Origin of the sequence: Exiguobacterium sp. RIT594, from assembly GCF_003339585.1 — a bacterium.
In the GTDB taxonomy this organism is placed as follows: domain Bacteria; phylum Bacillota; class Bacilli; order Exiguobacteriales; family Exiguobacteriaceae; genus Exiguobacterium_A.
In genome coordinates, this window is record NZ_QPKF01000005.1 from 1 (window position 1) to 115,343 (window position 115,343).

The 115,343-nt window shown below is 48.5% G+C and carries 113 protein-coding genes and 2 riboswitches (1 of these 115 running past the window's edge); of the genes, 49 read left to right on the forward strand and 64 right to left on the reverse strand.

Features of this window, described 5'->3' with window-relative positions; all coding sequences use genetic code 11:
* Positions 1–128: 128 nt before the first annotated feature.
* Complete coding sequence (locus DVG79_RS13045) at positions 129–719, reverse strand: DedA family protein (protein ID WP_114597115.1); 591 nt, start codon at positions 717–719, stop codon at positions 129–131.
* 191 nt (positions 720–910) lie between these two features.
* Between DVG79_RS13045 and DVG79_RS16330 the strand changes: the two genes are divergently transcribed.
* Positions 911–1,705, forward strand: coding sequence for an NUDIX domain-containing protein (locus DVG79_RS16330; RefSeq protein ID WP_114597116.1), 795 nt, complete (start codon positions 911–913; stop codon positions 1,703–1,705).
* Between the two features lie 266 nt (positions 1,706–1,971).
* On the opposite strand, the gene DVG79_RS13055 is transcribed toward DVG79_RS16330, so the two are convergent.
* On the reverse strand, positions 1,972–2,826 hold the full coding sequence (locus DVG79_RS13055; protein ID WP_114597117.1) for a VOC family protein: 855 nt from the start codon (positions 2,824–2,826) through the stop codon (positions 1,972–1,974).
* 120 nt (positions 2,827–2,946) lie between these two features.
* On the opposite strand from DVG79_RS13055, the gene DVG79_RS13060 reads away from it, so the two are divergent.
* A complete protein-coding gene (locus tag DVG79_RS13060) occupies positions 2,947–3,318 on the forward strand; it encodes a winged helix-turn-helix transcriptional regulator (RefSeq protein ID WP_114597118.1) in 372 nt (123 codons plus the stop codon).
* An 81-nt stretch (positions 3,319–3,399) separates the two neighbouring features.
* Complete coding sequence (locus DVG79_RS13065; RefSeq protein WP_114597119.1) at positions 3,400–4,170, forward strand: nucleotidyltransferase domain-containing protein; 771 nt, start codon at positions 3,400–3,402, stop codon at positions 4,168–4,170.
* A gap of 53 nt (positions 4,171–4,223) precedes the next feature.
* On the opposite strand, the gene DVG79_RS13070 is transcribed toward DVG79_RS13065, so the two are convergent.
* Entirely contained in the window at positions 4,224–5,153 is a 930-nt protein-coding gene (locus DVG79_RS13070; RefSeq protein WP_114597120.1) for an NADP-dependent oxidoreductase, read from the reverse strand.
* Between the two features lie 101 nt (positions 5,154–5,254).
* The gene (locus DVG79_RS13075; protein ID WP_233494605.1) at positions 5,255–6,613 is read right to left on the reverse strand and encodes a methyl-accepting chemotaxis protein; all 1,359 of its coding nucleotides are present in this window, start codon (positions 6,611–6,613) and stop codon (positions 5,255–5,257) included.
* Between the two features lie 262 nt (positions 6,614–6,875).
* Between DVG79_RS13075 and crcB (DVG79_RS13080) the strand changes: the two genes are divergently transcribed.
* Together crcB (DVG79_RS13080) and crcB (DVG79_RS13085) are read left to right on the forward strand one after the other, a co-directional pair.
* A complete protein-coding gene (gene crcB / locus DVG79_RS13080; protein WP_114597122.1) occupies positions 6,876–7,277 on the forward strand; it encodes a fluoride efflux transporter CrcB in 402 nt (133 codons plus the stop codon).
* Positions 7,274–7,630, forward strand: coding sequence for a fluoride efflux transporter CrcB (gene crcB / locus DVG79_RS13085; protein WP_114597123.1), 357 nt, complete (start codon positions 7,274–7,276; stop codon positions 7,628–7,630). Before crcB (DVG79_RS13080) ends, crcB (DVG79_RS13085) begins: the two co-directional genes overlap by 4 nt.
* 62 nt (positions 7,631–7,692) lie before the next feature.
* Here the strand turns inward: crcB (DVG79_RS13085) and DVG79_RS13090 are convergent, their stop codons facing one another.
* From DVG79_RS13090 to DVG79_RS13140, 11 genes are all read right to left on the reverse strand, one after another.
* Positions 7,693–8,547 carry a DegV family protein gene (locus DVG79_RS13090; protein WP_114597124.1) on the reverse strand — a complete coding sequence of 285 codons (855 nt, stop codon included), beginning with the start codon at positions 8,545–8,547 and terminating at the stop codon, positions 7,693–7,695.
* 71 nt (positions 8,548–8,618) lie between these two features.
* The gene (locus tag DVG79_RS13095) at positions 8,619–9,647 is read right to left on the reverse strand and encodes an aldose epimerase family protein (RefSeq protein ID WP_114597125.1); all 1,029 of its coding nucleotides are present in this window, start codon (positions 9,645–9,647) and stop codon (positions 8,619–8,621) included.
* A 102-nt stretch (positions 9,648–9,749) separates the two neighbouring features.
* Entirely contained in the window at positions 9,750–11,432 is a 1,683-nt protein-coding gene (locus DVG79_RS13100; protein WP_114597126.1) for a LytS/YhcK type 5TM receptor domain-containing protein, read from the reverse strand.
* Between the two features lie 176 nt (positions 11,433–11,608).
* Positions 11,609–12,922, reverse strand: coding sequence for a hemolysin family protein (locus DVG79_RS13105; RefSeq protein WP_114597127.1), 1,314 nt, complete (start codon positions 12,920–12,922; stop codon positions 11,609–11,611).
* 34 nt (positions 12,923–12,956) lie between these two features.
* Positions 12,957–13,334 (reverse strand): MerR family transcriptional regulator, encoded by a 378-nt coding sequence (locus tag DVG79_RS13110; protein WP_233494606.1) that lies wholly within the window; start codon positions 13,332–13,334, stop codon positions 12,957–12,959.
* Between the two features lie 171 nt (positions 13,335–13,505).
* Positions 13,506–15,638, reverse strand: coding sequence for a (Fe-S)-binding protein (locus tag DVG79_RS13115; protein WP_114597129.1), 2,133 nt, complete (start codon positions 15,636–15,638; stop codon positions 13,506–13,508).
* Between the two features lie 187 nt (positions 15,639–15,825).
* Positions 15,826–16,869, reverse strand: coding sequence for a zinc-binding dehydrogenase (locus DVG79_RS13120; RefSeq protein ID WP_114597130.1), 1,044 nt, complete (start codon positions 16,867–16,869; stop codon positions 15,826–15,828).
* A 79-nt stretch (positions 16,870–16,948) separates the two neighbouring features.
* Positions 16,949–17,389 carry an NUDIX hydrolase gene (locus DVG79_RS13125; protein ID WP_158537540.1) on the reverse strand — a complete coding sequence of 147 codons (441 nt, stop codon included), beginning with the start codon at positions 17,387–17,389 and terminating at the stop codon, positions 16,949–16,951.
* A 73-nt stretch (positions 17,390–17,462) separates the two neighbouring features.
* On the reverse strand, positions 17,463–17,882 hold the full coding sequence (locus DVG79_RS13130; RefSeq protein ID WP_012369178.1) for a hypothetical protein: 420 nt from the start codon (positions 17,880–17,882) through the stop codon (positions 17,463–17,465).
* Positions 17,872–18,381, reverse strand: coding sequence for a YwiB family protein (locus DVG79_RS13135; RefSeq protein ID WP_233494607.1), 510 nt, complete (start codon positions 18,379–18,381; stop codon positions 17,872–17,874). Before DVG79_RS13135 ends, DVG79_RS13130 begins: the two co-directional genes overlap by 11 nt.
* 70 nt (positions 18,382–18,451) lie before the next feature.
* Entirely contained in the window at positions 18,452–20,152 is a 1,701-nt protein-coding gene (locus tag DVG79_RS13140; RefSeq protein ID WP_114597133.1) for a glycoside hydrolase family 13 protein, read from the reverse strand.
* 370 nt (positions 20,153–20,522) lie between these two features.
* Between DVG79_RS13140 and DVG79_RS13145 the strand changes: the two genes are divergently transcribed.
* From DVG79_RS13145 to DVG79_RS13185, 9 genes are all read left to right on the forward strand, one after another.
* On the forward strand, positions 20,523–21,962 hold the full coding sequence (locus DVG79_RS13145) for an NAD-dependent succinate-semialdehyde dehydrogenase (RefSeq protein WP_114597134.1): 1,440 nt from the start codon (positions 20,523–20,525) through the stop codon (positions 21,960–21,962).
* The gene (locus DVG79_RS13150; RefSeq protein ID WP_114597135.1) at positions 21,959–23,584 is read left to right on the forward strand and encodes an acetolactate synthase large subunit; all 1,626 of its coding nucleotides are present in this window, start codon (positions 21,959–21,961) and stop codon (positions 23,582–23,584) included. The genes DVG79_RS13145 and DVG79_RS13150 overlap by 4 nt, the downstream gene beginning before the upstream one ends.
* A 5-nt stretch (positions 23,585–23,589) precedes the next feature.
* Positions 23,590–23,916 (forward strand): bacillithiol system redox-active protein YtxJ, encoded by a 327-nt coding sequence (gene ytxJ, locus DVG79_RS13155; protein WP_114597136.1) that lies wholly within the window; start codon positions 23,590–23,592, stop codon positions 23,914–23,916.
* 230 nt (positions 23,917–24,146) lie between these two features.
* On the forward strand, positions 24,147–25,679 hold the full coding sequence (locus DVG79_RS13160) for a DHA2 family efflux MFS transporter permease subunit (protein ID WP_114597137.1): 1,533 nt from the start codon (positions 24,147–24,149) through the stop codon (positions 25,677–25,679).
* A gap of 163 nt (positions 25,680–25,842) precedes the next feature.
* Entirely contained in the window at positions 25,843–26,139 is a 297-nt protein-coding gene (locus DVG79_RS13165) for a metal-sensitive transcriptional regulator (RefSeq protein ID WP_012369170.1), read from the forward strand.
* A gap of 12 nt (positions 26,140–26,151) precedes the next feature.
* Positions 26,152–28,284, forward strand: a complete 2,133-nt coding sequence (locus DVG79_RS13170; RefSeq protein WP_114597138.1) for a heavy metal translocating P-type ATPase — start codon at positions 26,152–26,154, stop codon at positions 28,282–28,284.
* Positions 28,281–28,487: a cation transporter gene (locus tag DVG79_RS13175; protein ID WP_114597139.1), complete on the forward strand. Its 207-nt coding sequence runs from the start codon at positions 28,281–28,283 to the stop codon at positions 28,485–28,487. Before DVG79_RS13170 ends, DVG79_RS13175 begins: the two co-directional genes overlap by 4 nt.
* 85 nt (positions 28,488–28,572) lie before the next feature.
* Complete coding sequence (locus tag DVG79_RS13180; RefSeq protein ID WP_026829487.1) at positions 28,573–28,797, forward strand: hypothetical protein; 225 nt, start codon at positions 28,573–28,575, stop codon at positions 28,795–28,797.
* Positions 28,798–29,004: 207 nt separating this feature from the next.
* Positions 29,005–30,312 (forward strand): globin-coupled sensor protein, encoded by a 1,308-nt coding sequence (locus DVG79_RS13185; protein ID WP_114597140.1) that lies wholly within the window; start codon positions 29,005–29,007, stop codon positions 30,310–30,312.
* 51 nt (positions 30,313–30,363) lie between these two features.
* Here the strand turns inward: DVG79_RS13185 and DVG79_RS13190 are convergent, their stop codons facing one another.
* The 5 genes from DVG79_RS13190 to DVG79_RS13210 form a co-directional block, all read right to left on the reverse strand.
* Positions 30,364–30,984, reverse strand: coding sequence for a class F sortase (locus DVG79_RS13190; RefSeq protein WP_233494608.1), 621 nt, complete (start codon positions 30,982–30,984; stop codon positions 30,364–30,366).
* A complete protein-coding gene (locus DVG79_RS13195) occupies positions 30,944–31,738 on the reverse strand; it encodes a DUF4397 domain-containing protein (protein ID WP_114597141.1) in 795 nt (264 codons plus the stop codon). The genes DVG79_RS13190 and DVG79_RS13195 overlap by 41 nt, the downstream gene beginning before the upstream one ends.
* Before the next feature lie 319 nt (positions 31,739–32,057).
* Positions 32,058–32,930, reverse strand: a complete 873-nt coding sequence (gene speB, locus DVG79_RS13200; protein ID WP_012369162.1) for an agmatinase — start codon at positions 32,928–32,930, stop codon at positions 32,058–32,060.
* A 60-nt stretch (positions 32,931–32,990) separates the two neighbouring features.
* Positions 32,991–33,830, reverse strand: coding sequence for a polyamine aminopropyltransferase (gene speE, locus DVG79_RS13205; protein ID WP_114597142.1), 840 nt, complete (start codon positions 33,828–33,830; stop codon positions 32,991–32,993).
* 143 nt (positions 33,831–33,973) lie between these two features.
* Complete coding sequence (locus DVG79_RS13210) at positions 33,974–34,648, reverse strand: NAD(P)H-dependent oxidoreductase (RefSeq protein ID WP_114597143.1); 675 nt, start codon at positions 34,646–34,648, stop codon at positions 33,974–33,976.
* Positions 34,649–35,036: 388 nt separating this feature from the next.
* Between DVG79_RS13210 and DVG79_RS13215 the strand changes: the two genes are divergently transcribed.
* Both DVG79_RS13215 and DVG79_RS13220 read left to right on the forward strand, forming a co-directional pair.
* Positions 35,037–36,593, forward strand: a complete 1,557-nt coding sequence (locus DVG79_RS13215; RefSeq protein WP_114597144.1) for a BCCT family transporter — start codon at positions 35,037–35,039, stop codon at positions 36,591–36,593.
* A 79-nt stretch (positions 36,594–36,672) separates the two neighbouring features.
* On the forward strand, positions 36,673–37,515 hold the full coding sequence (locus tag DVG79_RS13220) for a metallophosphoesterase (protein WP_114597145.1): 843 nt from the start codon (positions 36,673–36,675) through the stop codon (positions 37,513–37,515).
* A 44-nt stretch (positions 37,516–37,559) separates the two neighbouring features.
* On the opposite strand, the gene DVG79_RS13225 is transcribed toward DVG79_RS13220, so the two are convergent.
* Both DVG79_RS13225 and DVG79_RS13230 read right to left on the reverse strand, forming a co-directional pair.
* Positions 37,560–38,054 carry a YwhD family protein gene (locus tag DVG79_RS13225; RefSeq protein ID WP_012369156.1) on the reverse strand — a complete coding sequence of 165 codons (495 nt, stop codon included), beginning with the start codon at positions 38,052–38,054 and terminating at the stop codon, positions 37,560–37,562.
* 70 nt (positions 38,055–38,124) lie between these two features.
* Complete coding sequence (locus tag DVG79_RS13230; protein WP_114597146.1) at positions 38,125–38,652, reverse strand: hypothetical protein; 528 nt, start codon at positions 38,650–38,652, stop codon at positions 38,125–38,127.
* Positions 38,653–38,819: 167 nt separating this feature from the next.
* On the opposite strand from DVG79_RS13230, the gene DVG79_RS13235 reads away from it, so the two are divergent.
* Positions 38,820–39,005, forward strand: coding sequence for a 2-hydroxymuconate tautomerase (locus DVG79_RS13235; protein WP_114597147.1), 186 nt, complete (start codon positions 38,820–38,822; stop codon positions 39,003–39,005).
* Between the two features lie 75 nt (positions 39,006–39,080).
* Positions 39,081–39,710, forward strand: a complete 630-nt coding sequence (locus DVG79_RS13240) for an NAD(P)-dependent oxidoreductase (RefSeq protein WP_114597148.1) — start codon at positions 39,081–39,083, stop codon at positions 39,708–39,710.
* 86 nt (positions 39,711–39,796) lie between these two features.
* Here DVG79_RS13240 and DVG79_RS13245 read toward each other — a convergent pair whose 3' ends face one another.
* The 3 genes from DVG79_RS13245 to DVG79_RS13255 form a co-directional block, all read right to left on the reverse strand.
* Positions 39,797–40,975: a NupC/NupG family nucleoside CNT transporter gene (locus DVG79_RS13245; RefSeq protein WP_114597149.1), complete on the reverse strand. Its 1,179-nt coding sequence runs from the start codon at positions 40,973–40,975 to the stop codon at positions 39,797–39,799.
* A gap of 124 nt (positions 40,976–41,099) precedes the next feature.
* Positions 41,100–41,951, reverse strand: coding sequence for an aminoglycoside phosphotransferase family protein (locus DVG79_RS13250; RefSeq protein WP_114597150.1), 852 nt, complete (start codon positions 41,949–41,951; stop codon positions 41,100–41,102).
* On the reverse strand, positions 41,948–43,252 hold the full coding sequence (locus tag DVG79_RS13255) for an HD domain-containing protein (RefSeq protein WP_114597151.1): 1,305 nt from the start codon (positions 43,250–43,252) through the stop codon (positions 41,948–41,950). The genes DVG79_RS13250 and DVG79_RS13255 overlap by 4 nt, the downstream gene beginning before the upstream one ends.
* A 155-nt stretch (positions 43,253–43,407) precedes the next feature.
* On the opposite strand from DVG79_RS13255, the gene lipL reads away from it, so the two are divergent.
* Both lipL and DVG79_RS13265 read left to right on the forward strand, forming a co-directional pair.
* Positions 43,408–44,229, forward strand: coding sequence for an octanoyl-[GcvH]:protein N-octanoyltransferase (gene lipL, locus DVG79_RS13260; protein ID WP_114597152.1), 822 nt, complete (start codon positions 43,408–43,410; stop codon positions 44,227–44,229).
* Positions 44,230–44,246: 17 nt separating this feature from the next.
* Entirely contained in the window at positions 44,247–45,095 is an 849-nt protein-coding gene (locus DVG79_RS13265) for a DegV family protein (protein WP_114597153.1), read from the forward strand.
* Between the two features lie 125 nt (positions 45,096–45,220).
* Here DVG79_RS13265 and DVG79_RS13270 read toward each other — a convergent pair whose 3' ends face one another.
* The 7 genes from DVG79_RS13270 to DVG79_RS13300 form a co-directional block, all read right to left on the reverse strand.
* Positions 45,221–46,741, reverse strand: a complete 1,521-nt coding sequence (locus DVG79_RS13270; protein ID WP_012369147.1) for a flotillin lipid rafts scaffold protein FloT — start codon at positions 46,739–46,741, stop codon at positions 45,221–45,223.
* On the reverse strand, positions 46,738–47,259 hold the full coding sequence (locus tag DVG79_RS13275) for an NfeD family protein (RefSeq protein WP_114597154.1): 522 nt from the start codon (positions 47,257–47,259) through the stop codon (positions 46,738–46,740). The genes DVG79_RS13270 and DVG79_RS13275 overlap by 4 nt, the downstream gene beginning before the upstream one ends.
* Positions 47,249–47,500, reverse strand: coding sequence for a hypothetical protein (locus DVG79_RS13280; protein ID WP_114597155.1), 252 nt, complete (start codon positions 47,498–47,500; stop codon positions 47,249–47,251). Before DVG79_RS13280 ends, DVG79_RS13275 begins: the two co-directional genes overlap by 11 nt.
* 165 nt (positions 47,501–47,665) lie before the next feature.
* Positions 47,666–48,868 carry a Bcr/CflA family multidrug efflux MFS transporter gene (locus tag DVG79_RS13285; RefSeq protein ID WP_114597156.1) on the reverse strand — a complete coding sequence of 401 codons (1,203 nt, stop codon included), beginning with the start codon at positions 48,866–48,868 and terminating at the stop codon, positions 47,666–47,668.
* A gap of 17 nt (positions 48,869–48,885) precedes the next feature.
* Positions 48,886–50,019, reverse strand: a complete 1,134-nt coding sequence (locus tag DVG79_RS13290; RefSeq protein WP_114597157.1) for a YfbR-like 5'-deoxynucleotidase — start codon at positions 50,017–50,019, stop codon at positions 48,886–48,888.
* Between the two features lie 59 nt (positions 50,020–50,078).
* Complete coding sequence (locus tag DVG79_RS13295) at positions 50,079–50,834, reverse strand: TerC family protein (RefSeq protein WP_114597158.1); 756 nt, start codon at positions 50,832–50,834, stop codon at positions 50,079–50,081.
* Between the two features lie 153 nt (positions 50,835–50,987).
* Positions 50,988–51,845 (reverse strand): TerC family protein, encoded by an 858-nt coding sequence (locus DVG79_RS13300; RefSeq protein WP_114597159.1) that lies wholly within the window; start codon positions 51,843–51,845, stop codon positions 50,988–50,990.
* A gap of 312 nt (positions 51,846–52,157) precedes the next feature.
* Here DVG79_RS13300 and folE2 point away from each other — a divergent pair, with 312 nt between their 5' ends.
* The 4 genes from folE2 (at position 52,158) to DVG79_RS13320 (ending at position 57,535) form a co-directional block, all read left to right on the forward strand.
* Positions 52,158–53,063, forward strand: a complete 906-nt coding sequence (gene folE2, locus DVG79_RS13305) for a GTP cyclohydrolase FolE2 (RefSeq protein WP_114597160.1) — start codon at positions 52,158–52,160, stop codon at positions 53,061–53,063.
* 100 nt (positions 53,064–53,163) lie between these two features.
* Positions 53,164–54,930: a LytS/YhcK type 5TM receptor domain-containing protein gene (locus tag DVG79_RS13310; RefSeq protein WP_114597161.1), complete on the forward strand. Its 1,767-nt coding sequence runs from the start codon at positions 53,164–53,166 to the stop codon at positions 54,928–54,930.
* Entirely contained in the window at positions 54,911–55,606 is a 696-nt protein-coding gene (locus DVG79_RS13315) for a LytR/AlgR family response regulator transcription factor (RefSeq protein ID WP_114597162.1), read from the forward strand. The genes DVG79_RS13310 and DVG79_RS13315 overlap by 20 nt, the downstream gene beginning before the upstream one ends.
* A 135-nt stretch (positions 55,607–55,741) precedes the next feature.
* Positions 55,742–57,535 carry a carbon starvation CstA family protein gene (locus DVG79_RS13320; RefSeq protein ID WP_114597163.1) on the forward strand — a complete coding sequence of 598 codons (1,794 nt, stop codon included), beginning with the start codon at positions 55,742–55,744 and terminating at the stop codon, positions 57,533–57,535.
* 462 nt (positions 57,536–57,997) lie between these two features.
* Here DVG79_RS13320 and DVG79_RS13330 read toward each other — a convergent pair whose 3' ends face one another.
* The 8 genes from DVG79_RS13330 to pta form a co-directional block, all read right to left on the reverse strand.
* Entirely contained in the window at positions 57,998–58,441 is a 444-nt protein-coding gene (locus DVG79_RS13330) for a GDYXXLXY domain-containing protein (RefSeq protein ID WP_012369136.1), read from the reverse strand.
* Positions 58,438–59,631, reverse strand: coding sequence for a DUF2157 domain-containing protein (locus DVG79_RS13335; protein ID WP_114597165.1), 1,194 nt, complete (start codon positions 59,629–59,631; stop codon positions 58,438–58,440). Before DVG79_RS13335 ends, DVG79_RS13330 begins: the two co-directional genes overlap by 4 nt.
* 152 nt (positions 59,632–59,783) lie before the next feature.
* Positions 59,784–61,763, reverse strand: coding sequence for a methyl-accepting chemotaxis protein (locus DVG79_RS13340; protein ID WP_114597166.1), 1,980 nt, complete (start codon positions 61,761–61,763; stop codon positions 59,784–59,786).
* Positions 61,764–61,893: 130 nt separating this feature from the next.
* The gene (locus tag DVG79_RS13345) at positions 61,894–62,193 is read right to left on the reverse strand and encodes a rhodanese-like domain-containing protein (protein ID WP_114597167.1); all 300 of its coding nucleotides are present in this window, start codon (positions 62,191–62,193) and stop codon (positions 61,894–61,896) included.
* A gap of 92 nt (positions 62,194–62,285) precedes the next feature.
* The gene (locus DVG79_RS13350) at positions 62,286–63,662 is read right to left on the reverse strand and encodes an amino acid permease (RefSeq protein ID WP_114597168.1); all 1,377 of its coding nucleotides are present in this window, start codon (positions 63,660–63,662) and stop codon (positions 62,286–62,288) included.
* 223 nt (positions 63,663–63,885) lie between these two features.
* A complete protein-coding gene (locus tag DVG79_RS13355; protein WP_114597169.1) occupies positions 63,886–65,193 on the reverse strand; it encodes a nucleobase:cation symporter-2 family protein in 1,308 nt (435 codons plus the stop codon).
* On the reverse strand, positions 65,190–65,774 hold the full coding sequence (locus tag DVG79_RS13360; RefSeq protein ID WP_114597170.1) for a xanthine phosphoribosyltransferase: 585 nt from the start codon (positions 65,772–65,774) through the stop codon (positions 65,190–65,192). The genes DVG79_RS13355 and DVG79_RS13360 overlap by 4 nt, the downstream gene beginning before the upstream one ends.
* Positions 65,775–65,847: 73 nt before the next feature.
* Positions 65,848–65,947, reverse strand: a riboswitch (purine riboswitch).
* Positions 65,948–66,013: 66 nt separating this feature from the next.
* Positions 66,014–67,000 (reverse strand): phosphate acetyltransferase, encoded by a 987-nt coding sequence (pta, locus tag DVG79_RS13365; protein WP_114597171.1) that lies wholly within the window; start codon positions 66,998–67,000, stop codon positions 66,014–66,016.
* Between the two features lie 345 nt (positions 67,001–67,345).
* Between pta and hemQ the strand changes: the two genes are divergently transcribed.
* The gene (gene hemQ / locus DVG79_RS13370; RefSeq protein ID WP_114597172.1) at positions 67,346–68,122 is read left to right on the forward strand and encodes a hydrogen peroxide-dependent heme synthase; all 777 of its coding nucleotides are present in this window, start codon (positions 67,346–67,348) and stop codon (positions 68,120–68,122) included.
* 93 nt (positions 68,123–68,215) lie between these two features.
* On the forward strand, positions 68,216–68,365 hold the full coding sequence (locus DVG79_RS16205) for a hypothetical protein (RefSeq protein WP_012369127.1): 150 nt from the start codon (positions 68,216–68,218) through the stop codon (positions 68,363–68,365).
* A 145-nt stretch (positions 68,366–68,510) separates the two neighbouring features.
* Here DVG79_RS16205 and DVG79_RS13375 read toward each other — a convergent pair whose 3' ends face one another.
* Both DVG79_RS13375 and DVG79_RS13380 read right to left on the reverse strand, forming a co-directional pair.
* Positions 68,511–68,879 (reverse strand): DUF423 domain-containing protein, encoded by a 369-nt coding sequence (locus tag DVG79_RS13375; RefSeq protein WP_012369126.1) that lies wholly within the window; start codon positions 68,877–68,879, stop codon positions 68,511–68,513.
* Complete coding sequence (locus DVG79_RS13380) at positions 68,876–69,487, reverse strand: trimeric intracellular cation channel family protein (protein WP_114597173.1); 612 nt, start codon at positions 69,485–69,487, stop codon at positions 68,876–68,878. The genes DVG79_RS13375 and DVG79_RS13380 overlap by 4 nt, the downstream gene beginning before the upstream one ends.
* Before the next feature lie 165 nt (positions 69,488–69,652).
* Between DVG79_RS13380 and DVG79_RS13385 the strand changes: the two genes are divergently transcribed.
* The 4 genes from DVG79_RS13385 to DVG79_RS13400 all read left to right on the forward strand — a co-directional run bounded on the left by DVG79_RS13385 (position 69,653) and on the right by DVG79_RS13400 (position 74,081).
* On the forward strand, positions 69,653–71,281 hold the full coding sequence (locus DVG79_RS13385; protein ID WP_114597174.1) for an ABC1 kinase family protein: 1,629 nt from the start codon (positions 69,653–69,655) through the stop codon (positions 71,279–71,281).
* A gap of 136 nt (positions 71,282–71,417) precedes the next feature.
* The gene (locus DVG79_RS13390) at positions 71,418–72,269 is read left to right on the forward strand and encodes a GRP family sugar transporter (protein WP_199505869.1); all 852 of its coding nucleotides are present in this window, start codon (positions 71,418–71,420) and stop codon (positions 72,267–72,269) included.
* Between the two features lie 18 nt (positions 72,270–72,287).
* On the forward strand, positions 72,288–73,073 hold the full coding sequence (locus DVG79_RS13395) for a glucose 1-dehydrogenase (protein ID WP_114597176.1): 786 nt from the start codon (positions 72,288–72,290) through the stop codon (positions 73,071–73,073).
* Between the two features lie 36 nt (positions 73,074–73,109).
* Positions 73,110–74,081, forward strand: coding sequence for a cation diffusion facilitator family transporter (locus DVG79_RS13400; protein WP_114597177.1), 972 nt, complete (start codon positions 73,110–73,112; stop codon positions 74,079–74,081).
* A gap of 70 nt (positions 74,082–74,151) precedes the next feature.
* On the opposite strand, the gene DVG79_RS13405 is transcribed toward DVG79_RS13400, so the two are convergent.
* The 3 genes from DVG79_RS13405 to DVG79_RS13415 form a co-directional block, all read right to left on the reverse strand.
* Positions 74,152–74,889, reverse strand: coding sequence for a thermonuclease family protein (locus tag DVG79_RS13405; protein ID WP_114597178.1), 738 nt, complete (start codon positions 74,887–74,889; stop codon positions 74,152–74,154).
* Positions 74,890–75,011: 122 nt separating this feature from the next.
* A complete protein-coding gene (locus tag DVG79_RS13410) occupies positions 75,012–75,662 on the reverse strand; it encodes an SDR family NAD(P)-dependent oxidoreductase (protein ID WP_114597179.1) in 651 nt (216 codons plus the stop codon).
* Between the two features lie 57 nt (positions 75,663–75,719).
* Positions 75,720–75,989: a DUF5327 family protein gene (locus DVG79_RS13415; protein ID WP_114597180.1), complete on the reverse strand. Its 270-nt coding sequence runs from the start codon at positions 75,987–75,989 to the stop codon at positions 75,720–75,722.
* 55 nt (positions 75,990–76,044) lie between these two features.
* Between DVG79_RS13415 and DVG79_RS13420 the strand changes: the two genes are divergently transcribed.
* A complete protein-coding gene (locus DVG79_RS13420) occupies positions 76,045–77,013 on the forward strand; it encodes a Gfo/Idh/MocA family oxidoreductase (RefSeq protein ID WP_114597181.1) in 969 nt (322 codons plus the stop codon).
* 34 nt (positions 77,014–77,047) lie between these two features.
* Entirely contained in the window at positions 77,048–78,706 is a 1,659-nt protein-coding gene (locus DVG79_RS13425; RefSeq protein ID WP_114597182.1) for a glycerol-3-phosphate dehydrogenase/oxidase, read from the forward strand.
* A gap of 60 nt (positions 78,707–78,766) precedes the next feature.
* Here DVG79_RS13425 and bcaP read toward each other — a convergent pair whose 3' ends face one another.
* The 5 genes from bcaP to DVG79_RS13450 all read right to left on the reverse strand — a co-directional run bounded on the left by bcaP (position 78,767) and on the right by DVG79_RS13450 (position 84,595).
* A complete protein-coding gene (gene bcaP, locus DVG79_RS13430; RefSeq protein WP_114597183.1) occupies positions 78,767–80,200 on the reverse strand; it encodes a branched-chain amino acid transporter BcaP in 1,434 nt (477 codons plus the stop codon).
* Positions 80,201–80,431: 231 nt separating this feature from the next.
* On the reverse strand, positions 80,432–81,721 hold the full coding sequence (locus tag DVG79_RS13435) for a DUF2252 domain-containing protein (protein ID WP_114597184.1): 1,290 nt from the start codon (positions 81,719–81,721) through the stop codon (positions 80,432–80,434).
* A gap of 67 nt (positions 81,722–81,788) precedes the next feature.
* A complete protein-coding gene (gene msrA, locus DVG79_RS13440; protein WP_114597185.1) occupies positions 81,789–82,736 on the reverse strand; it encodes a peptide-methionine (S)-S-oxide reductase MsrA in 948 nt (315 codons plus the stop codon).
* A 69-nt stretch (positions 82,737–82,805) separates the two neighbouring features.
* Positions 82,806–82,988, reverse strand: coding sequence for a hypothetical protein (locus DVG79_RS13445; RefSeq protein ID WP_014969226.1), 183 nt, complete (start codon positions 82,986–82,988; stop codon positions 82,806–82,808).
* Between the two features lie 128 nt (positions 82,989–83,116).
* Positions 83,117–84,595, reverse strand: a complete 1,479-nt coding sequence (locus tag DVG79_RS13450; protein ID WP_114597186.1) for an amino acid permease — start codon at positions 84,593–84,595, stop codon at positions 83,117–83,119.
* A gap of 134 nt (positions 84,596–84,729) precedes the next feature.
* Positions 84,730–84,914, reverse strand: a riboswitch (Lysine riboswitch).
* Between the two features lie 174 nt (positions 84,915–85,088).
* Between DVG79_RS13450 and DVG79_RS13455 the strand changes: the two genes are divergently transcribed.
* Both DVG79_RS13455 and DVG79_RS13460 read left to right on the forward strand, forming a co-directional pair.
* Positions 85,089–85,538, forward strand: coding sequence for a MarR family winged helix-turn-helix transcriptional regulator (locus DVG79_RS13455; RefSeq protein ID WP_114597187.1), 450 nt, complete (start codon positions 85,089–85,091; stop codon positions 85,536–85,538).
* A 190-nt stretch (positions 85,539–85,728) separates the two neighbouring features.
* Entirely contained in the window at positions 85,729–86,820 is a 1,092-nt protein-coding gene (locus DVG79_RS13460; protein ID WP_233494609.1) for a GGDEF domain-containing protein, read from the forward strand.
* A gap of 43 nt (positions 86,821–86,863) precedes the next feature.
* On the opposite strand, the gene DVG79_RS13465 is transcribed toward DVG79_RS13460, so the two are convergent.
* Positions 86,864–87,493: a TetR/AcrR family transcriptional regulator gene (locus tag DVG79_RS13465; RefSeq protein WP_114597188.1), complete on the reverse strand. Its 630-nt coding sequence runs from the start codon at positions 87,491–87,493 to the stop codon at positions 86,864–86,866.
* Between the two features lie 195 nt (positions 87,494–87,688).
* Between DVG79_RS13465 and DVG79_RS13470 the strand changes: the two genes are divergently transcribed.
* The 4 genes from DVG79_RS13470 to DVG79_RS13485 all read left to right on the forward strand — a co-directional run bounded on the left by DVG79_RS13470 (position 87,689) and on the right by DVG79_RS13485 (position 91,346).
* Complete coding sequence (locus tag DVG79_RS13470) at positions 87,689–88,345, forward strand: HlyD family secretion protein (RefSeq protein WP_114597189.1); 657 nt, start codon at positions 87,689–87,691, stop codon at positions 88,343–88,345.
* A 12-nt stretch (positions 88,346–88,357) separates the two neighbouring features.
* On the forward strand, positions 88,358–90,040 hold the full coding sequence (locus DVG79_RS13475; RefSeq protein WP_114597190.1) for a DHA2 family efflux MFS transporter permease subunit: 1,683 nt from the start codon (positions 88,358–88,360) through the stop codon (positions 90,038–90,040).
* Positions 90,041–90,162: 122 nt separating this feature from the next.
* Entirely contained in the window at positions 90,163–90,699 is a 537-nt protein-coding gene (locus DVG79_RS13480) for a hypothetical protein (RefSeq protein WP_114597191.1), read from the forward strand.
* Positions 90,700–90,788: 89 nt separating this feature from the next.
* Positions 90,789–91,346 carry a nitroreductase family protein gene (locus tag DVG79_RS13485; RefSeq protein ID WP_114597192.1) on the forward strand — a complete coding sequence of 186 codons (558 nt, stop codon included), beginning with the start codon at positions 90,789–90,791 and terminating at the stop codon, positions 91,344–91,346.
* Positions 91,347–91,547: 201 nt separating this feature from the next.
* Here the strand turns inward: DVG79_RS13485 and DVG79_RS13490 are convergent, their stop codons facing one another.
* From DVG79_RS13490 to DVG79_RS13500, 3 genes are read right to left on the reverse strand one after another with little or no spacing between them, the layout of a single operon-like run.
* Complete coding sequence (locus tag DVG79_RS13490; RefSeq protein ID WP_114597193.1) at positions 91,548–92,756, reverse strand: CDP-glycerol glycerophosphotransferase family protein; 1,209 nt, start codon at positions 92,754–92,756, stop codon at positions 91,548–91,550.
* A gap of 31 nt (positions 92,757–92,787) precedes the next feature.
* Positions 92,788–93,813 carry a ribitol-5-phosphate dehydrogenase gene (locus tag DVG79_RS13495; protein WP_114597194.1) on the reverse strand — a complete coding sequence of 342 codons (1,026 nt, stop codon included), beginning with the start codon at positions 93,811–93,813 and terminating at the stop codon, positions 92,788–92,790.
* Complete coding sequence (locus tag DVG79_RS13500) at positions 93,810–94,523, reverse strand: IspD/TarI family cytidylyltransferase (RefSeq protein ID WP_114597238.1); 714 nt, start codon at positions 94,521–94,523, stop codon at positions 93,810–93,812. The genes DVG79_RS13495 and DVG79_RS13500 overlap by 4 nt, the downstream gene beginning before the upstream one ends.
* A 307-nt stretch (positions 94,524–94,830) precedes the next feature.
* On the opposite strand from DVG79_RS13500, the gene DVG79_RS13505 reads away from it, so the two are divergent.
* The 3 genes from DVG79_RS13505 (at position 94,831) to DVG79_RS13515 (ending at position 99,017) form a co-directional block, all read left to right on the forward strand.
* Entirely contained in the window at positions 94,831–96,597 is a 1,767-nt protein-coding gene (locus DVG79_RS13505) for a CDP-glycerol glycerophosphotransferase family protein (protein ID WP_233494610.1), read from the forward strand.
* Entirely contained in the window at positions 96,594–97,652 is a 1,059-nt protein-coding gene (locus tag DVG79_RS13510) for an acyltransferase family protein (RefSeq protein WP_114597195.1), read from the forward strand. The genes DVG79_RS13505 and DVG79_RS13510 overlap by 4 nt, the downstream gene beginning before the upstream one ends.
* A 168-nt stretch (positions 97,653–97,820) precedes the next feature.
* On the forward strand, positions 97,821–99,017 hold the full coding sequence (locus DVG79_RS13515) for an MFS transporter (protein WP_114597196.1): 1,197 nt from the start codon (positions 97,821–97,823) through the stop codon (positions 99,015–99,017).
* A gap of 56 nt (positions 99,018–99,073) precedes the next feature.
* On the opposite strand, the gene DVG79_RS13520 is transcribed toward DVG79_RS13515, so the two are convergent.
* From DVG79_RS13520 to DVG79_RS13530, 3 genes are read right to left on the reverse strand one after another with little or no spacing between them, the layout of a single operon-like run.
* Positions 99,074–99,607 carry a DM13 domain-containing protein gene (locus tag DVG79_RS13520; RefSeq protein ID WP_233494611.1) on the reverse strand — a complete coding sequence of 178 codons (534 nt, stop codon included), beginning with the start codon at positions 99,605–99,607 and terminating at the stop codon, positions 99,074–99,076.
* Positions 99,608–99,647: 40 nt separating this feature from the next.
* A complete protein-coding gene (locus DVG79_RS13525; RefSeq protein ID WP_114597198.1) occupies positions 99,648–100,100 on the reverse strand; it encodes a DUF4385 domain-containing protein in 453 nt (150 codons plus the stop codon).
* A 45-nt stretch (positions 100,101–100,145) separates the two neighbouring features.
* Positions 100,146–100,769, reverse strand: a complete 624-nt coding sequence (locus DVG79_RS13530; RefSeq protein WP_114597240.1) for a TetR/AcrR family transcriptional regulator — start codon at positions 100,767–100,769, stop codon at positions 100,146–100,148.
* 111 nt (positions 100,770–100,880) lie between these two features.
* Between DVG79_RS13530 and kynU the strand changes: the two genes are divergently transcribed.
* The 4 genes from kynU to kynB are packed head-to-tail and all read left to right on the forward strand — an operon-like array spanning position 100,881 to position 105,047.
* The gene (gene kynU / locus DVG79_RS13535; protein ID WP_114597199.1) at positions 100,881–102,158 is read left to right on the forward strand and encodes a kynureninase; all 1,278 of its coding nucleotides are present in this window, start codon (positions 100,881–100,883) and stop codon (positions 102,156–102,158) included.
* A gap of 9 nt (positions 102,159–102,167) precedes the next feature.
* Positions 102,168–103,550, forward strand: a complete 1,383-nt coding sequence (locus DVG79_RS13540; protein WP_114597200.1) for an amino acid permease — start codon at positions 102,168–102,170, stop codon at positions 103,548–103,550.
* A gap of 20 nt (positions 103,551–103,570) precedes the next feature.
* A complete protein-coding gene (gene kynA, locus DVG79_RS13545) occupies positions 103,571–104,410 on the forward strand; it encodes a tryptophan 2,3-dioxygenase (protein WP_114597201.1) in 840 nt (279 codons plus the stop codon).
* A 13-nt stretch (positions 104,411–104,423) separates the two neighbouring features.
* Positions 104,424–105,047, forward strand: coding sequence for an arylformamidase (kynB, locus tag DVG79_RS13550; protein WP_114597202.1), 624 nt, complete (start codon positions 104,424–104,426; stop codon positions 105,045–105,047).
* A 44-nt stretch (positions 105,048–105,091) separates the two neighbouring features.
* Here kynB and DVG79_RS16270 read toward each other — a convergent pair whose 3' ends face one another.
* From DVG79_RS16270 to cydD, 4 genes are all read right to left on the reverse strand, one after another.
* Positions 105,092–105,247: a hypothetical protein gene (locus DVG79_RS16270; protein WP_233494612.1), complete on the reverse strand. Its 156-nt coding sequence runs from the start codon at positions 105,245–105,247 to the stop codon at positions 105,092–105,094.
* Positions 105,211–105,744: a cyclase gene (locus tag DVG79_RS13555; protein WP_233494613.1), complete on the reverse strand. Its 534-nt coding sequence runs from the start codon at positions 105,742–105,744 to the stop codon at positions 105,211–105,213. Before DVG79_RS13555 ends, DVG79_RS16270 begins: the two co-directional genes overlap by 37 nt.
* Before the next feature lie 168 nt (positions 105,745–105,912).
* Positions 105,913–107,631, reverse strand: coding sequence for a thiol reductant ABC exporter subunit CydC (cydC, locus tag DVG79_RS13560; protein ID WP_114597203.1), 1,719 nt, complete (start codon positions 107,629–107,631; stop codon positions 105,913–105,915).
* Positions 107,628–109,358, reverse strand: a complete 1,731-nt coding sequence (gene cydD / locus DVG79_RS13565; protein ID WP_114597204.1) for a thiol reductant ABC exporter subunit CydD — start codon at positions 109,356–109,358, stop codon at positions 107,628–107,630. Before cydD ends, cydC begins: the two co-directional genes overlap by 4 nt.
* 211 nt (positions 109,359–109,569) lie before the next feature.
* Here cydD and DVG79_RS13570 point away from each other — a divergent pair, with 211 nt between their 5' ends.
* Positions 109,570–110,052: an RrF2 family transcriptional regulator gene (locus DVG79_RS13570; RefSeq protein WP_114597205.1), complete on the forward strand. Its 483-nt coding sequence runs from the start codon at positions 109,570–109,572 to the stop codon at positions 110,050–110,052.
* A 14-nt stretch (positions 110,053–110,066) separates the two neighbouring features.
* Positions 110,067–110,456: a nuclear transport factor 2 family protein gene (locus DVG79_RS13575; protein ID WP_114597206.1), complete on the forward strand. Its 390-nt coding sequence runs from the start codon at positions 110,067–110,069 to the stop codon at positions 110,454–110,456.
* 48 nt (positions 110,457–110,504) lie between these two features.
* Here DVG79_RS13575 and ypfJ read toward each other — a convergent pair whose 3' ends face one another.
* Positions 110,505–111,350, reverse strand: coding sequence for a KPN_02809 family neutral zinc metallopeptidase (ypfJ, locus tag DVG79_RS13580; RefSeq protein ID WP_114597207.1), 846 nt, complete (start codon positions 111,348–111,350; stop codon positions 110,505–110,507).
* 206 nt (positions 111,351–111,556) lie between these two features.
* Between ypfJ and DVG79_RS13585 the strand changes: the two genes are divergently transcribed.
* Positions 111,557–113,083 (forward strand): methyl-accepting chemotaxis protein, encoded by a 1,527-nt coding sequence (locus tag DVG79_RS13585; protein ID WP_158537541.1) that lies wholly within the window; start codon positions 111,557–111,559, stop codon positions 113,081–113,083.
* 112 nt (positions 113,084–113,195) lie between these two features.
* On the forward strand, positions 113,196–114,230 hold the full coding sequence (locus DVG79_RS13590) for a glycosyltransferase family 4 protein (protein WP_114597209.1): 1,035 nt from the start codon (positions 113,196–113,198) through the stop codon (positions 114,228–114,230).
* Here DVG79_RS13590 and DVG79_RS13595 read toward each other — a convergent pair.
* Positions 114,217–114,852 (reverse strand): peroxiredoxin-like family protein, encoded by a 636-nt coding sequence (locus DVG79_RS13595; protein WP_114597210.1) that lies wholly within the window; start codon positions 114,850–114,852, stop codon positions 114,217–114,219. The two genes, DVG79_RS13590 and DVG79_RS13595, sit on opposite strands and share 14 nt — an antisense overlap.
* A 54-nt stretch (positions 114,853–114,906) precedes the next feature.
* Positions 114,907–115,343, reverse strand: the 3' end of a protein-coding gene (locus tag DVG79_RS13600) for a YcjF family protein (protein ID WP_114597211.1). Its footprint extends 616 nt past the window's final position; 437 of the gene's 1,053 nt are visible here — the last part of the coding sequence; the start codon falls outside the window, past its right edge; it ends in the stop codon at positions 114,907–114,909.

Sequence of the window (115,343 nt, forward strand, 5' to 3'; positions counted from 1 at the left end):
AATCGCACTCTTCGGTCTCGCACTCGGTGCAGCCGGAATCGTCCTCGCTCGCAAACGTCAAAACGCATAAGAGTTTACACCTAAACCACAAACATCCCCTTCAGGAATCATTTCTGAAGGGGATGTTTTTATTCCGGGACGAATTCTTCTTCTTTTTTTAGACGATTTCGCCGTTTTGCGTGCACGACACCGGAAATAATAATCGTCAATAACGCCGCGATAATCAGAAGTACCATACCTGGATGTTCACTTAACCACATTCCCAGTTCCGACCAGGTGACGACTTCACCGATTCGGACAATCAAGAACGTCCATAATCCGGTGTACAGCCCTGCCGCAACGAATGTCATTGCTAAATACCGCGGTAACGGATAACCGAGCAATCCGGCGACATAGTGAATCGGATGCCGGACTCCAGGTAAGAAAAAGGATAAACCGATCGCCCATAACCCACGACGCTCTAAAATCGATTCAGCCTGCTCCAGGAATTTTGATTTCATCAACCGTTTGACGAGTGGAATTTCACGAAAAAAACGTGCCAGCAGATAGAACCAGGCAAAGGCAATGAAAAAGACAGGCCAGGCGGCTAACCAAATCAATACCGGATGAATTCCTTCCCGAACCCGTAACGCAGCATATCCCATCATCAGGACGTCATCTGACAGCGGCGTAAACATAATCCCACCGGCTAATCGGACCAATGCCATAACATCTACCATTCTCTCACGTCCTTTTTTCTCTCTATATTAAAGTATGCCCGAATTTTCTTGAGTTGAGCCATCTTCTTTTCTTTAGTTTTTCTTTTATTGCAAAATGCACGTCGAATTGGAGAAACAGGCAGGGATATTCCACCTGATGCGAGAAGGTAGTCAAGGAACCTAACTGCTTAAAAGATAGAGGAGGAATTTCCATGTTACATCGCCGGAAGACCTATACGATCCGCCCGGAACGACTGCAGGAATTTACCGAGTTCTTTCACACGTATCTCTACCCTTTACAAATCAGCCACGGCGCCCGTCTTGTCGGCCGCTGGGTGAATGAAGCAGAAGATGAAGTCATTGCGATCTGGGAATACCGTGATCGTGAACATTACGAACAAGTCGACCGGGACGTCCGTGGCAGCACGTTACGCCGCGAAGCGATGAAAAAACGCGCCCGTCTCGGAAAAAACCTTTATATTAAATCAACGGAAGACTTTTTGACGGCAACCGGCGTCTATGCTCCGCCACGCGCCATCGTCAGTGTCACCGCTTATATTACAAATGAAGACGGCGAAGTCCTACTCGTCCGAAATCTCCATCGTGGTGACACGTATGAAATGCCGGGTGGACAAGTCGAGAACCACGAATCGATTCTCGATGCTGTTAAACGGGAAGTCAAAGAAGAAACCGGAGCGGAGGTCACGATTGAAGGTATTACCGGTATCTATCAAAACGTCTCAAGTCACGTCCTCTGTGTCGCTTTCCGCGGTACGTATACCGGCGGCGAACTCCGTCCGCAAGAAGGCGAGACGGCAGAGGTCGGCTTCTTCGACTTGAACCGGGAGAACATCGACACGTATATCAAACGGGAACACTTCCAGTTGCGAACGCTCGATGCGATGGACCCGCACTACTTCCCGCATGCCTTATATAAAGTCCGGCCTTATGAACTGATCAGCCGTTATGACGGCAATGCTCCCTCAGCTTTATCCGGTCAAAATTAACAGACATTAAAATGGACTCACGCAAAAAAGAATCACTCGACTTTTCACGCCCTTTTCTCAGGCGAGACACAAACCAGGTTTCCCGCCTCATTCAGGCAGGGAACCGGGTCTTGTTTGTCTCTGACAGCGCAAAATGCGCTTTTTCCTGCAGAAGTTGCGTGAAGCGAGTGATTCTTTTTTTACGAGATAAGGGTGGCAGATTATTATTCTGCCCCCTTATCGTTATAGAGAATGACTTTTGAGGCCATCTTTTTTCTATCGATTGTTCATTCTTTAGAGAGCAAACGGGCAGTAATTCCGGCATCATCCGTGACGTAGACTGCATCCTCTTGCCGGTTGACTTCGTAAGGAGATTGCTCCAGTGCTGCGACTGCTGTTTCACGCGAAGCAGCATCCGGATAAATCAATGTCCAGTAGGTCAGACCAACCGCATCATCGGGTGTTTTCGGTGCATCGACACCTGACCAGACGTTCGTTCCGATATGGTGGTGGTAGCCGCCGGCAGCCAGGAACAACGCCCGCATCCGGGACGCGTCCGCTGCGACATCAAACCCAAGTGTCTCGACATAAAACTTCCGGGCCGCTTCAAGTGACTTCACATGGAAATGGACATGTCCCATGACGGTATCTTCCGGCATGCCGTACCAGTCTTCCTCTCCTGCCTCGACGAGCATACTTTGCCAGTCGACCGGATCTGTCGTCATTTTGACGTCTCCATTTGCTTCGTACGTCCACGTATCACGCGGACGGTCGGCATAAATCTCAATCCCGTTTCCGTCCGGATCCGATAAATAAAAAGCTTCGCTGACGAGATGATCCCCTTGCCCGAGTTCAATTCCTTGGGCAATCAGATTCCGGATGACAAATCCGAGTTCTTTTCGGTTCGGTAATAAAATCGCGAAATGATACAATCCCGCCACCGAATTTTTTGGAAGTTGTTTTGCCATGCTATGTTGCTCCAGAATGACGAGTGGTGTCGTCTTCGCGCCAAGTGTTGCCGTCTGTTCGTCTTGTGTTAAAACCGTTAATCCCAGTGCATCCCGGTAAAACGCAATCGATTGTTTCAGATTGGTAATCCGTAAGCTGACCGGTCCGAGTGTAATGTTTGGATTGATGTTCATCTTGCTTCCTCCTCATAAGTTCGCTTCGTATCTTCATTATCAGTCAGAAGTGACAGGAACGGAAGTAGGCACAAAGAAGTGGTATAGTATCCTAAACGATACCATGAAGGAGGAACAGCCATGGAAGAGACACCAAGCTGCCGCGTCGAGACGGCACTCGAAATCCTGACCGGGAAATGGAAGCCGTCGATTTTGCTCGAACTGATCACCCACGACACGCTCCGGTTCAGCGAACTGAAGCGAAATCTCCCGAATATCACGCAAAAAATGTTAACCGCTCAGCTCCGGGAACTCGAGCTGAACGATATCGTCCACCGGGAAATCTATCAGGTCGTCCCGCCCCGCGTCGAATATTCACTGACGGACTACGGTAAAACACTGATTCCTGTTTTAAATGCCATCAATGCCTGGGGTGAAAAGCATGTCGAGCATTTGGCTCAGAAAGACATGCTTCAAGATGTCACTATTTCTAGTACCAGCGATTCATTTTAAATGAATCGCTCTTTTTTATGGGATATTCTGCCTTATTTCACGTATACTGACGGAATAGACTAACATAAGGGAGCGAAACCCATGCATCAACTTCATGCGATTGAACAGTTAGTAGCACGCTTAAAGCAAGATCCGGCTGTCGAAGCCATTTTTTTGAAGGGTTCATTTGGACGCGGTGAAGAAGATGTCTATTCGGATATCGACCTTTACTGTTTAGTATCCGAAGAGCGGATAGCGAAATTTCTAACCCGTCGACTGACACATCTGTCCGTCTATCGTCCGATCATCTGGAAAGACGACATCTTCATTGTCGCCCCGCAACTGATTGTCGTATACGATGATCTCCTGCATGTCGACCTGTTTACGGTGACGCGCGAATCGTTAAACCATTCCGATACGATTCGTGTCCTGTACGATCCGAAAGGACAACTCGAGGCGTACGTCGATACATCCTCTTTAGCACTCGGGACACAGGAAGCTGCGGATGAAGCGATTGATTCCGTCTGGTTCCTGTTCCAGTATCAAAAAGCAGCCGGGCGTGGAAATGCCTTATGGGCAGTCGAGATGTTACGCAGCGCACTGATCAAATTTGCCAAGGTCCTATTACATCGGTATGTTCCCGACCGGGCACAGCTCGGCTTAAAAACGGTTGCTGACTATTTACCGGAAACTCCGCGCATACGCCTTGAAGCCATTTATGGTGTTCTCGTTCCTGACACACATATGGAGGCGGCGCGTATCTACCGGGAGTTTTTACTGGCGGAACGGTCACACCTCCAACAGATGCTGATCGATCACCCGGAGACATTACAGTTACTCGACCGGTTGCTCGAATCCGAACAGGTCTGTTAGACGACACACCAAAAGCCGGCTCCTTCAAAAAGGAAACCGGCTTTTCATCTGTCTCACTTCACTTTAATGACAATCTTCCCTTTCGCATGACCTTCTTCTCCATAATCGTGCGCTTCTTTGATTTGATCCAAATCAAAAATCCGATCGACGACCGGTTTTAATTCACCACGCTCAACGGCTTGTGCGATATGTTGCAGCCGCTCTCCTGTCGGTTGCATGAAGACATACGCCACACGCGCGTCCGCCTGTTTTGCCTGTTCTTCATCCGGCGGTGTCGAGATGGAGACAAGCATTCCGTTTGGTTTCAGCATCTGGTACAACTTCGCTTGTCCGTCGCCGCCCATCGTATCAAACACAAAGTCCAGATCGCGGACAGTTTCTGCCGGATCCTGCTGTTTGTAATCGATGACTTCATCCGCTCCGAGCGCTTTGACCCAGTCGACGTTTTTAGTGCTCGTTGATGTAATGACATGCAGACCGTGTGCTTTTGCGAGCTGGATGGCGACTGTACCGACACCGCCTGAACCGGCCCCGATAAAGATTTTATCTCCTGCTTTCGCATCCATCACTTCAAACATGACCTGCCAGGCCGTGTGGGCGACGAGCGGCAGTGATGCTGCCTCTTCGAACGTCAGGGCTTCCGGTTTCTTGACGACAAGATGGGCATCGACTGCGACATACTCTGCATATGTCCCTTGACGGGCGATATCCGGACGACTGAAGACTTCATCGCCGACTTTTAGGTCCGTCACGTTCGCTCCGACTTCTTCGATCACACCGGACACATCCCAACCGATAACCAGCGGCATGTCATAACTGAGCATTTCCTTTAAGTACCCTTCACGGAGCTTCCAATCAACGGGATTGACACTCGCCGCATGAACGGCAATCAAGACATCATCTGCTCCGACGACCGGACGCTCAAGTTCCCCCACTTTAAATTGTTCCGATCCACCATACTGTTCAATATAAGCTGCTTTCATGTCATTTCCTCCTCTGATTGTTTTACCTTTTAGTTGTTCCCCTTCAAGACTTGCGACAAACGAAAAAAGTGTACCGGCTCTTTCGAATCGGTACACGCCTGTCAGGTATGCGCTGTCTGTTGCAGTGTTAATGCCGTGGCATTTAACGTATGGATTGCCTGCTGTAAATCAACGATTTGTTCGACTTGTGACCGTGTCAGACCGGACAATTGATCACTGCTCGTCAGTAACAGATTCATGAAAGCATCCAGTTGTTCCGTTGCCTGCGCAATGTTCGTCAGACTGTTCGTGATCGTCACGAATTGCTGTTGTGCTCCGCTGATCGCTTGCACGGAATCTTTCGAATCGCTTGCAATCGTCTGCAAGGCGTCTTGACTCCGTTGCATCCGGGCTTCCTGCTCCCGCAGCAAACTCGTACTGGCATCAATCGAATTACCGGTCTGCATGACATCACGATCGACCCGTTCGATGATTTGATTGATTTCCGTTGAAGCAGCCGCTGTCTGTGCCGACAAATTACGGATTTCCTGGGCGACGACGGTAAATCCTTTTCCGAACTCTCCGGCGCGTGCCGCCTCAATCGATGCGTTTAAGCTCAATAAGTTCGTTTGCGTCGCGATGGCATTGATGCTGGAAGTAATCGTAACAATTTCTTTAAAACGTCCAGCAAGCTGTCCAAACGCCGTAACCGATTCGTCCATGCTCGCGGTCAGTTCTTGTAAGGATTCACCGGCTTCGCTGATGGTCGCGTGACTTTGTTCAGCCGTCACCTTCGACGAAGAACTGAGGGCAAGTGCCCGGTCGACGGCTGTCGCGACATCCGTCATTAATGCAACGTTATCCGTGTTCATCCGTTTAATCTGCCGGACAGATTGGGCATTTTTCGACGAGTTATCGGCTAACATCTGCATCGCCTGATCAATTTTTTCAAATGACCCTTTCGCCGTATCTACGGTTTCACTCATTCCTGCCGTGAACGTCGTGACATCGGTTGCTGTAGCGGCTGATTGCTCGAGCGTCAATTGCGAGCTTGCGGCATAATGCTCCGCCTTCTCCTGTTGGCGTTTGACTTCCCGCATGACATTTCGGCCGAAAACTGCAACAAACGCGGCTGCGGAAAAGACCATCAGGTAGATGACAAACGCGACAATCATATCAAACAGATTTGAAAACTGAATCGTTCCAAAAACCGTAAAGAGTACCAATTCCAGTAATCCGAGCAATCCTGCCACTACGACTAAATGAGGAATGAGGTAGATGACTGAAATCGTCAAATACAGATAAGCAATCGTCCAGATACTTTGAGACGGTAAGGTCACAAGGACAAGTGCCAGCACCAGGTAGGTCAAGACGATTTGAATATATTTTCCGCTAAGCTGATCGCCAAAAAACCGATTTCCGGCCAGCAAAGCGACCGTCAGTAACAGACCACCGAGCAAAAATTGATAAAATACACTCATGGGCACATAGTCCAGTTGAACAAAAATAAAAATCAAGGGATGCGCGATTGTAATTAATGAAGCAATGAGACGAGAGAGAATTTTCGTACTCAGTCTTTCAAGGGGTGAGACCATCTGCAAAACTCCTTCTGTTGGATTCGTACCCTTTTCTTATCGTCCATTTTAGAGAAGACGTGAAGCGTTCCCGCTAACTTTCATAACTTGACGCTTGTTTTCAGAAAGGCGTATGGTGAATATAAAACTGACAGAAAGGCGGCTTTTGATGTTATATATATTAGTCGGACTGGCTGGTATCCTCGGTGCTTCCGCCCGTTATGGTCTCAGCCTTCTCGTCACTCATTTTGCCGTCGGAACGTTTCCGTGGGCGACATTAAGCATTAATCTGATTGGCTGTTTTATCTTAGGGTATGCGACCCACTTTTTATTTAAGACGACGTTGCTTCATCAATACGCGATGACGGCGCTCGGAACCGGTTTCGTCGGTTCCTTTACGACATTTTCAACGTTCAGCGTCGAATCGGTCGAACTGTTACGGGCAGGGTTTTACGGTTATGCCTTTGCCTATATCAGCATCAGTTTGTTCGGCGGTTTGTTGATGTCTTATCTCGGCTACACCCTCGGGACAAGACGGTTACGTCTGTTTCAGAAGGAGGACGCCTCATGAATCTTGTTGCTCTTGCGACCGGTGCTTTTTTTGGTGCCATCAGCCGGTTTGCCGTCAGCCAGTGGATGAAAACATTTTGGAAAAAGGATTTTCCACTCGCGACATTCGTCATCAACATCCTCGGTTCTTTTTTACTCGGTCTCGTCATCGGTTCGCATTTGGATTCGACATGGACGTTATTGCTCGGCACGGGTTTTCTCGGTTCCTTTACGACGTTTTCGACGTTTAAGCTCGAGACACTGCAACTCGTTCAGAATCAAAACAGAAAAACGCTGATCCTTTACCTCGGACTCAGTTATCTCCTTGGCATCAGTGCCGCATTTTTAGGAATCATTGTTTCATTGAACATCTAAAAAGAACCAGGACTTTCCCCGGCACACGGGAACAATTCCTGGTTCTTGTTCGTTTTTATTTTTTAGTCATTCAGCCAGAACAAGCCAACGGTTTCTGCACCGGCGTGTGTTCCGATGGCCGGACCAAACGTGCCGTCGAGCACCGTTAATTCCGGGAATTTTGTTGCGACCTGTGTCCGTAAATCGGCTGCCATCTCAGGTGCCATCGTCGTCGCGACATAAATCCGGTTTTTATAAAACGTATGCTGACGCATCGCTTCTTCGACCTGTTTGATGATTTCGATGTAGGCTTTTTTCAGGGAACGGGCTTTTTTAAACGGAACGATTTTTCCCGATTCATCCGTCGTGATGATCGGTTTAATGCTGAGCAGGTTTGCGAGGAACAAATCACCGGACGAGACACGTCCGCCCCGGCGCATCGTCTCCATGTTCCCGACAATCATATAAAAGTGCGTTTTTTTCGCTAACGCTTGTAAAGCCGCCGTAATCTCTTCGACCGACTTACCTTCCGCTTCCAGTGCCATCCCGTAACGGATGAACTCCTGCTGATTTTCAAACGCCGTATGCGAATCGATGATGTGGACCGGGAAGCTCGCCGCTTCCGCTGCTGAAGCGGAACTTTGGACCGTGCTCGACAGACCGTTCGTACAGTGGACCGCAATCGCACAGTCGTATCCTTCTTCTTTTAAGCGTTCATACGTCCCGACGAATTCCCCGAAAATCGGTTGTGATGTTTTGGCGACCAGCTTTTTATCTGCTTCCAGTGCCCGAAACAACCGTTCGACCGTAATCGTATCTTCATTGTAGGCTGTCTCACCAAGCAAGATTTGAATTGGTACGACATTCACACCGATTGCTTCCGCCTCTTCTTTTTTGAAATAGGCCATACTATCGGTCACCCATGCTATTTTAGTCATTTTCCTATGCCTCCGTTAGATTCTTCTCGCTTTATCCTACCACATTCGCTTCGGATGTCAGCAAAAAAACGTTACTGCACTCGACTAAATTGGAACGTCGTCCGTTTTTCATAGACCTCGCCGGCACGTAAAACAACAGACGGAAAATCGGGCTGATTGATGGCGTCCGGCAATCCTTGTGTTTCGAGACAAATTCCGAGATACGGTGTCGCCCGTCGCCCGGCAATCGTAAACTCACCGGCCAAATGGTTTCCGGTATAGACGACGACACCCGGCTGATCGGTTTCAACACGTAAAATCCGACCACTGACCGGTTCCTCCAAGACGATTTCACCGCCTTCTTTTAATAAAAACGGGTGGTCGACACCGCTGCCTGCCTGGCGCAACGCTTCGTCACTCGCATGTGTCACTTCATACAACGAGCGGGCTGTCCGGAAATCAAAGACCGTCTCGTTGACGGATAAAATCTCGCCTGTCGGAACGGACTCTGCATTTAACGGGACGTAAAACGGGGCATCCATCCGGAGACGGTGCTGCTCAATCGTTGTTTTCGCATTTCCTGTCAAATTAAAATACGTGTGGTTCGTCGGACTGAACGGTGTCGAGGCCGTCGTCGTCGCCTGGTACGTCATAATCAAAGCGTCGTCATCCGTCCAGTCGATTGTCAACCGGACATCGAGTTGACCCGGATAACCGTTTTCTCCGTCCGGGCTCGTCAGGAGCAGATGTAACTGTTCACCATCGATTTCATAATCAAAAAACCGGTTCGACCAGTTGACGCTTCCTCCATGAAGGTGATGTTCTCCTTCATTTTGTTCCAGGATGTAGTTCATCCCTTCTAATGCAAACGCACCGTTGGCAATCCGACCGCCGACCCGGCCGATCGTTGCCCCTAAGTGATGGGGATCCTCTAAATATTCTTCCATATCATCAAAGGCCAAGACGACATTCTCGATGGTCCCGTGTTGATCCGGAACACGGATTGCCGTGATTTTCCCGCCCAGATTGAGTAATTCCACGCTGTGTCCGTTACGATTCATCAATGTAAAAGCGATGATCGGCTGCTCGCCGGAAAACCCGACTTCTTTTGTTGTAATCATGCGCTTATCCTCCTGTATCGATCTACTCTTGCTTTCATTTTTACCCAGGATTGGCTAAAAAAAAACAATCGTCCGATTCCGGCAATCCGAATCGAACGATCATTACACCCGGTCGGTCGTAAGAGGCAACATCAGTTTCAGACGTGTTCCACCGGGGCGGGAATGAATCATACAACTCGCCTGTTCCCCGTATCTCCGGTGAAGGGCACGTCGTAATAAAAATAAATTACTCGTTTCCGTTTTTTTATCCTGCTCCCAGCGTTTCAGGAATTCAGCCGGTACACCGACTCCATTGTCCGACACTTCAAGCATCCAGTGTGTTCCTTCCTGAAATGCCCGGACATCAATCCGGTGATACGGACCGCTTTCGGGAAACGCATGCCGCAATGCATTATCGACCAGCTGTGTCACGAGCAACGGAAAAACAAAATGCTCTTCAACAGCCGTTTCGATATCCAAATCAATCGTAACCGCGGCCGGTGTCAATGGATGATGCCGGCGGATTCCTTCCAGCGACAGATACGATTTTAAGGTCAGTAATTCTTCACGCAAAGGATACAGATCAAGTCGTCGTGCGGTCGTCAGTAGCTGTCGCAATGCTCCGAGTTGGTGTTTGACCGGGGTATCCGGATCAGCTGTCTGATGGATTTCATCGACGATGCCGAGGAGATAGTTCGGACTCAGAATCGGTTTGATGCTGGTGTTTGGAAATTGATTCAGTTGCTCTTCTTGGTGAACGACGAGTTCGCGTGCCAGGAGATCCACCAACTGTTCCATCGTCCGCTCCATCGTATCATCGAACAGGTGGGCCGGAAACCAACAGACGATGCCCGCTTTCTTCCCCTCGATGAGTAGTGGATGAAACGAGATGATTTGACGTGTCAACTCATCTTCCGACCGGTAAACGACAGCTGTCTCCACCCAGTCCAAAATCGTCTGATGCTGGAATAAATCGGCTGTATCGTGTCCCGTCCGGACATCGGCTAAAATCCCATCCGGTCCAAGTAAAACGACCCGGTTGATTTTCGTTTCTTCCAGGATGGTCGATCCGATTTGCCGGGCGACATCAACCGTCATGCCATTTTTACGTAGCGGACGAATCGCATCCAGTAAACGATAGGAACGTGCGGATTCGCGAACGAACAATTCGTTCTCGAGCTTCAATTGCGTCCGTAAGATGGCAATGAAGACACTGATTCCGACTGCATTCGTAAATAACATCGGGAAGACAGCTTGACGTGTCAACTCCAACACACGCGCCTGATCCGGGGCCAAAATCAATGCGACTCCAATATCGAGGAGGACGGCACTTAAGACGATGCCGATCGGCTGGAGCAGGGAATAACCGTCTTTCCTGCGCCACTGGCGGCTGTACACCCCGCTCAACAATCCGGTTCCGACCGCAATGACCCAAGCCGATTCCGCACCGGATGCACCGAGATAATAGCGGTGAAATCCGACCAGCAAACCGGTCAAACCACCGACGAGCGGTCCCCCCAGCAGACCGCTGGTGACGATGATCGTCAATCGGGTGTCGACAATCCATTGCTCCGGTGAAACGGCTAACCCGAGTAACGGATCAATCGTTTTATCAGCCGAAAGACCAATTCCGGCATAGTTCATCAAAATACCCGATACGACAAACACACTCAGTAAAATAAAACGATGACTGCGGCGCGACGACGTTTGAAACAAATGGCGTGATATGCGCCATTGTGACAATAAAAAAGCCAATAAGGCTAACATGCCTAAGCGGCTGAGTAAAAACGGGATTTGCTCGAGCACTGGACGTCTCCCTTCTCAAAAAAAATAATTTTCCCTCTCCTTACTCTTTCCCGCTCCCGCCCCCGTTTCCCTACCAACGTGTTCATTCTTTGCACATTCGTTTTAAACTTCATTTTCCGACTGACGTCTTACCGAAAAAAAAAGCGTCTTTCGTACGAGACGAAAGACACTTCGGATTATTCTGCTCGTTCGAGCGGGTGTAACCACAATTTGATCTGGTTGATTTGATAGTTCTCCATCTCCATCACTTCGACCGAGAAGGATTCCGTATCAATGTGTTCTCCCGGTTGCAGATCGATGTTGTGCATCTGAATCCAGCCACCGATCGTATCGACGTCTTCATCGTTCGTAAACGTCAGACCGAATCGGGCTTCGAGATCTTCAAGCAACACGGTACCGGCAACGAGGTATTCATTGTTCGGCAACTCCTGGATTTCTTCGACTTCATCCGTATCAAACTCGTCGCGGATTTCACCGACGATTTCTTCGAGTAAGTCTTCCATCGCGACGATTCCGGCCGTTCCGCCGTATTCGTCGACGACCAATACGATATGCGAGCGTGTTTTCTTCATCTTCCGCAACGTATCTTGCAGCGACGTGACTTCCGAGACGACCGGTAAATCCTTCACATAATGTGTAACCGGATGATTGTTTCCGTTGGCGAAATCCGTCAACATCTCCTTGACGTTGATGTAACCGAGAATCCGGTCTTTATCATTTTCTTCCGTCACCGGATAACGGGTAAACGGATTATCCATGAAGATTTCCATCAGCTCGTCTTTTGACAACCGTTCTGAGATTGTCGCCATCCGCATCCGCGGCACCATCAAATCTTTGACGACATGCTCGTCAAACGCAAACACGTTCTGCATCAGTGCGAGTTCCGTCTGATTGATTTCTCCGCTTTGAAAACTTTGTGCCATGATGATTTTCAATTCATCTTCTGAGTGGGCTTGTTCGTGACCAGCCGGTTTGACACCGAATAATCCAAGGAAAAAGCGGGCCGAACCATTGAGTAACCAAATGAACGGATACATGATTTTCCCGAAAATGTACAGTGGACGGGCAAACAGTAACGTCATCTTTTCCGCGTATTGAATCGCAAGTGTCTTCGGTGCCAGTTCTCCGATGACGACGTGTAGGAACGTCACGGAAACAAAGGCAATCCCGAACGACAAGAAGGTCGAGACGGCAGCCGAGACACCGAATTCATCAAACACCGGGTGCAGGATTTTTTCGACGGTCGGTTCACCGAGTGCCCCAAGACCAAGTGCTGTCACCGTGATTCCCAGCTGACAGGCCGACAAGTAATAATCGAGGTCTCCGGCAATCTTTTTCGCCAGGATGGCACTCTTGTTTCCTTCCTGAATCATTTGATCCAGACGGGACATCCGTACCTTAACGACCGCAAACTCTGATCCGACGAAAAACGCGGTCAACACGATCAATAACACCACTAAAAATAAATTAATAAATAATATAGTATCCAAAATCCCCTAAACAGGGGTCACCTCCATTTTATTGTTACAGCTGAGCAATCAGGGAAGCAATCAATGTCAGACGTTGAGACAGTTCGAGACGAATCTCCTGTTTCTCATAGTCGGTCGATTGCAATAAACGCTGTTCGAGCCCGTTGACGCTTTCTTGAAGCTGCTGCACTTCTTGATAAATGGCATCGCCCGTTTTGACTTCACGCTCGGTGAAGAAAGCAAGAATCTCTTGCAGGGAAAGCCGTTGTGTCTTCAAATACTCAATCTTTTGAATATGCTGGATGACATCTTCCGTATACAGCCGGTAACCGGCCGCCGTCCGCTCTGTTGTTAATAAACCGAGCGATGTATAGTAGTCGATGGTCCGTTTTGATAAGCCGGTGGCCTCCGCGACCTGACCGATTTTAAGCAACGCCTTCCCAAAGATCCTCACCTCCCATTCCGTTAAATAGTAATTTCATCATATCACGGTTAAACCGTACACAACAACGTTATGCTTATTAGGGAACGGCAAAAAACGTATCCTCCGACCGGAGAATACGTTTTGGATTTAGATTCTTTTTTTACGTTTTTTAAGGGTACTTCAGTTGGTAACCGCTTCTTTGACCGGTGTTCCGACGATTGACCGTTCGAGCAGTTCGACGACATCGTACGTCGCGACCTGTTCGTCGACTTCTTTCGCCTTCGTTCCGTCACTGAGCATTGTCAGACAGTACGGACAAGCCGATCCGATGACGGATGGCTGGACCGTCAACAACTGTTCCGTCCGGGCGACATTGACCCGTGCGCCGACTTTTTCTTCCTGCCACATCATGCCGCCGCCGGCTCCGCAACACATACCTTTTTCCCGGTTACGTTCCGTTTCGACAAGCGTGATCCCCGGAATCTTCTCCAAAATATAGCGTGGTGCATCGTAAATATCGTTGTAACGACCGAGGTAACACGAATCATGATAGACGACCCGTTCACTGACCTCATGGATCGGTGTGATCCGTTTGTCGTCAATCAACCGCGCGAGCAGTTCCGTGTGGTGATACACTTCGACGTCCGGACTGAGCCCAAAGTCCGGGTACTCATTTTTGAACGTATTGTAGGCATGTGGATCAATCGTGACGATTTTTTTAACATCGTATTTCTCAAACGATTTGATGTTCGCTTCCGCCAGTTCCTGGAACAAAACTTCATTCCCGATCCGGCGTGGTGTATCACCTGAGTTTTTCTCATCGTTACCGAGAATCGCAAACGAGATGTTCGCTTCATTCAGGATCCGTGCAAATGCCATCGCAATTTTTTGACTGCGGCTGTCATACGAACCCATTGCGCCGACCCAGAACAGGTATTCGAACTCTTCGCCGGCTTTTTTCTTTTCCTTCGCCGTCGGCACGACCAGTTCGTCGCGCGTCTTGCGCCAGTTTTCGCGTTCTTTCCGGTTCATCCCCCATGGATTCCCTTGACGTTCGATGTTCGCCATCGTCCGTTGCATCTCCGGATCCATCTTCCCTTCCATCATCACGAGGTGACGGCGGAGATCGATGATTTTATCGACGTGTTCGTTCATGACCGGGCATTGATCTTCACAGTTCCGGCATGTCGTACAGGCCCAAATCTCTTCTTCCGTGATGACGTTACCGATCAAGGAATCCGGGACGACATCCATTTGACCGGCTGCGGCAAGTGACGCAATCTGATTGCCTTGCGATCCTTCAAAGGCAAACGCCGGTGCCCACGGTGACTTTTGGGTGATGGCTGCCGTTTTCATGTTGAGATGATCCCGCAGTTTAACGATCAGGTCCATCGGTGACAGTATTTTTCCTGTTCCGCTGGCCGGACACATATTCGTACAGCGGCCACATTCGACACAGGCATAGAGATCAACGAGTTGCTTTTGATTAAAATCTTCAATCCGGTTCACCCCGAAGCTGAATTCCGCCTCGTCGTCTTCCGCTTCTTCCATGACTGACAGGTCGATCGGTGCGAGGCGTCCGACTTTTGATGTCCGGCCGAGCCAGACGTTGGCTGTTCCGGCAATCAGGTGGGCGTGTTTCCCTTGCGGAATGTAGACCATGAAGCTGAGTAAGAACAGTAAGTGGGCCCACCAGAAGAAAACAAACAATCCAAACGCAACTTGCTCCGGTACCCAGCTGAATAAGAAGGCAATGGCCGACGCCACCGGTTCACCGAACGTCGAATGATTTTCGTAGACCAGGAAAAATCCGTTTCCGAACAGAACAGCAACCATCAGACCACCGATGAAAATCAAGGCAAGACCGGCCATGAAGTTCCGTTTCAGGCGGACCAATTTTTCAACATAGCGGCGGTAGAATCCCCAAACGACTGCCACTAAAATGACGAGCATAACGATTTCCTGGAAAAATGTAAAAATCGGATAAAGTGGACCGAGCGGAATGTGTGGAAAACGTTGTCCGACGGCGAGTCCTTTCCAGATGAAATCAATCGCTCCGAATTGAACGAGTAAAAATCCGTAAAACATCATGACGTGAATCGTCCCGCTTTTCTTGTCCTTCAGCAGTTTCTTTTGTCCAAAGACGTTGACGAGCACCGCGTTCAGACGCTCTTTGTTCGTCAGCGTCCATTCCGCTTTTTTCCCCCGACGAATCGCTTCGTACCGGCTTTTGACGAGCGTGACGAATAAATAACCCGCGTATCCTGCGACGAGCAGGAAGGCAATCCAGTTAATCAGTAAAAATGTCCCCATGAAACAAGCCCCTTTCCCCCTAAAGCCATTATTTGATATGAGTATAGCATATAATGAATGGCTATTCATTCATTATTTTACTGTTTTTTCTGACGGGCTGTTAGATCAAGGCATTCCATGCAAAAAACGTGTCCATTCACTCGCTGTTCTTGAGCAGGAATGGACACGTTTTTTAATCAAGTTCTTTTTACTTTCGCCTCGGCAGCAATACGATTTTCCCAAGTTTTCCTGTTTCTTTGAAGTAGCTTTGTGCTGCTGCCGCTTCCTCGAGCGGGAATGTCCGATCAATGACCGGTTCGAGTTTACCATCCGCAATCGCATCCAGCATCCGTCCGAATTCAGCCCGTGTACCAAGCACCGAGCCGTAAAACGTCAAATGCTTCAGATACAGCGTCCGGAAATCGAGATTCGTCTGTTGTCCGCCGGCAGAGCCGGAAATACAGAATTTACCGCCGTTTTTCAGAACGTTCAGAGTCGTCTTGAATAATGCATCACCGACGACATCAAGCACGGCGTCAACCGGTCCGGCATTCACGGAAAGAATCTCTTCCGTCAGTGTATCCGAACGGTACGACAAAACATGCGTTGCCCCGAGACGTTTCAACTCTTGTTCCATCTTCAAATCACCGACGACAGCAATGACCGTTGCCCCAAAGATCCGGGAAGCGATTTGAACGTTTAACGACCCGACACCGCCGCTTGCTCCGGTCACGAGGACGGTTTGTCCCGGCTGCAACTGGATTTGTTCATTCATGTGCCAGGCCGTCAATCCACTGACCGAGAAAACAGCACTTTTGACGTAATCGTCAAGCGGCATCGCATAACACAGTTCTGCCGGCCAGACGACATACTCGGCGTATCCGCCGTCATATTCCGAGCCGATGAATGCCATATCTTCACTGATATGTTCCGTTCCGTCTGTGCCGCTTGAAGTAAACGGGAATAAGACGACATCTTGACCGGTCCGGGAGGGATCAACACCACTCCCGACTTCAACGATTCGTCCGCTGATATCAGAACCCGGAACACGCGGAAATTGAACGCCTTCCGGTTTCCAGCCCGACTCACTGTCCGTTCCGTATGCCCCTTCGCGCATCCAGATTTCCGTATTGTTGATACCGCATGCTTTGACCTCAATCAGGACTTCCCCGGCTTTTGGTGTCGGGACCGGACGTTCGACGACTTCGAGTTGCTCGACACCACCATATCCATTGACTTGAACGACTTTCATGCTATCTCCTCCGTTTCTTAAACTCTATCTTTTTATTCCTTGCCCGATTTTTAAAATCTTTAGACTTTATTCTGTGAAATCACCAGATCATCTGTTCATACAGATAATACGATTTGGATGTCTCATTCAGGTAATCTTCTAGAGGTTCCAGAACATCACGATTCAGAATATAGTCTTCGAGCTGTTCAATCGGTACCCACTGACAGGCAACGACTTCCCGGTCAGGATCGTTCAGCGACAGCTCCCCTGTCACCGAACAATCAAAATACGTGACGAGACTGTGCGCGTTAAACTGTTCGATGAAGTTTTCCGTTAAGTAAGCCAGTTCAAACGTTTCGACGGACAGCCCGGTTTCTTCTGCCATCTCCCGTTTTAAAGCGTCCGCCAGCGTCTCGCCGGCTTCAATCACACCACCCGGCAGACTCCAGACGGCTTCCGTCCCTTCCGCCTGATTTTGGACCAGTAGAAGTTGATTCTGCTGTCTGATAATCCCGACCACGATCCGGTATAACGTTCTCATGAGAAACCTCCTTTTATGTAAAAAAAGCAGTTCCATTCAAACCTCCTTTGAATGGAACTGCTTTGGTACGTACTTATTCTAATCCAAGCGATTGCGGTAATTTGACGGCACGCGCATACGCTGTTTTATAATCTTTTTTCGACACAGCCTGTTCAACTTCACGGAGGGCCGGATGATTTTCTTCCGAGAACGCCCCTAAAATCGTCAGGTAACGTTCGTAGACGGAATCATCTTCCTTGCGGGCATGAAGTAACGCTGTGTAGAGCATGACCGTATCTTCTCCGTACAGTACCGGTAAATCTTCGTTGATCAACAGCAACGAATCAATCGCGTCAGAATCGACCTTTGAATTGTATTCCGTCATGACCTGTTCTGCCAGTGCTTCGAGTTGATCGCGCCATTCGTTGTACTTCGGCTCGTCATTCTCGAGCCACTCGAACCAATCTTCTTCGAGCATCTGTTCCATTTCTTTAACCGTTTGTTCAAATGCCATGTGTTTCACTCCGTTCCCAAGTTAATTCAATCGTATACAGACCGACCGGCTGATGATTCATCATCAGATCGTACTGGAATTGCATCCGTTGTTCTGTCATTTCAATTGTCGCCGTTTCCGTCTCCATCACCATCTGACCAAACTGGCTCTCATAACCGCTTTTGGTTTTTTGACCCAAGATAAAGACGTGGTGCATCGAAACCGGACCTTTCCGGTTCAGGGCAACCTGATCGTGCGACCATTTAATAGTTGTATCAATCGGTTGTTCCTCTTCTTGCATGAACTTCAGGGCAAACCCGTCTTTTGTTTCAAACAAGGTCCCTTCTGCTTCTAATTCAACGGACTCCCGCATCGCGTCATCCTGAATCGATGTCACTTGCCGCAGGCGGACCGGGTAACGTACTGGTTTCACTTCTATCACCTCATCGTCTAGCGTACACGATTTTCTTTCGCCCTGCATCTTCTTGATTTCTTTTTTCGCAACAGCAAAAGGAATCACCCGCTTCACGCCCCCTGCAGGAGAATACGTGAAGGAAAAAGTGATTCCTTTTTGAGTTGATCCATTAATTTTAACGTACGCGGTACAGGCGTGCTTCAAAAGGTTGAAGCGTGAGTTCGGTTCCTTCATGATACGTTGTCTCATAGTTCGCAAGCATGATGTTATCCGAATGGAGGATGATGTCGGTGTCGACTTCCGCCACTTCGTCTTTCAGGTTCGTCACAATCAGGAACTGTTCGTTTCCGAGCGTCCGCGTGTAACCATAGACTTTTGTATCTTCCGGAAGAATGAGATCGTATTCTCCGTAAATCAATGTTTCTTCCATCTTCCGGATTTGAATCATCCGTTTATAGAAGTTCAGAATCGAATCCTCATCGGCTTGCTGAGACGCCACGTTGATGTCGGCAAAGTTCGGATTGACACCGAACCATGGCGATTGTTCCGAGAAACCGCCGTTTTGTTCATTTGTCCACTGCATTGGTGTCCGGGAGTTATCACGCGACGAGTTCCAGATGACTTCCATGATCTCTTCGTGTGTTTTCCCTGACGCGAGCTGCATCTCGTACATGTTTTTCGTCGCGACATCATCGTAGTCGGAGATATCCGGGAACTGGACGTTCGTCATCCCGATTTCTTGTCCTTGATAGATGAACGGTGTTCCTTGCATGAAGAAATACATCATCGCAAGTGACTTCGCGCTTTGTTTCCAGTATTGTCCTTCATCACCCCAAAGGGAGACGGAGCGGACCTTATCGTGGTTTTCAAGATACAGCGCGTTCCAGCCTGTTTCTTCAAGTCCTTTTTGCCATTTCGTCAAAACTTGTTTCAGTTTAACAACGTCGACGCCTTTTTCGGCATCTGCCCGCCACAGGTCCATGTGTTCAAACTGGAAGACCATGTTCATCTTGCCGTTTTCTTCTCCGACCCAAAGATCTGCTTCTTCCGGCGTTACACCGTTCGCTTCACCGACTGTCATGATGTCGTATTTTGAGAACGTCTCGTTTTTTAATTCTTCGAGATATTCGTGAATCCCTTCGACATTCATGTGCATCTCAAACGATGGCACGTGCGGCATGCCGAGTGGATTCGGAAGATCTGCGTATGACTGATCTTTATTAATGTGGCTGATGGCATCAATCCGGAACCCATCGACCCCTTTGTCCAGCCACCAGTTGATCATCGTGTAGACCGCTTGGCGCATGTCTTTATTGCGCCAGTTCAAATCTGGCTGACGACGTGAGAAGACGTGCAGGAAATACTGCTCGGTCTTTTCATCGTATTCCCAAGCCGAACCGCCGAAGATACTTTCCCAGTTATTCGGTTCGCCGCCGTTGACGGCATCTTTCCAGATATACCAATCCCGTTTGTCATTATCTTTTGACGAACGCGACTCCATGAACCATGGATGTTCATCCGACGTGTGGTTGACGACCAAATCAAGCAAGACTTTGATATCACGTTTATGTGCTTCTTCCATTAATAAATCAAAATCGGCCATTGTTCCGAATTCGTCCATGATGTCTTCGTAATCACTGATGTCATATCCGTTGTCATCATTTGGTGATTTGAACATCGGACAAATCCATAATACATCGACTCCGAGATCTTTCAGATAATCCAATTTTGCGATGATACCCGGGATATCGCCGATTCCATCATTGTTTGCATCATAAAAGCTGCGTGGATAGATTTGGTAAGCGACGGCTTCTTTCCACCAAGCTCGTGTAAGTGTTTTTTGTGCCGTTTCAGGGCGCGGTATCATTTGTGTCATTATGGATAAATCCTCTCGTATTTCAGTCTTTGTTGTCCGTTTTTTTATAGTAATCCTTGATATTTTATATCGTTTCTCGGTAGATTTCATTTAAGCGCAACCGATTGCGCAATTACCCTGTATTTATCTTATCAAACCTGTTTGGAATGTCAATGATTCGAGACATTCTCCAGCACTTCACATACATGTCTAAATTTTAATTGTTTACGAATTGTTATTGAAAAAATACATTACATTTACTGAATTATCCTACACTGTTTATCGGTCAATTTCTAGCCTTTTGCACAACCTTTTTCGGAAAAGTGAATCTTTTTTTCGATCTTCGGGTATATCCTTAACAATGCGAATTAAAAAGGGGGATTTTGTAATTATGAAGGGACAGTTTTTGATCAATGGACAATGGCTCGACCAGGGACGTGAACGGACGGATGTCAAAAATCCGGCGACTGGGGAAGTTGTCGGCAGTGTACCGAACGGAACAAAATCCGATGTCAACGATGCGGTTGAAGCGGCTCATAAAGCTTTTCCGGAGTGGTCGAAGCGAACCGTTTATGAACGGGCAGCCCTTCTTGAAAAACTGTATGCCAAGATGCTTGAGAAAAAAGACGAATTGGCCCGCTTAATGACACTTGAGATGGGAAAACCGCTTGCGGAGTCGGAAGGTGAAGTCGAATATGCGGCAAACTTCGTCAAATGGTTCGCGGAAGAAGGAAAACGGGCATATGGGCGGATCATCCCGACACATGATGCCACTAAACGCCTCCACGTCATCAAACAACCGGTCGGGGTCGTCGCTGCGATTACCCCATGGAACTTCCCGGCTGCGATGATTACCCGGAAACTGGCACCGGCGCTCATCGCAGGCTGTACGTTCGTCTTAAAACCACCAACGGCTACTCCATTGACAGCGCTCCGGCTGCTTGAACTTTGTCAGGAAGTCGGGATTCCGGACGGTGTCGTCAATGCCGTGACCGGAAGCGGAAAAGACCTGGGTGAATCTCTCGCCACCCATCCACATGTCGCTAAAATTACGTTCACCGGGTCGACGGAAGTCGGTCGGACGCTGATGGCACAAGGTGCAGAAACCATCAAAGCCATGTCACTCGAACTTGGCGGTCATGCTCCGATTCTTGTCTTTGACGATTGCGACATCGATCTTGCCGTCCGAGAAACGATTAAATCGAAGTTCCGCAACGGCGGACAGACGTGTGTCTGCGGAAATCGTATCTACGTATCGGATTCCATCTATGATGCGTTCGTCGAAAAGCTCGGTCAGGAGACAGCCAAGTTGAAAACCGGGAACGGGCTCGACAGCGAAACGAAAATCGGTCCGATGATTAATAAATCCGGTTACGATAAGGTCAAAAAACATGTTGATGATGCGACATCGGCGGGTGCCCGCGTTGTCACCGGCGGATCAGGACAAACCGACGATGACAACGAAGTCTACTATTATGAGGCAACCGTTCTTGCGGACGTCACGCCACAGATGCTGATCATGAATGAAGAGACATTCGGTCCGGTCGCACCTGTCCAGCGCGTCAGTTCGGATGAAGAAGCTGTCCATTATGCCAACCAAACGCCGTTTGGTCTTGCATCTTACGTCTTTACGAACAATTATGCCCGCGCTTTTAAAGCCATTGAGCATCTCGATTACGGGATTGTCGGATGGAATGACGGGGTGCCTTCAGCTGCACAAGCACCGTTCGGCGGTATGAAACAATCCGGTGTCGGTCGTGAAGGCGGATCGGAAGGTCTTGAAGCCTACCTCGAGACGAAGTATGTATCAATTGGCGGACTCGACCAATGAACGCGGCCGAACGATTCGTCCAGTGTCTCGAAGCCGAGGGGGTCACGCACATTTTCGGCGTTCCCGGTGAAGAGAACATCACCTTACTTGAAGCAATCAGCAAATCAGATATCACGTTCATCACGACACGTCATGAGACGAACGCTGCCTTCATGGCCTCAATGTTCGGCCGGTTGAGCGGACGCCCCGGCGTTTGTCTGTCGACCCTTGGTCCCGGAGCGACCAACATGATGACGGGAATCGCCAGCGCGACGATGGATCACTCGCCGGTCGTCGCCATTACCGGGCAAGGTGCGACGTGGCGCCAACATAAAGCGTCCCATCAAATGTTTGATTTAGTCGAGATGTATCGGCCAATCACGAAAGCAAGTACATCGATCGTGTCGGGAGACATCATTTCAGAAGTCGTTCGCCAAGCCTTTGCGAAGGCGGTTTCCGAAAAACCCGGTGCGACACACCTCTCGTTCCCGGAAGACATCGCCAAAGCCGATGTTGATGCCAAAACACCGATTTTACGCGACAGTACTCCGACCTTCCTGCATCCGACATCGGTTACGGACAGTGATGTCCTGTTACAAATCGAACAAGCAGAACGGCCGGTCGTGATTGCCGGCTTCGGTATCAACCGAAGTGGCGCGACGGATGCTTTTCAGGCTTTCTTCGAGCGGTTAGGCGCTCCTGTCGTCGAGACGATGATGGGAAAGGGATCGATTTCGTCTTTTCATGAGCTCGCAGCCCACACGATCGGCTTACCGAATGCCGATTATAACCAACGGATTCTGGATCAAAGTGATTTGATTATCGCTGTCGGCTACGATATTACAGAGTTGCCGCCCTCGAAGTGGAATCCGAATCAGACACCTGTGTTGCATATCGATACGAATCCACATGAAATCGATCAGTTCTATCCTGTCGTCGCGAATCTGATCGGTTCGTTGCCTGACATTCTGCACCTGCTCTCGGAAAGTATTCCGAACCGTTCCTGGACCGGATGGCAACAGGACCGCGACCGGCTGCGTCAGGAAATCCGGTCGACGTATTCCCTTGCCCTTCCGTTGCATCCTCAAAGCATCGTGCGTGAGCTCGAACAGGCAACCGGCGAGGACGGGATGATTTTTTCAGACGTCGGAGCCCATAAAGTATGGCTCGGACGGCATTTTCAGACGACACGCCCGAATCAATTGTTTATCTCGAACGGCTTTTCTTCGATGGGATACGGCTTGTCGAGTGCAATTGCCGCTAAACTGTTGCATCCGGATCAACGTGTCCTCTGTGCTTCAGGTGACGGAGCCTTCTTAATGAATGGTCAGGATCTTGAGACTGCGGTTCGGTTGAAGTTACCGATCGTCGTCATCATCTGGCGCGACGGCACATACGGACTGATTGAATGGAAACAACAGCAAGCCTATGGTCGTGCACCTTATATCGAATTCGACAATCCGGATCTCGTCAAACTGGCGGTCGCCTTCGGCGCACTTGGTCTGCGTGTCGGAGAACATGGCACCCTGTCCAGTTGCCTCGAACAGGCTTTTCTGAGTGACGGACCCGTTTTAATTGACTGTCCGGTCGATTACAGGGAAAATCTGAAGTTAAGTGACCGTTTACGGACTTATGGAGGCTGATAAAAATGACACAACTCAGAAAATTACAATCGATTTCCGACTTTGATCAATTCGTTTCCGAACATGCAACCTTCGTGATTTGTAAACACAGCACGACCTGTCCGATCAGTTCAGCCGGTTTTTCCGCCTACATGAAATATGCGGATACGACAGAAATTCCGACTGCTTATTTATTGATTCAGGAAGCACGGACATTATCGAATCACATCGCAGAACAGTACAACGTCCGGCATGAATCACCGCAAGTCTTGTTCATTCAAGACGGAAAAGCAGTCTTTACGACCTCTCATTATGACATCACGACAGATGCCTTACACACGCACGTCGGATGATTGTCCCGGTATTTCTAAGCGTGCGCCTTTCCCTGTTGCTTCCTAACAGGAAAAGGCGCACGTTTTTTTGATGATTTCCTATTCCATTACAGCCCGTCTTCTTCATAACAAATAAAATTACCTTTCTTAGCTATTAATATTTGTAATTCAAGCTAATTCAGCTTAAGATAGACAACAGATATAACGACCGTATAGAATTGTGTACTGTTAGTTCATTAAGGAGGAAAACCATGTCACACGAAAAATCTGCTACCGCTCGTCCCCCTTACGGCATCCTTGCTGTATTGATGATCGGTGCCTTTATTGCTTTTTTAAATAACACATTACTGAACATTGCCTTACCTTCCATCATGAAGGATCTTGAGATTGAAACGTCAACGGTCCAGTGGTTATCGACCGGTTTCATGCTCGTCAACGGGATTTTGATCCCGACCTCTGCTTTCCTGATTCAAAAATTCTCAGTCCGTCGTCTGTTCCTGCTCGCGATGACGCTGTTCTCTGCCGGTACGATTCTTGCCGGCTTCGCGGATGCTTTCCCGGTCCTGCTTGCCGGACGGATGGTCCAGGCTTCCGGATCCGCAATCATGATGCCGCTTCTGATGAACGTCATGCTCGTCAGCTTCCCGATTGAAAAACGCGGAACGGCGATGGGCTTCTTTGGGCTCATCATGATGGGAGCTCCTGCAATCGGTCCGACCCTTTCCGGTTGGATCATCGAACATTACGATTGGCGGATGCTGTTCCACTTCATTACACCAATCGCCTTGCTTGTCCTCGTTGCCGGATTCGTCTTGCTTCGTGACGTCAAAGAACGGTCCAACGCCAAACTCGACTTTATGTCCGTCGTCTTGTCGTCCTTCGGATTCGGGGGTCTGCTCTATGGTTTCAGTTCGGCCGGTTCAAAAGGCTGGGATAGCCTGCAAGTCATTTTAGCGTTAGTCATCGGGGTCGTTGCACTCGTGACGTTTATCATGCGTCAATTGAAAATGGAACGTCCGATGCTGAACTTCAAAATTTACCGTTATCCGATGTTTGCTTTATCGTCCGTCATCTCGATGGTCGTGACGATTGCGATGTTCTCCGGTATGTTGCTGTTACCGATTTACGTTCAGACGATTCGTGGAATTTCACCGCTCGATGCCGGTCTGATGTTACTGCCGGGTGCAATCCTCATGGCGGTCATGTCACCGATCAACGGGAAATTGTTTGATAAAATCGGCGGACGTCCGCTTGCCATCACAGGCTTGTTCATCACTGTCGTCACGAGTTATTATTTCAGTCAGCTCGAAATGGATACGACCTATACACACTTGATCATCCTCTATTCACTCCGGATGTTCGGAATGTCGATGGTCATGATGCCGGTCTCGACGAACGGTCTCAATCAATTACCGACCCGTTACTATCCGCACGGAACGGCCATGAATAATACGTTGCAACAAGTTTCCGGTGCGATTGGAACGGCACTGCTCGTTACGATCATGTCGACGCACGCAAAAACGCGCGGAACGGAGCTTGCACAAGAAGCAGCAAAAAACATGACGAGCCAACCGACAGCGGAAGCCGCTGCCGCGATGAAACAACAAATCATCATGCAGGCAACGCTTGACGGAATCAACTATGCGTTCTTCATCTCAACGTTCATCGCCGGTCTCGCGTTTGTTCTGTCGTTCTTCATCAAACGGTCGACACAAGCGGAAGACATCATCAGTAACCGGTCATTGAATGAACAAATCATTAAACCGCAAGTCTCCAATCAATAACGACCATTGTTTTGACAAAACAGCACATTCGACAAAAGGCAACGGACTTCAAATCCGTTGCCTTTTTCGTTTGGTTTTTTTGAATATCAATCTTTATACTGGTACCCCCTATACCTATATGATATACTCGATGTATCAACCAGCCAAGAAAGAGGTGTTCCCCATGACGCATGATCATCCCCTTGTTCCCCGTTCCCCGGAAGAACAAGACGCTTTGATGAAACGATTAAAACGAATTGAAGGCCAAGTCCGCGGCATTGCCAACATGGTCGCAGAAGACCGGTATTGTATCGATATCCTGACCCAGACCGCATCGATTCAAGCGGCGCTCCGCCAAGTCGAGTTGCAGGTCATCGAACGTCACGTCAAAATGTGTATGCACGATGCGGCGACCGGCAAACAGGATACCGATGTCTACGTTGATGAACTGATGGCCGTTATTGCCCGTCTTAAGAAGTAAGGAGGGATTTCAATGTCGAAAACGATGGAACTGAATATCGAAGGCATGACATGTGCTGCCTGTTCGGCCCGGATCGAAAAGGTGTTGAACCGGATGGACGGAGTCGAAGCCACCGTCAACCTGCCGCTCGAAACAGCACGGATTGCTGTTCCGGAAGAGATGGATGAACAACTGATTTTAGATAAGATTAAAAAAATCGGATATGGTGCCACCATCAAGACGACACCACATGAACAGGTCCAAAACCGCCGGATGCTCTACCGTTTTTGGATTGCCGCTTTCTTGTCCCTGCCGTTACTGCTCAGTATGGTCTCCCACATTCCGAACAGTCCGGTCCATCTGCCTTGGCTCATGAACCCCTGGCTGCAGTTCGCCCTGGCGACGCCGGTCCAGTTCATCATCGGTGCCCCTTTCTATGTCGGTGCCTATAAAAGTCTTCGGAGCGGGAGTGCCAACATGGACGTCCTGGTCGTACTTGGAACGTCCGCAGCCTATTTCTATTCCGTTGCCGAAATGATGATTCACCCGGTGATGCCGAATCTCTACTTTGAGACGAGTGCTGTTCTGATTACGCTCGTCCTGCTCGGAAAAGTCCTTGAGGATCGTGCCAAACAACAAACAACAGGTGCCATCAAAAGCCTCCTTTCCTTGCAGGCGACGGATGCCATCGTCCTGGAGCAAGGCGTCGAGCGGACGGTTTCACTCGATCAGGTTCAACCCGGCATGCAGTTGATCGTTAAACCCGGTCAAAAAATTCCGGTCGACGGTGTCATCACTGCCGGTGATGCTTATCTCGACGAATCGATGTTGACCGGAGAACCGCTACCGGCTCATAAAGGAATCGAGGATGTTGTGATCGGCGGGACCTTGAACACGAACGGTCACCTGACGATTCAAGCGACGAAAGTCGGTCAGGAGACGATGCTCGCAAGCATCATCCGTGTCGTCGAACAAGCGCAAACGGAAAAAGCCCCTATCCAGCGTCAGGCCGACCGGATTTCCGGTATCTTCGTCCCGATCGTCGTCGCCATCGCCCTCGTGACGCTTGCCGTCTGGTGGTGGACGACCGGTTCATTCGCTGAAGCGATCCGTCCGGCAATTGCCGTTCTCGTTATTGCCTGTCCCTGTGCCCTCGGTCTTGCGACTCCGACATCGATCATGGTCGGGACGGGTAAAGGGGCAGAACACGGTGTTTTGTTTAAAGGCGGAGCACAACTCGAGTCGTTACAACACGTGGATGCGGTTGTCTTTGATAAGACCGGAACATTGACGATCGGCCGCCCGGTCGTGACCGAGACGTTCGGACAGGAACAGGCACTCGATTTTGCAGCGGCTCTTGAAAAAAAATCGGAACATCCACTGGCTCATGCCATTACCGAAGAGCGCGATGTCGTCTTTGACATCGAACACTTTACAGTCGATCCGGGACGGGGTGTCCGGGGATCAATCATGAATCAGGACATCATGGTCGGGTCGGCACGGATGATGGAGGAACACGGCTTATCCCTGCCCGACTGGACATCTGTCGGCGCAACCGTTGTGTATGTCACGGTAAACGGGACGATTGAAGCAGGTTATGCAATCCGGGATGAGCTGAAACCGACTACCAAACTGGTCATTCAGGAGATTCAGCATACAAAAGCGGTTTATCTGCTGACCGGAGACCGTCGCGAAGTCGCCTTACAACTCGCGACCGAGCTTCAGATACCACACAGCCATGTGTTTTCCGACGTTTTGCCGATTGAAAAAGCCGATCACATCAAAACGCTTCAAGCAAACGGACAGCGTGTCGCGATGGTCGGAGACGGGATCAATGATGCACCGGCTCTTGCGACGGCAAATGTCGGGATTGCTCTCGGCAGCGGGACCGATGTCGCACTTGAAGCGGCAGACGTCACGTTACTTGGACATGATTTGCAGCAAGTCATTACAGCCATCCGGCTCAGCGAACAAACGATGAAGAACATTCGGCAGAACCTGTTTTTCGCCCTCGGTTATAATGCAATCGGGATTCCGATTGCCTGCCTCGGACTGCTTGCCCCTTGGGTTGCAGGTGCCGCGATGGCATTCAGCTCTGTCTCTGTCGTCACAAATGCGTTACGCTTAAAACGTATTCCACTATCCAAAGGAGGAAACCAATCATGAAAGAAACAACTTTAACTGTCGTCGGAATGACGTGCAATCACTGTAAAGCAAGCGTCGAATCGGCGTTAAACGAACTCAACGGTGTAACGAATGCAACCGTCTCACTGGCAGACAACAATGTTACGGTGACACATGAAGACGTCGCAACTGAACGTCTTGTCGAAGCGATTGAAGAAATCGGCTATGACGTTCCGACTGCCTGATTTTTTTAGTCAAACTGCGCGAAACATGCAGTTTGGCTTTTTTATTTTGAAAAAAACGGGAATGGTTCTACAAGGAGGGGTTCGTATGGTACCGAAAATCGAATTCGTAGAACACTTCGATGACAACAAAGGAAAACGATTTAAAATCGAACTTTGGAATCTCGGAACCTTCACATTCAGTGCTGAATCAGCCAAAGGACCTGTCACCCGCTTTACGTCCATCGACATTCAATTCGTCCAAACTTGTGTGAGTCGGATGCGATCGATTGTCGATGCCAAAAAAGCCTTCCAAGAAGATCAACCGGTTTAAATCAACGTTTGACATATATAGCAGGTACCCTTCGTTTCAGAAGCGGTCATTCCACTCATGGTCCTTGATCATGAGTTTTTTGATTTCAGGTCAATACTTTATTCACATCTGACAAATTCTTTAGAAAACGATTATCAGAGTTCTTAAAACAGCCGATAACAAATAAGACATTAAAAATCTTAATTCCAAGAAAATCGGGGGCATATCGTGCGCAATCCATTTAAAGCTAAATCATCGATGTCGACCTATCAGGCGACAATCGGATTCCCAGACAAACGACTAATTACTAAAACCAGTGATCCGACCTTAACCGGACGCCTGGAATACATGGGTTATACGGAAGAACATCTGCAAACGCTAAAAGCAATGGCGCCTGTCGTCAACAGCATTTTGGATGAAGTGCTCGAGCAAGTCCTTGATCATTTGCTTCTTCATCCTGAAATGGTTCAAATCGCTCAAAATTCATCGACACGTGAACGTCTGAAAAAAGTCTTTGCCGACTATTTCGGCAGTTTATTGACTGGTAACATGGATGATAAGTTCCTGGCGATGCGGACACGGATGGGAAAAACCCATAACCGTAACTTCGTCCCGGTAACCTGGTTCATCGCTTCTTACGCAGCATTTAATACGTTATTGATTCCGAAAATCGTCGAACACTTCCAGCATGATCCGGCACAGTTGACGAATGCGATTCTTGCACTGAATCATGCGATGAATCTCGATGCGCAGATCGTGACAAGCCAGTATGTCGATGCCCGCTTGCATGAAGTCAGTGCAGCCAACGAATCACGAAGCCGTCTGTTGCAGGACGTCGTCCGTGTCAGCCAGGAAGTCGCAAGCACCGTCGAACAGACGGAAGTAGCGATTTCCGAGACGAGCCGCCGGGCGACACAAATCCTATCCGAAACGGATCAAACGGAAAAAACAAGCCGTAATCTGGTCGGATTGACGTCAGAAAATGAGACGAAAATGGATAAAATGGAGCAACAGTTTGTACAGGCAACGGAACAGGTCAGTACTTCATTGACAAGTATCCAGCAACTGAAAACGACATCAGACGAAATCGTCAAGATGACACAAGGCATCGAAGATATTGCCAATCAGACGAACTTACTTGCCTTGAATGCTTCGATTGAAGCGGCTCGTGCCGGTGAACACGGTAAAGGATTCTCTGTCGTCGCCATCGAAGTCCGTAACTTGGCAGAAAATGCGAAATTACTCAGCAGCAGTATCAATACGTTGATTCAAAAAAATAACGGGAACATCAATGAACTCGTTTCCCAAATGGATGACATCACCCGGTCAAATTCTGCTTCCCGTAACGAACTTCAACAAGTGAAGAGCGGTATCCATACTGTTAAACAGGAAATGGAAAACTATCTGGAGATGTTCGGTCGCAATAAAAACGACTTAAGCCAAATCGTTCAAACGATTCAAGGAATCAGTCAGACGACCCAAGGATTGTCTGCCTTAACGACAGATCTCGTTGCCGCTTCTGAAGTCAATGCTTGAGCAAACGAAATAAACGAAGGGACCTCTCCGTTAGCGGAAAGGTCCCTTCGTTTATTGTTCCTGTTCGGCGGTCACAACCAATCGCTGATCGTATCCTTTTGATTGGGTAAACGTTCCGACACAGGTGATTAACGTTAAACGTTGTGCAAGTGTCGCACCAAAAATGGATCCGACAGGTGCCTGGTCAACGGGATAAGACATTACGTTCGTCACCACGTATGAAACCTGTTCTCCCGTTTTAGAACTTACTTCAATCCGTTGTCCCCGTTTCACTTTTGCCAAGTCATAAAAGACAGCCGGACCATCCGTATCATCTAAATGTCCTGCCAAAATGACATTGCCGGTCTGATTGGCTTTTGCCCCGTATTGGTACCAACCGACTTGATCCGTCTTCTTCGGAACATCCATCCGTCCCTGATCATCTTTTCCAACGACTTCAATCTTTGCATTCACATCGATTGCCGGGATTTTTAAACGGTTCGGTATGAATGTTTCGACGGCTTCTGCTTTTGAATCAGACTTTGGTGCCGGTGATTCGACGACAGGTGGTGCCGGTTCCTCAGAGCGCGGCGGAGAAGCCTCTTCTGCTCCTCCACACCCTGCAAGCACCACGGTGAGAAATAATAAGAGATTACGCGTTTTGTTTACGACGGACGACATAAGCTGTCCCAACAAGTGCAGCTCCAGCAAGTGCTACGAGTGCCCAAGTTGTTGCCATCGAAGAATTTTCAGTTGTTCCGCCGAGACCAGTGTCCGGCATTGCTGCCATTTCACCGCCGTCCGGAATCAGGAGGACGTCAAAGGCCGGTTCGCCTTCAAGGAGTCCGATTGCGAGTGCTGTATAGTTTTTACCACTGTCGAGTTTGATACCGTCGAGTGCTTTAACGACATCCGTTGCACCTGCTGGTCGTACTTCAAGATCATACGTACCGGCATCCAGTGTACCGTAGTCAGAGATTTTCGAGAACTCGAGGTCGCTGAAGAGCGGATCTCCACCTTTTGGTGCGACATCAACGGCTGGTGCATCCGGTGCAAAGTGAGCGACACGGACCATTGATTTTCCATCTTCGCCTTTGCCGTTATCTTCCATGACAGCAAGTTTGATATCTGCCAATTTACCGATTGCGGCTACAGAATAGAATTTTCCGGCTTCGATGTTGAGTGTTTGAGAAAGTACAGGATCTTTTGTTGTACCGGCTGCGAAGACTTCTACTTTATGTTCTCCGGCTGGGAGAGTGAGATAATCTGTGACTGCTTTAAACTCTGCTCCTGAGACTGCTTTTTTTCCATCGACGGCGATGTCCACTGCGGGAGCATCAGGTGAAGCGTGAATCACACGAACCATTGCATCGTCTGCTGCACCTACAGGGAGCACAAATAGTGCGAATAGCAGAGCAGCTGTGACGAAAGATAAGAGTTTCTTCATCTTTTTTCCACCTCTCATGTCATGATGTATTTCGCTCTCAAACCAACATTTCTTTTACATTCAGAATATTTTGTTTGTGGTGACATCTTAAACTTAAAGCAATCGTTCGAACCTGTAAATATCTGAGTGTGCTTTTTTGTCAGGGAAAACACATTAAGTTTCCTGACGAAATGAGATGATTTCCTTCCGTATGATCACATTCATTTTACTGTGTACCCGCACTGTTGCTGTTCGGTTTTGGTAACTGCGGTTTGTATGAACTGTCTGTCTGACAACAAAAAGGTCAGATTCCGCAAAAACGGATCTGACCTTTTCCTCTTTACTTGATAAATCCAATCATCATTTCACGCAAGACTTTAGCAGCCGCAATTGCTGTCATGTCCGACTGGTCATACGCCGGGCAAACCTCTACGAGATCGGCTCCGATGACATCAACATCAGCCCGTGCAATCATATGGACGACTTCAAGTAATTCCTTTGTCGTCACGCCGCCGATTTCCTGTGTTCCCGTTCCCGGTGCCGCTGACGGATCAAGGACATCGATATCGATCGTCACGTAGACCTTTTTACCAGCAAGCTTTGGTAAAACGGCTTTCAACGGTTCAACGATTTCGTATTTGAACAGGTTGTAACCGGACGTTTTCGCCCATTCAAACTCTTCTTTCATCCCTGAACGAATCCCGAATGAATAACAGTTTTCCGGTCCAATTAAGTTCGCAATCTTTTTAAGCGGTGTCGAGTGTGACAACGGTTCGCCTTCATACGAATCGCGTAAATCCGTATGTGCATCAAAGTGCAACACAACAAAATCTTCGTAATGTTTATCAAAAGCTTTGACGACCGGCCATGTAACGAGGTGTTCGCCGCCCATTCCGAGCGGGAACTTGCCTGCCGTCAATAACGAGTCGACGTATTCTTCAATCATATCAAGTGATTTTTGCGCATTACCGAACGGCAACGGGATGTCACCGGCGTCAAATAATTTTGCATCGGCGATATCGCCGTCAAGATACGGACTGTATTCTTCGAGTCCGAGTGAGACTTCACGGATTCGGGCCGGACCAAACCGTGAACCGGGACGGAAACTGACCGTCCAGTCCATCGGCATACCGTACAACACACCTTTTGCATCTTCGTGAGTCGGTTGACTCGCGATAAATACCTTACCTGAGTAAGCTTCATCAAATCGCATCATTATTCCTCCAGTCATAGAAAGGAGTGCCCCTGAAAACGGAACACTCCTGACGTTTAATTAAATCGTTAAATCTTTGACGAACTTCGGTAGCGCGAATGCAGCTGTGTGAAGTTCCGGTGTATAGTATTTCGTTTCGATATCGTGGAAACGCTCTGGTGCGACTTCGAGTGGATCATGTTTTTTCGATCCAATCGTAAATGTCCACAGACCGCTCGGATACGTCGGAACGTTGGCAATGTAAAGTTTTGTGATCGGGAAAATCTCTTTGACATCGCGTTGGACGTCACGGATTAAGTCCGGTGTGAACCATGGGTTATCCGACTGAGCGACGAAAATACCGTCTTCTTTTAATGCTTTTGAGATTCCTGAGTAGAATCCTTTTGTGAACAGGTTGACGGCCGGACCGACCGGTTCCGTTGAATCGACCATGATGACATCATATTCGTTGACAGCTTCTGCAATATGCATGAATCCGTCTCCGACGATGACTTCAACACGTGCGTCATCAAGACCACCTGCGATGTTTGGTAAATATTTTTTCGAGTATTCGATGACTTTTCCGTCGATTTCGACAAGAACCGCCTTCTCAACAGATGGATGCTTCAAAACTTCACGGATGACTCCACCGTCTCCTCCACCAACGACCAGAACCGATTTTGGATTCGGGTGTGTGAAGAGTGGAACGTGTGCGACCATTTCGTGATAGACAAACTCATCACGATCTGTCGTCATGACCATTCCGTCAAGTAACAACATTGTACCGAACTCGTCCGTCTCAACCATCTCCAGGCGTTGAAACTCCGTTTGTTCGCTCTCATAAACGTGGTTGACACGGAATGTGATACCGTAATCTTCCGTTTGGTGTTCCGTGAACCATAACTTTAATTTTTGTTCCATTTGCGATAGAACCCCTTTCTTTCATCAAGACAAAAGTTGTTCGTATGCGAGTGGCGTTTACGGCGCTTCTTAATCATACAAATGCGAGTATACCGGACTTTGAAAGAAACTTCTATATAATTCGAAAAGATTCGACTGTTTTTTTAGTCGACGAACGTGACGATTTCATCCAGGCACCGGCGCTGCTTCGCCCGTTTCGGTTCATCCGCCCGGTAGCCAAATGCGACCATGACCGGTACAGTGAAAACAGACCGGTCGAGCACACCGTGCCGTTCGAGAATCTGTTCGACTGCCTGCTGATCGAATCCTTCAATCGGACACGAGTCGATGCCGATTTGCGCTGCTGTCGACATCATGTTTCCGAGCGCGATATAAGCTTGTTTCGCCGACCAATCGGTCATCGCCTTTTCATTATCCCCAATCTTGAAATCTTCTTCGAGGAACAGACCGTACCGTTTTGTCCGGCCGGCTTTTGCTTCATCCGACAGACCGAGTACATCCATCATATGTTGCACGTGCGCCCCGTCCGGTTGCATCTGTCCACCTGTCCGGGCCAGGAAGATGACGTAGTGGCTCGCTGTCGGCAATTGACCTTGTGCGCCCCACGAGACGTCCCGAATCTCATTTCGAACGGCTTCATTTTGAATGACAAGCAGATTCCATGGTTCGTATCCGAAAGAACTCGGTGAAAGACGGGCTGTTTCGAGGATAAATTGAAAATCATCCGCCGGTATTTTTTTAGTCGGGTCAAATGATTTTGTCGCATGACGGAACTGAAAAGCATCGATGATCTGTTGTTTTGTCTGATCGTGATTCATGAGTGATTCCTCCTGTGTAATATAATGACTACCTGATACGATATCAAACCCGTTTCACTCCGTCTGTTATTTTGCTTCATCAATGTATCTGAAATGCATGTTACAAAATAGAAGAACCGGGAAATAATAAATAATCCAACTTTTTCATTCTGTCTGTTTCATCAATTCAAAGGCTTTATTCCAGGGTTTTTCTAGATTACAACGCTTTGTTTCTTGACCCCTTCCTTCCCATCATTACCCATTTTCGTTTGCCAGTCCGCTCCAACTTTGTTACGGTTAGAACTTGCGTGATAAGGTTTTGTTTTCAAATGACACGGGTATTACTAATGTCGTTGTCTAAAAGAGTTACAAAACTACATGTAAAATTCGAAAGAAGGTGTTGATCACGATGGAAAATAAACGAAAAAGTAAAATTACGAATGTCCTTATCATCTCTGTCATTTTCTGTGTGCTCTTTACCATATGGGGAATCTTGCCTGAATCACTCATTGGTGCCGCAAATCTCGGAAATGTCACAGGCATCGCCCAAAGCTTTGTTTCGAACGGCTTCGGCTGGCTTTATCTTTTTGGTATGAGTGCCTTTTTATTAATTGCTATCTTTCTCATTTTTTCCCGTTTCGGCTCAATCCGACTCGGTAAAGATTCCGATCGTCCGGAATACGGTTTAATTTCCTGGTTCGCGATGCTGTTCAGTGCCGGTATGGGGATTGGTTTAGTCTTTTGGGGTGTCTCAGAACCACTGACCCATTTTCATACCCCCCCGGTCGCGACAAACGACCTGACAGAAGCTGCTCCACTCGCCATGCGTTATTCCTTTTTCCACTGGGGTCTGCATCCGTGGGCACTCTATGCGGTCGTCGCCCTCGCCATCGCTTACTCGACGTTCCGTAAAGGACGTCCGGCCACAATCGGTGATACCGTTGCTTCCCTGATGAAACCGAAGTACGAAGCGGCCGGTAAAGGAACAGTTGAAGTACTTGCCATTGTAGCTACGGCATTTGGTGTTGCCACGTCACTCGGTCTCGGAGCCCAACAAATTTCAGGTGGACTTCACTTCCTTGTCGACGGCATCCCGAACTCCTTCATGACCCAATTAATCATCATTTTAGTCGTATCCGTCCTCTATATGATGAGTGCCGCTTCCGGTCTTGATAAAGGAATCGTCCGCTTGAGCAACGCCAATATTGTCTTGGCAATCCTCTTGATGGTTGGGGTTCTGTTCCTCGGACCGTTCAGCTTCATCATGGATCTGTTTGTTCAAACGACAGGTGCTTACTTGCAAAACCTACCGACAATGAGTTTCCGGGCGTCAGCCTTCAATCCCGATGAACGGGGATGGATCAATGACTGGACAATCTTCTACTGGGCATGGTGGATTTCTTGGTCACCATTCGTCGGAACGTTCATCGCCCGTGTCTCAAAAGGACGGACAATTCGTGAGTTCGTACTTGGCATCATGCTGGTACCGACAATTTTCGGTCTGCTCTGGTTCTCTGTTTTCGGTGGATCTGCGATTTGGAACGAACTGTTCAACAATGTTGATCTCATTTCAACGGTCAACGAAAAAGGAGTCGAAACCGGTATGTTCGCCTTGTTCGAAACATTCGGTGGTCTCGGAACATTCCTCAGTATCATTGCTGTCTTCTTGATCACGACGTTCTTCATCACGTCTGCCGACTCCGCGACGTACGTCCTCGGGATGTTATCTTCCGGCGGTAGTCTGTTGCCGAGTCTCCGCATCAAGTTGACATGGGGAATCATCCAGTCATCGATCGCAGCTGTTCTCTTATACGCAGGCGGACTCAGCGCCTTGCAGGCCGCAGCTGTCCTTGCAGCCTTCCCGTTCATCTTCGTTGTCGGGATGATGGTCATTGCCCTGTTCATGGATCTGTCCAATGAACCGGATGCTGCGAAATCAGCCGACGAGTTGAAAAAAGAAGCCTAACTGCAGTCAGACCCTGTCTTCCGTCAGGCGGAAGTCAGGGTCTTTTTGGTATGCTGAATACAAGAAAAGGGGTGAGGACTTGCGCGTCAAGAAAAAATGGTTTATTCCCATCGGCATTCTCGCTCTCAGTAGCTGGTTTTTGTACCGGGAAAATAATCAAATCGACACGACGGCAGTAACGGTCCAATCGGATAAACTGCCTGCCGCGTTTAATGACTATAAGATTTTACAGATTGCCGATCTGCATGGTAAATCCTTTGGTTCCCGTCAAAAGGTTCTTTTGAAAAAAGTGAATAAACTGCAGCCGGATGTCATCTTAATGACCGGTGACTTGATTGATTCAAGACGTAATGGAGAAGAAGAAGCACTTCAGCTGATGAAACAGCTGATACCGGACTATCCGGTCTATTTCGTAACAGGCAATCATGAAGTCCGTCTGAATTTGACGATTTTACCGAAGCTTGAACGACTTGGCGTCACCGTCCTTCGAAATACGTCCGTTCCGCTTGAACGAGACGGTCAGTTCATTGAGTTGCTTGGAATTGACGATCCGACGACGACCCGTTGGAGTGACGGGCTGCAGGAGCCGGATGGCATCCGGCAAAGTCTCGATCAAGCCCAGTCGACTGCCGACACCCGTGCTTTTCAACTGTTGATGGCGCACCGTCCGGAATATTTACCGTTGTACGCGGAACGGAAAGTCGATTTGGTGTTATCGGGTCATGCCCATGGCGGACAAATCCGGTTACCGTTCACGGACGGCATGTATGCTCCCGGTCAAGGCTTTTTCCCTGAACTGACCGCCGGACAGCATACGATGGAGAACACACGGTTGATCATCAGCCGTGGGCTCGGCAACAGCTTATTTCCGTTCCGAATCTTTAATCACCCTGAGTTAATTGTCGTGACATTACGCAGATAATCAATCAAAAAAGTGCCAACTCTTTCACAGAGTCGGCACTTTTTTTAAGCGAGTGCTTCATGCAATTCCGGTTCAGCATTTTCCCACATCTCCGGTTTGTGTGTCTGCAGGAAATCACGCAACAAGTGTTTCGATGTCTCGTCCATATGATCGACGACAATCCGTCCTTTTAACGATTTATCCATCTTATTGACATGATCTGCTAAAATCTTAAAGCCGCGTCGTGCTTCGACATCAACTAACAGGTCACATGCTGCGACGCCACCGTAATAAAATCCTTCCGGTTTCCGGCCAACCGTCACCCAAACGATCCAGTACAGCTTTCCGTTTGGTGAATCCGCCTTGTCTGTCGTGAATTTAATCCGTTTCTCGATGGCTGCCTTCGCATGCATCGCACCCATATCAATATAGGCTTCACCGTCTTCCGGCGAGATGATGACCGGTGACATGCTGTTCAGACTAAGTGTTCCGACACCAAATCCACCATGCCCGTCCGTTGAGTTATCTGAAATGATATTGAAGTTAATTTTCTTTTCCATCGTTTACTTGTCCCCTTTTACTACTGTTGCTTCTATCATACCGCATCCAACAGTCGGTGCAAGCCTTCGTTTACCGTTTGAGTGTCTCCAGCTGCTCCCGTGTGACACGACGGATCGTTGGTAACCGCAGACATTCGAGGGACGTGAGTTCTTCGTGAGCGGGTGGATTCAGCTCTTCCAGTTGCACCAATGCCCGGTCATACAATGTTTGAGAGGCACGACCGAACAGAACAATCCGCTCCAGTGATGAACATTTCGAACGAATCGCCCGTAATTGCTTGGCCAGTTCCCGAATCCGCTCTGCCAACTCGTCTTCGATGTCAGGTGTCGGTTTACGATTTTGAAAAATCGGTTTGAAGCGGTCCTCATCCCGAAGCAACGTCAACATCCCGTAGCGTTTTGCTTCTTCATTTCCGACAAGCGCTGCCAATTCCTTATCCGTTACGAGCCGTCCAAACGGAATATTTTGATCAAACAAAACATCTGCGACTTCGAGACCTTTTGCGCCTGATAACGGGTATGTGTTGTCTTCTGGTAAAGCGCGGTCAAAAATCAGTAGTGTATGGATTTTTTTACGAATCACCGGTTCCATCTCCATGCCTTCACCTCATCCTCATCATTTATTAAGTACTACTTCTTGCTTCCGACAGACTACTCCTGTTCTATACCCCTCTTTTTCAATTTCAATGTGCCGTTTGACGGAACACGGGTGGCGTACGGTATACTGAGGGCGTATTGTACTTATGCTAAGAGGAGGAATATGACATGCCTTACGTTACAGTCAAAATGTTATCTGGACGCACAGTGGAACAAAAACGTGCGTTGATCGAAAAAGTTACAGCGGCCGTTTCTGAATCCGTCGATGCGCCAAAAGAAAATATTACGGTTTTCATCGAAGAGATGGAGAAAACCGATTACGGTCAAGCCGGCGTCATGTTCGCCGACAAATAAACACTTTTCAGGAGGAACGATTTAACCCGTCGTTCCTCCTGTTCCATATACTTATCACAGGAAGGATGAAGCATCATGGCAACAGTCAGCATACTTGGCGCAACAGGACGTACAGGACGCCCTTTACTGGATTTATTACTAGAGAAAGGTCATGACGTCCGGGCCCTCGTTCGATCGGAACAGCATGGACTGCCGGACCATCCCCAATTGACAATCCTTCAAGGGGATGCAACGGATGCAGACGATCTCGAACGGGTCATCGAAGGGACGACTGCCGTCTTCAGCTGTTTAGGAACTGATCAAAAACAAATTCTTTCCGTTGCGGTTCCAAACCTCATCATTAAAATGAAAGAACAACAAATCGAACGAATCGTGTTCGTCGGAACGGCCGGCATCCTTGATGCTTCGGAAGAACCGGGAAAATACCGGTTCCAGTCCAGTGAATCCCGTCGTCGCTCGACGATTGCGGCTGAAGATCATCTTAAAGCCTATTTGACGTTAAAAGACGCGGATGTCGACTATACGATCATTTGTCCGACACAACTCGTCGAAGAAGATGCGATTGAGGACGTCTTGATTGAATCCAATCGATTCACTCACGAAACCGGTCCAATCCCACGGATCAATGTCGCCCGCTTCGCTTACGAAGTTTACGATGAAGGGCTGTTCCATCGCGAACGGGTCGGAATTGCTTCACGCGGCTAAAAATAGTAGAAACCAAAAGCAGGACCCGATTTCTAGTCGGGTCCTGCTTTGTTTAAGAAATGACAGCTCTGCCAGTCGTATACGATTTAGAGTAAGATACTGACGACGATTGCCGTCAAGACACTGACGAGTGTTGCTCCGTAAAGTAATTTCAGTCCGAAGCTCGCTGCAACACTTCCTTGGCGGTCATCGAGTCCTTTGACAGCACCCGCGATGATCCCGATTGACGAGAAGTTGGCGAATGAAATCAAGAAGACGGAAACGATTCCAAGTGTCCGTGCTGAGAATTCTTTTGCGTATTCAGGCAAGCTGAGCATCGCGACGAATTCGTTTGTAATCAATTTCGTGGCCATGATACTACCGGCACTGACTGCTTCCGCCCATGGAATCCCCATGATGAAAGCGAATGGTGCGAAGATGTAACCGAGAATATCCTGGAACGAGATACCGAGCACCATCAGGAAGATATCGTTGACCATGCCGATCAAAGCATTGTATCCGATCAACATCGCACCGACGATGATTGCAACTTTGAATCCATCCATGATGTATTCGCCGAGCATTTCGAAGAACGTTTGTTTTTCTTCAACGATTTCCAAAATGTCTTCTTTTGGATCAACTGTATACGGATTGATGATTGAAACGATCATGAATCCACCAAATAAGTTCAAGACGATTGCTGTGACGACATATTTCGGTTCGACCATCGTCATGTATGCACCGACGATTGACATTGAAACCGTCGACATCGCAGACGCACATAATGTATACAGACGGTGAGGTGGTAATTTACCAATTTGCTTTTTAACCGTGATGAATACTTCTGATTGACCGATTGCTGCTGATGCTACGGCGTTATATGACTCAAGTCGTCCCATTCCGTTAATTTTCGAAAGGACGAACCCGACTCCGCGCATTAAGAGCGGCAGGATTTTCGTGAACTGCAAAATTCCGATTAAAGCCGAGATGAAAACGATTGGCAACAGGACGTTGATGAAGAATGGTTGCGCGCCTTCATTCGCTAATCCACCGAAGACGAAGTTGATGCCGATTGCGGCATAACTGAGCAATTTTTCAAAGACTTGAGCGATCCCTTTAATGACGATATAGCCGAATGACGTGTTCAACAGAATATATCCCAGGACAAGCTGAAGCACTAGCATGACCGCAAGCGGTTTCAATTTGATGCTTTTACGATTACTGCTGACAAGGTATGCCAAACCAAACACGATGACAAGTCCCAGTATTGCGATTAAATATTTCACGAACTATCCCTCAATCCATAGTTTATTTTATCAGTTGTACATAAGTACGAGGTCTGACGTTCAATCTCTTTCCCAAGTACTACAATAATCAACATTCGGAAGAACTGCAAGGGGTAAAGTTCATTTAGTAACCGCTTTCGTCATTTTCATAAACTTTCAATACAATGTTTTCCATCCGTTCCCGAACATTGCCCTGACTGATGTTTGCCTTCCCATATGCTTTCCAACCGGGATAAACATTGAGGGTGTCCGGTTCAAAGTCAAAAACAGCTGTTAAATCCCATTTCCGATCGTACGAAAATCCACTGTATGCAATATATTCAGCTAAAAATTGATCTGCTGCTTCGACCGATTCAAGCAACGCCAGATTTAATCGGCAATGGGCGACATCTGCTTCAATGGGTCCAACACAGCCACTAATCCAATCGACTACGTTATACTTTTCAGCTGATTCGTATAACACATTGACCGGATGAAAATCACGGTGGATGAATCGAACTTGTTGACTCGTTGCCGGCGGTTCTGCCACAGCCCGTTGCCACATCTCCTTTTGAACTGCCCAAAAAGGAACCGTTCGCTTTGTCACGTACGGTGCATACTGGTACCGGGCTTCTGGAACCGGCAGTTGATGAATCGCAACTAACGTTTTTGCCAATTGTTTGAGGTACGCTCGATTTAACGGTTCGAGTCGGACTTCTCCCGGTAAACACGTCATTTGAATCCATGGGGGAATCTCCCCCTCCCACGTCAATTGATAATTTTCGACATCCGGTCCTAATCTACCGGTCGCCTGTAACGCAAAGACCTCGTGCGCGACGAGGTCCGGTTCCTGCTCTAGCCAGGCAGGATTGGTATGAATTCGAAAAACACTATCCCCCGCTCGAAACACGTACGAGGAAGTCGCTCCTTTTAAAGGGATAACCGCTTTCCCTTCCAAGCCGGCATACTTTAAGATGGTTGCGATGATATTGTTCATATTTCTTCTCCAAGTAACAATTGATCGATTTGCATCTTCTCGTTCGCAAATTCCCGTAAGTCATGCAGGATTTCCTGCGGGAAAAATAGCTTTTCATCCGTCTGACGTGAATTGGCAATCGCCTGAACGAGCGGTGAGACTTGCGAGATCTCTTTCATCTGACCATTTTTCATCTGCAGCATGATCGGTTGTTTACTGATTTCCCCGTTATCACCGTATAAGTCGTACGGCAGGCGGCTGAGCTTGTCTTCGAGCAGATAATAAGTGGGATCGAGCCCGATTTTTTCAAATAACGTACACAGTTTCTCATGGACAAGGGCGCGTTTTTCTGCCGGATAATCGACGTATTTAAATAATTTCCGGTCAACGAACCGTCGCGCCAGATCACTTAACACCGTATCCTCTTCTTCCGCCCACTGTTGGAAGTAGAAATAGACGATGGTTTCGTCTAGTGCCAGATAATTCTTCAGCGACATCTGTTGTGTAAAAAGTGGACTTAAATGAACCGGATCAATCGTAAACGCGTACTCGCTCGTATACAGTTCTTTTGCCCGTTCAAGAATCGCTTTTAATAAATAGTCGCTCGACCGTGTGACCGGATGGAGATAGACCTGCCAGTACATCTGATAACGGCGCATGATGTAGTCTTCGATCGAGTGCATCCCGGATTGCTTGACGACCATCTGATTCGGTGCCGGACGCAGGACACGCAGCATCCGTTCGAGATCAAACTTTCCATAGCTGACACCGGCAAAATGGGCATCCCGCAACAAGTAATCCATCCGGTCGACATCAAGCTGGGAACTGATCATCGTCACGAGCAATTGATTCGGATGGGTTTTATTGATGATTGAGGCGACTTCTTCCGCAAACCCTTCCCCGACCTGATCGAGGACCTGTTTGATTTCCGTATCCCCGAGGATGATTCGTTCTGTCCATTCTTCGTGATCGACACCAAAGACGTTTTCGAAAGCATGGGAGAACGGTCCGTGCCCGACGTCGTGCAGCAGTGCCGCGACGAGCGTCAATTCGCGGTACTGGTCGTCCCAGTCCGCCCGGCCGTTAAAGACGTCAATCAGTTGCCGGGTAATCTCATATACACCAAGCGAATGATGGAACCGTGTGTGCTCCGCTCCATGAAATGTCAAAAATGACGTTCCCAGTTGTTTGATCCGGCGCAAACGCTGAAATTCCTTCGTTCCGATCAATTGCCAGATCAATTGGTCGCTGACATAGATATAGCGATGAACGGGATCTTTGAATACTTTCGTTTCCTTTAATTGTCCCAGTGACTGATACATACACTCTCTCCTTTAATGGCTCGTTCTCTGTCGTTATAGTTCATAGTTCGGTTTGAAACGGTCCGTTCCTGTTGCTTCACTGGCTTCTTATTAAAAAGTTTACATTGTCGTATGCTATAATAATGTCGCAAATCTAGAAAAAAAGGAACGAGCCTATGGGAATCGAACTCTTAAAACAAGAACATTATCGTATTTTTGATCAAACGTCACTCGGAAACACCTTTCATGCGACACAATCGTTTGCGATGGACGATACATTGTGCGCCTCCGTCGCTACAGAAGGTGCCGCCATCCGTTCCTGGGTCCATCATGAAACGGTGGTTCTCGGGATTCAAGATGCACGCCTCCCTCACCTCGATGAAGGAATCGACGTCTTACACGCCCATGGTTTCCAGCCGGTCATCCGCAATTCCGGCGGGCTTGCCGTTGTCCTTGATGCCGGTGTTCTGAACATCTCGCTTGTCCTTCCGGAACGTGGCGGAATCGATATCGACAGCGGTTATGAAGCGATGCTCGCACTTGTCCGGCAGATGTTCGCCGAAGAGACCGATGCTATCAATGCCGGCGAAGTCGTCGGATCCTATTGTCCAGGATCGTATGATTTATCGATTGCCGGCAAAAAGTTTGCTGGGATTTCACAGCGGCGTGTCCGCGGCGGCGTCGCCGTTCAAATTTATCTCTGCGTGAACGGCAGTGGCAGTGCCCGGGCGCAACTTGTCCGTGATTTTTATGCTGCCGCCCTGCAAGGAGAAACGACCAAGTTCGTGTATCCGACCGTCATCCCGGAGACTATGGCATCTCTTGAAGAATTGTTGCAACTCCCTTTCACGGTCGAAGACTGCTTGGTACGTGTTTACCGCTCCTTGATGGAACTTGGCGCGACACTCACGCCGTCTGTTCTGAGCGAAGTCGAAAACGAACGCTTCGGTGTAAACCTGGGTCGGATGTTGGATCGAAATGAAAAAGTCCTAGGTTGATAAAGGAGAGAACGAACATGGTACGTTTTATTACTGACAGCGGTGCCGATGCACCTAAAGAATTACTCGACGCGTACGGCTTCACGGTGATGCCGTTCGGCGTATTGATTGACGAAGAGACATTTTTCGACGGCGAATCGATTTCACCGGTCGAATTATATGAAAAAATGCGGAACGGGGCGGCACCAAAGACGTTTCAGGTCGAAGTGTCACGGATGGTCGAAGTCTTTACAGAACACTTTAAACAAGGTGAACCGTTTCTCTATCTGGCATTTTCCAGTGAATTGTCCGGGACGTATCAAACGGCGACGATGCTTGCAGCGGAGCTTGCGGATACGTATCCGGACGTCCCTTATGCCATCATCAATACAAAAACCGCTTCGACCGGTCAAGGACTGTTCGTGCTCGACGTCGCTGAGTTTTCAAAGACACACAACTTCGAAGAAACCAAAGCGTATGCCGAGCAAAAAGTAAATACCGTCCGTCATTTGTTTACGGTCGAATCACTTGAATACCTGATGCGGGGCGGCCGTGTTTCGCGGGCCAGTGCCTTCATCGGTGGTTTACTGTCGATTCTGCCGCTCTTGACGGTCGAAGACGGGAAACTGATTCCGAAAGAAAAGATCCGCGGTCAGAAAAAAGTCATGAACCGGATCGTCGAATGGATGGAAGAAGCACGTCCGTCGATCGATGGACACCGGATCATCATTGGTCACGGCGATTCAATCGAACGGGCGGAACAACTGAAGCAGTTAATTGAAGCTCGATTCTCACCGAGCGAAATCCTGATTACAGTCGCTGGAGCCGCGATCGGTTCTCACACCGGTCCCGGATTAATCGTCATCGGCTATGATTTACCGGCCTGATTCGTCATTAAAAAAATCCGAATGTCCCCACCTCTTCTTATTGACAGAGGGATGGGAGCATTCGGATTTTGTTGTACTTCATTCATAATCTATGGTTTACGAAACCTGTTAAATTATGTTCGGCTTCATTCAGATTTTCCCGACGCCACCGGTTCCCCTTGATTTAAGTTGACCGTCAACGGTTTTGCCGTTCCTTTACCCGAGAAGTTTTCAATCAAGTCTTTCACGTCGATGCCGGATGATGCTTTAAGTGTTTCCTGCAACGAAGCCATCAAATCGGTGGCATATCCGGTCACCCGGTTTGCACCGCCGCCTTCGCCGCTTCCCGTATCGACGACTGTAATCTTGTCGATGTTGCCGAGTGGTGCTGCGACTTGTTTCGCATATTCCGGCATCATCCGGACGACCATGTCGAGAATCGCCGCTTGTCCGAACTGTTCGAATGCTTGCGCGATCTTTTCTTTCGCTTCCGCTTCCGCAAGACCTTTCAGACGGATGATATCCGCTTCCGTCTCCCCTTGCGCCCGTTCGGCTTCCGCTTTCGCCAGACCATCAAGACGGATTCGTTCCGCGTCGGCTTTCGCAGAGGCTTCAATCCGGTACTTCGTTGCATCGGCTTCCGCATATTGTTTCGCCCGGTCGGCCTGGGCCGCCTGTTCGATTGAGTAACGGTCCGCGTCGGCCCGTTTTTTCACTTCCGCATCGTATTGTTTCTCGCGGCGGAGAATCTCACGTTCTTCGAGCTCGATTTGTTTCTGACGTTCGATGATTTTGATCTGCATCTGTTGTTCCGTGACTTCCTGCTGGGCGCGTGCATTTTCAAGATCATACGCCTGGTCGGCTTTCGCTTTTGCGATATCCTGCTCGCGGCGGTAATCTGCCATCTTCAGCTGATTTTCCTTTTCCGCTTCGGCAATTTCCGTCGCTCGTTCCAGTTCCGCTTTTTTCGCATCTTTTGAAGCTTCCGCCCGCTTGATCCGTGTTTCTTTTTCTGCGTCGGCTGTTGCAATGTCAGCATCGCGGCGGACCTGGGCAATCCGCGGTTTCCCGAGTGATTCCAAATAACCGTTCTTATCGCGGACGTCTTTGATGGTGAACGAGACGATGATCAGTCCCATTTTCGCTAAATCCTGTGACGCGACCCGTTGGACTTCCTGTGAGAATTTATCACGGTTTTTGTAAATCTCTTCAACTGTCATCGAACCGAGGATTGACCGTAAGTGCCCTTCAAGGACTTCCCGCGCTTCGCCTTCCCGGTCTTCTTTTGATTTACCGAGGAATTGTTCGGCTGCTGTCGCGATTTCCGAAATCGAGCTGCCGATTTTGATGATGGCTGTCCCGTCTGCCATGACCGGAACACCCTGCTCCGTATAGACTTCCGGCGTCGTTACTTCGAGCTTGCTTGACAGCAGGCTGAGCGGGGATGCTTGTTGAAAGACCGGTAAGATGAATGCTCCGCCGCCTCGAATGATTTTGACCCGGTTGCCGGATTCATCGGTGTTGACGGTCGGACTGTTCCCGAGATAACTCCCGGACACGATCAACGCTTCTTCCGGTCCGACTGTGCGGTACTTTGTGACGAATAAGGCGATCAGCGCTAAAATCAGTGCGCCGGCTATGATTGCTACAATAATAATCGGATTCATGAAAACATCTCCTCTTTCCACTGCGTAGGGTAGGTCATGACATGCGCCACGCCTTGTTTAATTTCAATGATGATGACTTTTGTTCCTTGTGCCAGAGCCGGACCTTCAAAAAGAACGGCGGATTTGGCCATTCGTCCTGACACATCATCGACGAGAATTTCACCGTAACCGTCCTCCGGAATCGGGAGGATGACGATGGCACTGCGTCCCTCAAGCGTCTGTTCCGAAAAACTGATGGATTGCTCCGCTTTCGCAAGCGGTACAAAAATGAATAAATGCAACAAAGACGTCAAGATAAGACTGATACCGACACTGATCAGCAAAATAACAAGCGAACCAAGTGACGTCAGATGTTCCAGTCCGAATCCGAAAGCGGACGTCAAAATGACAAAGGACAGGATTAACGTCGGATGAAAGATTTGATCGATGCCCGGAATCAAATCGGAAAAGACGACAGACAATAAAACGCCGCAGGCAGCTGCAGCAAGCGCATACAGATAAAGCGTACTAACGTCCATCTTCGCTCACCTCGATAAACGGATTCGATCCGTACAGTTGCCGATAGGCTTGAAGATACGCATGCCGATTTTCTTCATATAACAATTCGGCTAATTCTTTCTCCCTTGGACTGTCTGCTTCCTGACACCGGCGGGCATATTTTTTTTGTGCCGCGTAATGCCGCGCGAGCAAACTTTCGAGTGTCCGAGGATTGTGTGATTCAGATACCGGCCGTGTATCTGAAAAAGATCGTTTTTTCATCCGACTGCTCCTCTCTTCTGTGCTGAGCTCTTCTTTATTTACGGTTTATTTTTGGAAATAGTTTCAAAATGACTGGTTTTTTTACATTTTTTCTTTCGCGTCCACGTTCTTCCATAAAAAAAGCCGATCCCTCAAAAAGGAATCGGCTTCGTAGAACTTCTCTCTTCAATGCTGTTTTCTGCGCACAATCAGCAACGTATATACGAGCAGTGCCAAACAATCAAGGGTCATGATAATCAACCCCATCGGCAAAGCCGAATCTTCCCCCATCACGCCAACAAGTGGCGAGACGAGTGAGCCGACAAGCATCGGCAACAGACCAAGCAATGCCGAAGCACTTCCGGCCGTCGAACCGTAGTTTTGCATCGCGAGCGTAAAACCAAGCGTCGAAATCATCCCGACACTCGAAACAACGAAAAACAGCGGAATCATCACGAGAATCAAGGAGTCCGATAACGTCAGCGCAAGAAATAGACAAATCCCGGCTAAGGCGACGACCGTCAAGGCGATCCGCATCATTTTCTCACTGTCGACGCGTCCGGCCAACCGTCCGGCAGTTTGGGCAGCCAAAATGATTCCGATTCCGTTCAGACCGAACAGGAAACTGAATTGTTGCGGACTCGCACCGTAAATATTTTGTAAAACGAACGGAGAACCGGAAATGTAAGCAAACATGGCACCCATCGCCAACGCTTGGGCAAAGGCATACCCGATGAATGTCCGGTCCGATAACAGCCGTCCGAACGTTTGGAACGTCGTCTTCAAATTCCCTTCAACCCGGTGATGGACAGGCAGGGTTTCCGGCAACCGGAACGCAACGGCAATCAACATTAACGTACTTAAGATAGCAAGCAGATAAAACACGATCCGCCAGTCCCCAAAGCGTAAAATCTGCCCTCCGATGATTGGCGCCAGAATCGGTGCCGTTCCGTTGACCAGTGATAACGCCGCAAAAAACTTCGTCAGTTCAGGCCCTTCGAACAAATCCCGGACGATGGCCCGCGAGATGACGATTCCGGATGCACCAGCTGCGCCTTGAACGAAACGTAAGGCAATCAAAACCTCAATCGTCGGTGCAAAGGCACAGGCAAGTGATGTCAGTAAATAAGCAAACAAAGCCAGTAACAAAGGACGTTTTCGTCCCCGGACATCACTGAGCGGACCGACGATGATCTGTCCGAGTGCCATTCCGAGCATACAGGCGGTCAAGCTGAGCTGAATCGAAGACGCACTGGCATCAAAAGAACGTGACATGTCCGGGAACGCCGGTAAATACATATCAATCGACAGCGGTCCGAGTGCTGCGAGTGATCCTAAGATCAAGATAAAGGTCAGTCGTTTGGTTTGAATCGGTGAGGTATTCGTCATGATTTCCCTCTCTCCTATTAAGATGTCACGTAGTCTAAATCGTGTAAGACATAAGCTAAAAAGAAGACGACGGATGGATTTTCATAGGCCGTTTGGACTTTCTTCAACTGGGCCCGGTAACCGGTCTCATATTCCACACCATTCAATTTTCGTTCCATGTTCATCTTGATCAGTGCATCGAGCTTATCGACGACATCCACCATCTGTCCTTCGTACGTCTCATCTTTTGCTTCGACGACGAACCGGTGAAATTCTTTTCGCATCGAGGACGGCAACAGATTAATCAATGCTTCGCCTTCCGTCCGCTCATAGGCTTCAAAAGCTGCTGCCGTGACCGGTGTCGCATGTTTGACGGGACCGAGGACATCACCTGTCGTTCCTTCGACCAGGTCATGACACAGGAGACGTGAGACGACTTCTGCCGTATTAATCGTCACACCGTATTTCTTCGACTCAATCAATCCGTTAAACAATCCGAGTGATGCCGCACGAAATGCATGCGTCGCATCATTGTCGTCAATCGTATTGAAGCGCCCCTTCCAGCGGCGGATTGTATCCATCATTAAGACGTTGTCGATGAAACGTGACATGTCGTCTTCTGCCCAAACCGATTCCGTCAACATCCGGATGGAAGACAGGGGATGAACCGATAACGCTGTTTTGAGTTCATTCGTCTTCTCGAGGAAAAATGCCGATCCCGTCACTTCCGCTTCACGCTTGGCGAACAGCATCGCATCAAACGTGTCGATTGCTTCGACCAGCTTTCCTTCTGTTGAGTCATCTTCTGCAAACACCAGATAATTCGTGAAATCCGGTTGAAGGGACTTCGACAGTAACGCTACGAGTTTTTCACTCGCCTGCCGCTCCATCGCCTGGATGTGGGCATGCAACGTCGGTTCTTTTTTCGTCCGGTGTTTAATCGGTCCCGTGATGACCTCATTCATATCATGGAACAAGGCTTTCCCAAGCAACGTCAATCGATCGTATTTAGTATCTGCTACCTCTTCTTCAATATAACTCGCCATCAAACTGAATAACGCGACGCGGAAGCTGTGACTTGCCGCATTATCCGGAAAACGGGGTGCGTATTCATCCCAACGCGGGACATTCTGCATCCGTGTCAACATACGGATAAAGTTACCGTTTTGCATCGTCATCTCTCCTCATTAAAAACGGACAGAGGAATGATGACCCTGTCCGTTTCTAATTATTATTTGTCTGTTTTCGGTCCACTTCTGAACCAGCCTAACACTAAAATCAAGACGAGGACAATCCAGAAAATCGATTGCCAAAGCGTACTTTCCGGAAATTCATGCGGTAAGACATGAATCGACGGATGTGCCAGTGTCATGACGACAAGCTTGACCCCGACCCACGCAACGAGCCAAAAGGCAGCTTCTTCAATCCCCGGCCGTTTTTGTAACAAGACGACAAACCAGCTGGCGAAGTAACGCATGATGACCAGTCCGATGATTCCGCTGAAGAAGACGACCCAGAATTGTCCTGTGTTCAAGCCGCCGATTGTTCCGCCGATCATCGGTAACGTCGTTGCCATCGCAACGGCTGCGAGCGTCGAATCGACTGCAAACGCCAAGTCAGAGAACTCGACTTTGACGACCGTCCACCAGAAATTCGGTGAGGCTTTTTTAGCCGAAGCGGACTCCGGAATCTGGTGTTTGTTCGAGCGTGCCTCGACAATCCCTTTGAAGGCAACATAGAACAAATAAATGGCGCCGAGTGCCTGCAGCTCCCAAATCGTCGCCAAGTAAGACGCAAAGAAAATTGCGATGAAGCGTAAGACAAGTGCTCCGATCAATCCATAAAACAATGCCTTTTTTCGTTGATCGTCCGGCAACGGACGCACGAGAACAGCCATGACCATGGCATTATCGGCTGACAGCAGACCTTGTAAGATGATTAAAACAAGCCCGACCGTCGCATACTGTGTAATTAATCCAATATCCATAAAAACGAATCCCCTTTTTGTTCAGTAAGTTTATTATAAGGCCGCTTATCTAAAAGCAAAAGACTGAACACTTGAATCTGACTGTTCTTTTTACCCGATCCTCCGGATTTTTAGACAAAAAAAGACTCTCCATGATGGAGAGCCTGATTACGATTAGAGATTTTTTTCGACTTTCTTTTCAGCATCCGGATTTGATTTCGTCTTCGGAGAAGAGAACCAACCCCAGAGTGCGAGACCGACCATGACGGTCCAGAAGAAGATTTGCCACGGTGTGCTGTGGGCGAATCCTTCCGGAAGTTTCAATGCTTCGAAAATCGTGCCTTCGATTGATGCATGGTATTTCGGGTGTTCGAGTGCAAGGACCGCAAGTTTTACACCGACCCAGGCAACGATGGCGAATGCTGCTGTTTCAAGACCCGGACGTTCCGCCAGTAACTTAACGAAGACGCGGGCTGCAAAACGCATCAGGACGACACCCATTAGTCCACCTGTCAGAATGACGACGAAGTGACCGGTGTTCAAGCCACCAATTTCACCCGTCCCCCAGTTCGGGAGAGCAACGGCAAGTGCGACGGCTGCCAAAATCGAGTCGACGGCAAACGCGAGGTCAGCGAATTCAATCTTCGCGACTGTTTTCCAGAACTCGGCTTTCGAGACCGGCTCATCTGATTTCGGTTCTGCGTCAAGCTCGTTTTCGGCACCATGATTCTCACCGATTCGCCGGGCTTTAATGGTCTTATAAATATGCCGGAGTCCCATGATCAATAGGTAGGCGGCACCAAGTGCTTGGATCTGCCAGATATCGACGAGGAATGAGATTGCGAATAATGCTGCAAATCGAAGAACGAATGCTCCTGCTAATCCATAAAATAAAGCCTTTTTCTGCTGCTCGCCCGGTAAATGTTTTACCATGACGGCCAAGACGAGTGCGTTATCTGCCGAAAGGAGTCCTTCTAACGCGATTAAGACGAGGACAACCCAGGCATATTGAAGTACTAACTGCCAATCCATCTACTTCATTCCTTTCTGCTTTACGATTTTAAATTGAAAATCAAGTTTTCATCAGACACATCGTTTATGCGTTCACATGAACATATACTATAGGATACTATACCCGATTGCAAGCAAGTTATACCTGTAAATAAGCAAACTGTTTCTTCCGAGTCTTGTAAGTTTTGTTTTTAGGAAGGTTCGTGATAAAATTCATAGCAACGATACGTCGCGACAACACATTCACGGAATCACCAGACTTGCTCGTCTCTAGCATTCCTGTCATGTTATTACTACTTGCACTACTACAAAAGGACAAAGGGGCCGATATGAATGTCTACCTACCCGGTTACACTGCCAACCAAAGAAGAGCGCCACAAGCTGTTTGGCTCTGTTCCTCCTATTAAAGGAACAAAGCCGACTGAAAAAGATAAAATGATCGACTTGCAGAACACACCGAAGAACTTCCTCTTCGCACTCGATGCTGTAGGAATTTCAAACGTCAAACATCCTGTCGTCATCCAAGACGGCGAATCGACACAAGCAACTGTCGCGACATTCGAGCTGTCTACTTCACTTGTTCAAGACCGTAAAGGGATCAACATGAGCCGTTTGACGGAACAACTCGATCAGTACCATAACGAGGGTTGGATCGTCACGAATGAATCCCTCATCCAATTCGCACGTGAACTTGCTGAGCGGATGGAACAGACAGAAGGACAATTGACCATCCGTTACCCATGGTTCTTCACACGTAAAGCGCCTGCAACAGGACTTAGCGGATTAATGAATGCCGAAGTTTGGCAGACGGTCAGCGTCGACACAGAAACAAACGAAGCGACCTTGTCTGTCGGTCTGACGATCAACGTCACGACACTTTGCCCGTGTTCAAAAGAAATCAGCGAATACAGTGCGCATAACCAACGTGGTTACGTGACAATGGAAGCTTCATTACGTGATGAAGCCGATGATTTCAACTGGAAACAGGAACTTCTCGACGCAGCAGAATCAAATGCATCCGCACCTCTGCACCCGGTCCTGAAACGTCCGGATGAAAAGCGTGTCACAGAGATGGCTTATGAGAACCCACGTTTCGTCGAAGATATGGTGCGCCTAATCGCCGCTGACCTTTACGAAATGGATGCCATCGCGTCGTTCTTCGTCGAATGCCGTAACGAAGAAACGATTCACCAGCATGATGCGATTGCACGTATCACGTTCGATAAAGATGCACAGTAATCTATAAGGCAACTCCAACCACTCCTCGGATCGGTTGGAGTTTTTTTTCGTTGTCCTCCTTTTCGGTAACGTTTACACTTAGGACGAATGGAGGGATGTCATGTTTGAACTCATACCCTTTTTACTGGAACGACTCGGAATCATGATCATTTTAGCGTTCATCCTCGCCCAGTGGGGACCAACAAGGCGTTTACTGAAACAGCCTGAAGCCGGCTGGCAGTTCGGGTTGTTGATTCTGTTTTTCGCTACCTACGGGATTTTGAGTAACTACACAGGTGTCAAAGTCGATTTAGCCAAGTTTTTACCGCATACCTGGCTTGAACAGGTCGATGGTACATCGGCCATTGCGAATACACGGACGATGATTGTCGTCATCAGCGGCTTGCTCGCCGGTCCACTCGGCGGCACGATTACCGGTCTGCTCGTTGGTATTCATCGTTACACACTCGGTGGTTTTACCGCCTTCGCTTGTGCTTTATCGACGGTCATCGCAGGAGGTGTCAGCGGCTTACTCCGTCCTTACTGGCGCGACCGTCTCGGCAGCCAGGCGTTGTTGCCGATTTGTCTGACCGGCTTTTTAATGGTTTTCGAAATGTCCTTAATTCTTCTGTTGTCCGATCCGTTTCCGGCTGCCCTCGAACTGGTCCAGTTCATCTTTCTTCCGATGACCGTCGTCAACGTCCTTGGAGTATGGCTGTTCTTATCAATCATCCGTCTCGCAGCGCGGGAAGAAGAACATGTCCGGGCCCGTGAAGCGGAACGCTCCCTGCATATTGCGGATTTGACCTTACCGTATTTGACACGCGGCTTAAATATCCAAACGGCTGAAGCCGTTGCCGATATCTTGTTACAACAAACACGCGCCGATGCCGTCTCCTTGACCGATCAAGCGGTTATTTTGGCACATATCGGCGTCGGCAGTGACCATCACCGATCCGGCGGGCACTGGACGACCCGTCCGACGGAACATGTTTTGACAGACGGACAACTCCGGCTTGTCACCGATCGGGACGAGATTGGCTGTCCGAAAACAGACTGCCCGTTACAAGCCGGAATCATCGCCCCGTTGACAATCGGTGAAACGACGATCGGTACATTGAAGGTGTATTATCCTCACCCTGAATTACTCGATGCGGTCGAAGTCGAATTAATCGAAGGGCTGGCGAAGCTCTTTTCGACCCAACTTGCCCTCGGCAAAGCGGAACGGCAAGCCGGTCTATTGAAAGATGCCGAAATCCGGGCCCTTGAAGCGCAAATTCATCCGCACTTTTTGTTTAATGCCATCAATACGATTTATGCGTCGTGCCGGACAGATGTTGAACAGGCACGGACATTACTGCTGGAGCTTTCGACCTTTTTCCGCAGCAATCTGCAAGGCGCCCGCTCGACGAAAATTCCGTTGCAAAAGGAACTGGAACACATCGAAGCCTATATCTCGCTTGAAGCTGCCCGCTTCCCGAGCCGGCCGTTCGTTGATATTGATTTGGAGGAAGGCACGGAACACCTACTTGTTCCTCCGTTTATTCTCCAACCGTTAATCGAAAACGCCTTCCAACATGCGTTCAGCCCCGGCCAGACCGGATACGTCGGCGTCACGGCCTGGTTGACCGCCGATCAATTGGTATTGGAGGTCGTCGATAATGGACGCGGAATTGAAGCGGAGCGGCTCACACGCCTCGGCCGGGAAGTCATTGAATCGAGTGGCACCGGAACCGCCCTGTTCAATACGGCGGAACGAATCAAAAGCCTGTATGCCGAAAATGGTTCTTTCCGATTGACCAGTCAACCTGGAGAAGGTACGACCATTACCATCCATCTGCCGATCGAAACAGGAAAGGAGGCGCCGCATGCGCACAATCTTAATTGAAGATGAACCACTCGCCCGCGATGAACTGCGTTATCATGTCGTCCGGGCCGGACTCGACGTCATCGCCGAGACCGGACACGTCGGTGAAGCCGAGCAGCTCGTTCGGACGTTGCAACCGGATCTTGTATTTTTAGATATCGAACTGATTGACGGCAGCGGACTCGATGTCGCCAAACGCCTGCAATCAATGCCGCATCCGCCTGCAATTTTATTTGTGACGGCTTATGATGCCCATGCCCTTGAAGCGTTTGAACTGAATGCGTACGATTACATCTTAAAACCTTATGATCCGTCACGGATTATTCGGGCGATTGAAAAAATCATGCGGAAACCGGCGCTGAAAACACCACGGATTGAACGATTGGCTGTCGAATCCGGCGAGCAGTTAAAATTGCTCTCCCCACAGGATGTCGACTACATCGTCGCCGAAAGCGGAAAAACAAAACTCGTGACGCGTTCCGAATCCTATCCGTCAAATGATACGTTACAGGAACTTGAACGAAAATTATCCGGTCACCGTTTTCTGCGGGTCCACCGCTCCTATCTCGTCAACCTGGCTGCCATCGAAGCAATCGAACCCTGGTTCAACGGTGCCTATACGATCAAGATCCAGCAGATTGATGTACCTGTCAGTCGGACCTATGTCAAAGTCTTGAAGGAAGCTCTCGGTATTTGAGGGTTTTCTTTTTTCCGTTCATCCTCCTTTTTCGACATGTCATCGGTCAAAACGAACGGTTCATCCACTCAACAAAAGAAAGCGCTTCCAAATCAAGTACACTTTTCTCATACCAGTTTATGAGGAGGTTCACGCATGAGTGCTACACCCATTGTTATTGCCGTCATTTGTATTTTATTGATCGTTTATCGTCTTTATGGCACATTCATGGCTGTCAAAGTCTTAAAAATCAAAGAGGACCGGGAAACACCGGCTCATAAGTTTGCGGATGGAAAAGATTATGTCCCGACCAACAAATGGGTGTCGTTCGGTCACCACTTCGCAGCAATCGCTGCTGCCGGCCCGCTCGTCGGTCCTGTACTTGCTGCCCAGTTCGGTTATTTACCGGGACTGTTATGGCTCTTGATTGGTGCCGTCATCGGTGGCGCCGTCCACGATATGGTCGTCTTGTTCGCTTCAATGCGTCAAGATGGACAGTCGTTATCTGAAGTCGCTAAAAAAGAGCTCGGACCTGTCGCCGGTTTTTGTGCCGGTCTCGCGATGCTCTTCATCATCACCATCACGATGGCCGGATTATCAATGGTCGTCCTGCATGCCCTGGAGCATAATCCATGGGGAACATTTGCTGTCTTCTCGACCATTCCGATCGCAATGGGGGTCGGCATCTACTTACGAAAAGGTGGCAACCTCGCCTTCGCTTCAGTCGTCGGTTTCCTGTTGATTTTGGCTGCGATCGGTTTCGGTCCCCAGTTGACTGATACGTTCATCGGAACATGGTTCGACCTGTCGTCACGTCAACTCGCGATTGCGTTACCGATTTATGCCTTCTTCGCTGCAGCACTGCCGGTCTGGTTGTTGCTTGCACCGCGTGATTACTTATCAAGTTTCATGAAAATCGGTGTCTTCTTTGCCTTGATCGTCGGTGTCTTCATCATCAACCCGGACATCCGCTTCCCGGCATTCACGAAATTCGTCAACGGTGGCGGTCCGATCATTGCCGGTCCGGTCTGGCCGTTCATCTCCATTACGATTGCCTGTGGTGCGATTTCCGGCTTCCACGCTTTCGTCGGTTCCGGAACGACACCAAAGATGATCAATCGTTGGAGCGATATCAAACCGGTCGCCTTCGGTGCGATGCTTGTTGAGTGTCTCGTCGCTGTCATGGCTCTGATTGCCGCAACTTCCCTTGAAGTCGGTGATTACTTCGCCATCAACTCAACACCGGAAGTCTTTGCGACACTCGGGATGAGTACAGTCTACCTCGATGAATTGTCACGGGAAATCGGTCTCGATCTCGCCGGGCGGACGGGTGGAGCTGTTTCGCTGGCTGTCGGTATGACGTTTATCTTCCGGGCCATTCCCTGGTTCCGTGAAATTGCCGGCTTCTTCTTCCAATTCGTCATTCTGTTCGAAGCAGTCTTCATCCTGACGGCAATCGATGCCGGAACACGTGTCGCCCGCTACCTGATTCAAGATTTCTTCGGTGAATTCTACAAACCGCTGAAACGGGTGGACTGGATTCCGGGTGCGATTTTTGCCAGTGCGCTTGGCACATTCTTCTGGGGTTACCTGCTCTTCTCCGGTGATATCGGTTCGATTTGGGCCTTGTTCGGTGTCTCGAATCAGTTGATGGCGTCGATCGGCTTAATTATCGGAACGACAATCATCCTGAAGATTGCCGACAAAAAAGTCTACGCCTTGACGACGTTCGTCCCGCTCGTCTATCTGCTCGTAACGGTCACGTTCGCCGACATTTGGATGGTTGCGAATGTCTATGCGAATCCGGCATCTGCCGGCTTCAGTATCCTGAATACGATTTTATCTGTAACAATGGGACTTTTAGCCATCGTCATCACGATTTCAGCTGTCCGGAAATGGATTGAACTGCTCAATTCACCACGTTGGGAAAAAGTGAAAAAATCAGCTTAATTAAAACCGCCTGGATTGTACATGGATTTCGTGTATCCATCCAGGCGGTCTTTTTATCAAAATCAGACGAGAATACTCCCACTTCTAAACGTTCAGGGCGAGGCGCTAGTGCAAGTGGGGATGAATCGTCTTCGGGCAAGGCGTGTCTTGCGACACGCCAATTGTCCGACACTCTTGGTTTGAAAACAATTAAAATCAGGAATAAAAAAATAGTCATGTTCTTTGAAAACTGAAGATATAGGGTTGTGACAGGAAGTTCGTCTGTCACGTAAAATCTTCAACGTTCACCTTGCGGATGACCGAAGTAGCGAAAACCAAGCAGAGTAGGCATCCGTATAAAAGAAACGGACAAGATCAATATTCAACCGTCGGGACGACGGGGTTAGCCTGATAAATTTTTGACCGCTAGGTTGGATAACTCAGGAATCCTCCACCTCTTAGCGAAGCGTAGGTGGAGGTAGTTCAATTTCGAACACTCAAATCGGTTGCCCGAACCGTACCCCACGGCGAGACATCGGCTTTGACGACTAATTTTTTTGCATCCTCGTACCCTTTTCCTGTTCCCTGTTCCACATAATACTGGTTTAATTGGGGAATCGTGACGTACTTGTCGTAATAATCTCCGGCAACGGAACCGAAAAAGCGGTCATTTGAGATACGGTCGATCTTGGCATAACCATCAGAATCCGTTGTAAACGTAACGTAGACCAATCCTTTTTTGACGGAATCCGCAGGTTTCAAATCAGGATACTGCAACATGACATATTCACCATAGACCGGGCTGAACGGATCATACGGTTCCGCCCGAAAGCGGTAACTGTCACCGAACCAGGAAATGGAGTAAAAACTGAGGATCACACCGAGGACGACGATGATTTGCAGGACTGGAAACAGATACCGTTTCATGACGGAACCCCTCCTTCATGACGTTTTCGAATCCACCACAGGACACCGGCAATCAGGAAGACGAGCAATGCACCGACAAGGAAGAATAACGACATATCGAGGCGATCCCAGGCATAGATGAAATAAATCGTCAGTTGGACGGCGATGAAGTAAACGAATGGAATCGTCAGGCGACGACCTTGGCGCTCCTGCACAATCAAATAAACAAAGGCAATGATTTCGACGAGCGCAGCAATCAAGATGGCTTGTTCGTCAAACCAAAGGAATCCGAACAAACCGAGCGGCAAAATCCAAAGAAGCGGACGGAATCTTTGGTAAATCAAATACCCGACGGCGAGACCAAAAACGGCAAGTGCGACGGCTTCTCCTAAAGGAATGACGGAGTCCGTCGTTTCCGCACGGACGGTCAAATAGATCAGTGAATTAATCGCGGCAACAATCAAATAGAGATGGTATAAAAAGTGACGGTCCTGTTCCTGTTTAACGACAAGTAACAGCGGGACAAGGGCAAACAAGGTCCAAATCGGCCAAAGGACACCGTCGTAAGAGACAAGGGCAAACAACTCAAGTCCCGATACATAAAGAAATAACCAGCTGAGAATGAGCGATGGAAAAGACTGGCTGAAATAGAACCAGGCAAGCGAAACGATCACGACGAAGACAATCGATGTCCAGTCGAGGAACGTCGCGTGCTCACTTCCGAATCCGCCAACTCCGGTAAAGATGTTCAAACCCGAGATGAATGCCAGAATCGCATAGGCCGGATGACGCCACATAAAGAAATGGGCCAGTGCAGCAAGAAAGACGGCCCACCCAATGAAGGAACCTTGCATGGACATATGGAAGCTCTGAACGGTGACGATGAGTGCTCCGGCAAAGGCAATTAATCCAAGAATCCGAAAAGCGACCGGATTCCAAATGGTACGCCGTTCCGATACATCTGCCAGAACATAACAACTGACCATGATGATCAAAACTAAACCAATTTTAACGAGAGCAGGAATCACTTGCCAGTTGGCGGCTAAAAAACTGAGCAAAGCGAGACCGACAAATGTCAGACCGACAATCAATAACAGCGGAACACGTTTCTTTTTTTGGCGGTTGGCTTCATACTCTTTGATCCGTTGAATCGTCTCTGTATCAATCAAACCAGCCTGTTGCCATTCCATTAACTTCGTCTGTCGTGCCATCACCAACACCTCCTGATTACAAGCTACCAGTCTACACTTGTATTTTCCCGTTTCTTATTCTATTCAAGCAACATTCATCAGAAATCCGGTCGAAGATTACGTCTTTTTCCAAAAAAACGACCATCCTCGAAAGAGAACGGTCGTCTGCAAAATTATACTTTGAATCGTGAAACTAAAACGTGTAACTCTTCCGCCATATCGGACAACGTCTTCGCTGATTGTGAAATATCTTCCATTGATCCAAGCTGTTCTTCCGTCGTCGCCGCAACGCGTTCTGACGCAGCTGAATTTTCATCGGCGATGTGGGCAATTTCCGTTGCCGATGCCGAGACTTCCTGAACGTTGGCAGCAATCTCTTCGACCGTTGCTGTTACATCTTCGATCCGCGGTGTCATCTCTTGTGTCCGCAACATGATTTGTTTGAAGCGAACGGCTGAATCTTCCGTTGTTTCGAGTCCGGCTTTCGTATGATGCGACACTTCTTTCATCAAGAAAACGGAACGTTCCGTTTCCTGTTTGATGTTTTGAATCAGGTGCGAGATTTGTTTCGTCGATTCCTGCGATTGTTCTGCCAGTTTTCGGACTTCACTGGCGACGACAGCAAACCCTTTGCCGTTTTCCCCTGCCCGTGCGGCTTCAATTGCGGCATTCAGGGCAAGTAAGTTCGTCTGGGTCGCAATGCCGTTGATCACATCGACAATCTTTCCGATCTCATTTGAACGATGCGCGAGCGACTGGATGACCTCGCCAAAGTTCTCGACCGATGCATCGATTGCTTTCATCTGTTCCACGTTTTTCGTGACAGCTGCCGTCCCGTCTTCTGCTTCTGAAGCAGTTGCCCGGGACAATTCCGAGACATTCGTTGAGCTCTCGGCAATCCGCATGACACCTGATGTGATGGCTTGCAGTGAAACCGCATTACCGTCGAGTTGACGTTTCGATTGACCGGCCCCTGCGGCCATTTCCTGAATCGAACCGGCAATTTGTTCCGAAGCTGCCGTCGTCTGAGCGGCATTCGCCATCAGCTCTTCCGAAGACGCCGCGACTTGCCCGATGGATTGATCGAGATTTGAGATGATACCACGCAGTGACAGGATCATCGTGTTGAAGCTTTCGGCGACTTTTCCGATTTCGTCATTCGATTCGACAACGACTTCCTCCGTCAAGTCTCCTTCCTGGATTCGTTCCGCACTTTTCGTCAAGCGGTTCAGCGGGCTGATGATCGAACGTAGGATAAAGAATAACAGGAGTGCAGCCAGGATGAACGTACCGGCAATGACACCTAATGTCGTCCATAAAATGCTTGCTGTTTCGTCCGTGATTTCATGATCGTACAACGTCCCGGCGACTTTCCAACCGGTCAGACCGTTCGTCATGAAGTCCATCTGTTTGTCTTCCTTTTCAAACAAGTAGGAGAAGCGTCCTTCTTTCCCGGCGTAAAGTGGGCCAACCCAACTGCCGGTTGCTGTTTCACCCGGTTTGAGTGTCGGATGGGTGACGAATTTTTTATTCGAATCTAAAATCGTGACATAACCTTCTTTTCCGATTTTGATTTTTTTCGCGATGTCTGCAATCCGGTCGACATCAACGTCGATGGCAATGACACCCCGTCCATTTCCACCCGTTTGTGAGAGTGTGACCATCATCTTGCCCGATGCTGCGTCCACGTATGGATCCGTGATGACGACTTTTCCACTGGCGTCTTCGGCTGCTTTGTACCATGGACGCTCACGCGGATCATAATCATCCGGCATCGACTGCTCCGGATAAATCGTCATCTCGCCGGATGTCGTCGCATAATAAATATTAGCGGCTTGCGGATGCGTATCTAAGTATTCGGTCATTTTTTCTTTTAAGTCGAGATTCTGTTTGCCTGATTGATACAACGTCCCGTCAATCCGGTCCGCAAAAAAGGCGACATCCCGTCGCATCGGATCGATGATATTCATGATCTCATCATTCATCCGGTCGACCCCGGCATGCGCCGACTGCAAAATTTCATTCGTGATTTTTTGCTTGGCTTGGCTGTAAGAAACAAAACCAATCAATAAAGAAGGAATCAATAATAAGAGCATCGATGTCAGGATCAACTTCTGTTTAATACTCAACGTGCGTTTTTTCTTCTGTTCCATATCCAACTCCCATTCTCGAGCTATGTACTCGTCGTTCTAGTTTCTTTATCGGTTAAAATGTACACTTTTTCACAGAAAATCAAAAAAAGAAGCGGATCCGTTTAGGAATCCGCTTCCATTTTTTGATGGATTAGGCTTCTTGATCGCCCTTCCAGTTCATCATCCCGCCTTCGACGTTGACGATATCGTAGCCGTACTGTTCGAGGAACCGTCCGACGTTTTCACTCCGTCCGCCTGCTTTACAGATCAGGTAGTAGGTTTCGCCTTCCTGCAACTCTGTATATCGTTCACCGATCTCAGACATCGGTAGAAAGCGGACATTCGGAATATGGCCGGCATCGTATTCATCTTGTTCCCGGACATCTACGACGTGTAACGCTTCACCCGCTTCAAGCTTTTCTTGCAGTTCATCGACATGAATCGTTTTCATGATTATTCCTCCTTTGACGTATCTGTGTCCAGTGTAGCAAAACTGACGTCGAAACAGAACAAAAGAGACCAGCCGAAGCTGATCTCCAGTTCTTATTCTCCTGATGCCTGATCCAGCGGTTGACGCTTTTGTTTATGCATTCCCCGTGCATAATACACAGCAATCAAAATCACGTACCAAAGCGGTCCGACAATCAGTGCAATCCGTGTTCCGGCATCAAATGCCATCAGGACGATGACACCTGCGAGTGCGGCTAACGCAAGATAGTTCGCAATCGGGAAGAACGGGACTGCAAATTCAGCCGTTCCGTGTACTTTACGTGCCCGCATCTGAGCAATCAAAATCATCGCCCATGTCCAAACGGCTCCGAACGTCGCGATACTTGTGACGATCGCAAAGACATCATCCGGCAAGAAGTAGTTGAGTGCAACACCGACCAGCAACGCCACGCCAGAAAGAATCGTTGCGAGTGCCGGGACACCATTTTTAGAAATCTTCGCAAAACGTTTCGGTGCTTCCTGGTTTTGTGACAAGTTCATCATCATCCGGGCTGTTGAGAAAATCCCGGAGTTACATGACGATAAAGCCGCCGTCAAGACAACGAAGTTGATGATTCCGGCAGCTGCCGGGATACCTAATGATTCAAATAATAATACGAATGGACTGCTGTTATTTTGTCCGACTTGATCCCATGGATAAATCGAAAGAATGACGAACAGAGCACCGATGTAGAAGACTAAAATGCGTAAGAAAACATTGTTGACCGCTTTACGGATTGTTTTCTTCGGATTTTTTGCTTCTCCTGCTGTGACCCCAATCACTTCAATCCCTAAGAAGGCAAACATGACCATCTGCATCGCCAGTAGAACACCGCCGAACCCGTTCGGCAGGAATCCGCCATGCGACCAAAGATTTGAAATTCCGACCGGCGTACCGCCGTTCCCGAACCCGATGACGATCGTCAGCGTTCCCAGGATAATCATTGCGACGATAGCAACGATTTTGATCAATGCAAACCAGAATTCAAATTCCCCATAAAACTTAACCGCAATGAAGTTGATGCTTGTCATCAAAATCAGTGCACCAAGCGCCCACATCCAAGTGGGTGAATTCGGGAACCATTCCTGCATATAAATCCCGACGGCCGTAATTTCGGCCATACATGTGAAAATCCAGAGTAACCAATAATTCCACCCTGTCAGGAAACCGGCTAGCGGGCTGACATATTTTCGGGCATACTCGGCAAAGCTGCCTGCTACCGGTTCACGGACTGCGAGTTCCCCAAGAGCCCGCATGATAATGAAGATAATAAGACCACCGATTAAGTACCCGATCAGTATTCCTGGTCCAGCTAATTGAATCGCTTTTGCAGATCCGAGGAACAGTCCGACACCGATTGCCGCTCCCAGCGACATCAATGTAATGTGACGTTCTTCTAATCCCCGATTCAGTTCTGTCTGTTGTTTCATCTGTACGACGTCCTTCCCGTCTCTGTTTGTTTCTTAGCAGTTCCCCTAACCGCTACGTTGTCAGTATAAAGAAATTGTGTCCGTTTTGTAAACGTTTTCAAGAGATATTTTCTCCGAATTCCACATACTCGAAATATTCTGATTTATGTAACGGTACATAAAAGGAGCAACCACCTATACCGAATAGTATACATGACTGCTCCTTTCATAAGGGTTACAAATCTTATTCAACCTTTGCCAACGGTGATTTTTTCATTGTGGTTTTCTTTTCCGTCAATCGGAATAAACCGTTTAAGAGCAACGCGGTTACTGATCCGGCAACGATCGGGCTGTCCGTCAAGACACGGACTTGATCCGGCAGTGACGCGACAATCGCCGGATTCATGCTGATACCGAGTCCGACACCCAGCGCCAGAGCCACCGTGATGACATGATCATTTTTGGAAAAATCGACGCGGGATAAAATCCGGATTCCGCTCGCTGCGACCGTTCCGAACATGACGAGCATCGCCCCGCCGAGAACCGGCTTTGGAATCAGCGTCGTGAAGGTTGCGACTTTCGGCAGGAAACCGAGCACAATCAAAAAGAATCCGGCAAAGATGATGACTTTTCGTGTTTTCACACCTGTCAATTGAACAAGACCGACATTCTGACTGTATGTCGTATACGGGAAACTGTTGAAGATTCCGCCGATGATGGTCGCTGCCCCTTCCGCGCGGTAGCCGCGGGCTAAATCCTGATCCGTCAACTTCTTGTCGGTGATTTCTCCAAGCGTCAAGAAGACTCCGGTCGACTCGACCATCGAAACGAGTCCGACCAGTGTCATCGTCAAAATCGCTGTTGCATTAAAGGTCGGGACACCAAAATAAAACGGTGTCACCATTTGGAACCACGACGCCTCGGCAACCGGGCTGAAATCAATCATCCCCATACCGAATGCAACGAGCGTTCCGATCAGGACGGCAATCAAGACCGCTGCCGCTTTCGAAAAGACCGTTCCGTAACGGTTAAAGACTAAAATCAAAACGATGGTCAGTCCGGCAAGTGCCAAGTACCGCATGTCACCAAAATCCTTTGCTCCTTGTCCGCCGCCGATATCGTTAATGGCAGCCGGAATCAACGAGATCCCGATGATCGTCACGACAGAACCGAGAACGACCGGTGGAAATAAAATCGCAATCCGGCTGAACCAACCGGAAATGACCAAGATGATGAATCCACTGGCGATCAACGCTCCATAAATCGCGGTAATGCCTTGCAGACTGCCGATCGCAATCATCGGACCGACAGCTGTGAACGTACAGCCGAGGACGACCGGTAAACCGACACCCGTATACTTCGTCACGAAAACCTGCAGCAACGTCGCTACACCACACATGAACAAATCAATTGCAACGAGATAAGCCAGTTCTTCCCCTGATAACCCGATCGCGCTGCCGACAATCAACGGGACAATTGCGGCTCCTGTATACATGGCGAGGACATGTTGCAGACCAAGGCCCGCCGCTTTAGCGTTGGATAACGTCTTCATACCGTCACCGGGTCAACGAACGTCGCCTCTCCGGCTTCTAACTTTTCAATCCGGGCAAGCGATTCGACACGGAATCCGGCATCCAGCAGCTTTTGACGTCCCGGTTGGAATGATTTTTCAATGACGATGCCGAAACCTGCAACTTCTGCTCCTGCCTGTTCGACGAGTTTCGCTAACCCAAATGCCGCTTCCCCGTTCGCGAGAAAATCATCGATGATCAGAACGCGTTCTCCTGCCTGCAGATACTTTTCCGCGACCGTAATCGTACTCGTCTGCTGTTTCGTAAACGAGTAGACTTCTGCTGAAATCGTACCTTCATTTAACGTCAGCGATTTGGTTTTCCGGGCATAGACCATCGGAACCCCTAATCGGAGAGCGGTCATCATCGCCGGGGCGATTCCGCCCGCTTCAATCGTCAAGATCCGTGTGATTCCGGCATCTTTGAACCGATCCATGAATTCATAAGCAATTTCCCACATCAAGGTCGGATCGACCTGGTGGTTTAAAAAGGAATCGACTTTTAATACCTGATCCGATAAGACTAATCCTTCTTGTTGAATCATTTCTTCCAAACGTTTCATAACTGATTTCTCCTTTTTGAACGAAAAAAACGTACAGCCGCTACCCGGGGGCAGCCACTGTACGCTAAAAAGAGAGCAGTAACTCACCACCCGTAGTCGGATCGTTACGGCGATCCGGTAGAGACTCGTGGGCCAATTCCCACTATTATACGAGCGTTGCTATACGTTTATTCGTTGATGCGTGATGTGTTCCATTTTACGGACTTCGCTAAAAAAGTAAAGTCTTTTTCGAAAATGGATTACGCTTGGCGTTCTTCAACAGCTTGTGCTGCTGTAATGATCGCCAATTTGTAGACGTCTTCTTCGTTACATCCGCGTGACAGATCGTTGACCGGTTTGTTGAGTCCTTGAAGAATCGGTCCGATTGCTTCAAAACCACCAAGACGTTGTGCGATTTTGTAGCCGATGTTTCCAGACTCAAGGCTTGGGAAGATGAAGACGTTCGCTTGACCGGCAACGTCTGATTCTGGTGCTTTTGATTTCGCGACACTCGGGACGAACGCTGCATCAAATTGTAATTCTCCGTCGATTGCGAGTTCCGGTGCACGTTCTTTTGCAAGACGTGTTGCTTCGACGACACGCTCTGTTTCCGGTGATTTTGCAGAACCTTTTGTCGAGAAGCTGAGCAACGCAACTTTTGGCTCGATGCCGAATGTTTTTGCCGTTTTCGCAGAAGCAATCGCATTTTCAGCTAAATCGTTAGCGTCAGGTGCAATGTTGATGGCACAGTCGGCAAATACGTACTGCTCGTCGTCACGGACCATGATGAAGACACCTGAGGTCTTTTTATAGCCTTCTTGCATTTTGATGATTTGCAGCGCCGGACGAACCGTATCGCCTGTTGCGTGCATCGCACCCGAAACAAGACCTTCTGCTTTTCCTGTGTGAACGAGCATCGTTCCGAACGTGTTGACGTCTTTCAGAATGAGCGCACGTGCCTGCTCTTCCGTTGCTTTTCCTTTACGGCGCTCAACGAATGAGGCAACCAGTTCTTCGATTCCTTCATATGAAGCCGGATCAATCGTTTCAAGATCTGCCACGTCGATGTTGTTGGCTGCTGCCGTCTCTTCGATTTGACCGCGTGGTCCGATGACGATTGGTGTGACTAAACCGTCTTTTTTCAAACGTACAGCTGCACCAAGAACACGGGCATCGATTCCTTCAGGGAAAACGATCGTTGGTTGATGGGCTTTGACTTTTGTCTCAAGCATTTCGAATAATTGCATGATATTAGCTCCTTTTGTGGCGAATAAGTGTCGGTTTTTGTTAAGTGTACATTCCATTGTTCATTATACACAGTTCTGTTTCGTTGTTAAAACAATTTGCAAAAAAGTGTGTTTTTCATTCTGACGCCTGACTTTTCGAATACTATTACAGTATCTTTTTTAATATAGTACAGACAAAAAGAGAAGCTGTTTCTCACACCCTTTTACTCCATACCCTGCTTTCTGTTTTTCTATGTCGGTGATGCCTGAAGATCGAACCCGTTTTCTTACGGGAAAAACAAAAAGATATGGTAAGATTGAACATGGATTAACACGTTTACTACTACAGATTCAGGAGGTTTTCTCATGCAACATCAATCATCCGAACCAACCGTTACACAACAAGCGGCCGAAACACTCGATGGCTGGTATACATTTCATGATTTCCGCCGGATTGACTGGGCCCGTCTCAAGCAGGTCGACGCTTCCATCCGGACGAAGATGGTACAGGAGTTCCAGGCATTCCTGGGCGAACTCGCACAAGTTGAAGAACAAAAAGAAGGCAGTCACGCTCTCTACACGATCATCGGTCAAAAAGCCGATCTCGTTTTGATGGTCCTTCGTCCGACAATGGAAGACATTCAAGACGTCGAAGTGAAGATGCAAAAACTTGATTTATACGACTACCTGATTCCAACATATTCGTACGTTTCTGTTGTCGAACTCGGCACATACCGCGGATCCGGAGAAGGTAACCCGTACGAAAATCCGTACGTCCGTGACCGTCTCTATCCAATCCTGCCAAAATCGAAGCATATCTGTTTCTATCCGATGAGCAAGTCACGCCGCGACGGGGACAACTGGTATACGCTTTCGATGGAGAAACGAAAAGAACTGATGTACCGTCACGGGATGATCGGTCGGAGCTACGCTGGGAAAATCCAGCAAATCATCGGCGGATCAACCGGATTCGACGACTGGGAATGGGGCGTCACACTGTTCGCAAACGATATTCTGCAGTTCAAGAAAATCGTCTATGAAATGCGTTTTGACGAAGTCAGTGCCAAATACGGTGAATTCGGTGAGTTCTTTATCGGTAACCGCCTGGAAACAGCGGATCTTGAAGCACATTTCGCACTTTAATCTGCTAAATCACGTTTCATAGGAAAACCCTGCGGGAATATACTCTTTGCGGCCACAAAAACTGTCAGATTTGTACCCGAAGGAGGAATTACCATGGGGAATGCTATGAACCGATCAACACGATCGCGTGAATTGCAATTCGCTGTGCTTTCAAAAGAGCTAAAGCCAGTCGCAGAACGCGTACTGGACCGCTATGAGCAAGCATTATCGAAGCTAAACAAAACACAACCTGCCAAGCGCTGAGGCATCTGCTTCCATCGCTCTATATCGTACCGGTGAACAGACGAGTTCTGTTTACCGGTTTTTTTCATATTTATCAAAAAAGGATCTACCCGCTTCATCCGTTTCTCTGTTCGAGTCACGTGAAGCGGGTAGATCCTTACTGTCTTTACAATCCTTTATACGCGCCGATGGCGACAAAAATCCATGCCGCGATGAACAGGACGCCGCCAATCGGTGTCACCGCACCGAGTTTCGTCACACCTGTCAGCGCCATCACATACAGGCTGCCGGAGAAGAAGACGATTCCGGCAAGCATCAACCAGCCGGCTAATGAGAACTGGGAAATCGACACCTTCAATAACATCCCGCCGAGTGCGAGGATTCCAAGCGAGTGAACCATTTGATACAACACACCCGTCTGCCAGTTCGCGAGCATCCGCTCCGATAACATATCTTTTAAGGCATGGGCACCGAACGCACCAAGCGCTACGGCGAGCATCATCGATAATGCTCCAATCATGATGAAAATCTTCATTCTTTTTCTCCCCCTAAACGTCGTGCTGGTAAATTCCATTCATAATAATAGGATAGCATACGTAAAATCGTAATCAGCCCGAGTAATGTGAACAAATGGAGTGGATTCGTCAGTTCGAACCGATCGATGACGAGTGCTGCCATGACGGCCCACATCGCATAGATTTCTTTATGCAGGACAAGCGGTTTACGTCCGGCAAGTAAATCGCGGATGACCCCCCCGCCGACACCGGTCAAAACGGCTGCCGAGATGGTTGCCGATAACGGCAGACCTTTCGCAGAAGCCATCAACGCGCCTTGAATCGCAAAGGCGGATAAACCGAGGGCATCAGCAAGCACGCCCCATCGCGTCCAGTGCGGTAAAAATAATTGCGGTAAAATGAAAATCAACAAAGCGACTAAAATCGCGATTAAAAACAGTCCGCCTTGCGACCAGAGCGCAGAAACCGGGACACCAATCAACAGGTTACGGATGGCACCACCACCGAAGGCCGTGATTAAAGCGAGCAGCCAAACACCAAACAAATCATACTTTTCTTCCATCGCGACAATCGCGCCACTCATCGCAAACGCAACCGTTCCAATGATATTTAATAAGTCCCAGGACATACGCACATTTCACCTTTCCCATTAGAAATTCCAATACTTACTATACGCTCTTTTTTGATTCCGGCAAGCTTATTTTTTCTGTCACCGATTCGACCGTTTGTAAGTGACGTTTTTAGGTAAAGTAACCTATACTGAAACAAACTGTACAGGAAGCTAGGTGAAGGCATGAAACGTTGGGCGCTTTATCGGATTTTCATCATCGTAACGATGTTCGCTCGTTACATTTGGACGATTTATCGATTCACTCGCAAGAACCGACCCGGTACGAATAATGAAGAATTTGAGCGCATCATGATTACGATTGCGCGTGACTATAAGAAAAAAGCCCTTCGTCTCGAAGGACTCCTCATTAAACTGGGGCAGTTCCTGTCGATTCGGGCCGACCTGTTTCCCCCGTCCGTCTTGATGGAGCTGACGGAACTTGTCGACAAAGTTCCATCAAGTAAACTCGGCGAATCTCGGAAAATCATCGAAGAGGACTGGGGAACGACGATCGAAGACATCGTCGATGACATTTCCCCCCGGCCGATTGCCTCTGCTTCAATCGGTGAAGTTTATAGCGCAACGCTTAAATCAAACGGCCGGAAAGTAGCGATTAAAGTTCAACGGCCGAACATTGAACAAATCATCAAAACCGATTTCCGGGCGATGCGGCTCGTCATTGCGATGCTCCGCCGGACGTCCCTCAATAAATCAACCGATTTACAAAGTCTGTACCGTCAGATGGTATTCGTCATCGGAGATGAGCTGAACTACCGGACAGAATTAAAAAACGGTCTGTACTTCAAAAAGATGTACGAAACGAATCCCGTCATCTACATTCCGGATTACTTTGAAGAACACTGCACCAACCGTGTTCTCGTCATGGAATGGATCGAAGGCACACGCATCACGGATCTTGATTACTTAGCGGAACATAACATCGACCGCGATGAACTGGCCCGGAACCTGTTCCTGAATGCCGGAGAGCAGTTACTGTTCGGCGGTAAATTCCATGCCGATCCCCATCCCGGTAATGTCCTTGTCCAAAGTGACGGTCGGATCGTCTTACTCGATTTCGGGATGATCGGCGCGACGACAGCCGACGATATGCGGGCGATTCAACGTATTCTCCAGTCCTTCGTGACGCTCGATTACGATGCCATTGTCGACGGACTCGAAGATTTACGCTTTTTATTACCAAACGCCAACAAACAAAACATCCGTCAAGCAATCGAAAAAGCTGTTACCTTCTATCTTGAGAGTGACATGGAAAACGTTGATACGAAGTTGATTGAAAAAGTATTATCCGATATTGAATTACTGGTCCGAAACGAACCGATCCAACTTCCGGCAGAATTTGCCTTTTTCGGTCGTGCGGCCTCGACGATTCTCGGTATCCTACAAATTTTATCACCGAAAATCAATTTACTCGATCTTGCTAAGCCGATGGTTCGGAGATGGCTCGACGAAGAAGGGAAAAACCAAAACCGTTACTTGCAAATCGTCGCTTCCTACGGGGCACGATTACTCGCCTTCCCGCGTCTCGTCAACGATGCCTTAAGCGAACCGACAAGATGGCGTCTGTTTGAACAACAGAAGTTTTCCCGTGTCGCTAACATGGAGTCGTTAAAAATCCGCCAGTGGACCAGTTCCCTCGTCGGAATTGTCAGCCTTCCGGTCAGCTATACCGGCTACTTCCTTGCTCACTACGATGTGATGGGGATTTCACTAGCCGTTGCCATCATCGCTTTATGGAACGGCCGACGGATCGGACGACAGATTGTCCGGATTGCCGATGAACCGTTTAAATAATCACTGAAACGCCCTTGTGAGAGGGCGTTTTTTTATTTTGAAATAATGTTTTTTCATTCTTCTATGTTTTTCGTATCTGTTCCCGGGGTACATCTTCAAGTAGATAGAAAGAAAACTAGAAGAGGTGAAACACTTGATTGATATCTTAATTGCGCTCGTACCTGCCTTGATGTGGGGGACACTTCCGTTGGTCGTCTCTAAAATCGGTGGTTCGACGGAACAACAAATTATCGGAACAACACTTGGAGCGTTGATTTTCGCCATCATCACCTTCTTTTTTGTCAGTCCTGAGCTTTCGACGACGGCCTGGGTCGCCGGATTCTTCTCCGGTGCTTTTTGGGCGCTCGGTCAAATGAATCAGTTTGCTGCCTTTAAACAGATGGGCGTCTCAAAAACGATGCCGATTTCGACCGGGATGCAACTTGTCGGTACTTCTTTGTTTGGTGTCCTTGCCTTCGGTGAATGGTCAAACCGAACTGCCTTGATCCTCGGTATCAGTGCACTCGTCTTAATCGTTGCCGGTGCCGCTTTCACTTCTTATAAAGAAGATAAAAGTAAACAGGATGAAAACATCGGAAAAGGTTTATTGTTACTCCTGATTTCAACTGTCGGTTACGTCGGCTATGTCGTGATTGCCCGCTGGTTCAACATCAACGGCTGGGAAGCTGTCTTGCCGCAGGCCATCGGTATGGTCATCAGTGCCATCCTGTTATCTTTACGAAAAGGAAACCTGTTCACGAAAAAAACAGCCGGCAATACAATTGGTGGTCTCATGTGGGCAGTCGGTAACATCGCCCTGTTGTTTGCAACTGCCAAAGTCGGTGTCGCCACCAGCTTTTCACTGTCACAAACCGGTGTCGTCATCTCGACAATCGGTGGTGTCGTCCTGCTAAAAGAAGCAAAAACAAAAAAAGAAATGACCTTCGTCGTTATAGGCTGTATCTTGGTCGTCGTCGGTGGGATCATGATTGGATTTACGAAGCAATAATAAGGAGGAGTTCATGTTATGTATAACAGTCTAAAAGGTAAAGTCGCTATCGTCACAGGTGGATCAATGGGAATCGGTGAAGCTATCATTCGTCGTTATGCGGAAGAAGGCATGCGTGTCGTCATCAACTACCGGAGTCACCCGGAAGAAGCCAAGAAAATTGCCGATGACATCATCCAAGCCGGCGGTGAAGCGATTACTGTTCAAGGGGATGTCTCAAAAGAGGATGATATGATCAATCTCGTCAAACAAACGGTCGATCACTTCGGGCAGCTCGATGTTTTCGTCAATAATGCCGGTGTTGAAATGCCGTCACCTTCGCATGAAATGTCACTTGAAGACTGGCAAAAAGTCATCGATGTCAACTTAACCGGTGCCTTCCTCGGTGCCCGCGAAGCACTCAAGTACTTTGTTGAGCACAACGTCAAAGGGAATATCATCAATATGTCGAGCGTTCACGAGATCATTCCATGGCCGACATTTGTCCACTATGCAGCCAGTAAAGGTGGCGTCAAACTGATGACGCAGACGCTTGCGATGGAATATGCACCAAAAGGGATCCGCATCAATGCAATCGGACCGGGTGCGATCAATACACCCATCAATGCCGAGAAATTTGAGGATCCAAAACAACGTGCTGACGTTGAAAGCATGATTCCGATGGGCAATATCGGGAAACCGGAAGAGATTTCTGCAGTCGCAGCATGGCTTGCTTCGGACGAAGCGAGTTATGTAACGGGAATTACTCTGTTTGCTGACGGTGGTATGACACTTTATCCATCATTCCAAGCTGGACGCGGGTAATTCCCGCGTTTCCGCTCTTTAAAGGGAGGAACCCTCATGTCGAATTTTTTCACACTGCTCAGGCGCGGAAATAAATCCGCTCTCGCTGCTGCCATCGTCAATACCATTATTGCCATTATAAAATTCGTCGCTTACATCTTGACGGGAAATATCGCCATGTTTGCAGAAATGATGCATACCATCGGTGACGCAGCCAATCAGTTTTTTGTTTATATCGGATCAGCATTAAGTAAAAAAGCACCGACCAAACGGTTTCCGAACGGCTTCGGTCGACTCGTCAATCTTGTTTTACTCGCCGCCATTCTTGTTGTCGCCATCCTTGCTTACGAAACGATTCGTGAAGGTGTTTTGCATATTCTTCATGCACCCGGTGAGAAAACGAGTGGTCTTTGGATCATTTTGACCGCACTTGGAATCGGTGTCGTACTTGAAGTCGGTGTCTTCTACAAAGCAATGATTGAAATTGCCCATGAGACCGGACTAAAATCCCGTGGTCTGACGCTGGTCGGTCAGAGTTTTGCTAACTTATCGCAGGCAAAACCGGCGACACGGCTTGTCTTCATGGAAGATTTGGTCGCAACACTCGGTGGTGTCATCGCCATCATCGCTGTCCTGATTTCACATTATACGTCGTTTTATCAGGCAGAAGGTATCGCTTCGATCTTGATCGGTTTGATGATGTTCTATGTCGTCTATAATGTTTTCATTCAAAATGCTGCCGGTGCGCTCGGTGAGATTGATGAAGTCTTAACCGCAAAAATCGGCGAAATCCTGATGCGTGACCCGGACGTACGTGATATCGAAAAACTTGAAGTCATCAAAGAAGGGGATCACTTCCACGTTGAAATCGAGATTGAAGTGGATCCTGGACTGACGATTGCTCAAGCAGACGATATTAAAGACCGCCTTGAATTGCAGATTCGGATTCTAAAAGGCATCACGGATGTGACAATTTCTTTTGATGAAGATGATAAGATTCAACATTATCAGCCGCCGACCCAACCGTAATAACAATTGCTTGAACCATCCACAAACAGGTACCTCCGATTTGTTATCGAGGTACCTGTTTGACGTTCTGTTAATTCGCCGCCCGGACGAATCCGGCTTCTTTTGCTTCCTGTTCACTGCAAAACACCTCTTCCGGGTTCACTTCGTCATATGAACGTCCCCCTTGGATGTGATAAATTTTCTTCCCTTGACGGTTAATGTTGCCTTTGATGTCGGCACAGTCCCCTGACTCTTCCGATGTCCCATTCATGACCGAGGTATCAAACCCCCGATCCGTCGCATATCCGTTTGTCTGCCAGACTCCTAACTTTTCCCCTTTTGCTTCGTCTTCGATTTTCTGAAATGTCTCGACGTACCGGGTATCCGGCTCATAAATATAGGCGACCCGTGCCAAACCTTTTCGTAACAGTTCCTGATTGATCATTTTCCCGTCCGCCCAAACGTACGCCAGCAATCGACCGTACCGGTCTGCTTTCGATTCATCGCGTTCGAGCAATACCTCACTGCCTGCCGGTAACGCTTCTTTTGTAAAACGTGATGCTTCCGGACCATACGGTTGAACCGGCTTTTCCGGATTCACGGTTTCCGGTGTGTCGATCAATAAAAAACGGACATCTTTCGTTTGACCGTTTTGCAGCCGGACTTTCACCGTATCCCCGTCGATGACACGCTCGACGGTGGCTTCCGTCACTTTTGTTTCATCCGGTTGCTTGATACCAATCTGTTCATCTGTCTCTGAATCCAGCGCACATCCGGTCAAACCGATGATGCTGACGATGAGAAGCAGTTGGGTGAACCATCTTTTCATATTCTCTTCCCCCTCGTTCATTCGATTCAAAAAAGCGTCGACATCAGCGTCGACGCTTGCCCATTCCCATCTTGCCTGAAGTTCATTTCATCCTATGCCGTTCTGCCGAGGCTGACGGCTGATCAGTCTGCTTCGAGCACTTTTTCGACATCGGTGCGATTCGTGTACAGCGTATAGAAGGCTTCAGCAACGTTTTTCGGATCAAGTGCCGTTCCACGTTTGACTTCCCCGGCAATCGTCACGGTCCCGACGTAGACATTGTCGTCTTTTAACGTATCGTGCAACATATGCGTCAGTTGACGGACACCGGCCTTCCCGATCGACAGACCCGGTAAGGATTTAATGGCATTCAGTGCTGCTCCGCCGCCGGTAATCAAGATGGCTCCGTCTTTTCGTGCCACCATATCCGGTGCGACGATTTGCGCGGCATGCAACGCTCCAAGGACATCAATTTCAAATTCTTTTGTAATCTGTTCAGCTGATACCTCGAGCACGGACGCTTGATGCAGGATTGAGGCATTATAGACAAGGACATCAATTTGTCCGTATTGGTCTTTTGTCCATTCGACAAGTGATTCGAGATCTGCGCGGCGTGAGGCATCGCATTCGACCCCAACGGCTTCGATCCCTTGTTCTTTCAGTTCCGTGATGACGGCTGCCAGTGTTTCCTGTGTCCGTGCAGCACAAACGACCTGGAATCCTTCTTTGCCGAACCGTTTGCTGATTTCGGCTCCGTTTCCCGGACCCGCTCCGATGACGATGACTGTTTTCATGTTGTGTTCCCCCTTGTTTTTTCCTTTTACTCTATTCCCACAATTGATTTGATTTACTCAAAAATCGAGTAAGGACGGTCCTTTTTCTTCTTTTTCTTGGGCAACTCCCATAAAACGGGCCAGCATCGGATCGACTTCCGGCTTTTGCTGTTCGGTTGCTGGAGTTAGAACCGAATGAGTCGTCGATTCTGTCATCGGTTGTTCGAGCAGCAACTCACAATAGGCTTTCATTGCGGCCACATATTCGACCTGTACTGTACCGTTCGACTGCTCAATTTTTGACATCGTCTGACGCATTTTTTCAATGACTTGTTGTTCTGTAATCATCTTGCTCACCTCATATGATAGATTGAATGTATTAACCGAAAAGGAAGTGTCCTCCATGATTCGTACTGCTTTAATTGGTTTTGGACTTGCCGGCGAAAATCTGCATGCCCCGTATCTTACACCACCTGATTATCAACTTGTTGCAGTTCAGTCCAGTCGTCCGGAAGCAGTCGCCGCCCGTTATCCCGATGTGCCGGTGTATTCTTCGCTTGCAGCGTTATTAGCTGCTGAAACGGTTGAACTGGTCGTGATCGCGACACCGAATGCTAAACATTATCCCCTCGCCAAGACAGCGTTACTTGCCGGCTGTCATGTCCTGGTCGAGAAGCCGTTTACGGTCACCTTGACGGAAGCCGAACAGCTGACAGACCTTGCACGTCAGCAAAATCGATTACTGACAGTTTACCATAACCGCCGTTATACAAAAGACTTCCAAACGTTGCTCGGACTGGTGCAAGCCGACGAACTGGGCGTCGTTCAGACCTTCGAAGCCCACTATGACCGCTATCGTCCGACCGTCCGGGCACGCTGGCGGGAACAGGACGTCCCGGGTGCCGGTCTGCTTTATGATTTAGGCTCTCATTTAATTGATCAAGCCCTGATGTTATTTGGCGAACGACCGGATCGTGTCTTTTGTGATCAGACGATTCAGCGTCCGGATGGTCAGGTCGAAGACTATACGCACCTGATTCTGGCTTTCGGAACACGACGCGCTGTTTTGCACATCGGCTCACTTGTTCCGGCTCCCGGTCCCTCGCTTGCCGTCCACGGGACGAAAGCGAGTTATTTCGTCGACAGTGTGGATACGAAACGCTCGACGTACACATGGGGAAGACCTGAACAGCCTCTCGAGGAACGTCCTTTCGTCGCTTCTGGTTTTGCCGACTACTATCATGATTTGGCGCAGGCCTTACGTCATGAGTCCCCTCTTGCCGTCACGACGGAACAAGCTCTGCTCGTCATGAAAATTATTGATTGTGCTCAAAAAAGTGTAAAAGAGGGTACATGGATAGAAGTAGAATAAAATAATCCACTTCAGACGAACAGGGGGAAAATGCATGTTTTCAAGTACGGAACGAACCGCATGGTTAGAAGAGATGGGACAGGAATTGCTCGATGTATTGGTCATTGGTGGCGGCATTACAGGTGCAGGGATTTTACTCGATGCTCAAAGCCGGGGTATGCGGACCGGGTTGATTGAGATGCAGGATTTCGCAGAAGGCACATCAAGCCGCTCGACGAAACTTGTTCACGGAGGCTTACGTTATTTAAAGCAATTTGAGATCAAATTAGTCGCAGAAGTCGGGAAAGAACGGGCGATTGTTTATGAAAATGCACCGCACGTCACGACACCTGAGTGGATGATGTTACCGCTTGTCGAAGGCGGGACATTCGGCAATTTTTCGACGTCGATCGGTCTGCGGGTTTATGATCAATTGGCAGGCGTCCGACGCCATGAACGACGCACGATGTTATCTAAAGAAGAAACGCTTCGGTATGAACCGCTTTTACGGTCGGAACACCTCGTCGGAGGCGGGCGTTATGTCGAATACAAAACGGATGACGCCCGCTTGACGGTCGAAGTCTTAAAAGCGGCGGTCGGATACGGTGGACGTGCCGTCAACTATACGAAGGCAGAGTCACTGGTCTACCACAACGGAAAAGTCGTCGGCGTCGAAGTACAGGACGTCTTAACCGGCAAGACCTATACGATTCGTGCGAAAAAAATCATCAATGCAACAGGTCCTTGGGTCGATGAATTACGCGAAAAAGACGGCTCAAAATCAGGGAAGTCGCTTCATCTGACGAAAGGCATCCATCTCGTCATCGACCAAGCTCATTTTCCGTTGCAACAAGCCGTCTACTTTGATGTGGCGGACGGACGGATGATTTTCGCGATTCCGCGCGAAGGAAAAACGTATGTCGGCACGACGGACACGAATTATCAAGGCGACATTCTCGAACCGGGGGTGACGGAAGAAGACCGGGACTATATTTTAGATGCGACGAATCAGATGTTCAACGTTGATTTGCACGCTGAGCACGTCGAATCGACATGGTCCGGCTTACGTCCATTGATTCACGAAGACGGCAAAGATCCGAGTGAACTGTCGCGTAAAGATGAAATCTTCGTTTCGAAATCCGGCTTGATGTCGATTGCCGGCGGAAAATTGACGGGGTACCGGAAGATGGCGGAACGAATCATCGATATGGTCGCTGATCAGTTCAAGGAGGAGGAGAACCGGATTTATCTCGCCTCCCGGACACACGATATTTTACTCGGAGGCGGTCATCCTGACGGCAGTAAAGGATTTGCCCGGTACTTGAAAGAACAGCAGCCTAAAGGTGAAGCCCTCGGATTATCTCCGAAGGAAGCGACGTGGCTGATTCAACGTTACGGAACGGATGTCGAACGTGTCTTTGAATTAATTCGCTCGCGCGGCAGTGAAGCGGAACGTTATCAGCTTCCCCTCCACTGGTTCGGCGGATTATTATACGGACTGGAAGCAGAACTCGTCATGCAACCGGGTGATTTCCTGAATCGACGCGCTTCTGCCGTCTTCTTCGATTTCCCGAATGCAGAAAAATATGCCGACGGTGTTCTCGCTTTAATGCGAAGCGAACTTGGATGGTCGGCAGAAGAAGAAGCGAAAGCCAATGCCAGCATCCAACGTGAGTTCGATGCGGTTCGGATCAAGACTTCTCTGCCTTCTTAATTCACTATACTTCCGACTCACAACAAAAAAATGCGACCCCTTCACGGGATCGCATTTTTTTTATTTGTCGTCTGAAGCTGCGAGTTCGGCAGCCGGCATATTTCCCGGTTCCAGATTCGAGTTCTTTCGGGCAAAGGCGAAGTACAGGACAAGTCCAATCGCCAGCCAGATGAAGAAAGCAATCCATGTTTCGAGTTTCAAGTTGAACATCAAGAAGAGACAAGAAGCGATCGCTGCGATCGGCACGTACGGCATTCCCGGGCATTTGAATGCACGTGGAAGATCCGGTTGTGTTTTACGAAGGATCAAGACCGCAACAGAGATTAAGACGAATGCTGCGAGTGTCCCCATGTTAACGAGGTTTGCGATGACATCGAGTGGAACGAGTCCTGCGACTGTCGCACTACCAAGACCAATCATCCATGTTGCTTTGAACGGTGTTTTGTATTTTGGATGTACTTCCGAAAATACTTTCGGGAACATGCCGTCACGTGAGATGGCGAACGCTAAACGTACCATTCCGTATGTCATGACGAGGATAACGGTTGTAATCCCGAGGATGGCACCTAAATCGATGAAACCGGCGACCCAGTTTTGTCCTGCCATTTGAATGGCGAGTGAAACCGGGTGATCGACGCCCGCAAATTTTTGGTACGGGACGATTCCTGTCATGATAGCCGCTACGATGACGTAAAGGACTGTACAGACCGCAAGCGAACCGATGATACCACGTGGTAAGTTTTTTTGCGGCTCACGGACTTCTTCTGCTGCCGATGTGACGGCATCAAAACCGATATAAGCAAAAAAGACGATGGCTGCTCCAGAGAAGACGCCGCCCCATCCGAATGGTGTAAATGGTGCCCAGTTCGTTGGTTCAACATAGCCGACACCAACGACGATGAACAAGACAACGACTGCCAGTTTAATGATAACCATGATGTTGTTGACACGTTTTGTTTCTTTAATCCCCATCGATAACAATCCTGTGATTGCAAGTAAGATCAGGAAGGCCGGTAAGTTAAAGAACGTTTTTGCCCCCTCGATCGCCCCGGGTGCTGCTGAAATGGCTGTCGGAAGATGAATACCAAATCCGCCGAGTAACGACTGGAAGTAACCGGACCACCCTGCCGCAACGGCACTGGAGGCGAGTCCATATTCAAGTATCAAGTTCCAGCCGATGATCCAGGCAAAGATTTCCCCCATCGTTGCGTACGTATACGTATAGACGGATCCACTGACCGGAATCGTCGAAGCGAATTCGGCATAAGCGAGTGCCGCTAACCCACAGGCAATGGCAGATAAAATGAATGAGACGATAAGACCAGGTCCTGCTGTCAATGCTCCTGTTCCGGTTAGGACGAAAATTCCCGTACCAATGATGGCACCAATTCCTAAAAACGTTAAATCCATTGCGCCAAGATTTCGAGCAAGTCCGCTGTTACGCTGACTCGCAGCAATCATAGCGGAAACATCTTTTTTCCGCGTCAAACTCATGATGATACTCCCCCTGTGGTGTGTTTAGTTCGAATTACAAAAAATGTTTTGCAATTACTTAATCCAAAATTTACGAAGTTTTCAGATAAATTGATATAGGTCATTAGACCCATTTGCAAATTGCGTTTCGCTTACATGATTTTAAATCCATCAAAAAATCCCCTCTCAAACCAGTATGAACCGGTATTCAGAAGGAATCTTTGTCTAAAAAAAGCTCTTCGAAAATAATGTTTAACGAGTAGCTAACCAACTTAAAAACACTTGGAAATCAAGCGTTGTCCGTGCTGCATAGGCACTCGACCACCGTTGAATTTGACGGGTGAATTCTGTATCCGATACCCCAATCGATTCGATGATGACGACGTCCGCATGATGCTTTAAAACATCAATCTCAATTCCTGCATCCATGTCGGCCCGCGCATGGATTTTGGCGGTAATTTGACCTTGAATCGAAAGGACGTTTTCGAGGTCATCCTGGTTTTTAATGTGTTTGGCTTTCAGCTTTTTTTTGTATGGAGAGCGTTCCCGCACATAATATTCTTTCCCTTGCATCGTCACATAACCGAGATACGGATCCTCATGTGCCTGCATGGCCTTTTGTGACGTGATGATCCGGCGACCTTGGTGAACCGTCTCAACCTCCTGCAAATACACCGGGACAAACAAAGACGGCACAGAAGACTGGGCTTGCTTCATCTCAAGAATCAAGTCTTCATGCTCTCCCCCTTTTCCTTCGACCAAAATATAATACCGCTCAAGACCGATCGAAGCCGTTCCGCTGTCGAGTTTATAGACGATATCCTTAATGTCATAGAATCCGTCCTCTTGCCGATCTTCAGGATCAATCGTTGCGATATATTCCGGCCAAACCGCTTCAATTGCTGCATAAGTCGAGGCATCGAGCCGCTTCATATCCGGTAAATCAGTGAACTGACGTTGTCCATCGACGACAGTCGTCCGTTCTCCTAGTAATTCCGACTTCTTTTTCTCTGCTTTTTTAATCAGTTTACGGATCGGCCCTTTCGTGTTGTCGATCGTAAAGCAGACCTTGCTTGGATTTTTCCCTTTGGCATATTGGCGTAAGTCATCTAAGTAATGTTGAATGTAGGCTGCAATGGCCGGCTCTGCATCATACCCCGCTTCTTCCGCAAACAATTGGACGGAGACTGCCATCCGAATCAAATCGTACAGATAAGAACCGAGATACCCTTCGTCAAAGTCATTGACGTCATAAATGATTTCACCCTTGGCATTACCGTGAACCCCAAAGTTTTCGAAGTGGAGATCACCCTGAATCCAGGTCGGTGTCTCGGGGGGCGTATCAAATCCGAGTGGAATCCGTGTTACATCATAATAAAACAAATGGGAACTGCCGCGGAAAAAGAGAAATGGACTGGCACTCATCTTTTGATACTTCGTTTGCCGTGCTGCTTCATCCAATCCACGGACTTCATGATCGTAAAAATCCAGTACTTTCGCGATGGTCAGCTGTCGAATTTCTTCATAGACTTGTGTAAACATACAAACCCCTCCTTTTTCTAGAAAAAAGACAGCAAAACGAATCCGCTTTGCTGCCTGCCTGTTGACTTCATTCGAAGTGTTTTTTATATTCCCCATATCCTGCCGAATCAAGCTCTTCTACCGGAATAAACCGGAGTGCTGCCGAATTGATGCAGTAGCGGAGACCACCAAGCTCGGTCGGACCGTCATCAAAGATGTGACCAAGATGACTGTCTGCATTCGCGGAACGGACTTCTGTCCGTGTCATGCCGTGCGTCGTGTCGAGTTCGACTTCCATCTTGTCCTCGGAAATCGGTTTGGCGAAGCTCGGCCATCCGCAGTTCGAGTTAAACTTGTCTTTTGACGTAAAGAGCGGTGTCCCGTCGACGATATCAACATAAAGTCCCGGTCGTTCCTCATCCCAATATTCATTACGGAAAGCCGGTTCCGTCCCGTTTTCCTGCGTAACTTTATACTGAATCGGCGTCAGACGTTGTTTCAGTTCCTGTTCTTTGCCCTGATCCTTCCAGGCTTCCTTCACGAACTTGGCACGTCCCGATCCGACGCTGTACATCTGATAACGGAATGGATTTTTTTTGTAATAATCCTGATGGTATTCTTCTGCCGGCCAGAACGGTTTTGCCGGACGGATGTCGACTGCTACCGGACGTGAAAAACGTCCAGAGGCGTCAAGCGCCGCTTTCGAACGCTCTGCCGCTTGTTTTTGTTCTTCATCGACATAAAAAATTGCCGGTTCATACGATTGACCACGGTCATTAAACTGTCCGCCGCCATCCGTCGGATCGATTTGCCGCCAAAAAATTTCAAGCAACTCATCGTATGAAATGACAGACGGATCATACGTGACTTCCACTGCTTCTAAATGTCCTGTCGTTTCAGAACAGACCTCTTTATAAGTCGGGTTTTCTGTATGACCACCTGTATAACCGGAAATGACTTGTTCGACGCCATCATATTTATGAAATGGCTTGACCATGCACCAAAAACAGCCACCTGCGAATATTGCTTTTGCCATCTAGCTTCCCCTCCTCTGTATAGGTCTATTTTAACGCGTTCTGCGCCACTACCCTACTATCTTGCTCAGTCAATCTTCAGGATTCGCTTTTAGACGGCGCATGACAAAATAAATCGCCGCAAACACTAAAATCAATCCACCGAGTGAATACCATATGTTATTCATACGGTACAGCATCTGATAGATGGCTAACGTCACAAGCAAAATCGCAATCGGGATGAATGCCCGTTTAAAGTGATACCAATAGTTCACTGAGGTCGCCTCCATTTTTCTTTTATCTTATACGATTTTTTACTGTTTGATATGCTTTTCTAGATTATTTCTTTTTCAACATCCATCAAAAAAAGCCGACTCCGTTTGAAACGGAATCGACTTTTCACTTACGGACGCGGATGCTCCGGGAATTCCATTTCTTCATAAGGAACGACCGATGTCCGGTTTTTAAATTTATGACCTAACCAAAATGCAAGGAATAACGGAATACCAACATATGTTGCGGCAATTCCCACCCAGTCAATTTGATCCGCGAGGAATGCGGCGTAGTTTTGACCGACGATGACGAGGAAACAAAGTCCGAACGCAAAGAGCGGTCCAAACGGGAAAGCAGGTGCCACGTATGGCAAATCACTGAGCGAATGACCTTGCGCAAGGAATCCTTTACGGAAACGGTAATGGCTGATCGCGATACCGAGCCAGGCGATGAAACCGGTCATCCCGGAAGCATTCAACAACCAGAGGTAGACCTGCCCGCCAAACATCGATGTCAGGAAGCAAAGTGCGCCGATTGCCCCTGTTGCGAGCAAGGCATTACGGGGAACACCGTTTTTCGAGACTTGTGCGAACATTTTCGGTGCGTCACCTTGGCGTGCCAATGTGTACAGCATCCGTGTCGATGCGTACATCCCGGAGTTCCCGGCTGATAAAACAGACGTCAGGATGACGGCGTTCATCAATGCTGCCGAGAACGCGAGACCGGCTTTTTCAAAGACAAGTGTGAACGGACTGACGGCTACATCGGTAATATCGTTTGAAACCAGGTTCGGACTTGTATACGGAATCAACATGCCGATGACAAAAATCGCAAATACATAAAAGAGAAGAATCCGCCAAAAGACTTGTTTCACAGCTTTCGGGACGTTTTTCTTCGGATCTTCCGATTCACCTGCTGCGATTCCGACTAGTTCGGTTCCTTGGAAACTGAAACCGGCGACTAAGATAATACCGATGACGGCTGGAATGCCTCCGACGAACGGTGCGTCACCTAATGCAAAGTTTTTAAAGCCGACCGGTGCTTCTGATGTGAAGACACCAAAGATCATCGCGACTCCGACAATCAGGAAGATGATGACGGTGACGACCTTGATCATCGCGAACCAGTATTCGGCTTCACCGAATCCTTTAACGGAGAAGTAGTTCAAACCAATCATCAGCAACAAGAAGATGGCACTGAAATAAAAACCCGGAACATCCGGGAACCAGTAGGTCATGACGATTTGTGCCGCAACAAGTTCAACGGCAATCGTAACTGCCCAGTTGTACCAGTAGTTCCAACCGAGTGCAAAGCCAAACGACGGATCAACGAACTTGGCACCGTAGGTTGAGAAGGAGCCGGCGACCGGCATGTAAGCGGCCATCTCACCAAGGCTCGTCATTAAAAAGTACACCATCAATCCGACGACCGCATACGATAACAGGGCACCGCCCGGGCCGGCAGCCGCAACGGACGCACCGGAAGCAATGAATAAACCGGTTCCGATGGCACCGCCGATCGCAATCATCGACATGTGACGGGCTTGCAGACCGCGTTTTAATCCTTCTTCAGTTGAATCGAGTTTTCTTTGGGGTTGTAAAGTATTCATCTTATTCGCTTCTCTCTTTTTTAAATTTTTGAGAGGACACTTTTTGAATCGAAAAAAAACAAAAAGCGCCCTCACCTTCCAGAAGGAAGATGAGAACGCAACATAGTAAACAGGATGCGCCCCATTCTACCGTCGTGAAAGATAGCTCCCCACAAGTCAGATCCGACCTGTGACAGTATTAGACCTGTTCGACCTAATCCCAATCGATCATCTTCAAAGCGATGATTGATTTCGGCAATCCTTCCTTTTCAATCACCTCATCTGCCGCTTGACGACATCCGTGACTGTACTTATAAGAACTGCAACCTCCATCCCACTGGTTGAGTGAGAACTAATTAAGTTTGTTATAATTTCATTATTACTTCGTCATGTTACACAAAACGTCTTTAAATTGTCAATTCTTTTTTTGAAATACCCGCTATTCATGGTAAAATTCCGTATTTTTTAGTACACTAAACTATAGAAGTTAACTGAGAGAAAGGATGTTGCTTGAATGCCACAAGAACGTGATCAACTGACCTATCGATTAGAGGAACAAATGCGGGTCATTCTCCGGACATTACGCCGTGAACTCAACCGACTGTTTGAAGGAACCGCGACGCGGAGTGAATTTTTCATTTTGCGCAGCCTGTCTGAAAATGGTCCCCAACGCCCGACTCTACTCGCAGAACAGTTTGAGCTTGCGACAAGTCAGGTAACAGCTTTGACTGATCGCCTGTTTAAAGCCGGATTCGTCACGCGGACGCGTTCGACAGACGACAGAAGATCGATTGTTTTAGCACTGACGGATGAAGGCGAAACCGCTTTCCGCGAACTTGAAATCGTCCGCCGGAAATACCTCCAAGACCGTTTTGGTACACTCACGGAAGAAGAGCTCCATGCGATGGTCCATGTCTTCGATAAGATCCTTCTAACGATGGATGAAGAGGCAGTTTCTTCCTGAAAATTGTTTTAAAAAAATATTAACTTTTTTCTCTGACAAAGTTCACTTGACTGTGTACTTTGTCTTTTTTTGTCGACTTATCGTGTTTCCCTAAACATTTTTCCATTTCTTGCCGTTATTAAAATGGGTATACTAAAACTATCTTATTGGAAATGCGTTTACGAGGAGCTGGGAGGATTTGTTGTCCATCATGAATAATTTCATCATCAATTTTTGTCTACTGTTTACAACGATCACTCTTTTGTTTCTACCTTTTCGAAATCGCCCGCGGATTACACCGAACACGAATCTGAACATCCGACTCGTATTAGGTTTCATCGCCGGCTTGATTTCTGTACTCTTGATGTTCAACAGCATCCAGATCGATGTCGCCCGGATTGATTTACGGATTGTCCCTGTCGTCATTGCCATGATGTTCGGCGGCTTACCTAGTGCACTCGTCACCGGCACCATGATTATCGCAACACGTTTTGCCCTGACGCCTGTCGAACAAATCGATGCTGCCGTCCTGTCATCGATCGTCATCGGATTGTTCATCCTGACGATTGCCATCGTCCGGCGCTACATCCGGATGACTTTCTGGAACTTCGAACTGATGATCGGGATCGGGATTCTCTATTCGTTGCCGGCTATCTATTTGTTGACGAGCAGTTGGACGACCTTCATTGAAATCTCACTGGCTTACATATTCTTTAACCTGATTGCCGGCTTCGTGACCTATCACCTGTTGACGGAGTTGCGACGACACTTTGAAAATATCCAGTATCAACAAAAGCTCGCCATGACGGATGCCTTGACCGGACTCGCTAACCGGCGCCGGCTTGATGATTCCTTGACCCTTGTCGGGTCAGCAGAAGACGGGTATTCGCTTGTCTTGATTGATATTGATTTCTTTAAGCACGTCAACGATACATATGGTCATGATGCCGGAGACGATGTTTTACGGCAACTCGGAACGACATTAGCATCACTGGCACGGCCGGATGATTTGGTCGGGCGTTACGGGGGAGAAGAATTTTTAATCATTCTCCCGAATACATCACTCGTCGATGCGAAGAGTATTGCCGAGCTTGCCCGGACGACAGTCGCCCGAAATCTGTTCCCGACGACGGCCGTTCCTGACCTACAGATTACGATTTCGCTGGGGATTGCGCATTCCAGCAGCTCGCATACGTCTCTTGAAGCTTTGCAGCAGGCGGATAAAGCGTTATATCATTCGAAAGACAGCGGACGTAATCGGAGTACGACTTACACCAAACAACTGGAACTCGAACAAGCCTGATCATCGCCCTTTCCCGTCATTCGGTGAAAGGGCGATCTTTTTTTCAGGTATTCTTTTCTACTGGTCCAGTCGATTGTTCGGGAAAACCGATACTCTTGACCGTTCCGAAAACAATCATCCGGCTGAGTTGGTCCGCCATATAAGCCGCTGAATAAGGACGACCGTTTCGTAACCAGGAAATCAATAATCCAAGCTGTCCACCGATCACGTAGTTCAATAATAAATCACGATCGACCAGTTGGGTTTCATTGACCGCATGTGCTTCAAACACACGTTGATAGTTTTCTTTTAACGTATCCAAAAAGCGCGAGATGAACGTTTTGACCGGACCATTCAACAACATCGTCCGGTAAAATTGTTCATGCTGCTCAATATGGATGAAAAGCCGTTCGAAATAGCGGCTGACCCGTTCGAGCGATGGATAGTCCGGTGATGTGATTCCTTGAATCCGGATCGCTTCCACAAGAAGCCGCATATGATCGTCTACAATCTGATTCAGCAAATCATATTTATCCGTAAAGTGTGCATAGAACGTCGATCGATTGACAGCCGCCCCATCCGTCAACATCTTGACTGTGATTGTTGAAAAAGGATGATGGTCAAGCAAACGGAATAATTCTTTTGTAATACGGTCACGTGACCGTTTTGGTCGTGGATCTTGTCCTGAATTCATCTGCCAGAACCACCTTTTTTTGATATTGTATCCGTTCTCATCGACTTTTCCAACACTTTGTCGGAAATTGTCGGTTGTATATTGATTCCTTCTCCATATAATTAACTATATTAACTACTCCTCCCCCAGAGGAGTAGTTTTTATGTTAGGACTGGGGAACTCAGAGTATACGGAAGAAAGGATGCATTTTATATCATGAACATGAAAAAAGTCTTATTGATTAACATTTTGACACTGGTCGTTTTAATCGGTGGAGGCGCGATCGGCTATTACTACTACGATCAAGCGACAAGTTATGTCAAAACAGACAATGCCAAGATTGACGGAAAAATGATTACAATCGCAAGTCCCGGTGCCGGTAAACTGACGGACTGGACAGCAAAAACAGGTCAAACGCTCGACAGTGACGCAACACTCGGTCACGTCATGATGGCACAAGCCGGTCAAAAACCGGTCAGCACGGCTGTCTCTATGCCAACTAAAGCAACGGTCGTTCAGTCGATGGCGACAGAAAACGGCGTCGTTGGAGCAGGAGCACCACTTGCCTATGGTTTTAACTTAAACGAGCTTTGGGTAACAGCCAATGTCGAAGAAACAGAGATCGATGAAGTTAAAGTCGGACAAACCGTCGATGTTTATGTGGACAGCTATCCGGACACGACGTTATCCGGTGAAGTCGAACAAATCGGTATGACGACGGCTGGAACATTTTCGATGATGCCGTCTTCAAACGGAACGGCCAACTATACAAAAGTTGCGCAAGTCATTCCGGTCAAAGTCTCACTGTCACAAGAAAAATCACTCGACATTCGACCTGGTATGAATGTGACCGTCCGCATTCATAAGGATTAAGGAGGGACGTCTATGTCTACGACCTTCCTTTTTGGATACATTGCCTTCATGGTTGTCACGATCATCGGTGTCAACCTGATTGTCCGGCGTGCACGTCCAGCCATGGCCGGTGATGTTCCTCTTGACGAGGTGCCCGACCATCTCGATAACGTTCCTGTAACGCCTGCACCGCAAGTGCAAGAGCGGACGCCGTTAGCGACCGCAGATATCAGTATTCCAAAAGTTTTGACGGTTCTCTTGATCGGGATGTTTATCGCGATTTTGAATCAAACGTTGATCAATGTCGCTTTGCCTGTCTTAATCAATGATTTTAACGTCTCGACCTCGACGGCACAATGGTTGACGACCGGATTCATGCTCGTCAATGGTATCTTGATTCCAATCAGTGCCTTTTTGATGCGAAGTTATACGTTCCGTCAATTGTTCCTCGTTTCGATGACGTTGTTCTTCTTCGGCTCCATCATTTGTTCAATCGCGATGAACTTTCCCGTCATGATGATCGGACGAGTCGTACAAGCAGCTGGTGCCGGTATTTTGATGCCACTCGGCTCAAACGTCTTCATGACGCTGTTTCCGCCGCATAAACGTGGAGCGGCGATGGGGATGCTCGGAATCGCGATGATTCTTGCTCCCGCAATCGGTCCGACGATTACCGGCTATGTCATTCAGAATTACGATTGGCATGTCATGTTTTACGGAATGGCCTTTTTCGGTCTTTTGACACTCTTACTGGGTGTCGCCTGGTTTAAACTCGTTCAGCCTTTATCCAAACCGAAATTCGATGCACTTGGTGTTGTCTTCAGCACAATCGGTTTCGGAAGTCTGTTGTACGGCTTCAGTGAAGCCGGTAATGACGGTTGGGACAGCCCGCTTGTCATCAGCACGATTGTGATCGGTATCTTGGGAATCGCAGCGTTCGCCCTTCGCGAACTTTCAATGGATGATCCGATGTTGAATATCCGTGTGTTGAAAGTACCGGAGTTTTCGTTCACGCTATTCATCAATATCATCGTCACGATGGCGTTGTTCGGCGGGATGCTTCTGCTTCCGATTTACTTGCAGAGTATTCGCGGTTTCTCACCCGTTGATTCCGGTCTCCTGTTATTACCCGGATCATTGATCATGGGAATCACGGGCCCGATTGCCGGTCGGCTATTTGACAGGTTCGGCATCCGGCCACTCGCTATTTTCGGATTGACGTTAATGACCTATGGAACGTGGGAATTGACACAACTCGATATGAATACCTCTTACAATTCGATCATGGGCATTTACATGCTTCGGTCGTTCGGAATGGCTTTCATCATGATGCCGATCATGACTGCCGGTATGAATGCCTTGCCGATGAAAATGATTCCGCACGGGAATGCGACACAAAATACGTTGCGTCAGGTTGCCGGGTCAATCGGGACAGCGATTCTCGTCACAGTCATGACACGGCAAACAACGGCTCACCTCGCAGATGATGCCAATCAGTTTACGACACTTGATCCAACTCTTTCACAGCATTTGAATGAGCTTGGGCAACAGCTCGGTAGTCCGCAGGCAGCATCTGTCAGCTGGATGACACAGTTGACGAAACAAGCCACGATCAGCGGCATCACGGATGCTTTTTGGGTGGCTACCGTCTTATCTGCCCTTGCCCTGATCTTGTCGTTTTTCATGCATGGAAAAAAAGAACCGAATCTCGATTAACACTTTTCCTGGACCCGTTGGCGGCACATCGTCAACGGGTTTTTAGTTGTTTGCCTTTGCACTTCTTTCCTAAAATCGCTACACTAGGGTCATTGAGTTTCATATCTAAAAGGAGATGCTGTATGGTTGCCTTTCTGCAATTTTATGCGTTCATCTTTGCCTGCTGTTTTGCCTGGCAAGTCGGACGCCCTTCATCCTGGTCTCAAAAGGTCACACGTGCCTTTTTAATCAGTATCAATAGTCTATTCATCTTTTTCCGAGCGTCCGTGTCCATCTTCCTGTTAATTGGACCGCTATTGCTTGTTTCTTACGTCTTATTTCCGAACTTATTATACTTTGCCGGACCGTTGTCGATCATCATCAGCATACTTGTCATCGGTCTGCTTGACCGGCTCGTCAGCTTCGTCATCCTGCCGATTGTCCGTTCGTTCTTCCTGAAAAAAAACCGGATGATGCCGCAATTGCTGGAAGCCGCCCTTTATACATGCTCGATGGGTATGCTCCTGTATGTGAATTTGACAGTCGTCCCCGGCGTACAGATTAACGTGATGATGGCCGTGTTCTTCGGCTTCACACTCTATTTTGCCCATTACTTGTTTGCTTTATTCCGGATTCGCCAACTCAAGAAAAAAATAGCTGCTTCATCTGAAAAACGCTGATTCAAACCGGCGTTTTTTTAATTAACCGTTGACAATGATAATCGTTATCAATTATATTCTAAGAGTACTTACGTCAGGAGATGATCACTATGAATGCTCGACAACTGATTTTAGAACGACGTTCCGTCCGTGCTTATACCGATCAACCGATTCCAAATGAAATGATTGAAGAAATTCTCGAGGCTGCCATCTACGCCCCGACCCATAAATTGCGTGAACCTTGGCGATTTGTCCTTGCCAATGAAGAAAGCCAAGTCCGGTATGTCGACCAATTGATGAGTTTGCTTGCCAAGCGGGGTCAATTGGATCAAAAAACAGATGAACAACGTCAGATGATACGTCAAAAATTTGCGGATGTCCCTGTTTACTTGACTGTTTTGTATGAAGTAAAAGGAACGGAAGATCAGCAGATGGAAGATTTGCTCGCGACCGCCGCCATGATTCAAAACGTTCAACTCCTTGCAACTGAACTGGGTTTAGGCTGTTGCTGGAAAAGCGGAAAACATTGGTTCACGGAGGAATATGCCGAAATGATCGGCGCTTCCGAAAATGAACGTGTCGCAGGAATCATTCAATTCGGATGGCCTGCCTTGATTCCCCCGCTGAAAAAACGAACGGCAGCACGTGACAAGTTAACGCACTTCTAAACCGGTGCGCATTCTGCGGACTACCCCTGTCCGCGCCAATCAAGCCCCATCATAATAGCTAAAGCGTTCATCTTTTCATTCCCTCCCCAAACGGAATCGTGAAAGATGGACGCTTTTTTTGATGTCTGATTCTGAACGACAAATAAAGGTGGCGGATTTAACATCCACCACCTCTGTTCTGTTTCATCCGCTTCGATTAAATCAAACGGTCTTCAGTTCTTCCGGACGCATCGGAGCATCCGGGAGTTCTCCCGTCAAAATATGATCGACGATTCGTTTTGTCGCCTGTCCGTCTTGATACGTGAAGAAACGGGCGGCAAAATCTTCAATCCGTTCCGGTTCGAACTGCCCTGCTTTGATCCAGGAAATGACGTCGTTGAATGACGAGACAATCGGTCCCGGCACAAAGGATTCATACGGGAAGTAAAAGTCACGTTCTTCCTTGTACGCGTTCAAATCATTCACGAGGAAGATGATTGGTTTCTTCAGTAAAGCAAACTCAAAAATAACGGAAGAATAATCAGTCACTAAAATATCCGCCACCTGCATCAAATCATTGATGTCCGGATAATCCGTCATATCGATGATCTGGTTTGAAAATTCTGCCGGTACGACCGGACGGTTCAAGACAAACGGATGCATCCGTAACAGCAGGATATGATCCGGACCCAACTGTTCACGGAACTGATGGAAATCCAGTTCCTGATCGTAATGAGCCGTCGTTTGTCCATTTCCTCGGAATGTCGGTGCCAGTAAAATCAGCTTTTTCGACCGCCACTCCGGATACCGGTCATAGAGTTTATGCTCAATCTGAACTTGCCGCTCCCGGTTCAACAACTGGTCGGTCCGCGGAACACCTAGCGGATGAATCCGGGTTGAATCCATCCCGAACGCTTCAGCAAACGGTGCGATGCAGGCTTCTCCGGAAACATACACGTTCGAATAGTTCCGGTGAATCGCCACCATCTTCAAGTAATCGTCATCCGGTGAATAGGACTTATCGAGGACACTATAGCCGAACTTCTTAAAGGCGCCGCAGGCATGCCATAACTGGATGACTTCCGTCCCTTTGCGCAACGTCGAGACGTAGACAGGATAGTAATAGTCATCAATGATGAAGTATCGGGCCGTCGCCAGTTCGTATGTCGCCCGCATCATATGAAAAACGTATTTGATTTGTCCAATCAGATTTTGTGGAAAACGTTTCAATAAAAAGACATATTGAAAACCGAGTTCACGACTTTCAAGTTCATCATAAACGGCGCGGAAGTTATCGACGAGCTTATCCGAACGATAGGTCGCAAAGACAACTTTTTTGGTCTGTACCGGAAAGAACTTCGAGATCCAATACGTCACGACAAGCAAATAGTGGACTGTTCGCCGCTGAATCAAACGTAATTTCTGTTTCATAACGTGATCCCTTCTCTTTCCACTTTCATTCTTACATGCACCATTCCATGACGGTTTTACCGAAACGATTCGTCAAATCACTTTCAAATGCTTGATGAATATCTTCGATTTGTCGAATCTGGAAGACACCGGACACGAGATTCGACAAATAGGCCGGAATATCCGGATACATTTGATACAATTCCATCGTCCGTGCGAAATCAGCCGGTGTACTCCGACTTGATCCGTAGACGCGTAATCCTTTTTCAAGAATCATCCGCGTATTGACGGCAACCGGTTCTTCGGAAACACCGAGCAGTGCCATCGTTCCTTCTGGAATGATGTAATCAATCATTTGATTGATCGCATACTGACTGCCGATTCCACCGACACATTCGAATCCGTGATTAAATGATACGCCGTCCGGAATTTGATCGATATGATACGTCTCATCAGCAAACGAGAAGTAATCGAGCTTCGATTGCGTTTTTCCGAAGACAAGCAATTTCGCTTCCGGATACAGTTTGCGTAACATCAGTGCTGTGATGAATCCGAGGTTCCCGTCTCCCCAGACACCGAATGTTTCACGGCGGCTGTGGGCAATCTGATCAAAACGTGTCATGGCATGAACAGATACACTGACCAGTTCCGTGAAGGCTGCGACTTCCGGATCAAGATCAGCCGGTACTTCGACAAGACGATCGGACTGAATGAAGACGTAATCCTGCATATATCCGTCATACCCGCTCGAGCGGAAACGGCTTGTCCGCAGATAGTTTTCCCCGATGATGTCATCTGTTTCCGACGGTGTGTTCGGAACCATCGCGACCAACGTGCCGATTTTAAACGTTCCGGACGGGTCATGTACCACCTTACCGATGCCTTCATGAATCATTGCCATCGGTAACTTCTTCGCCAATACTTCCGCACTGCGGCTGCCCGTAAAGTAACGTTGATCCGCGTGACAAATCGATAGATACGTCGGACGAACGACGACCCGGCCTGAATTGAGTGACCGTTCGTCGTACGTCACCTCGATTTGGCGTGGCGCCACGAGTTGATAGACTTGGTTAATCATTGGTGAATCCGCTCCTTCAAAATAGCATTGGCGATGCGAAGATCGTACGGCGTCGTTACTTTAATGTTGAACAACTCACCTGTGACGAGAGCTACCGCTTCCCCTTTAAGCAAGAGAATCTTACAGGCATCCGTCAAAATTGCCCGCTCATCGCTTGATAATGCTTCGTAATGATTTTTGAGTTTTGTGATTTGGAAACTTTGCGGCGTCTGTCCTTGATACATTTGATCGCGGACCGGAATATCGGAAATCGTTTTTCCGTCCGTTGAAGCGACGATCGTATCAATCGCCGAGATGACAGTATCACATGCTCCGTATTCGAGTGCCGTTGAAATGTTTTCTTTGATGATCCGGTGTGTCAAGAACGGACGGACTGCATCGTGTGTAACGATGACGTCTTCGTCTGTCAAACCGTTTTTATTTTCGATCCAGTTGATCGCCGCCATGATGGACTCGTTGCGGTCGCTTCCGCCTGCCGTGATGACAATCCGCTCATCGGTTCCGATATATTTCTCGAGAATATCACGTGTATAATTGATCCAAGCCGTTGGGGTCACAATGATGATTTGATCAAAATCTTCGTGTAAAAGAAACTTTTCAACGGTATGCACGATAATCGGACGTTCTCCGATTGACAGGAATTGTTTCGGACGATCGACATTCCCCATTCTCGTTCCTTTTCCGCCTGCTAAGATTGCTGCATAAATCATCTTGTATCGCAAAGGACCCATCCATAGATAATGGCGCTGTCATGGGTCGCTCTGCTTCCCTCCCTTAATAAAAAAAGTTTTTTGTTTCCACTTACCAGCGATGTGGGTATGTTTAAAAAATATGATCTTTTTTCAATGACTCTATCCACCAAAAGCAAAAAAAATAGACAAAGTTCTATTTTTTTTGTTTCGTCACGATATAATGATGGGTGATTTCTAATATCACTATACTATGTTCGTGATGATTTTAAAAATCTGTCATTGTTGTGTAAATGCATTGTAATCATTTAAGCGAGGAGAGATTGTTTTGACAGAAGAAACACAGATGCCGACATTACAGGCACACGTTAACTATCTAGAACTGGCGGGAACCAAATTCCGCTTCGAGGCACGTCTTTTCGGATTAACTGATTTCCTTCAGGCCGAACAGCTACTTTTTGAGAATCCTGCCGCTCCTGAAGACACAGAAGAAACACAACCGGAAGATGGATACATCCAGTCCGAAGCACCGGCGGAACCGATTCCTTTAGAACGGGCCATTATTTTCCGCAATAAACGGAACAAGCGGACATTCATTCTCCGTTTCCCGTTCGAAGGTGACTGGACAGAAGAAACATTCAGCGGTGAGCTCGATCTCAATCACCTGACTCCGACCGGACGTCCGCTCCCAATGGGTTACTTTGATGCTTTCTTCGGAATCGTCCAAGGGAAGTCCATTTTACATGAAGCACCATTTGGAGATACACGTTCCTTGATTCCGGTCATTTATCGTGTTGACACAAAACATAGCAACGTCCTGCTCAAACTTGAATATGAACTGGTCGTCCAGTATTCAGAATACAGCAATACCCTAGGTTTCCATTCCCTTAAGCAGGGAGAGACGAAACGTTTTATCAGCTTGATTGAAAAATTCAATAAATCAAAGAAGAAATGGCGGAAACGCGCGTTCAAATTCCGTCGTTTTACATTCAAGAGCATTTACAATGTCACGAAGTGGACGCAACCGATTCAAGACAACAAAGTTGTTTTTGCTTCTGACTCGCGAAGTGACGTCAGCGGAAACTTCGCCTATATCTTAAACGAAATCGAACGCCGAGATTTAAACCTCGACGTGAAGACGTTCTTCAAACCGAACTTACAGTCCCGCCGTGATTGGCGCGACAAATTCACGTTGCCTTACCACCTCGCGACGGCGAAAACAATTTTAGTCGATGATTTTTATCCGATGATTTATCCGCTCAACATCCGCAAAGGAAGCGACCTTGTCCAGGTCTGGCATGCTGTCGGAGCTTTCAAGACTTTCGGATACAGCCGTCTCGGCAAGCCGGGTGGTCCAAGTGCCAACTCGCTCAGCCATCGGAATTACACGAAAGCCATCGTCAGCTCGCATAACGTCGCCCGTCATTACGCGGAAGGATTCGGCTTACGGGAAGATCAAGTCATCGCAACCGGGATTCCACGGACAGACATGTTCTTTGATCAAACTTATATCGCCGACGCCAAAGAACGGATTTATGAAGAATACCCTGTTTTCAAGACCAAAAAAGTTATCATGTTCGCTCCGACTTTCCGTGGGAACGGCGCTAAAAGTGCCCATTATGACTTCAGTCAACTTGATTTGGACGCTTTATACGAAGCGTTCCATGAAGACTATGTCTTCGTCTTGAAGATGCATCCGTTCGTCCGCCGCCGGATGGAGATTCCGGAAGTCTATGCTGACTTCTTCCTCGACTTGACGGATCACCGGGAAATCAACGAATTATTGTTCGTCTCTGATATTTTGATTACCGATTATTCATCGACGTGTTTTGAATTTTCACTGCTCGACCGCCCGATGTTATTCTTCGCCTACGATTTAGAAGATTACATCTCAAAACGCGACTTCTACTATGACTTTGAAGAATTCGTGCCGGGACCAATCGTCCGTACCTCGGAAGAGTTGATTGAACGGATTAAGAACGAAGATTTCGAGATGCAGAACGTCAAAGCCTTTGCGGAATACTTCTTCGAGCATCAGGACGGAAAGTCGAGCCAGCGTTTCGTCGATCAAATCATCCTTGGAGAAAATAAATGAATCCAACACCAAAACCAATGACCTTTTCCTATGATCATTGGCTCGGGAACTACAAAGTGCTACTGATTTTCATGGTCGTGTTCGGACACCTGATTGAAACGTTCCGTAATCTTGATGGAAACAATCCGGTCCAAATCGTCTACAACATCATTTATTTACTGCACATGCCGGCCTTCATCTTCATGAGCGGATACTTTTTCAAGGAAGTCAGACCCAAACGAATCATTTCGTTTGTCGTCCTGTATTTCATCTGGCAATCGATTCATGAAGTCTATCTCGCTTATGTTAATGAAAAGACAGTCGATGGATTAGTGGATGGTCTCCTGCATCCGCTTGTTCCAAGCTGGACGCTCTGGTATCTGCTCGGGATCATCATTTGGCAGATCGTGACGCCGGGATTCCTGGCCTTGCGTTATCCGTTGTTGATCAGTATTGCGTTTGCTTTGCTGATCAACGCCAATCCGGGATCCATCACGAACTTCCTGTCCTTACAAAAAGTTATCAGTTTTTATCCGTTCTTCTTGATGGGATATCTCGTCAAAGAATGGGGATGGCTCGCAGACGGACGGATTCGTGACCGGATGACGTCCCCCATCGGTCGTTTGACCGGATTACTCGTTTCTGTTTCCATCGCCATCGCGATGGCCGTTTGGACAAAAAACGGATTTGATACGGTCTGGTTGTTCTACCGGGACACGTACGGCGAATTTGATGTCCCGGTACTCAAAGGCGCATTAATTCAGCTCTTTTTGTACGCGGTCAGTACGGTGATGATTTTCTCTGTATTAATGATGATTCCACACCGTTCCTTCGGTGATCGGTTTGATCAAATCGGGATTCAGACGTTGGCGATTTATCTGTTACATTCGTTCATCGTCCGGTTGTTTCGGGATTCGGTTCCACCATGGATTGCTGAATCATCAGTTCTATTGATCGGTTCATCCTTCTTGCTTGCGCTGTTCTTCGTTTGGATTTTATCGAGTCTTCCGGTTGTTCGACTGTTTCGACCGTTGTTATCTCCAAACGTCAACTGGCTATTCAAGAAAACACCGTAAACTTTTCTTCACAAAAAGCACCTGATGCCAGGACCAGATCTCGCTTCTTGAGATCTGGTCCTTTTTGTATCGGTACGATAAAATTGACAGGATCTTTGCCTTGAAACTAAGATAGTAGAGGTTGCTACAATAAACGCTTACACAAGCGTGCAGAAAGAAGGGATCCCCTTGCAAGCGGATCAACGTAAAAAATTAACGGTCCTGATGATTAATATGTTCATCGCCGTCGGGAGCTTCGGGATCATCATTCCGATTCTGCCCGCTTATCTAGCCTCAATCGGTCAAGGTGGTACAGCTGCCGGTTTGATGATCGCCATCTTTGCCGGAGCCCAGCTCGTCATGTCACCGGTTGCCGGAAAATGGGCTGACCAGTACGGTCGCCGCAAGATGATCATCTACGGTTTGATTGGATTGACGTTATCGATGTTCGTCTTTTATTTCTCGAACTCGGTTACGATTCTTTACATCTCACGGGCCATCGGCGGTGTCGGTGCGGCGCTTCTGATTCCGGCGATTTTTGCTTACGTCGCGGATATCACGACGATGGATCAGCGGGCAAAAGGAAACAGTTATGTGTCTGCTGCCATGTCACTCGGAATCGTCATCGGTCCCGGGATCGGCGGCTTCCTCGCCGAGTTCGATCTGAAGTTGCCGTTACTTGTTTCGGCACTCGTCTCACTTCTAGCCGTCTTATTCAGTGTCATTCTTCTTCAAGAAAGTGACGTCCATGACGCGACGGCGATGGCGCCTGATGAAGGGTCAATGTGGAGCAAGCTCGGCGCGTCGTTCCATAAACCGTACTTCGTCCCGCTCATCATCACACTGGTCATGAGTTTTGGTTTGATGGCATATGAATCCGTTCTCGGTCTGTTCGTCGACAATCAATTTGGGGCCTCTCCAAAAGACATCGCCATCATGGTGACGTCGACCGGAATCATCAGTGTCATCGCTCAGATTTTCGTCGTCGATAAACTGTCCCGCAGTCTCGGCGAAGGCAAAGTCTTGAACATCTTCCTGTTGATCGCGACGCTTGGCTTCTTGTTGTCACTCCTGACAGCAAGTTACGGCGGCTTCTTCGCCGTCACACTCGTCATCTTCCTTGCGACGTCGATCCTGCGTCCTGTTTTGAACACGATGATTTCAAAACTCGCCGGAAACGAACAAGGATTTGCGATGGGGATGAACAACGCCTACATGAGCATCGGAAACGTCCTCGGTCCGACACTGGCCGGACTGTTATATGATGTCAACATTCTTTACCCGTTCATGCTTGGACTTGTGTTCCTGGCCGTGACGTTGATTGGTTCTGTCATCTGGCAACGCCGCCAATCCCGGCTGATCAAAAAAATCGAACAAACGTCTTAATACCAGACAAAAAGCAACTTGCTTCCGGATGTACTACTGGAAGCAAGTTGCTTTTTTTATTGGCTGGTTGTTTTTAAATCCCCCGTGCCAAAATCAGCGTCAAAGGCCCGACACCAAATGACGACACGGCTGTGTTTCATCAAGTCCACTTCTTTCGGGAGGACGTAGTTTTGGTCTCCCTGATTCCCTTTTAGCGCTCCGAGCCGAATCCCGTCTGCTGTCTTCTTCCCCGGCTCCACCAAGTAAACAAACAAGTCCGGTCCGTTCGTCGTTTGAAAATCTTCGAACCGCAGATATAACGCATCATTTGCCGTTACCGTTTTAATTTTTCCGGACGTTTGATAATTTTTTTCACCGTCCACGAACGTTCCGGAGAAGTCAGCCGGTGCTTCTTCGGGAGCCGGCGTTGTAGGTTCCGACTGATCCGTCCCGGATGCTGGTGTCTCATCTTCTTGTTCTACCGTCGAAGAACTCGGCGGTAACTCTTCATCCACGGCTTGATTCAAGAACAGCGGCGACACGAGCCACCAACTCAACACCAGTACACAGACAACCACGATCGCCAATATGATTTTTGATCCGTTTCGCACCGTCTCCACTCCTCCGCCTGAAGAACTTCCGATCGTCCATTTAGCCGTATTGTTTTTGATGATCTTTCTTTAACGCTAAATATTCTTCATCTGCCCGGATCAAATCCCACTTTTCCTGAAAAATCTCAGCTGACTTGGCTTTTTCGGGATCGATTTCCCGGTTGTTCAACTCACCGGTCTCTTTATTTTTGTACTTCCGTCCACCCTTATAGTTCGTATAACGGCGTGCCCGCGTATGCCCCATTTGGATGAACTTCCGCGCCATATCCATTCCGACGAAGTCTCCCGCTTCTTTATAGTCGAGGTACATCTGATAGATTTTTTCGGAAGATTCCTTCGCAATTTCCGGTGTCTTGAACCGCCAGTGCGGCAGGATTTCCCCTTTATACGGTTCGACGAGCAACACACCCTGTTCGCCCCGGCCGACCCGGTATTTTTCCGGTTCCTTCCGAAAATCCGTCGTCTTGAAGTCCAAATCGTAATCAAATGCCATCTTCACCGCCTCCTTCTATTGAAAGATTCCCGGGAACGTCCGGCTTTAATCGTGTGGATACAGTCCGGTCGTATAGACCGCCGTCAATGTCTCGGCGATTTCTTCAATCGTCGCCGTCGTCTCTTCCCGGACGACTTCGAACAAATACATTTCATTGGCGAAAAACCAGCCGCGGGCGACGAGTGTCGGATTCAAGTCCGGACGCGCCAGTCCCGCCGCTTGCGCATAGTGAATATCACGACTGATCCGTTCAATGAAGCGCTCGCGAATCTGTTTCCACTTCGTCCGGATGACATAGGATACCCCGATTGCCTGCTCGACGACCCGGAGCATCTCCCGTTCCTGTTCCGCAAGCTGTAAAAACGCCGTTGCCTGCTGCTCGATTTGCTTTTTGGCCTCTTCAGCTGTTCCGGGCTCAAACGGCTGTTCCGCTACTTGATGGAAACGATCCATGACGTCTTCCATCAGGACAATCAGCAGTTCATCTTTTCCTTCAAAATGGACATATGCCGTTCCATAGCCGACACCCGCCCGTTTGATGATTTGTGAAATCGTCGTTGTCTGAAAGTCATTTTCAAGAAAGACAGCCCGTGCTGCGACAAGCAGTTTTTCCCGGGTCCGGACTGTCCGCAAATGCCGTTTGTCCATTTTGGATTCATCTGATTTCATCATAATCAACCACCTCTCCTGATTCTCTATCCGATAATATTGACACAGTGTCAATTTGTTTGCTACGCTTTTCTCAAAATTGATTACTGATTCATTTAAGGAGGAACCGACATGCCATTGACCGCTAAGCGTGAAGAAGCAATTGAACGAGACGAACAGGATCGACTGGCCCCTTACCGGAACGAATTTTATCTGCAGGAAGGTTCAATTTATATGGATGGCAACTCGCTTGGCCTGTTGTCGAAACGGGCGGAAGCCACGTTACTCGAATCGCTCGCCGATTGGCGGGAACTCGGGATTGACGGATGGATGAAAGGCCGGCACCCCTGGTTTGACTTGTCGGAAAAACTGGCTGCCTTGAACGCACCGCTTGTCGGTGGACGTGCGGATGAAGTCATGGTGACCGGTTCGACGACGGTCAATCTGCACCAGCTGGTCGCGACCTTCTTTGCTCCGTCCGGACGACGGACGAAAATTTTAGCCGACAGTTTGACGTTCCCATCTGATATTTATGCGCTGCAAAGCCAACTCCGATTGCGCGGACTTGATCCGGCAGAACATTTGATTCAGGTCGAAAGCCGTGACGGACGATTTCTCGATGAAGCGGACATCATCGCCGCCATGACCGATGAGATTGCCTTGATTGTTCTGCCGACCGTTCTTTACCGGAGCGGACAAATTTTAGATATGGAACGGCTGACCCGCGAAGCCCATGCCCGCGGGATCCTGATCGGCTTTGACGGCTGTCATTCCGTCGGCGCGATTCCTCATGCTTTTCATGACTGGGGCGTCGACTTTGCCTACTGGTGCAACTACAAACATTTGAACGGCGGTCCGGGAACGGTCGGCGGTCTGTTCGTCCACGAACGGCATTTTGGTACATTACCCGGTTTGACCGGTTGGTTCGGTTCCCGTAAAGACAAACAATTTGATATGAATCATACGATGACACCGGCTGAAAACGCTGCGGCCTTCCAGATTGGTACGCCACACGTTTTAAGCCTCGCCCCGCAAATCGGAGCGCTCGAACTGTTTGCGGAAGTCGGCATCGATGCCGTCCGGACAAAGTCCCTTGCCCTGACCGACTACATGATGACACTCGTCGATCAAGAATTGGCAGCTTACGGCTTCGTCATCGGCAATCCGCGTGACGCGAAACGACGCGGTGCCCACCTGAGTCTCGAACATCCGGAAGCGGCACGGATTTGTAAAGCACTGAAAGCCCATCAGGTCATTCCTGATTTCCGGGCACCGAATATTGTCCGCCTGGCCCCTGTTGCCTTGTATAATAGTTTTGAAGACGTCTATGAGGTCGTTTCGATTTTGAAAACGATCATGGACGAAAAACAGTACGAACAATTTAAGAACGAACGCGAAGTCGTCGCGTAAGGAGGCATTATGAAAGAACATCCTACTGAATTACGGCGTGACTTAAAAACACGCCAACTGACGATGATTGCGATGGGCTGTGCGATCGGAACCGGTCTTTTCCTCGGAAGCGGTCTCGCGATCAGTCTTGCCGGACCGAGTGTTCTCGTCAGCTATGCGATCGGCGCCTTCATCGTCCTGTTGTTGATGGGCTGTCTTGCGGAAATGACCGTCGCCCATCCGACCTCCGGCTCATTCGGCACGATTGCTGAAATGTACATCAGTCCCTATGCCGGTTTCCTTGTCCGCTATTCTTACTGGGTCGCCAATGTCTTGGCCATCGGCGTCGAAGTCAGCGCCATCGCCATCTACATGAAATATTGGTTCCCGGACGTCCCCGGTTACATCTGGATTTTCGTCTTCGCAGCGGCGTTGATTTATATCAATGCCACGACCGTCAATACGTTTGCGACGTTCGAATACTGGTTTTCTGTCATTAAAATCAGTGCCATACTGATGTTTATGATTCTCGGTGCGTACCTGGTCTTCGGAAGCAATTCGCCTGAGATTGGTCCGCAAAACTTCACGAATGACGGCGGCTTCATGCCGTTCGGTTTTTCCGGCCTTTGGATTGCCGTCTTCATCTCGCTGTTCAGTTTCCTCGGAACAGAATTAATCGCCGTCACGGCCGGTGAAGCAAAGGATCCGGATGTCGCCGTGCCGAAAGCACTGAAGGCAACGGTCTTCCGGCTGTCGACGTTTTACGTCATCACGATTGCTTTGATGCTGATGATCGTTCCGTGGCAACAAGCCGGCGGTGTCGAGGAAAGTCCGTTCGTTAAGGTCATGGAAATGTTGTCGATTCCCGGTGCAGCCGGCATCATGAACTTCATCATCCTGACAGCTGCCTTATCCGCGATGAACAGTCAGTTGTACGCTTCAACGCGAATGATGTATTCATTGTCGAAAGCAACTTACGCCCCCAGGATCTTCAGTCGTCTGAATGCAAAAGGTGTGCCGCTCTTTGCACTCGCTGTCTCGACACTCGGCATATTCCTTGCTGCTGTCATCAGCAGTCAATCGAGTGTCTCCTATCCGTTCATGATGGGCATTTCGATGTTCGGGGCCATCTTCACCTGGTTCATGATTTTCATCTCCCATCTCTATTTCCGGAAAGCCTGGGAACGGGACGGTGGACGGAAACTGCCGGTCCGGATGATGGGCTATCCGTATTTGACGGCGCTCGGTGCCCTCTTGTTATTTGCACTGGTCATCACGACCTGGTTTACCGATTTCCAGATCGTCTTGAAGTTTGGTATTCCGTGGTTGATTTTCCTGACGATTGCCTATGTGTTCTGGAAACGCAACAACCCGCCGCAAGCGGATCAGACAAAACGTTCACAATCACTTTAACGTAAAGGGGAACGATTGGAATGAAACAGACGGATGCGACGAAGATTGAGGAAACGATTCAAACCGACTTCAAAAAAGACATGTCTTACGGAGATTATTTACAGCTCGACTCCCTTTTGACAAGCCAGCAACGGTTGTCGAATCATCATGACGAAATGCTGTTCATCGTCATTCATCAGACAAGCGAACTGTGGATGAAACTGATTTTACATGAGATGACCGCTGCCATTCAGGCAGTCGCCGACGATCAGCTCGAACGGTCGTTCAAGATGCTGGCCCGTATCTCAAAAATCCAACAACAGTTGATTCAGTCATGGAGTGTCCTCTCGACACTGACACCGGCTGAGTATCTTGAATTCCGTGACTCGCTTGGGCATTCGTCCGGATTCCAATCTTACCAAAACCGGCAAATCGAGTTTGCGCTCGGCTTCAAGAACGCCCAAATGCTTCGGGTCTACGAACACGAGACGGCGTTGTACGCTCAATTGAACGATGATTTAAAAACACCGAGCATCTATGACGAGACCGTCCGGGCGATGCACCGCCGCGGCTTACCGATTGATGAGACCATCCTCAACCGGGACGTCACGCAGGACTGGGAAGCGAATGCGAGTGTCGAAGCCGCTTGGGCGACTGTCTATCAGGACGTCGAACAGTACTGGGATCTATATGAGCTCGGTGAAAAGCTGCTCGATATCGGCAGCCAACAACAGATGTGGCGCTTTAATCATATGAGCACCGTCGAACGGATCATCGGTCAAAAACCGGGAACGGGCGGTTCGTCCGGCGTCAGTTATCTGCGCCGTGTGCTTGATCACCGCTTCTTCCCGGAACTCTGGTCGGTCCGGACAAAACTTTGAGGGGGAACCTGATATGAACCGTTGGATAGATGTCTCACAACCGTTAACGTCGTCGATTACGACATGGCCCGGTGATACGAAATTTAACTACACAATCAACTGGAGTAAAGCCGATACCGGCTCCGTCAACGTCGGTCAGGTGACGATGAGTTTGCATACCGGTACCCATATCGACGCTCCGTTTCATTTTGACGATGCCGGTCAAAAAGTCATCGATCTTGATCCGGATCTCTATATCGGACATGTCCGCGTCATTTATCTGCCCGGCCGGACCGAACTCGTCGCAAGTGACCTCGATACATTTGATTTAACCGATGTGCGCCGGCTGATCATCAAAACGGACGGTTGGGTCGATAAGTCGATTTTCCCGGAAACGATTCCGGTCCTGACGCCGAGTCTTGCCGAACGCCTCGGTGAACTCGGGATTGAATTGATCGGACTTGATTTACCGTCCGTTGATGCAATCGACAGTAAAGAGATGGCGGCCCATCATGCGCTCGCCGCCCATGGAGTTCACATACTCGAAGGGTTAGTCCTCGATACGATCACTCCGGGTGATTATCATCTCAATGCTGTTCCGCTTCCACTCGTCGACGGTGACGGCAGTCCCGTCCGTGCACTGATGCGACCGTATTAAAAAAAACCGACAGAACGCTCTTCCAAGAGTTTTCTGTCGGTTTTTCAGTTTTCCTTAACCGGTACGGGGAACAATACGTCTTCCGTCCGTTGCATGATCTGTCCGAGTACTTGAAGAGACTGATCGACTTCAAAATCAATATCGAGCGAATGATTAGCCCCTCTTATATTCGTTCCAGTACGAGGTTCGAGCTGCCGCACCGTTCCAACGCTTCCGGACTGAACTGGCGGTCGTGGTCACCGATGACGAGTAATCCATGATGCCGGCTGTTCGCCATCGCTTCGACAATCGCCGGATCTTTTAAGAGTGGCGTCAGAAGGACAACACGCGCTTCCGGAAACAATCCACGGTGCATCATCGATACAAGCGGTACCGTTCCAAGCGATTTGGCAATAAAGTGAATCGTCTGATACGACCGCGCACGTAACACGTCCTCGATGACCGCTTCAATCCGCCGGCTCATTTCGGCATCTCCCTGTTCGTCCGGCAAGCTGAACAAGTCGTCCGAGACATACTGAATCTCAATCACGTTCACGCCCCGCTTCAATAACATCATCCGGCTAAAGTAAAAGTATGGATGGTCGTACGCATAACCTGCGCCGGACAACATAAAGCAGACCTCATCCGACTCGGAATAATAGTGATTATAGGCAATCGTTTGATCACCCAGTTGCGTCTCGCAACGGCGAATCTCCATCAAGGCTCCCCCTTTATTTTTTCCTTACTTTACCATCCGATAATGAAACCGTCCATTAAAATTCCCTCTCTCTCTGTCACTCGAATTTACAGCTCATTTTTCAAGCATTTGATGATTGCTCAAAAACAGCCCCATCCAGTGCTTTTCGCAAAGGATGAGGCTGTTGATTCAGCGGACCAGTTGATCTGGTGTAAAGACGGATTGTTCGACCTGTTTTAACGCATAAAAGGCACCTTGCTTGGCCATTAAGTCCGCATACGTCCCGACTTCAACGACTTGCCCTTGCTCCATGACGACGATTTGATCCATCGTCTCAAGTCCGGCTAACCGGTGGCTGACAAGCAACAGCGTTGCATCCGCCGCACGGGCGAACAAATGCTGTAAGATGGTCTGTTCCGTCAACGCATCGACCGATGAAGTTGGCTCATCGAGCAGATAAAGTGGCGTCTGACGCAAGAAGATCCGGGCGATCGCCAGCCGTTGTTTTTCACCGCCGGACAGATTTTCTCCCTTTTCAAGGACCCGGTCGTCGAGTTCAAGTAACGAAAGACCAACGTGTTCCAGTGCTTCGATCATCTGTTCATCCGTTGCTTCGCTGCTGGCGAGCTTCAGATTGTCACGAATCGTGCCGTAAAAGAAATGATTTTGTTGCAGGACGACGTTCGACTGTTTCCATAACGCTTCCGGGTTAATTTCTTGACCCGGAGTTCCTTCAATCCGGATTCCATCTGCCGGATACATCCGCAACAACAGTTGCAACAGCGTCGATTTTCCGGAACCGCTCGCTCCAACAATCGCCGTTTTACTGCCGGCAGGGAACGTCACGCTGACGTCACGTAAGACAGGACGATCCTGACCCGGAAACGTGAAAGTGACGTGTTCCGTGCTCAGTTCCGGAGCCTGCGCCAATTCAAACGGACGGTATTCCGGTGCCGTTGTGGCTTCGACGACGTCATCAAGCCGACGTGCCGCATGACGGCTGTCTTCAAAAAATCCGGGTAAAATCGCCATCGGTGCGGCATTTTCAAACACCGTCAACGAGGTCATGACGAGCAATGCGAGGAAAACGCCATCGAGTTGTCCGTCAGCGACCAGATAAGCACCGAGACCGAGGACGATCCAGGAAATAACCAACGTCGCCAGTGTATTCAAGGCAAGGTTCGAGACCGCATGCAGTCCGTTGCGTTTTTCTTCCGCCACGTATCGTGCTGCGACGGCATTCAGCTCCGCTTCCTTATTCCCGAGTTGCTGATAAATCTTTAAGTCCCGATAACCTTGGAACAGTTCCGTCACTTCCGTCGACAGTTCCCCGCGTCGGGCCCGGACAGACCGGGCAAACCGTTGTTCCCGGTAAGCAAACCAGCCGGGAATGATGAATCCCGTCAAGATCAGACCAAACACGAGGACAAGAGCGACACTGAGTGAAAAGAAACTGACGAAAAAGATTGTACATAGGAAAACGAGCACCAGGATAATCGGCGGATAGACGACGCGTAAAAACGTATTTTGCAGACTTTCGACGTCCCCGACAATCCGAGCGAGCAAATCTCCACTCCGGTACTTGGCAAAGATACCCGGCACGAGTGGTTCAAGCCGTTTATAAAACGTCGTCCGCAAGTCGCTGAGAATCGTAAATGTCGCCCGGTGTGAGTAATACCGTTCGGCGTACCGGCTGACAGCCCGCGTCAGACTGGAGATTTTCTGCAAGGCAATCAAGACAGCAAGTGTCTGAATCGGCGGCAACAAGGCGGCTTTTGAAATCAGAAAGCCGCTTGCTGCGAACAAACCGACTGCCGTGATGCCGGCCAACACACCAAAGATAATCGAGAGCACGATGTCCCGTTTCTGGTGCAGCATCAAACGAAAAATTCCCATCAACTCTTTCATCGTGTCTCCTCCCCTCGTTGAACGGCGCGCATCATCGCATATTCCGATTCACGTCCGAGTAATTCTTCGTGTGTCCCGCGGTCGACGATCCGTCCCGCTTCCAGCACGACGATTTGATCTGATTGTTCAATCGTATGCAGACGGTGAGCAACCGTGATGACGGTCGCTTCACGTCCGAGAACAGTCATCGCTTCCTGCAACAACCGTTCCGTCTTCACGTCAAGACCGGTCGTCGGTTCATCAAACAAGATGACGTTCGGCCGTTTCAGGAAGGCACGGGCTAACGCAACACGTTGCTTTTCGCCGCCGGATAAACCGCGTCCGCCTTCTCCGATTACCGTGTCGAGTCCATTCGGCAATTGTGCGATCAATTCGGTCAGACCGGCGTCCGATGCCGCCTGTTCAATCGCCGGTCGTGAGGCTTCGCGTAATTCACCGATGGCGATATTATCCGCCAGCGTCCCGGCATAGAGATACGGGTGTTGCGAGATGTAGCTGAGCTGGCTGAACCAACTGGATTCCGTGATGGTCTGACGATCTTGACCGTCAAGCAACAGCTGTCCGTCCTGCGGATCGGCAAGGCCAGCCAGCAATTGGAGGACCGTCGATTTTCCGGCACCGCTGCGGCCGATCAAGGCAACCTTTTGATACGGTTCAATCGTCAAATTCAACTGTTCCATCGCAAACCGGGCATCGCGGTATGAAAACGCGACGTCTTTCAGTTCAATTCGCGGTGGACGGGCTGCCGGCAGTTCCGTTCGTCCGAAGGCGACGCTCCGGTCATCTTCCGTCAGTTCGGCCGCAATCTGTTTTGCGGCGGCGACACTGCCCCGACCGGTATGGAAGGCGGCTCCCATCTCTTTTAACGCCAGATAGTATTCCGGTGCCAGGACCAACATCAAGAAGGCCGGTACAAAGGTGATGCTTTGGAATAAAATCAACCGGAGACTGACTTCCAGGGCAATCATCCCCATACTGAGCATCGAAATGAATTCGAGCATCAACGACGACAGGAACGCGAGTTTTAAGACGGTTAACGTCGCATCCCGGAAATCGAGACTGCTTCGTTCAATCACGTCCTGCTGAGCTTTCGCCCGCCCGAATAACTTGAGCGTCGTCAATCCTTGTAACGTATCGAGGAATGTTCCGGAGAAGGCATTCATCTTCTCAAGCTGCGTATCGGCCCGCTTTTGCGTCATGATCCCGATGACGATGTAAAACAACGGAATGAACGGGGCGGTAATCATCATGACCAGTCCCGTGACCCAGTCATAGCTGAAGGCGGCAATCAGGACCATCAATGGAACGATTGACGTCTGAATGACCTTCGGCAGGTACTGGCTGTAATAGCTGTCCATCTCATCGACGGAATCCATCAGGATACTGACCTTTTGTCCGGATTGTCCTTCAAGCATCGACTCGACAGAGTTTCGTGTGTATTTCGCGACGAGCGCCTGACGCAGATCCTGTTTGACGCGTGCCGCAAGACTCGTTCCGAGTCGCCCGTTCCAGTACGTGACGCCGACGCGCAGGACAAGCATCCCCAATAGGATACCGAGCAACGGAATGACTGCCGCGAACGGATTCCCTTGCAGAAAAATCCGGTCAACGATGATGACAATCAGATAGGATTGACCGATGACGGCAACGCCCATCAGGACGGCGGCCAGCATCAGTTGTATAAAAATATTACGCGGAATCGTAATGATTCCTTTGAGTGGATTCATAAGAAAACGTCCTTTCACTAAGTGTGAACGACTTTTAGTGAATATTTTCACATATCGTACATTCAGTATACCGAATCCATTCTGTTGATGCCACGGGTATGCTGTCGAAAAGGTGTGACGGTTTTGTGAGGGACCTTTTGCTGGACAATTGATTTATCCGGATGTATTGTAGACAATAGTTATCCGCGTTATACAGAAAGGAGAATATTTCATGCAAATGAAGACAGGTGTCGAACAATCGGTGTATGCGATGCTCTTATTGACATTTTTACCTGAGAAGGGTGTGTTGCCGGGCGAATTCATCAGTCAGCAACTCGGCGCTTCCCCAACCTATTTTCAAAAGCTTCTCCGGAAGCTCGTGAGTGCGGATCTGCTGATCTCTGTTCCCGGTGCAAAAGGCGGCTTCCGGCTCAAAGCGTCACCGGAGACGATTCGTGTGTTTGATATCTATGAAGCCATCGAGGGCAAACAATCCTTATATGCCTCAAGCGGTGTTTTCGAAGACTTAATGGGTATCCAGGATCAGAACATCTGCTTATTGTCCGACCTGATGGCAGAAGCGGAACAGTCGTGGCAATCGACACTCAAACGCGAGACGATCGACTCGATCCGCCGGGAAATTTATTTAAATTGTCCGCCCGACCATCTGACAAAACTACAAAGCTTAATCGAAGAAAAAATGATTCGTAACTAAAAGGAGAATGAACCATGACTACATCTACACTTGACCGCTATTTTGATTTATTCGATGCTTCCCGGACCGATGAAAAAGCTTTTGATGACTTGATTTCTCTGTTCTCGGACGAAATCACATTCGTCCTGAACGGACAGGAACAGCACGGTATCGATGCCTGGAAACAGTTCGTCCGGATGGTCTTTACGGCCAATCAGGATATTAAGCACATGTATGCCGGATGGGTTCCATCAGAAACAGGAGATACGATGGAAACACGCTGGGCTGTTTGCGGCAAACGCGCAGACGGCTCTGTCTTCACCCAGGATGGAACCGACATCGCCCGGCTCGATGCGGATGGAAAGATTGTCTATCTCGCTAACGTCCCGGATGATACGGCAATGTTCAACCAATACAACGATTAATCGAAAACAGGCATCACTTCGTTATGAAGTGGTGCCTGTTGCTTATGCTTATAAATTCTTCGCTTTGAAGGTGTCGCCGCCTTCAATCGTTCCGTTCTCAAATCCTTTTTGGAACCATCGTTCGCGTTGAGCCGATGTACCGTGTGTAAAGCTCTCCGGTACGACATACCCTTGCCCTTTTTTCTGCAATGTATCATCTCCGACAGCATTCGCCGCTCCAAGTGCCTCTTCCAAATCGCCTTCTTCAAGCAGATTTTGTCCTTGTGCATGGTTGGCCCAGACGCCCGCATAGTAATCCGCCTGTAATTCAAAGCGGACCAGGTATTTGTTGAACTTTTCTTCGCTCATCTTTTGACGAAGCGGCATGATTTCGTCTGATGTCCCGAGCAACGTCTGGACATGGTGCCCGACTTCATGGGCAATGACATACGCCATCGCGAAGTCTCCCGGTGCCCCGTATTTATTTTGTAACTCATCATAAAAACTAAGATCGATGTATAATTTCTGATCACCCGGACAATAAAACGGTCCAACCGACTTTCCGGCTTGTCCACACGCTGAACTGACCTGATCGGTATATAAAACGAGTGTCGGTTCTTTATATGTCATACCGTCCTGTTTAAATTCCTTCGTCCAGACTTTTTCCGTATCCGCTAACACGACGGATACAAAATCAGCCGCTTCTTTTTCTTTGGCGGTTTCCTGGTACTCACCTTGACTGTCGCCTTGTGAACCGGAGAGTCCCCCGAGGATATCGGCCGGATTCCCGCCCATCAACGTGACGACAATTAAAATGATGATCCCGAGTCCGCCTCCGATCCCGGCCACTCCTTTACCACCCATCCCCCGCCGATCTTCGACGTTCGAACTTCTTTCTCTACCTTTCCATTTCATATCACAGTTCCTCCTACAAGTCTCAATGCCCTTCTATACCCCATATCGTGTCTGTTTAGCCGTGATTTCCTATTTTAAAATTTAATTTTATTTTAAGTATCTTGAAGCTAAACAATCTTATTTTCCCGACCGATAGTGGTATACGTTTAACATGTTTACTCGTGATTTGTTTCACTTTTTAATAGAAAATGGGGGAATTTTATTTTATGAAACGTCAAAATCAGCTTATGCTTTGGATCAGTTTTCTTGTCGTCTGTTTATCGTTGATCATCCATGGTTTGCACCGGTTCACTAACTTTGCACAAGGTTACCAAATCATTCACGGAAACGTGGCAGCCGCTTCACCGACGGTACTTGTCTGGATTGCTTTATTACCGTTCGTCTGCTGGATCGCTTCTGCCGGTCTTTACCGGATTCGGCCAAACAGTCCATCCGTTGCCCTTCTTTTGACGTTGACGTTAACGTTTTCCAGTATGTCGATCATCGCCGGCGGGAACGGACTGGTCGAGTATCATTTCTCGATTTTCATGGTTCTCGCTCTGATTGCTTATTTCCGCCGGATTGACTTGATTCTCGTCAGCACTATCCTGTTTGCCGTCCAACATTTCGCCGGCTTCTTTTTTGCTCCGTCCCTGATTTGCGGAACAACCGGGTATCCGTTCAGCATCCTGATGATTCATGCGGTCTTCCTGATTTTGACGAGCGCGGCTTTGATGATCCAGATTGCCGTACAAAATCAGGAGCGATCCATCTCCTTGAAACGAGAAACGGAAGCCACGACACTGATCACGAATGTCAGTCATCAAATCGAAGCACTTGTCGGTAATTTAAAAACGAATACAAAACACCTGCAACAGGCAGCTGTCCAGTCCGTCGAAGCAACGAACCAGATCGCGACGGCAATCGCACCAATCGTTCAGTCCGCTGACGGTCAGCATCAATCGATGCAACAAGGAACGGATCAATTGCACCAGGTCAATACGTCCATCGCATCGATCCAATCGAAAATGGCACAAACCGTCACGACGACGGAACATATGACGAAACGCGCGTTGACCGGAAACGAGGAGATGAACCTGATGGACCGCCGCGTCGAAGAGATGGTCGAATCGACGAACGGTCTGCATACTTCCGTCACGGCAATGGCCAGCCGGTCGGATAAGATTCAAAAAATCCTCGCCAGTCTGGAAGCCATTGCCGGCCAAACGAATCTATTGGCTTTGAATGCTGCGATTGAAGCGGCACGTGCCGGGGATGCCGGCCGGGGGTTTGCCGTCGTCGCAACGGAAGTCGGGCATCTCGCTGTTCAGTCCCGCAGTTATGCAAACGAAGTAACGGAAGTCTTACAGGCCCTGATTGCCGATACCGATCAAATCAAAACGACCGCTGCCGGTTATACGAAAACATTGGCTGAAAATCAGGAAATGACGAGCCGTGTCCGTCAGACATTTTCTGATATCACGCAACTCGTACAGGAAGTCGAACAAAGTATCAGCTCGATTCAAACCGCCCGTCACGGGGTCGGTGTCCAGATGCTCGACATCGAACAGCGGATGGAGACGACGCGAACCGCTTCCCTCGAAGTCCGCCATGGTATTGAATCGACTGCCGTTTCACTCGAACAACAAACGACCGTCCAGCATGAATTTGAAACGATGACGGAATCGCTCAGTACAATGACCGTTTCCCTTGAGCAGCTTGTCGATGAATTAACTCAACATGTGGACCGCTAAACTAAAAGTTCCTCCCTTAATCGGCAGGAACTTTTTTTGATTCTTCCGAGGAGTTCTTCCCTCCCGTCTCGAATAGACATACAAAAGAAATTCAGTAAAGGAGACGAGTCGAATGCGCAAGTCTTTACTGTTTCTGACCTCATCCGATATCCAACATCCTGACGCTGACTTTTCACATCACCTCTTGCACGAACTTTTTAAGCGAATCACGGATGAATACAACGTGACATGCTTGACTCCGGCATTTTTTGGCGGACGTGACATCGAATCAATCGACGGTGTAACGTACATCCGGCGTGGTAGTACGCTCAGCTTCTCTTGGCATGCCTTGCACTATATCCAGTCCTATTCCCCTGCACTGATTCTCTTGTCCAATGTTCCCTTGCTTGAATTTATGTGCCGATACAGCACAATCCCATCTGCCCGAATCCTTGTCAATATGCCGACTTGTCAGGCGACATCGTCATTTTCTGATCCATGTCTTGTTTTCCATCCGTCCGTCCTGATGACGTTAAACAAACACGGGTATCATCAAGCAGTCCGTCTTCCGGAAGGACTCGATTTGCTTTTCCCTGAGTCGACTTGGCTCGAAAAAGAAAAACGACCGACGTTTGTTTACGTCAGCCGTCCCTCTCAACCAAAAGAATTATTTGATGTCTGCCAAGCCTTCATCGCCTCGAAACAAGAATTTCAAACGGTTCAACTCTGGATCATCGGACATTGTCCAATCCGATTCGATGCGTCGATTCCAGCAGCCATGCAACAAAGCATTCACTACTTCGGCGATATCGAACCTGTCGAGCGTAACCGTCATATCAGCCGGGCAACGGCCTTACTCGTTCCGTCCCATGAAGATAACTGGGGAATGATTGTCTATGAAGCAGCACGCGTCGGCACACCGGCGATTGTCTATGACACCCCCGGTCTGTGTGACGCTGTCCAGTATGGCATGACCGGTTATTTAGCTAAAGCCAATCATCCCGGTGCTTTGGCGGCAGAAATGCGCTCCTGTCTGCTCGACGAGACCACATATCAGATGTTGCGCTATGCCGCGCATCAATTCTCGACCACAAAACGTCTCCATGATCTTGAACCGACTTTTCGTGACTGGTTGCGTATCAACACATCTGATGTTACAGCAGATTGATGACAGACAAAGGATTCGTCCGTTTCGTATAGTCGTCCGGGACGTCCGCAAAAGTAATCTGTCCGGACGGCTGAATGATGAACGTCGCCGGTTTCGGCAATTGCCAGTCTTCATTGCCGTTATGTCCGGCAACATCGAGTCCGGATGCTTTGTACACGTCAATTAAATAATCGGGCATATCGAACACCAAATCGAACTGACGGGCGACGACGTTATCGACATCACTCAACACCTGAAAGGCCAGGTCATTTTTTTCCTGTGTCGAGAGCGAGTGATCCGGTGTTTCCGGACTGATCGCCACAAGCGTCGCTCCTTTTGCCTCAATTTTTTCTAATTCCCGTTGGTAGGCCCGGAGCTCCAGATTACAATACGGGCACCAGCCGCCGCGATAAAACGTCACGATGACGGGACCGTTCTGCAACAGTTTTTCAAGAGAAACGGATTGACCGGATGCTTTCGGTAACGTAAAACGGGGTACTTCGTCTCCGACAGCCAATCCTTTAGCGCCGTCTGATGCGGCTAACTCGTTTGTTGCTTGTGCCATCAAGCGTTGTTTTTCCTCGGGTGCTTTTTGACGGAACTGCTCCTGATACGCGCGGATTTCTTCTAATAGTGTTGACATGACTTTCCCTCCCTGCTTTCGTCCTAGCATAGCAGGGAGGGGAAAATCTGTCCGTCATTTTGCTCCGTCCGGCTTCTTACGGAATTTCTTAAGGAAGCCCATCAGACTTTCCGGTGTCAGTTCCAATTTATTTTCGTAAGCGTATTTCGTCCCGTATCCGAGGGCGAGTGTTGCCGTTGAAGCGACGCCGGCTCCGATGACCGCTCCGTATCCCGGAACCATCTTCGCCAGTTGCCGGAATGCTGTTTTGCCGGAGTTCCCGACAATCGTCACGACCAGCAATTCCTTCGCACTTTCCTTCGACAGATTCCGCTCGTACAAGTTCGACAGTTTCAGCATCAGTCCGATTTGAATCGATGTCAACGGAATGATGTCAGCTCCCGGAAATGGCACCGCTCCGATTGCCCCGGCGGCCGTCCCTGCTCCGACGATCCAGTTGTTCGCGATTTTTCCCCGCAACGCCGGATCGATCTCGCGAACAAACAGATTAT

Excerpts from the sequence above, each read along its gene's own strand:
- DVG79_RS13045 (WP_114597115.1), bottom strand. The coding sequence starts at position 719 with ATGGTAGATGTTATGGCATTGGTCCGATTAGCCGGTGGGATTATGTTT.
- DVG79_RS16330 (WP_114597116.1), top strand. The coding sequence starts at position 911 with ATGTTACATCGCCGGAAGACCTATACGATCCGCCCGGAACGACTGCAG.
- DVG79_RS13055 (WP_114597117.1), bottom strand. The coding sequence starts at position 2,826 with ATGAACATCAATCCAAACATTACACTCGGACCGGTCAGCTTACGGATT.
- DVG79_RS13060 (WP_114597118.1), top strand. The coding sequence starts at position 2,947 with ATGGAAGAGACACCAAGCTGCCGCGTCGAGACGGCACTCGAAATCCTG.
- DVG79_RS13065 (WP_114597119.1), top strand. The coding sequence starts at position 3,400 with ATGCATCAACTTCATGCGATTGAACAGTTAGTAGCACGCTTAAAGCAA.
- DVG79_RS13070 (WP_114597120.1), bottom strand. The coding sequence starts at position 5,153 with ATGAAAGCAGCTTATATTGAACAGTATGGTGGATCGGAACAATTTAAA.
- DVG79_RS13075 (WP_233494605.1), bottom strand. The coding sequence starts at position 6,613 with ATGAGTGTATTTTATCAATTTTTGCTCGGTGGTCTGTTACTGACGGTC.
- crcB (WP_114597122.1), top strand. The coding sequence starts at position 6,876 with ATGTTATATATATTAGTCGGACTGGCTGGTATCCTCGGTGCTTCCGCC.
- crcB (WP_114597123.1), top strand. The coding sequence starts at position 7,274 with ATGAATCTTGTTGCTCTTGCGACCGGTGCTTTTTTTGGTGCCATCAGC.
- DVG79_RS13090 (WP_114597124.1), bottom strand. The coding sequence starts at position 8,547 with ATGACTAAAATAGCATGGGTGACCGATAGTATGGCCTATTTCAAAAAA.
- DVG79_RS13095 (WP_114597125.1), bottom strand. The coding sequence starts at position 9,647 with ATGATTACAACAAAAGAAGTCGGGTTTTCCGGCGAGCAGCCGATCATC.
- DVG79_RS13115 (WP_114597129.1), bottom strand. The coding sequence starts at position 15,638 with ATGGGGACATTTTTACTGATTAACTGGATTGCCTTCCTGCTCGTCGCA.
- DVG79_RS13120 (WP_114597130.1), bottom strand. The coding sequence starts at position 16,869 with ATGAAAGTCGTTCAAGTCAATGGATATGGTGGTGTCGAGCAACTCGAA.
- DVG79_RS13125 (WP_158537540.1), bottom strand. The coding sequence starts at position 17,389 with ATGAGAACGTTATACCGGATCGTGGTCGGGATTATCAGACAGCAGAAT.
- DVG79_RS13130 (WP_012369178.1), bottom strand. The coding sequence starts at position 17,882 with ATGGCATTTGAACAAACGGTTAAAGAAATGGAACAGATGCTCGAAGAA.
- DVG79_RS13140 (WP_114597133.1), bottom strand. The coding sequence starts at position 20,152 with ATGACACAAATGATACCGCGCCCTGAAACGGCACAAAAAACACTTACA.
- DVG79_RS13145 (WP_114597134.1), top strand. The coding sequence starts at position 20,523 with ATGAAGGGACAGTTTTTGATCAATGGACAATGGCTCGACCAGGGACGT.
- DVG79_RS13150 (WP_114597135.1), top strand. The coding sequence starts at position 21,959 with ATGAACGCGGCCGAACGATTCGTCCAGTGTCTCGAAGCCGAGGGGGTC.
- ytxJ (WP_114597136.1), top strand. The coding sequence starts at position 23,590 with ATGACACAACTCAGAAAATTACAATCGATTTCCGACTTTGATCAATTC.
- DVG79_RS13160 (WP_114597137.1), top strand. The coding sequence starts at position 24,147 with ATGTCACACGAAAAATCTGCTACCGCTCGTCCCCCTTACGGCATCCTT.
- DVG79_RS13165 (WP_012369170.1), top strand. The coding sequence starts at position 25,843 with ATGACGCATGATCATCCCCTTGTTCCCCGTTCCCCGGAAGAACAAGAC.
- DVG79_RS13170 (WP_114597138.1), top strand. The coding sequence starts at position 26,152 with ATGTCGAAAACGATGGAACTGAATATCGAAGGCATGACATGTGCTGCC.
- DVG79_RS13175 (WP_114597139.1), top strand. The coding sequence starts at position 28,281 with ATGAAAGAAACAACTTTAACTGTCGTCGGAATGACGTGCAATCACTGT.
- DVG79_RS13180 (WP_026829487.1), top strand. The coding sequence starts at position 28,573 with ATGGTACCGAAAATCGAATTCGTAGAACACTTCGATGACAACAAAGGA.
- DVG79_RS13195 (WP_114597141.1), bottom strand. The coding sequence starts at position 31,738 with ATGAAGAAACTCTTATCTTTCGTCACAGCTGCTCTGCTATTCGCACTA.
- speB (WP_012369162.1), bottom strand. The coding sequence starts at position 32,930 with ATGCGATTTGATGAAGCTTACTCAGGTAAGGTATTTATCGCGAGTCAA.
- speE (WP_114597142.1), bottom strand. The coding sequence starts at position 33,830 with ATGGAACAAAAATTAAAGTTATGGTTCACGGAACACCAAACGGAAGAT.
- DVG79_RS13210 (WP_114597143.1), bottom strand. The coding sequence starts at position 34,648 with ATGAATCACGATCAGACAAAACAACAGATCATCGATGCTTTTCAGTTC.
- DVG79_RS13215 (WP_114597144.1), top strand. The coding sequence starts at position 35,037 with ATGGAAAATAAACGAAAAAGTAAAATTACGAATGTCCTTATCATCTCT.
- DVG79_RS13225 (WP_012369156.1), bottom strand. The coding sequence starts at position 38,054 with ATGGAAAAGAAAATTAACTTCAATATCATTTCAGATAACTCAACGGAC.
- DVG79_RS13230 (WP_114597146.1), bottom strand. The coding sequence starts at position 38,652 with ATGGAGATGGAACCGGTGATTCGTAAAAAAATCCATACACTACTGATT.
- DVG79_RS13235 (WP_114597147.1), top strand. The coding sequence starts at position 38,820 with ATGCCTTACGTTACAGTCAAAATGTTATCTGGACGCACAGTGGAACAA.
- DVG79_RS13240 (WP_114597148.1), top strand. The coding sequence starts at position 39,081 with ATGGCAACAGTCAGCATACTTGGCGCAACAGGACGTACAGGACGCCCT.
- DVG79_RS13250 (WP_114597150.1), bottom strand. The coding sequence starts at position 41,951 with ATGAACAATATCATCGCAACCATCTTAAAGTATGCCGGCTTGGAAGGG.
- DVG79_RS13255 (WP_114597151.1), bottom strand. The coding sequence starts at position 43,252 with ATGTATCAGTCACTGGGACAATTAAAGGAAACGAAAGTATTCAAAGAT.
- lipL (WP_114597152.1), top strand. The coding sequence starts at position 43,408 with ATGGGAATCGAACTCTTAAAACAAGAACATTATCGTATTTTTGATCAA.
- DVG79_RS13265 (WP_114597153.1), top strand. The coding sequence starts at position 44,247 with ATGGTACGTTTTATTACTGACAGCGGTGCCGATGCACCTAAAGAATTA.
- DVG79_RS13270 (WP_012369147.1), bottom strand. The coding sequence starts at position 46,741 with ATGAATCCGATTATTATTGTAGCAATCATAGCCGGCGCACTGATTTTA.
- DVG79_RS13275 (WP_114597154.1), bottom strand. The coding sequence starts at position 47,259 with ATGGACGTTAGTACGCTTTATCTGTATGCGCTTGCTGCAGCTGCCTGC.
- DVG79_RS13280 (WP_114597155.1), bottom strand. The coding sequence starts at position 47,500 with ATGAAAAAACGATCTTTTTCAGATACACGGCCGGTATCTGAATCACAC.
- DVG79_RS13285 (WP_114597156.1), bottom strand. The coding sequence starts at position 48,868 with ATGACGAATACCTCACCGATTCAAACCAAACGACTGACCTTTATCTTG.
- DVG79_RS13290 (WP_114597157.1), bottom strand. The coding sequence starts at position 50,019 with ATGCAAAACGGTAACTTTATCCGTATGTTGACACGGATGCAGAATGTC.
- DVG79_RS13295 (WP_114597158.1), bottom strand. The coding sequence starts at position 50,834 with ATGGATATTGGATTAATTACACAGTATGCGACGGTCGGGCTTGTTTTA.
- DVG79_RS13300 (WP_114597159.1), bottom strand. The coding sequence starts at position 51,845 with ATGGATTGGCAGTTAGTACTTCAATATGCCTGGGTTGTCCTCGTCTTA.
- folE2 (WP_114597160.1), top strand. The coding sequence starts at position 52,158 with ATGTCTACCTACCCGGTTACACTGCCAACCAAAGAAGAGCGCCACAAG.
- DVG79_RS13310 (WP_114597161.1), top strand. The coding sequence starts at position 53,164 with ATGTTTGAACTCATACCCTTTTTACTGGAACGACTCGGAATCATGATC.
- DVG79_RS13315 (WP_114597162.1), top strand. The coding sequence starts at position 54,911 with ATGCGCACAATCTTAATTGAAGATGAACCACTCGCCCGCGATGAACTG.
- DVG79_RS13320 (WP_114597163.1), top strand. The coding sequence starts at position 55,742 with ATGAGTGCTACACCCATTGTTATTGCCGTCATTTGTATTTTATTGATC.
- DVG79_RS13330 (WP_012369136.1), bottom strand. The coding sequence starts at position 58,441 with ATGAAACGGTATCTGTTTCCAGTCCTGCAAATCATCGTCGTCCTCGGT.
- DVG79_RS13335 (WP_114597165.1), bottom strand. The coding sequence starts at position 59,631 with ATGGCACGACAGACGAAGTTAATGGAATGGCAACAGGCTGGTTTGATT.
- DVG79_RS13340 (WP_114597166.1), bottom strand. The coding sequence starts at position 61,763 with ATGGAACAGAAGAAAAAACGCACGTTGAGTATTAAACAGAAGTTGATC.
- DVG79_RS13345 (WP_114597167.1), bottom strand. The coding sequence starts at position 62,193 with ATGAAAACGATTCATGTCGATGAACTGCAAGAAAAGCTTGAAGCGGGT.
- DVG79_RS13350 (WP_114597168.1), bottom strand. The coding sequence starts at position 63,662 with ATGAAACAACAGACAGAACTGAATCGGGGATTAGAAGAACGTCACATT.
- DVG79_RS13355 (WP_114597169.1), bottom strand. The coding sequence starts at position 65,193 with ATGAAGACGTTATCCAACGCTAAAGCGGCGGGCCTTGGTCTGCAACAT.
- DVG79_RS13360 (WP_114597170.1), bottom strand. The coding sequence starts at position 65,774 with ATGAAACGTTTGGAAGAAATGATTCAACAAGAAGGATTAGTCTTATCG.
- pta (WP_114597171.1), bottom strand. The coding sequence starts at position 67,000 with ATGCAATTATTCGAAATGCTTGAGACAAAAGTCAAAGCCCATCAACCA.
- hemQ (WP_114597172.1), top strand. The coding sequence starts at position 67,346 with ATGCAACATCAATCATCCGAACCAACCGTTACACAACAAGCGGCCGAA.
- DVG79_RS16205 (WP_012369127.1), top strand. The coding sequence starts at position 68,216 with ATGGGGAATGCTATGAACCGATCAACACGATCGCGTGAATTGCAATTC.
- DVG79_RS13375 (WP_012369126.1), bottom strand. The coding sequence starts at position 68,879 with ATGAAGATTTTCATCATGATTGGAGCATTATCGATGATGCTCGCCGTA.
- DVG79_RS13380 (WP_114597173.1), bottom strand. The coding sequence starts at position 69,487 with ATGTCCTGGGACTTATTAAATATCATTGGAACGGTTGCGTTTGCGATG.
- DVG79_RS13385 (WP_114597174.1), top strand. The coding sequence starts at position 69,653 with ATGAAACGTTGGGCGCTTTATCGGATTTTCATCATCGTAACGATGTTC.
- DVG79_RS13395 (WP_114597176.1), top strand. The coding sequence starts at position 72,288 with ATGTATAACAGTCTAAAAGGTAAAGTCGCTATCGTCACAGGTGGATCA.
- DVG79_RS13400 (WP_114597177.1), top strand. The coding sequence starts at position 73,110 with ATGTCGAATTTTTTCACACTGCTCAGGCGCGGAAATAAATCCGCTCTC.
- DVG79_RS13405 (WP_114597178.1), bottom strand. The coding sequence starts at position 74,889 with ATGAAAAGATGGTTCACCCAACTGCTTCTCATCGTCAGCATCATCGGT.
- DVG79_RS13410 (WP_114597179.1), bottom strand. The coding sequence starts at position 75,662 with ATGAAAACAGTCATCGTCATCGGAGCGGGTCCGGGAAACGGAGCCGAA.
- DVG79_RS13415 (WP_114597180.1), bottom strand. The coding sequence starts at position 75,989 with ATGATTACAGAACAACAAGTCATTGAAAAAATGCGTCAGACGATGTCA.
- DVG79_RS13420 (WP_114597181.1), top strand. The coding sequence starts at position 76,045 with ATGATTCGTACTGCTTTAATTGGTTTTGGACTTGCCGGCGAAAATCTG.
- DVG79_RS13425 (WP_114597182.1), top strand. The coding sequence starts at position 77,048 with ATGTTTTCAAGTACGGAACGAACCGCATGGTTAGAAGAGATGGGACAG.
- bcaP (WP_114597183.1), bottom strand. The coding sequence starts at position 80,200 with ATGAGTTTGACGCGGAAAAAAGATGTTTCCGCTATGATTGCTGCGAGT.
- DVG79_RS13435 (WP_114597184.1), bottom strand. The coding sequence starts at position 81,721 with ATGTTTACACAAGTCTATGAAGAAATTCGACAGCTGACCATCGCGAAA.
- msrA (WP_114597185.1), bottom strand. The coding sequence starts at position 82,736 with ATGGCAAAAGCAATATTCGCAGGTGGCTGTTTTTGGTGCATGGTCAAG.
- DVG79_RS13450 (WP_114597186.1), bottom strand. The coding sequence starts at position 84,595 with ATGAATACTTTACAACCCCAAAGAAAACTCGATTCAACTGAAGAAGGA.
- DVG79_RS13455 (WP_114597187.1), top strand. The coding sequence starts at position 85,089 with ATGCCACAAGAACGTGATCAACTGACCTATCGATTAGAGGAACAAATG.
- DVG79_RS13460 (WP_233494609.1), top strand. The coding sequence starts at position 85,729 with ATGAATAATTTCATCATCAATTTTTGTCTACTGTTTACAACGATCACT.
- DVG79_RS13465 (WP_114597188.1), bottom strand. The coding sequence starts at position 87,493 with ATGAATTCAGGACAAGATCCACGACCAAAACGGTCACGTGACCGTATT.
- DVG79_RS13470 (WP_114597189.1), top strand. The coding sequence starts at position 87,689 with ATGAACATGAAAAAAGTCTTATTGATTAACATTTTGACACTGGTCGTT.
- DVG79_RS13475 (WP_114597190.1), top strand. The coding sequence starts at position 88,358 with ATGTCTACGACCTTCCTTTTTGGATACATTGCCTTCATGGTTGTCACG.
- DVG79_RS13480 (WP_114597191.1), top strand. The coding sequence starts at position 90,163 with ATGGTTGCCTTTCTGCAATTTTATGCGTTCATCTTTGCCTGCTGTTTT.
- DVG79_RS13485 (WP_114597192.1), top strand. The coding sequence starts at position 90,789 with ATGAATGCTCGACAACTGATTTTAGAACGACGTTCCGTCCGTGCTTAT.
- DVG79_RS13490 (WP_114597193.1), bottom strand. The coding sequence starts at position 92,756 with ATGAAACAGAAATTACGTTTGATTCAGCGGCGAACAGTCCACTATTTG.
- DVG79_RS13495 (WP_114597194.1), bottom strand. The coding sequence starts at position 93,813 with ATGATTAACCAAGTCTATCAACTCGTGGCGCCACGCCAAATCGAGGTG.
- DVG79_RS13500 (WP_114597238.1), bottom strand. The coding sequence starts at position 94,523 with ATGATTTATGCAGCAATCTTAGCAGGCGGAAAAGGAACGAGAATGGGG.
- DVG79_RS13510 (WP_114597195.1), top strand. The coding sequence starts at position 96,594 with ATGAATCCAACACCAAAACCAATGACCTTTTCCTATGATCATTGGCTC.
- DVG79_RS13525 (WP_114597198.1), bottom strand. The coding sequence starts at position 100,100 with ATGGCATTTGATTACGATTTGGACTTCAAGACGACGGATTTTCGGAAG.
- DVG79_RS13530 (WP_114597240.1), bottom strand. The coding sequence starts at position 100,769 with ATGAAATCAGATGAATCCAAAATGGACAAACGGCATTTGCGGACAGTC.
- kynU (WP_114597199.1), top strand. The coding sequence starts at position 100,881 with ATGCCATTGACCGCTAAGCGTGAAGAAGCAATTGAACGAGACGAACAG.
- DVG79_RS13540 (WP_114597200.1), top strand. The coding sequence starts at position 102,168 with ATGAAAGAACATCCTACTGAATTACGGCGTGACTTAAAAACACGCCAA.
- kynA (WP_114597201.1), top strand. The coding sequence starts at position 103,571 with ATGAAACAGACGGATGCGACGAAGATTGAGGAAACGATTCAAACCGAC.
- kynB (WP_114597202.1), top strand. The coding sequence starts at position 104,424 with ATGAACCGTTGGATAGATGTCTCACAACCGTTAACGTCGTCGATTACG.
- DVG79_RS13555 (WP_233494613.1), bottom strand. The coding sequence starts at position 105,744 with ATGGAGATTCGCCGTTGCGAGACGCAACTGGGTGATCAAACGATTGCC.
- cydC (WP_114597203.1), bottom strand. The coding sequence starts at position 107,631 with ATGAAAGAGTTGATGGGAATTTTTCGTTTGATGCTGCACCAGAAACGG.
- cydD (WP_114597204.1), bottom strand. The coding sequence starts at position 109,358 with ATGAATCCACTCAAAGGAATCATTACGATTCCGCGTAATATTTTTATA.
- DVG79_RS13570 (WP_114597205.1), top strand. The coding sequence starts at position 109,570 with ATGCAAATGAAGACAGGTGTCGAACAATCGGTGTATGCGATGCTCTTA.
- DVG79_RS13575 (WP_114597206.1), top strand. The coding sequence starts at position 110,067 with ATGACTACATCTACACTTGACCGCTATTTTGATTTATTCGATGCTTCC.
- ypfJ (WP_114597207.1), bottom strand. The coding sequence starts at position 111,350 with ATGAAATGGAAAGGTAGAGAAAGAAGTTCGAACGTCGAAGATCGGCGG.
- DVG79_RS13585 (WP_158537541.1), top strand. The coding sequence starts at position 111,557 with ATGAAACGTCAAAATCAGCTTATGCTTTGGATCAGTTTTCTTGTCGTC.
- DVG79_RS13590 (WP_114597209.1), top strand. The coding sequence starts at position 113,196 with ATGCGCAAGTCTTTACTGTTTCTGACCTCATCCGATATCCAACATCCT.
- DVG79_RS13595 (WP_114597210.1), bottom strand. The coding sequence starts at position 114,852 with ATGTCAACACTATTAGAAGAAATCCGCGCGTATCAGGAGCAGTTCCGT.